This is a genomic window from Coprobacillus cateniformis (assembly GCF_009767585.1).
GTDB classification, from domain to species: domain Bacteria; phylum Bacillota_I; class Bacilli_A; order Erysipelotrichales; family Coprobacillaceae; genus Coprobacillus; species Coprobacillus cateniformis.
The window spans coordinates 2,450,888-2,563,940 of the sequence record NZ_WSNW01000001.1 but is presented as its reverse complement, the minus strand read 5'-3'; the positions used below and the strand labels follow the sequence as shown (position 1 = coordinate 2,563,940).

At 30.9% G+C, this 113,053-nt stretch carries 109 protein-coding genes and 1 tRNA gene (1 of these 110 only partly in view); 20 read left to right on the top strand and 90 right to left on the bottom strand.

Going from position 1 to position 113,053, the window contains the following annotated elements:
* Positions 1 to 28 precede the first annotated feature (28 nt).
* From GQF29_RS12570 to GQF29_RS12560, 3 genes are all read right to left on the bottom strand, one after another.
* A tRNA-Asn gene (locus GQF29_RS12570) sits at positions 29 to 104 on the bottom strand.
* A gap of 83 nt (positions 105 to 187) precedes the next feature.
* On the bottom strand, positions 188 to 529 hold the full coding sequence (locus GQF29_RS12565) for a hypothetical protein (protein ID WP_008787708.1): 342 nt from the start codon (positions 527 to 529) through the stop codon (positions 188 to 190).
* 63 nt (positions 530 to 592) lie between these two features.
* The gene (locus GQF29_RS12560) at positions 593 to 1,780 is read right to left on the bottom strand and encodes an aminotransferase-like domain-containing protein (protein WP_008787707.1); all 1,188 of its coding nucleotides are present in this window, start codon (positions 1,778 to 1,780) and stop codon (positions 593 to 595) included.
* A gap of 105 nt (positions 1,781 to 1,885) precedes the next feature.
* Here GQF29_RS12560 and GQF29_RS12555 point away from each other — a divergent pair, with 105 nt between their 5' ends.
* Complete coding sequence (locus GQF29_RS12555) at positions 1,886 to 2,224, top strand: hypothetical protein (protein WP_054325574.1); 339 nt, start codon at positions 1,886 to 1,888, stop codon at positions 2,222 to 2,224.
* Positions 2,225 to 2,295: 71 nt separating this feature from the next.
* Here GQF29_RS12555 and GQF29_RS12550 read toward each other — a convergent pair whose 3' ends face one another.
* From GQF29_RS12550 to GQF29_RS12530, 5 genes are all read right to left on the bottom strand, one after another.
* Positions 2,296 to 4,722: an FtsX-like permease family protein gene (locus GQF29_RS12550; RefSeq protein WP_017143871.1), complete on the bottom strand. Its 2,427-nt coding sequence runs from the start codon at positions 4,720 to 4,722 to the stop codon at positions 2,296 to 2,298.
* The gene (locus GQF29_RS12545) at positions 4,715 to 5,377 is read right to left on the bottom strand and encodes an ABC transporter ATP-binding protein (protein WP_054325573.1); all 663 of its coding nucleotides are present in this window, start codon (positions 5,375 to 5,377) and stop codon (positions 4,715 to 4,717) included. Before GQF29_RS12545 ends, GQF29_RS12550 begins: the two co-directional genes overlap by 8 nt.
* A gap of 63 nt (positions 5,378 to 5,440) precedes the next feature.
* Positions 5,441 to 6,421 (bottom strand): sensor histidine kinase, encoded by a 981-nt coding sequence (locus GQF29_RS12540; protein WP_008787703.1) that lies wholly within the window; start codon positions 6,419 to 6,421, stop codon positions 5,441 to 5,443.
* The gene (locus tag GQF29_RS12535; protein WP_008787702.1) at positions 6,408 to 7,094 is read right to left on the bottom strand and encodes a response regulator transcription factor; all 687 of its coding nucleotides are present in this window, start codon (positions 7,092 to 7,094) and stop codon (positions 6,408 to 6,410) included. The genes GQF29_RS12540 and GQF29_RS12535 overlap by 14 nt, the downstream gene beginning before the upstream one ends.
* 91 nt (positions 7,095 to 7,185) lie before the next feature.
* Positions 7,186 to 8,241, bottom strand: coding sequence for a GTP pyrophosphokinase (locus GQF29_RS12530; RefSeq protein WP_008787701.1), 1,056 nt, complete (start codon positions 8,239 to 8,241; stop codon positions 7,186 to 7,188).
* A 299-nt stretch (positions 8,242 to 8,540) separates the two neighbouring features.
* On the opposite strand from GQF29_RS12530, the gene GQF29_RS12525 reads away from it, so the two are divergent.
* Positions 8,541 to 9,902: an ISL3 family transposase gene (locus GQF29_RS12525; protein WP_017143872.1), complete on the top strand. Its 1,362-nt coding sequence runs from the start codon at positions 8,541 to 8,543 to the stop codon at positions 9,900 to 9,902.
* Between the two features lie 126 nt (positions 9,903 to 10,028).
* Here the strand turns inward: GQF29_RS12525 and lgt are convergent, their stop codons facing one another.
* From lgt to gap, 9 genes are all read right to left on the bottom strand, one after another.
* Positions 10,029 to 10,838 carry a prolipoprotein diacylglyceryl transferase gene (gene lgt / locus GQF29_RS12520; protein WP_008787699.1) on the bottom strand — a complete coding sequence of 270 codons (810 nt, stop codon included), beginning with the start codon at positions 10,836 to 10,838 and terminating at the stop codon, positions 10,029 to 10,031.
* Positions 10,838 to 11,770: an HPr(Ser) kinase/phosphatase gene (gene hprK, locus GQF29_RS12515; protein WP_008787698.1), complete on the bottom strand. Its 933-nt coding sequence runs from the start codon at positions 11,768 to 11,770 to the stop codon at positions 10,838 to 10,840. Before hprK ends, lgt begins: the two co-directional genes overlap by 1 nt.
* Positions 11,771 to 11,779: 9 nt before the next feature.
* A complete protein-coding gene (uvrA, locus tag GQF29_RS12510; RefSeq protein WP_008787697.1) occupies positions 11,780 to 14,605 on the bottom strand; it encodes an excinuclease ABC subunit UvrA in 2,826 nt (941 codons plus the stop codon).
* Complete coding sequence (locus GQF29_RS12505; protein WP_008787696.1) at positions 14,598 to 15,938, bottom strand: CCA tRNA nucleotidyltransferase; 1,341 nt, start codon at positions 15,936 to 15,938, stop codon at positions 14,598 to 14,600. Before GQF29_RS12505 ends, uvrA begins: the two co-directional genes overlap by 8 nt.
* Positions 15,938 to 17,911 (bottom strand): excinuclease ABC subunit UvrB, encoded by a 1,974-nt coding sequence (uvrB, locus tag GQF29_RS12500; protein WP_008787695.1) that lies wholly within the window; start codon positions 17,909 to 17,911, stop codon positions 15,938 to 15,940. The genes GQF29_RS12505 and uvrB overlap by 1 nt, the downstream gene beginning before the upstream one ends.
* Positions 17,912 to 17,924: 13 nt before the next feature.
* Positions 17,925 to 19,355 (bottom strand): S41 family peptidase, encoded by a 1,431-nt coding sequence (locus GQF29_RS12495; protein WP_017143873.1) that lies wholly within the window; start codon positions 19,353 to 19,355, stop codon positions 17,925 to 17,927.
* Between the two features lie 293 nt (positions 19,356 to 19,648).
* Entirely contained in the window at positions 19,649 to 20,017 is a 369-nt protein-coding gene (locus GQF29_RS12490) for a metal-dependent transcriptional regulator (RefSeq protein ID WP_008787693.1), read from the bottom strand.
* A gap of 40 nt (positions 20,018 to 20,057) precedes the next feature.
* A complete protein-coding gene (locus tag GQF29_RS12485; RefSeq protein WP_008787692.1) occupies positions 20,058 to 20,837 on the bottom strand; it encodes a ZIP family metal transporter in 780 nt (259 codons plus the stop codon).
* A 561-nt stretch (positions 20,838 to 21,398) separates the two neighbouring features.
* Positions 21,399 to 22,415: a type I glyceraldehyde-3-phosphate dehydrogenase gene (gene gap / locus GQF29_RS12480; RefSeq protein ID WP_008787691.1), complete on the bottom strand. Its 1,017-nt coding sequence runs from the start codon at positions 22,413 to 22,415 to the stop codon at positions 21,399 to 21,401.
* 295 nt (positions 22,416 to 22,710) lie between these two features.
* On the opposite strand from gap, the gene GQF29_RS12475 reads away from it, so the two are divergent.
* On the top strand, positions 22,711 to 23,295 hold the full coding sequence (locus GQF29_RS12475) for an ATP-dependent Clp protease proteolytic subunit (RefSeq protein WP_008787690.1): 585 nt from the start codon (positions 22,711 to 22,713) through the stop codon (positions 23,293 to 23,295).
* 73 nt (positions 23,296 to 23,368) lie between these two features.
* On the opposite strand, the gene GQF29_RS12470 is transcribed toward GQF29_RS12475, so the two are convergent.
* From GQF29_RS12470 to GQF29_RS12450, 5 genes are all read right to left on the bottom strand, one after another.
* Positions 23,369 to 23,755 (bottom strand): hypothetical protein, encoded by a 387-nt coding sequence (locus GQF29_RS12470; RefSeq protein ID WP_017143875.1) that lies wholly within the window; start codon positions 23,753 to 23,755, stop codon positions 23,369 to 23,371.
* 28 nt (positions 23,756 to 23,783) lie between these two features.
* Positions 23,784 to 24,332, bottom strand: coding sequence for a uridine kinase family protein (locus GQF29_RS12465; protein ID WP_017143876.1), 549 nt, complete (start codon positions 24,330 to 24,332; stop codon positions 23,784 to 23,786).
* A gap of 2 nt (positions 24,333 to 24,334) precedes the next feature.
* Entirely contained in the window at positions 24,335 to 25,207 is an 873-nt protein-coding gene (locus GQF29_RS12460) for a DMT family transporter (protein WP_008787687.1), read from the bottom strand.
* Positions 25,197 to 26,177 (bottom strand): asparaginase, encoded by a 981-nt coding sequence (locus GQF29_RS12455; RefSeq protein ID WP_008787686.1) that lies wholly within the window; start codon positions 26,175 to 26,177, stop codon positions 25,197 to 25,199. The genes GQF29_RS12460 and GQF29_RS12455 overlap by 11 nt, the downstream gene beginning before the upstream one ends.
* Positions 26,178 to 26,499: 322 nt before the next feature.
* Positions 26,500 to 26,763: a DUF2624 family protein gene (locus GQF29_RS12450; protein WP_008787685.1), complete on the bottom strand. Its 264-nt coding sequence runs from the start codon at positions 26,761 to 26,763 to the stop codon at positions 26,500 to 26,502.
* A 162-nt stretch (positions 26,764 to 26,925) separates the two neighbouring features.
* Here GQF29_RS12450 and GQF29_RS12445 point away from each other — a divergent pair, with 162 nt between their 5' ends.
* The gene (locus tag GQF29_RS12445; protein WP_008787684.1) at positions 26,926 to 27,471 is read left to right on the top strand and encodes a TetR/AcrR family transcriptional regulator; all 546 of its coding nucleotides are present in this window, start codon (positions 26,926 to 26,928) and stop codon (positions 27,469 to 27,471) included.
* Between the two features lie 193 nt (positions 27,472 to 27,664).
* Here GQF29_RS12445 and GQF29_RS12440 read toward each other — a convergent pair whose 3' ends face one another.
* The 3 genes from GQF29_RS12440 to GQF29_RS12430 all read right to left on the bottom strand — a co-directional run bounded on the left by GQF29_RS12440 (position 27,665) and on the right by GQF29_RS12430 (position 31,442).
* Positions 27,665 to 29,062 (bottom strand): glycoside hydrolase family 1 protein, encoded by a 1,398-nt coding sequence (locus tag GQF29_RS12440; RefSeq protein ID WP_008787683.1) that lies wholly within the window; start codon positions 29,060 to 29,062, stop codon positions 27,665 to 27,667.
* Positions 29,063 to 29,172: 110 nt separating this feature from the next.
* Complete coding sequence (locus GQF29_RS12435) at positions 29,173 to 30,606, bottom strand: 6-phospho-beta-glucosidase (protein WP_008787682.1); 1,434 nt, start codon at positions 30,604 to 30,606, stop codon at positions 29,173 to 29,175.
* 104 nt (positions 30,607 to 30,710) lie between these two features.
* Positions 30,711 to 31,442 carry a MerR family transcriptional regulator gene (locus GQF29_RS12430; protein WP_008787681.1) on the bottom strand — a complete coding sequence of 244 codons (732 nt, stop codon included), beginning with the start codon at positions 31,440 to 31,442 and terminating at the stop codon, positions 30,711 to 30,713.
* A gap of 71 nt (positions 31,443 to 31,513) precedes the next feature.
* Here GQF29_RS12430 and GQF29_RS12425 point away from each other — a divergent pair, with 71 nt between their 5' ends.
* Complete coding sequence (locus GQF29_RS12425; protein WP_008787680.1) at positions 31,514 to 32,845, top strand: MATE family efflux transporter; 1,332 nt, start codon at positions 31,514 to 31,516, stop codon at positions 32,843 to 32,845.
* Here GQF29_RS12425 and GQF29_RS12420 read toward each other — a convergent pair.
* From GQF29_RS12420 to GQF29_RS12365, 12 genes are all read right to left on the bottom strand, one after another.
* Positions 32,839 to 33,582: a ChbG/HpnK family deacetylase gene (locus GQF29_RS12420; RefSeq protein ID WP_008787679.1), complete on the bottom strand. Its 744-nt coding sequence runs from the start codon at positions 33,580 to 33,582 to the stop codon at positions 32,839 to 32,841. The two genes, GQF29_RS12425 and GQF29_RS12420, sit on opposite strands and share 7 nt — an antisense overlap.
* Positions 33,575 to 34,852 carry a PTS sugar transporter subunit IIC gene (locus GQF29_RS12415; protein ID WP_008787678.1) on the bottom strand — a complete coding sequence of 426 codons (1,278 nt, stop codon included), beginning with the start codon at positions 34,850 to 34,852 and terminating at the stop codon, positions 33,575 to 33,577. The genes GQF29_RS12420 and GQF29_RS12415 overlap by 8 nt, the downstream gene beginning before the upstream one ends.
* Before the next feature lie 93 nt (positions 34,853 to 34,945).
* Positions 34,946 to 35,806 (bottom strand): alpha/beta hydrolase, encoded by an 861-nt coding sequence (locus GQF29_RS12410; protein ID WP_008787677.1) that lies wholly within the window; start codon positions 35,804 to 35,806, stop codon positions 34,946 to 34,948.
* 512 nt (positions 35,807 to 36,318) lie between these two features.
* Complete coding sequence (locus GQF29_RS12405) at positions 36,319 to 36,786, bottom strand: hypothetical protein (protein WP_008787676.1); 468 nt, start codon at positions 36,784 to 36,786, stop codon at positions 36,319 to 36,321.
* 149 nt (positions 36,787 to 36,935) lie between these two features.
* On the bottom strand, positions 36,936 to 37,478 hold the full coding sequence (locus GQF29_RS12400) for a class I SAM-dependent methyltransferase (protein ID WP_237713654.1): 543 nt from the start codon (positions 37,476 to 37,478) through the stop codon (positions 36,936 to 36,938).
* A 209-nt stretch (positions 37,479 to 37,687) separates the two neighbouring features.
* Positions 37,688 to 38,005: a MazG nucleotide pyrophosphohydrolase domain-containing protein gene (locus tag GQF29_RS12395; RefSeq protein ID WP_054689995.1), complete on the bottom strand. Its 318-nt coding sequence runs from the start codon at positions 38,003 to 38,005 to the stop codon at positions 37,688 to 37,690.
* 56 nt (positions 38,006 to 38,061) lie between these two features.
* A complete protein-coding gene (locus tag GQF29_RS12390) occupies positions 38,062 to 38,409 on the bottom strand; it encodes a hypothetical protein (RefSeq protein ID WP_008787673.1) in 348 nt (115 codons plus the stop codon).
* Between the two features lie 40 nt (positions 38,410 to 38,449).
* Complete coding sequence (locus GQF29_RS12385; RefSeq protein ID WP_008787672.1) at positions 38,450 to 39,556, bottom strand: DNA alkylation repair protein; 1,107 nt, start codon at positions 39,554 to 39,556, stop codon at positions 38,450 to 38,452.
* Positions 39,557 to 39,605: 49 nt separating this feature from the next.
* Positions 39,606 to 39,989: a hypothetical protein gene (locus GQF29_RS12380; protein ID WP_008787671.1), complete on the bottom strand. Its 384-nt coding sequence runs from the start codon at positions 39,987 to 39,989 to the stop codon at positions 39,606 to 39,608.
* 68 nt (positions 39,990 to 40,057) lie between these two features.
* On the bottom strand, positions 40,058 to 40,714 hold the full coding sequence (locus GQF29_RS12375; protein ID WP_008787670.1) for a hypothetical protein: 657 nt from the start codon (positions 40,712 to 40,714) through the stop codon (positions 40,058 to 40,060).
* Positions 40,715 to 40,735: 21 nt separating this feature from the next.
* Positions 40,736 to 41,254 carry a hypothetical protein gene (locus GQF29_RS12370; RefSeq protein WP_054325572.1) on the bottom strand — a complete coding sequence of 173 codons (519 nt, stop codon included), beginning with the start codon at positions 41,252 to 41,254 and terminating at the stop codon, positions 40,736 to 40,738.
* A 79-nt stretch (positions 41,255 to 41,333) separates the two neighbouring features.
* The gene (locus GQF29_RS12365) at positions 41,334 to 41,612 is read right to left on the bottom strand and encodes a hypothetical protein (RefSeq protein ID WP_236916431.1); all 279 of its coding nucleotides are present in this window, start codon (positions 41,610 to 41,612) and stop codon (positions 41,334 to 41,336) included.
* A gap of 308 nt (positions 41,613 to 41,920) precedes the next feature.
* Here GQF29_RS12365 and GQF29_RS12360 point away from each other — a divergent pair, with 308 nt between their 5' ends.
* A complete protein-coding gene (locus GQF29_RS12360) occupies positions 41,921 to 43,081 on the top strand; it encodes an IS110 family RNA-guided transposase (protein WP_008790901.1) in 1,161 nt (386 codons plus the stop codon).
* Between the two features lie 306 nt (positions 43,082 to 43,387).
* On the opposite strand, the gene GQF29_RS12355 is transcribed toward GQF29_RS12360, so the two are convergent.
* The 4 genes from GQF29_RS12355 to lpdD all read right to left on the bottom strand — a co-directional run bounded on the left by GQF29_RS12355 (position 43,388) and on the right by lpdD (position 45,159).
* Entirely contained in the window at positions 43,388 to 43,792 is a 405-nt protein-coding gene (locus tag GQF29_RS12355; protein WP_008787666.1) for a DUF4259 domain-containing protein, read from the bottom strand.
* 70 nt (positions 43,793 to 43,862) lie between these two features.
* The gene (locus tag GQF29_RS12350) at positions 43,863 to 44,324 is read right to left on the bottom strand and encodes a hypothetical protein (protein ID WP_008787665.1); all 462 of its coding nucleotides are present in this window, start codon (positions 44,322 to 44,324) and stop codon (positions 43,863 to 43,865) included.
* Positions 44,325 to 44,378: 54 nt separating this feature from the next.
* Positions 44,379 to 44,726 (bottom strand): TIGR04076 family protein, encoded by a 348-nt coding sequence (locus GQF29_RS12345; protein WP_008787664.1) that lies wholly within the window; start codon positions 44,724 to 44,726, stop codon positions 44,379 to 44,381.
* Positions 44,727 to 44,853: 127 nt separating this feature from the next.
* On the bottom strand, positions 44,854 to 45,159 hold the full coding sequence (gene lpdD, locus GQF29_RS12340; protein ID WP_236916430.1) for a prenylated flavin chaperone LpdD: 306 nt from the start codon (positions 45,157 to 45,159) through the stop codon (positions 44,854 to 44,856).
* Positions 45,160 to 45,236: 77 nt separating this feature from the next.
* Here lpdD and GQF29_RS12335 point away from each other — a divergent pair, with 77 nt between their 5' ends.
* Positions 45,237 to 46,130, top strand: a complete 894-nt coding sequence (locus GQF29_RS12335; RefSeq protein WP_117598815.1) for a LysR family transcriptional regulator — start codon at positions 45,237 to 45,239, stop codon at positions 46,128 to 46,130.
* Positions 46,131 to 46,138: 8 nt separating this feature from the next.
* Here the strand turns inward: GQF29_RS12335 and GQF29_RS12330 are convergent, their stop codons facing one another.
* From GQF29_RS12330 to GQF29_RS12275, 12 genes are all read right to left on the bottom strand, one after another.
* Complete coding sequence (locus tag GQF29_RS12330; RefSeq protein ID WP_008787661.1) at positions 46,139 to 46,699, bottom strand: UbiX family flavin prenyltransferase; 561 nt, start codon at positions 46,697 to 46,699, stop codon at positions 46,139 to 46,141.
* Between the two features lies 1 nt (position 46,700).
* Positions 46,701 to 47,426 carry a DUF554 domain-containing protein gene (locus GQF29_RS12325; RefSeq protein WP_008787660.1) on the bottom strand — a complete coding sequence of 242 codons (726 nt, stop codon included), beginning with the start codon at positions 47,424 to 47,426 and terminating at the stop codon, positions 46,701 to 46,703.
* Positions 47,427 to 47,440: 14 nt separating this feature from the next.
* On the bottom strand, positions 47,441 to 48,922 hold the full coding sequence (locus GQF29_RS12320; RefSeq protein ID WP_008787659.1) for a UbiD family decarboxylase: 1,482 nt from the start codon (positions 48,920 to 48,922) through the stop codon (positions 47,441 to 47,443).
* A 162-nt stretch (positions 48,923 to 49,084) separates the two neighbouring features.
* Entirely contained in the window at positions 49,085 to 49,831 is a 747-nt protein-coding gene (locus GQF29_RS12315; RefSeq protein WP_008787658.1) for a hypothetical protein, read from the bottom strand.
* A 3-nt stretch (positions 49,832 to 49,834) separates the two neighbouring features.
* Complete coding sequence (locus GQF29_RS12310) at positions 49,835 to 50,725, bottom strand: DUF4261 domain-containing protein (protein WP_008787657.1); 891 nt, start codon at positions 50,723 to 50,725, stop codon at positions 49,835 to 49,837.
* Between the two features lie 384 nt (positions 50,726 to 51,109).
* Entirely contained in the window at positions 51,110 to 52,642 is a 1,533-nt protein-coding gene (locus GQF29_RS12305) for a hypothetical protein (RefSeq protein WP_017143878.1), read from the bottom strand.
* A 1-nt stretch (position 52,643) separates the two neighbouring features.
* Positions 52,644 to 53,414: a MurR/RpiR family transcriptional regulator gene (locus GQF29_RS12300; protein WP_008787655.1), complete on the bottom strand. Its 771-nt coding sequence runs from the start codon at positions 53,412 to 53,414 to the stop codon at positions 52,644 to 52,646.
* Positions 53,415 to 53,517: 103 nt separating this feature from the next.
* Entirely contained in the window at positions 53,518 to 55,764 is a 2,247-nt protein-coding gene (locus GQF29_RS12295; protein ID WP_008787654.1) for an ABC transporter permease, read from the bottom strand.
* 9 nt (positions 55,765 to 55,773) lie between these two features.
* Positions 55,774 to 56,472, bottom strand: a complete 699-nt coding sequence (locus GQF29_RS12290) for an ABC transporter ATP-binding protein (RefSeq protein WP_008787653.1) — start codon at positions 56,470 to 56,472, stop codon at positions 55,774 to 55,776.
* A gap of 68 nt (positions 56,473 to 56,540) precedes the next feature.
* Positions 56,541 to 57,167 (bottom strand): TetR/AcrR family transcriptional regulator, encoded by a 627-nt coding sequence (locus GQF29_RS12285; protein ID WP_008787652.1) that lies wholly within the window; start codon positions 57,165 to 57,167, stop codon positions 56,541 to 56,543.
* An 80-nt stretch (positions 57,168 to 57,247) separates the two neighbouring features.
* Positions 57,248 to 58,063: an SDR family NAD(P)-dependent oxidoreductase gene (locus GQF29_RS12280; protein ID WP_008787651.1), complete on the bottom strand. Its 816-nt coding sequence runs from the start codon at positions 58,061 to 58,063 to the stop codon at positions 57,248 to 57,250.
* Positions 58,035 to 58,655 carry a TetR/AcrR family transcriptional regulator gene (locus tag GQF29_RS12275; protein ID WP_008787650.1) on the bottom strand — a complete coding sequence of 207 codons (621 nt, stop codon included), beginning with the start codon at positions 58,653 to 58,655 and terminating at the stop codon, positions 58,035 to 58,037. The genes GQF29_RS12280 and GQF29_RS12275 overlap by 29 nt, the downstream gene beginning before the upstream one ends.
* Before the next feature lie 136 nt (positions 58,656 to 58,791).
* On the opposite strand from GQF29_RS12275, the gene GQF29_RS12270 reads away from it, so the two are divergent.
* Positions 58,792 to 60,126, top strand: a complete 1,335-nt coding sequence (locus GQF29_RS12270) for an MATE family efflux transporter (protein WP_160340813.1) — start codon at positions 58,792 to 58,794, stop codon at positions 60,124 to 60,126.
* 34 nt (positions 60,127 to 60,160) lie between these two features.
* On the opposite strand, the gene GQF29_RS12265 is transcribed toward GQF29_RS12270, so the two are convergent.
* Positions 60,161 to 60,400, bottom strand: a complete 240-nt coding sequence (locus GQF29_RS12265; protein ID WP_008787648.1) for a SemiSWEET transporter — start codon at positions 60,398 to 60,400, stop codon at positions 60,161 to 60,163.
* A 282-nt stretch (positions 60,401 to 60,682) separates the two neighbouring features.
* On the opposite strand from GQF29_RS12265, the gene GQF29_RS12260 reads away from it, so the two are divergent.
* From GQF29_RS12260 to GQF29_RS12235, 6 genes are all read left to right on the top strand, one after another.
* Positions 60,683 to 61,570 (top strand): MurR/RpiR family transcriptional regulator, encoded by an 888-nt coding sequence (locus tag GQF29_RS12260; protein ID WP_008787647.1) that lies wholly within the window; start codon positions 60,683 to 60,685, stop codon positions 61,568 to 61,570.
* 17 nt (positions 61,571 to 61,587) lie between these two features.
* On the top strand, positions 61,588 to 62,430 hold the full coding sequence (locus GQF29_RS12255; RefSeq protein ID WP_008787646.1) for a MurR/RpiR family transcriptional regulator: 843 nt from the start codon (positions 61,588 to 61,590) through the stop codon (positions 62,428 to 62,430).
* Between the two features lie 158 nt (positions 62,431 to 62,588).
* Complete coding sequence (locus tag GQF29_RS12250) at positions 62,589 to 63,536, top strand: Rpn family recombination-promoting nuclease/putative transposase (RefSeq protein ID WP_008787645.1); 948 nt, start codon at positions 62,589 to 62,591, stop codon at positions 63,534 to 63,536.
* A 164-nt stretch (positions 63,537 to 63,700) separates the two neighbouring features.
* Entirely contained in the window at positions 63,701 to 64,141 is a 441-nt protein-coding gene (locus GQF29_RS12245; protein ID WP_008787644.1) for a heme-binding protein, read from the top strand.
* Positions 64,138 to 65,118 (top strand): Gfo/Idh/MocA family protein, encoded by a 981-nt coding sequence (locus GQF29_RS12240; protein ID WP_008787643.1) that lies wholly within the window; start codon positions 64,138 to 64,140, stop codon positions 65,116 to 65,118. The genes GQF29_RS12245 and GQF29_RS12240 overlap by 4 nt, the downstream gene beginning before the upstream one ends.
* Positions 65,108 to 66,139 (top strand): Gfo/Idh/MocA family oxidoreductase, encoded by a 1,032-nt coding sequence (locus GQF29_RS12235; protein ID WP_017143881.1) that lies wholly within the window; start codon positions 65,108 to 65,110, stop codon positions 66,137 to 66,139. Before GQF29_RS12240 ends, GQF29_RS12235 begins: the two co-directional genes overlap by 11 nt.
* Positions 66,140 to 66,196: 57 nt before the next feature.
* On the opposite strand, the gene GQF29_RS12230 is transcribed toward GQF29_RS12235, so the two are convergent.
* From GQF29_RS12230 to GQF29_RS12100, 27 genes are all read right to left on the bottom strand, one after another.
* Positions 66,197 to 68,095, bottom strand: a complete 1,899-nt coding sequence (locus tag GQF29_RS12230) for a fructose-bisphosphatase class III (RefSeq protein ID WP_008787641.1) — start codon at positions 68,093 to 68,095, stop codon at positions 66,197 to 66,199.
* 56 nt (positions 68,096 to 68,151) lie between these two features.
* On the bottom strand, positions 68,152 to 69,033 hold the full coding sequence (locus tag GQF29_RS12225; protein ID WP_008787640.1) for an aldose 1-epimerase family protein: 882 nt from the start codon (positions 69,031 to 69,033) through the stop codon (positions 68,152 to 68,154).
* A gap of 8 nt (positions 69,034 to 69,041) precedes the next feature.
* Positions 69,042 to 69,896 carry a class II fructose-1,6-bisphosphate aldolase gene (fba, locus tag GQF29_RS12220; protein WP_008787639.1) on the bottom strand — a complete coding sequence of 285 codons (855 nt, stop codon included), beginning with the start codon at positions 69,894 to 69,896 and terminating at the stop codon, positions 69,042 to 69,044.
* Entirely contained in the window at positions 69,887 to 70,840 is a 954-nt protein-coding gene (pfkB, locus tag GQF29_RS12215; protein WP_008787638.1) for a 1-phosphofructokinase, read from the bottom strand. Before pfkB ends, fba begins: the two co-directional genes overlap by 10 nt.
* 9 nt (positions 70,841 to 70,849) lie before the next feature.
* Positions 70,850 to 71,899, bottom strand: a complete 1,050-nt coding sequence (locus tag GQF29_RS12210; RefSeq protein WP_008787637.1) for a galactitol-1-phosphate 5-dehydrogenase — start codon at positions 71,897 to 71,899, stop codon at positions 70,850 to 70,852.
* Between the two features lie 12 nt (positions 71,900 to 71,911).
* Positions 71,912 to 73,267, bottom strand: a complete 1,356-nt coding sequence (locus GQF29_RS12205; RefSeq protein WP_008787636.1) for a PTS galactitol transporter subunit IIC — start codon at positions 73,265 to 73,267, stop codon at positions 71,912 to 71,914.
* Between the two features lie 22 nt (positions 73,268 to 73,289).
* On the bottom strand, positions 73,290 to 73,565 hold the full coding sequence (gene gatB / locus GQF29_RS12200) for a PTS galactitol transporter subunit IIB (protein ID WP_008787635.1): 276 nt from the start codon (positions 73,563 to 73,565) through the stop codon (positions 73,290 to 73,292).
* Positions 73,562 to 74,029, bottom strand: a complete 468-nt coding sequence (locus GQF29_RS12195) for a PTS sugar transporter subunit IIA (RefSeq protein WP_008787634.1) — start codon at positions 74,027 to 74,029, stop codon at positions 73,562 to 73,564. The genes gatB and GQF29_RS12195 overlap by 4 nt, the downstream gene beginning before the upstream one ends.
* A gap of 171 nt (positions 74,030 to 74,200) precedes the next feature.
* The gene (locus GQF29_RS12190; protein WP_008787633.1) at positions 74,201 to 76,273 is read right to left on the bottom strand and encodes a BglG family transcription antiterminator; all 2,073 of its coding nucleotides are present in this window, start codon (positions 76,271 to 76,273) and stop codon (positions 74,201 to 74,203) included.
* Between the two features lie 338 nt (positions 76,274 to 76,611).
* Positions 76,612 to 78,045: a 6-phospho-beta-glucosidase gene (locus GQF29_RS12185; RefSeq protein WP_008787609.1), complete on the bottom strand. Its 1,434-nt coding sequence runs from the start codon at positions 78,043 to 78,045 to the stop codon at positions 76,612 to 76,614.
* Positions 78,046 to 78,243: 198 nt separating this feature from the next.
* Entirely contained in the window at positions 78,244 to 80,619 is a 2,376-nt protein-coding gene (locus GQF29_RS12180) for a hypothetical protein (RefSeq protein WP_017143884.1), read from the bottom strand.
* Positions 80,603 to 81,334 carry an ABC transporter ATP-binding protein gene (locus tag GQF29_RS12175; RefSeq protein WP_008787606.1) on the bottom strand — a complete coding sequence of 244 codons (732 nt, stop codon included), beginning with the start codon at positions 81,332 to 81,334 and terminating at the stop codon, positions 80,603 to 80,605. The genes GQF29_RS12180 and GQF29_RS12175 overlap by 17 nt, the downstream gene beginning before the upstream one ends.
* Positions 81,334 to 82,617 (bottom strand): hypothetical protein, encoded by a 1,284-nt coding sequence (locus tag GQF29_RS12170; RefSeq protein WP_008787605.1) that lies wholly within the window; start codon positions 82,615 to 82,617, stop codon positions 81,334 to 81,336. Before GQF29_RS12170 ends, GQF29_RS12175 begins: the two co-directional genes overlap by 1 nt.
* A 61-nt stretch (positions 82,618 to 82,678) precedes the next feature.
* Positions 82,679 to 83,422: a hypothetical protein gene (locus tag GQF29_RS12165; RefSeq protein ID WP_008787604.1), complete on the bottom strand. Its 744-nt coding sequence runs from the start codon at positions 83,420 to 83,422 to the stop codon at positions 82,679 to 82,681.
* A complete protein-coding gene (locus tag GQF29_RS12160) occupies positions 83,415 to 84,833 on the bottom strand; it encodes a sensor histidine kinase (RefSeq protein ID WP_008787603.1) in 1,419 nt (472 codons plus the stop codon). The genes GQF29_RS12165 and GQF29_RS12160 overlap by 8 nt, the downstream gene beginning before the upstream one ends.
* Positions 84,820 to 85,482: a response regulator transcription factor gene (locus GQF29_RS12155; protein ID WP_008787602.1), complete on the bottom strand. Its 663-nt coding sequence runs from the start codon at positions 85,480 to 85,482 to the stop codon at positions 84,820 to 84,822. Before GQF29_RS12155 ends, GQF29_RS12160 begins: the two co-directional genes overlap by 14 nt.
* 362 nt (positions 85,483 to 85,844) lie before the next feature.
* Entirely contained in the window at positions 85,845 to 90,587 is a 4,743-nt protein-coding gene (locus GQF29_RS12150) for a glycoside hydrolase family 2 TIM barrel-domain containing protein (protein WP_008787601.1), read from the bottom strand.
* Between the two features lie 209 nt (positions 90,588 to 90,796).
* Positions 90,797 to 91,306 (bottom strand): Gx transporter family protein, encoded by a 510-nt coding sequence (locus tag GQF29_RS12145; protein WP_008787600.1) that lies wholly within the window; start codon positions 91,304 to 91,306, stop codon positions 90,797 to 90,799.
* An 11-nt stretch (positions 91,307 to 91,317) separates the two neighbouring features.
* Positions 91,318 to 92,079 (bottom strand): HD domain-containing protein, encoded by a 762-nt coding sequence (locus GQF29_RS12140; protein ID WP_008787599.1) that lies wholly within the window; start codon positions 92,077 to 92,079, stop codon positions 91,318 to 91,320.
* A complete protein-coding gene (gene aroD / locus GQF29_RS12135; protein WP_008787598.1) occupies positions 92,072 to 92,824 on the bottom strand; it encodes a type I 3-dehydroquinate dehydratase in 753 nt (250 codons plus the stop codon). Before aroD ends, GQF29_RS12140 begins: the two co-directional genes overlap by 8 nt.
* A gap of 1 nt (position 92,825) precedes the next feature.
* A complete protein-coding gene (locus GQF29_RS12130) occupies positions 92,826 to 93,512 on the bottom strand; it encodes an alpha/beta fold hydrolase (RefSeq protein ID WP_017143885.1) in 687 nt (228 codons plus the stop codon).
* A gap of 52 nt (positions 93,513 to 93,564) precedes the next feature.
* Positions 93,565 to 94,899: an APC family permease gene (locus tag GQF29_RS12125; protein WP_017143886.1), complete on the bottom strand. Its 1,335-nt coding sequence runs from the start codon at positions 94,897 to 94,899 to the stop codon at positions 93,565 to 93,567.
* Between the two features lie 92 nt (positions 94,900 to 94,991).
* A complete protein-coding gene (gene rpoE / locus GQF29_RS12120) occupies positions 94,992 to 95,321 on the bottom strand; it encodes a DNA-directed RNA polymerase subunit delta (protein ID WP_008787595.1) in 330 nt (109 codons plus the stop codon).
* Between the two features lie 9 nt (positions 95,322 to 95,330).
* On the bottom strand, positions 95,331 to 96,992 hold the full coding sequence (gene argS, locus GQF29_RS12115) for an arginine--tRNA ligase (RefSeq protein ID WP_008787594.1): 1,662 nt from the start codon (positions 96,990 to 96,992) through the stop codon (positions 95,331 to 95,333).
* A 339-nt stretch (positions 96,993 to 97,331) separates the two neighbouring features.
* Positions 97,332 to 97,610: a hypothetical protein gene (locus GQF29_RS12110; RefSeq protein WP_008787593.1), complete on the bottom strand. Its 279-nt coding sequence runs from the start codon at positions 97,608 to 97,610 to the stop codon at positions 97,332 to 97,334.
* 235 nt (positions 97,611 to 97,845) lie between these two features.
* Positions 97,846 to 99,357 (bottom strand): cardiolipin synthase, encoded by a 1,512-nt coding sequence (gene cls / locus GQF29_RS12105; protein WP_008787592.1) that lies wholly within the window; start codon positions 99,355 to 99,357, stop codon positions 97,846 to 97,848.
* Positions 99,354 to 99,749: a DUF1934 family protein gene (locus tag GQF29_RS12100; protein ID WP_017143888.1), complete on the bottom strand. Its 396-nt coding sequence runs from the start codon at positions 99,747 to 99,749 to the stop codon at positions 99,354 to 99,356. Before GQF29_RS12100 ends, cls begins: the two co-directional genes overlap by 4 nt.
* 52 nt (positions 99,750 to 99,801) lie before the next feature.
* Between GQF29_RS12100 and GQF29_RS12095 the strand changes: the two genes are divergently transcribed.
* The gene (locus GQF29_RS12095) at positions 99,802 to 101,679 is read left to right on the top strand and encodes a transglycosylase domain-containing protein (protein ID WP_237713641.1); all 1,878 of its coding nucleotides are present in this window, start codon (positions 99,802 to 99,804) and stop codon (positions 101,677 to 101,679) included.
* Between the two features lie 210 nt (positions 101,680 to 101,889).
* On the opposite strand, the gene GQF29_RS12090 is transcribed toward GQF29_RS12095, so the two are convergent.
* Positions 101,890 to 102,060 carry a hypothetical protein gene (locus GQF29_RS12090; RefSeq protein WP_008787589.1) on the bottom strand — a complete coding sequence of 57 codons (171 nt, stop codon included), beginning with the start codon at positions 102,058 to 102,060 and terminating at the stop codon, positions 101,890 to 101,892.
* A 641-nt stretch (positions 102,061 to 102,701) separates the two neighbouring features.
* On the opposite strand from GQF29_RS12090, the gene GQF29_RS12085 reads away from it, so the two are divergent.
* The 4 genes from GQF29_RS12085 to GQF29_RS12070 all read left to right on the top strand — a co-directional run bounded on the left by GQF29_RS12085 (position 102,702) and on the right by GQF29_RS12070 (position 104,447).
* A complete protein-coding gene (locus tag GQF29_RS12085) occupies positions 102,702 to 103,151 on the top strand; it encodes a hypothetical protein (protein WP_008787588.1) in 450 nt (149 codons plus the stop codon).
* A gap of 206 nt (positions 103,152 to 103,357) precedes the next feature.
* Positions 103,358 to 103,660, top strand: a complete 303-nt coding sequence (locus GQF29_RS12080; RefSeq protein ID WP_029158194.1) for a transposase — start codon at positions 103,358 to 103,360, stop codon at positions 103,658 to 103,660.
* A 255-nt stretch (positions 103,661 to 103,915) separates the two neighbouring features.
* Positions 103,916 to 104,140, top strand: coding sequence for a hypothetical protein (locus GQF29_RS12075; protein ID WP_008787586.1), 225 nt, complete (start codon positions 103,916 to 103,918; stop codon positions 104,138 to 104,140).
* 112 nt (positions 104,141 to 104,252) lie between these two features.
* Positions 104,253 to 104,447: a transposase gene (locus tag GQF29_RS12070; RefSeq protein WP_017143890.1), complete on the top strand. Its 195-nt coding sequence runs from the start codon at positions 104,253 to 104,255 to the stop codon at positions 104,445 to 104,447.
* A 414-nt stretch (positions 104,448 to 104,861) separates the two neighbouring features.
* Here GQF29_RS12070 and GQF29_RS12065 read toward each other — a convergent pair whose 3' ends face one another.
* From GQF29_RS12065 to GQF29_RS12045, 5 genes are all read right to left on the bottom strand, one after another.
* Positions 104,862 to 105,389, bottom strand: coding sequence for a cysteine hydrolase family protein (locus GQF29_RS12065; protein ID WP_008787584.1), 528 nt, complete (start codon positions 105,387 to 105,389; stop codon positions 104,862 to 104,864).
* Complete coding sequence (locus GQF29_RS12060) at positions 105,386 to 106,102, bottom strand: aspartate/glutamate racemase family protein (RefSeq protein ID WP_008787583.1); 717 nt, start codon at positions 106,100 to 106,102, stop codon at positions 105,386 to 105,388. Before GQF29_RS12060 ends, GQF29_RS12065 begins: the two co-directional genes overlap by 4 nt.
* Complete coding sequence (locus GQF29_RS12055; RefSeq protein WP_008787582.1) at positions 106,099 to 106,632, bottom strand: GNAT family N-acetyltransferase; 534 nt, start codon at positions 106,630 to 106,632, stop codon at positions 106,099 to 106,101. The genes GQF29_RS12060 and GQF29_RS12055 overlap by 4 nt, the downstream gene beginning before the upstream one ends.
* A gap of 80 nt (positions 106,633 to 106,712) precedes the next feature.
* Complete coding sequence (locus GQF29_RS12050; RefSeq protein ID WP_008787581.1) at positions 106,713 to 107,099, bottom strand: hypothetical protein; 387 nt, start codon at positions 107,097 to 107,099, stop codon at positions 106,713 to 106,715.
* A 79-nt stretch (positions 107,100 to 107,178) separates the two neighbouring features.
* A complete protein-coding gene (locus GQF29_RS12045; protein WP_008787580.1) occupies positions 107,179 to 107,778 on the bottom strand; it encodes a DedA family protein in 600 nt (199 codons plus the stop codon).
* A gap of 291 nt (positions 107,779 to 108,069) precedes the next feature.
* On the opposite strand from GQF29_RS12045, the gene GQF29_RS12040 reads away from it, so the two are divergent.
* Positions 108,070 to 110,643 (top strand): cation-translocating P-type ATPase, encoded by a 2,574-nt coding sequence (locus tag GQF29_RS12040; RefSeq protein WP_008787579.1) that lies wholly within the window; start codon positions 108,070 to 108,072, stop codon positions 110,641 to 110,643.
* 46 nt (positions 110,644 to 110,689) lie between these two features.
* On the opposite strand, the gene GQF29_RS12035 is transcribed toward GQF29_RS12040, so the two are convergent.
* From GQF29_RS12035 to GQF29_RS12025, 3 genes are all read right to left on the bottom strand, one after another.
* Positions 110,690 to 111,784: a putative glycoside hydrolase gene (locus tag GQF29_RS12035; protein ID WP_008787578.1), complete on the bottom strand. Its 1,095-nt coding sequence runs from the start codon at positions 111,782 to 111,784 to the stop codon at positions 110,690 to 110,692.
* Positions 111,785 to 111,902: 118 nt separating this feature from the next.
* Entirely contained in the window at positions 111,903 to 112,589 is a 687-nt protein-coding gene (locus tag GQF29_RS12030) for a DUF2461 domain-containing protein (RefSeq protein ID WP_008787577.1), read from the bottom strand.
* Positions 112,590 to 112,598: 9 nt separating this feature from the next.
* Positions 112,599 to 113,053, bottom strand: partial view of an RNA polymerase sigma factor gene (locus GQF29_RS12025; RefSeq protein WP_008787576.1) — the 3' portion only. Its footprint extends 388 nt past the window's final position; 455 of the gene's 843 nt are visible here — the last part of the coding sequence; its start codon lies beyond the right edge, outside the window — the gene reads right to left on this strand; it ends in the stop codon at positions 112,599 to 112,601.

The following is a 113,053-nucleotide window of genomic DNA, read 5'->3' as shown; positions in this document are numbered from 1 at the left end:
GAGTTAACCGTTTCTCCAACAGGCCACATGGCGCTTGAAGTAGGACTCGAACCTACGACCGATCGGTTAACAGCCGATTGCTCTACCAACTGAGCTATTCAAGCACTTTATAGTGCTTAAATATATTATCACATGAATTTAATTATTGCAATACTTTTTTACAAAAAAAGAAGTCAAAATTTGACTTCTAAGCAAGTTCTCCATTTTTACCCCAATTATCATATTCATCAATCGTCATATATTGATGTGATACTGGTATTTTTGTTATCATTTCAATTTCATTCATCATTGCTTTTACAAACTCTTGTTTATAGGATATTTCAATATGATGAAATAATTGACATTCTATTTTCATGCAATCCATTTCTTTACCTTTAAAATACATCACTTGATTGTCTTCAATATGAATCATCAATTGTTCTTCTTTTTTATTTGGTAAAATAGAAATAAATTTGCCTGCACTTTCTTTAAGTGCTTTTTCTTGTTTAAGTGTTAGTGTTTTTGTAGTAGTAAATCTCATAAATGGCATCTTTCTTTCCTCCCGACTTTCTATTATATGTCATGATTCTAAAAAAATGTGACGAATTATGAATTAAATCATTTGAAAAGTTAATTCACCTAATAACCTGATACCTTCAATAATTTTCTCATTTGTTGGGGTAGAAAAATTCATTCTAAAACTATGACATTCCTTGTTATCATCATCTAAAAATGCATGACCTGGCACAACAGCAACATTTTGAGCCAATGCTTTTTTTACAAATTCTTGCATGTTAACATGTTTTGGTAGCGTTACCCATATAAACATGCCGCCCGTTGGTTTTGTATAATGAACATCTTTATGAAAATGCTTTTCCATTTCTTGTAACATAAGATTACATTTATCTTTATATATCTTTTGAATAACAGCAATATGCTCATCCATATCATATTCTGTTAAATATCTTGCCATGACTTTTTGAGCCCACAAATTAGAATGGACATCACTAGCCTGCTTTGCGACTGTAAATTTATTCACAATTTCTGTTGGACCTATGCAACAGGCAATACGCATTCCTGGAGCAATAATTTTAGATAAACTTGCTGCATAAATCACAAATCCATCCTGATCTAAAGATTTAATAGAAGGAATAGCCGTTCCTTCAAATCTTAAATCACCATACGGGTTATCTTCCAAGATAAGCACTTCATATTGTTTAGCCAATGCTAAGACTTGTTGTCTTACTTCAAATGACATTGTCATACCTGTTGGATTCTGAAAGTTTGGAATTAAATATATAAATTTAGGCTTTGGCTGTGCTTGTAATGCTTTTTCTAAGGCTTCAAGGTCTAATTGTCCCTCTTTATACTCAACACCTCTTAAAATAGCTCCTAATGATTTAAAGGCATTCAATGCACCCAAAAAACTAGGATTCTCACAAACAACTACATCCCCCTCATTACATAAACATTTTGCTGCAAATTCCATAATTTGTTGTGATCCAGAAGTGATAAGCATTTTATCACCTAGTCCAAATACTTTTTCATGTCTATTAAAAAATTTCGTAGCAGCTTCAATCAATCCCTTATCACCCTCAGTAATCCCATATTGTAAAACACTAATAGGATCATTTTTAAGAATATCAGCAGATATCTTTTCAATAGCATCAGTTGGAAATGCGTCTGCCGCTGGATTTCCACCCGCAAAACTAATCATATCAGGATCAGCAGTTGCTTTTAATATTTCTCTAATAGCTGACGCTTTTACATTTGACATCCTTTTCGTAAATTCATATTTCATAATCGATACCCCCTCTTTAATTACTCAATATTATACCGCAATTATCTGATAATAACTAGATATTTCTTTTGACAAGTTATATAATAAAGTTAGGTGGTGATCATTATGCAAGTTATATTTGTTGTATTAAATAAAATTGAATGTTTAGAGGATTTGTTAGCTCGTTTAAAGAAGGCAGGGGTAACTGGAGGAACAATCATAGATTCAACAGGCATGGTTAAATCATTAGAAGAATCTGATGATAGTTATTTATTAGGATCGCTTCGTTTATTTTTAGAAAATCCCCGTCCTGATAGTAAAACCATATTCTTCATTGTCAACAATGAACAAGTTGAGCTCGTAAGAAAAACAGTAAGTGATGCACTAGGTGGCATTGATAATCATGATACTGGCATTGTTTTTGGCATTCCAATCAGTTTTGCTGATGGGTTAATAAAAAAATAAGAAAGAAGTTATTGTCATAAAGAGATGACTCATTCTATTGATAAGCAATAGATTATGTCACCTCTTCTTTTTTATGAATCTCTTGATATTGAAGAAAGAACATTTTCTTTTAACTGACTATGAATAGGAAAGAATATTACTGCTATAAAACATATTCCTAATATGAGGATAACCATGCCATGTATCGGAGTCAAAATCATTTCTCCAATGTCTTTAAACCCCATACCTGTTCTCAGTAAACTAACTATATAAAAGCAAATATAAATCATGACAGCCAATAGATAAATAATAATTCCATAAAACAAATGTATAAAATAAAATTGTTTCTTAGTCATTCCAATAGATCTATAAAGTCCAATTTCAGATTTCAATGAAAGAACCTTTATTTTTCTTTGTAAATATGTTAAAACCATTGTTCCTATTAAAAAAATAAAGAAAAATGAACTATCCTTTAAAATCAATTCAATATTTTGAATACTTCTTAATTGTAATTCACTGCTTGTATCATGATAAGAACTATCTGGATATCTTTTTTGCATTTCAAATAATTCTTTTTTTAATTCAAATACCGAAGACTTAGCAGAAATATCAAAATAACATAATTGTTCATGATCTTCAAAGTACTTTTGATATGTTGAGGAATTTGTTATCACTGCAAAATCATAATTAAAAAGTCTTTCTTCTTTTGGTTTTATATTATTAAACTCAATTGTTCCAACAATATTAAATTCTCTATCAATGGATTTCTCTATTGAATCATCGTACGTATTGATATAGGAAATCATGAGATTATTTCCAACTTTCAAATCTATATCCAATATATTATTATCACATTCCAAATGATCTATAGATAATCCATATCCATTTTCATGTACCTGTATACATGGTTTAACAATCAAAATTTCATTATCATTTTCAGGAAAACGTCCTTGAAGATTGTATTTTGTCAAAACATCCTTGACCATATTTTCATTTTCATAATATAGAATTGACATTTTTTGATATAAAGAGGAAGAATGATTTAAACTTCTTAAACGAACCATGCTTTTTTCATTTTCAATTCCCGGCCATGTTGCATAGATTTTTTGACTATGTATAATTTGAGATTCAAGACCATTAATATTTGTTAATTTATTTAAATCTTTTTGTGAGAATACTTCTTGAGAACTTCTTAATATATAATCAAAATCACTTTTCTCTCTTATTGAATTATTTGTATCAACATATGATTCAACTGAAAGATTCATTAAATCCCCAATCATAATTCCAATAAATATAATAACAATCAAAAGAAAGGATACCATTTTATGGTCAGCAAATTCTTTAAATCCTAAAGAAAGAATATTGATTTTCCGTACTTTTCTAACTCTATTTCTTTTAACCTTTTGCTGAATTTTACCAGTCAAAGGAATAGAATATGCCTGAAATGAAGGAATAAATATGCCTATTAATGAAGTTAACAGACTTAAACAAAATTGAATATAAAATGTTTTATTAACTATAAATATAAATGTTCCACCCATCAATTGATAATAAGCATATAAAACAATGGAAGATAAAAACACTCCTATGATTAACCCTATCAGCAAAGCTATAAAAATCAATATTATACCTTCATAAATAACCATTTTTTGGATCTGTTTAGATGTTGTCCCAATTGCTCTCATTAAAACAAAATTTTCAGTTCTTTTTGCCATTGCAGAAACCATTGTTCCTAACACACCTACAAACCCAACACATATAATCATCCTACTCAATATTTTTGTATAATCACCTTCTTCATAACTATTCTTTAAAGGAGAAGTTGATTGCTGATAATATTTATATGTATTTGTGTTAAATAAAATATCTGTTTCTAATTCCTTTTCAATAATTTCATTCCATAAATTTAAATTATCCTGAGAATATAACAAAGCATCATATTGGTTAGATGTTATTTGAGAAGTTATGATATTTCCTAATGATGTATCATAAATTTGTGTATAATTACTGACAATCCCAACAATTTTATATTCCCTTGTTAATTCTTGACCCTGATACATAATTGACAATTCTATAGTCTGATGAATCTTTTGAGGAATACCAAGATTTAAGAATTGATCTTCTTCTAAGACAATTTCGTCTTGTTGATAAGGCATCCTCCCATCTTCTAGATTTAACTTTACAAGTTCCTGAGCAGTCTTATCTAAAGATGACATTGTCCCTACTTTTTGACCTTGATATTGTACATCACCTAAATCATAAATATATCCTATATCAACATCATCTTCTAACTGTTGAATAACTGAATCATTAGAATTTTTAACAACAGCACTCCACAAACCGTATCTCTCATATCTTTCACGGTATCCTATTTCTTCATATGATGCAAAAAGAATAGATATAATTGTTGATAAAACAAATACCATTACTAAAGAGATAAAGACAAACTTATAAAACTTTTTTTGTTTACGAATATTATCATAGGCAATTTTTTGTATATAATTATGCTTAAACATGTTGATCACCTACAATTTGGCCATCTTCTATGGTAATAATACGATCTGCCTTGTTTGCCATCATCGCATCATGCGTAACCATCACTATAGTTTGATTATATCTACGTTGCGATATTTTTAAAAGATCCATAACTTCTTCACTATTCTGTGAATCTAAATTACCTGTTGGCTCATCCAATAAAATAATAGTTGGTTTAGATGCTAAGGCTCGTGCAATCGCAACTCTTTGCTGCTGTCCACCTGACAACTCATCAATATAAGAAAGTTTCTTTTCTTCCAAACCCAACATCCGAATAATATCTTCAACGTATTCAGAATCCTCTTTTCGTCCATCTAAACGCATTGGTAAAATAATGTTCTCATAGACATTTTGACTTGGTATAAGATTGAAAAATTGAAAAACAAAGCCAATCTGTCTTCTTCTTAAAATTGTCAGTTCGTCTTCTTTCAAGTCATATAAAGAGATATCCTGGATGATAACCTCTCCACTATTTGGCTTTTCTAAACCTCCCATAACATGAAGCAATGTTGATTTCCCACTTCCACTTTTCCCAACAATCGTAACAAATGTTCCTTCTTCAATATCCAAATGAATATTCCTTAAAGCATAGACTTCAGTTTCATTTTCTCCATATACCTTACTCACTTGACACATTTTTACAACTGATTTCGTAATTCCCACCTCCTATCTTTATTATGAATAACAATTCTTACATTTTCATGACACTTTAAATTTATTATTCATTTGATAACGTGGAAAAAGAATTTCAAAGACAACGCCATTACGATCATTATAAGCCTGGATACTGCCATGATGTTTTTCAATAATCTCTTTCGATAAAGCCAATCCAATACCAACACCCTGTTGTTTCTTTGTATGATAAAACCTTTCAAAAATATGAGGTAAATCTTTCTCTTGAATAGCTTCACCATCATTATAAATAAACATCTTTAAATATTGCTGATGTTCTAGAAATGTTATATCTATACGACTACAAGTTTGTTCTAATGAATTTTTTAATATATTAGATAAAGCTTCTTGTAACCAACTTTCATCATAATAAAAGCACGTTTCTAATTCTTCAATATGTATCTGAATTCGTGTTTTCTTTATTAAAGGTTGTAAAGACTGCATAGATAATTGTATAACTTCCTGGATAGACTGATACTCAAATTCAAATTCAATTTGACTGCTTTGTAATTTTGCTAATGTTAAAAGACTGTTAATTAAATATTTCATTTTTTCAATCTGCTGATTAATTTCTTCAAAATAATTGTCTTGTATCTTTCCATCTAACAGTAGATCATTATATATAGATATGCTTGTAAGAGGTGTTTTTAACTGATGACAAATATCTTCAATCATTTGACGAAGTTTATCTTTTTCCTGTTGAATAACCTTTTCATAAGCAACCGTTCTTTTTTTTAAACGCATCATTTCATTATACAGTAAACCCAAATCACCATCTTTTATAATTGTTTGTTGATCGTTAGCGGCATAAGCAATCACTTCACGCATTTCACAATATAATTCTTTGACAACATTTTGAAAACTAATATAAAGACTCCCCATTAAAATAATTCCAAGAACAAACATAATATCTCTTGAAAAACCAACCAAATAAATGATAATAAATAAAAACAAAATAATCAAAGCTATATACTTTAATCTTATAAATTCTCTATTATTCGTCTTCATATAGCACCTCTTTATTGAGCCTGTAACCAATTCCTCTCACTGTTTCTATATAAGAATGGCCATGATATATTCCTAATTTATCACGTAACCTTTTGACATGTACTGAAAGTGTATTGTCCTCCACAAAATTATTCTCTTGATCAATGGCTTCTAAAAGTTGGCTCCGTGTCAATACTTGATTCTTATGAATCATTAACATTTTTAAAATATCAAAATCAATAGTAGAAAGATGAACTTCCTGTTTTTCAATAAATACTTCTCTACGTTGTAAATCAATTTGTAAGTTCCCAACTATCATTTTATCCTGTAAAGATTGACTACGTCTTAAAAGAGCTTGTAGTCTTGCATAAAGTTCTTTAATTCGAAATGGTTTTGTCATATAATCATCTCCACCACTATTCAACCCTTTGACTAACATCTCTTCATTATCATTAGCTGTTAAAAAAAGGATTGGTAATTGAGATTGTTTTCTTATATACTCGCAAAGCTCAATTCCATCTCCATCTGGTAATTGAATATCCACTACAAGTATATCAAAAGTCATATGCTGAAACATCCTTATAGCAAGATTATAACAGTCAGCAACTTCTATTTGATAATCTTTCACTTCTAGAGCTGCTTTTAAGGACTTTGCTAATGCTATATCATCTTCTACTATTAATACTTTCTTCATAATTTATTCCCCCTTCATTCTATTATATATTGGTGACACTTTTGTGACAAAAGAAAAAGAACATTTCAGTTCTTTTCGTTTATTTTTATATTTAATTAATAACTTTATCTTCAATAGATTCTTTTAAATGCTGTAACCTTTCAATACTCTCCTTAGAGAAGATTTCTTCAGGATCGCTCACACCATCATTAGCAAGCATAACTAAAGAAATCCAAACTAAGACATTATAAATGTTAATCAAATGGTTTTCTTTAAAGTTCTCTACTCTTTCTCGAGATAACCATTCAATTTCCTTGAGATGATTTTCCACAAAATCATCCAATTCATTAATATATGTATACCCCATATAATGGAATCTTTGAATTAAACGTGACTGCGATATTAATTCAGAATCACGCTCAAATTTAAATTGAAATTCAGTATGTAGCTTTTCTAAAATGCCATTTATACGTGGAGATGTATTCACATACTGAATTAAAGAATTAACATTTATATCTGTTTTAAGAATCTTTTCAATATGGACAATGCCTTTATTATATTCATCTACTTCTTTTGCAATATGAACAAACTCCTCATCTAGCAGTTCTAATGATGCAGATAATCTTGTTAAACGTCTACGAATATCTTTAGGTATTTCATACTGTGATTTATATCCTAATCCATGTTCAATTTCTGCCCAAGAATGTTGCAAAGTGGTTCTAATCTGTAATTCAAAAATAATATCTTTATATGCTGAATACTCAATAAACTGACATCTCTCATCATTAAATTTAATTAAAAGATGTAATGAATTATATCCAAAGTCTATACGATCATCATAGTTTTTCTTTCTTTTATCATTATATTCTATAACCTCAAAATTATCTTTTACACATTCATAAATACGATCAACATCATTTTCAAACAAAGTAATAATACGACAAGCCACAACATCTGTAATCTCATTAATATCCTGATATCTGTTTTTGTATGTGATTTTTTTCATCAAAGCATCTTCACTCTTAATACGTATTGCCATATTTGATATACGGAAATGATTTGTATCTATAATACGTGTAAAGATATCATCAATATCGTGTTTTAAAGAACGATATATCTCCTGGTTATCATGAAATTGTTTAATTATCTTTTTTGCAGAATTATGCATAAACTCACCTCATATATTTATTATACACTTCGTATATGAAATATAAATGAACATTTATAATATTTTACACAGGCTCTAATGATTCGTTTTATTAAGATAATAATTAAACACTACTTAGGTAATATATGTGTTTATTTAGACTAACAAAAAAGAGTAGAATTCTCGGTATTTTAAATTCTCATGGGGAGAAGGTACCCCTTTAAATTTTGAAGCGGAGTACTTTTTTCTCTATTTAAATTTTCAAGCGGACAAAATATCCGCTTTTTTTGTTATAATTAAACTTGCCTAGTTCTATAATTATGATGAATGATAACGACAAAAAACTTTTAAAACTTTTTGATATTGAAGAAGATTCTGTTCAATCTTTCAATATTGATCTTACTGAAAACAAATATTTGATATCTATTGTTTTTAACACAAAACTTCATTGTTGCCCGCATTGTGGTTCTATAAATCTATACAGTAAAGGATATAGTCACGGCACCCTTTCCAGTGCCCCTATTAATAATAAGGTTTGCAAGATTAATTATAAAATAAGACGATATCACTGTAATGATTGTAACGCCTATCCTACTGTTGATAATCCAATATCATATAAAGGAAAACAGTTTACTAAGACAGCTATTATATGCATACTTGAAGGTTTAAAGCCTTATAATGCCACATATTCTCAAATAGCTAGATCTTATGATGTATCTACGACTAAAATAATTGATATCTTTGATACATTTGTTCAGATACCACGGAAAACATTTCCTCGTATTCTTTTAATAGATGAGTTCTATTTTGGTAGTAAAGCGAAATACAAATATCCTAGTATATTTATGAATTTTGAAAACAATCTCATTATTGATATTGTAAAGTCCAGAACTCATGAAATATTATCACCTTACTTTTTTCAGATTCCAAAAAAAGAAAGAGAAACAGTTGAATATGTATGCACCGACATGAGCTTTACATTCAAACCACTTCTCCCAACATTCTTTCCGAATGCCACCCTTATTATAGATCATTTTCATTTGACAAAACACATTAATGGTCAATTAAATAAAATAAGAAAACGAATTATGAACAATTATAAATCCAATAAGAAAACACTATACTACCGTTTATTAAAACATAGATATAAATTATTATTAAAATCAGCTAATAATATTGATGACGATACCTTTAGTAAAGATAGAATCCTAGAATACACGACAACAGAAAATGGCATTTTAGAAGTTTTACTTGGTATAGATAAAGAAATAAGTGAGGCATATAAAATAAAGGAAGAATATCTTGCGTTTGATCAATGTCAAAAAGAAAATATTAACACTTGTGATAAGGAAGCAGAATTAAGATCTTTGATTAAAAGATGTAAAAAATCAGGAATTGAAGAAATGAATGAACTCGCTGATACTTTAGAAACTTGGAAAACAGAAATACTAAATTCTTTTACCTGGATTGGCAATAGAAGAATTTCTAATGGACCTATAGAAGGTAAGAATAATTATATAAAGAAGATACTATCCAATGCTAATGGATTAACTAACTTTGAAAGAGCTAGAAATAGAATTATGTATTCTCAAAACAAATATGAAACATATTCATCTAGTGAACATAAAACTAAAATAAAAGAGGATAAAGATCCACGAGGATCATACGAAAAAAATAAATAGGAGAAAAGAACTAGGCATTTGTCCTCTCCAAAGTTTAAAGGGGAATAATAATTTTCATTATTACTCCCCCTCATTATTTAAAGCGATTTTGTTCTCTCCGCTTCAAAATTTAAAGCACCGAATTCTCTACTCTACTTGAAACTCTTCTACCTTTGTTCCTTTCATATGTACATAGACCATACCAACGATTCCTACTGCAAAGAAAACAATAGAAATCAATTGTGCCATACGAATTGGTCCAAACATTAAACTATCAGTTCTTAGACCTTCTACAAAAAATCTGACAACTCCATAGAATACAAAATATCCAAAGAACTGCATACCAATATGTTTCTGGAATTTTCTTATAACAAAGATAATTAATAAGAAAGCAATAATATTACCAACGGATTCATACAGAAATGTAGGATGATGATATGCTCCATCAATATACATATTTTGAATAATAAAATCTGGTAAATGTAAAGAATTTAAAAATTTCAAACTCACTTCACTTCCAAATGCTTCATGATTAAAGAAATTCCCCCAGCGTCCACATGCTTGAGCAATCAAGACTCCTGGCATAATTGCATCACCTGCAACTAAGAAAGGAATATTTCTCTTTTTAAAGAAGAAATAACTATAAATTAATCCAGTGAAAATTCCACCTTGAATCGCTAACCCACCATGCCATACAGCAAATATCTCAAGTGGATTAGAAATATATACCTCATTGAATGTAAAGATGACATACCAAATACGAGCACCTATAATACCTATAAATAATAATGCGAAGAAATAATCAGATAAAATTTCTTTATTATACCCTAATTGTTTAAAACGATATTGACCCAAAGCATACGCAATGAAAGCACCAGTCAAAATGACAATTGCATACCATTGGATACTAATAGGTCCAATCGTTACAAAAGTACTAAAATCCTTAAAGAATTCCATTAAGATTTACTCTTAATATTATCCAGGATTCTATTCACAAATTCTTTACTAGAATCAAATCCTGAATCTTTCAACTGCATATTCATAACTGCTGCTTCAATAATCGCTGACATACTTCTTCCTCCTGTTACAGGAACAACAATTTTAGGTATTTGTATAGATAATATTTCTTCAGTCACATCGTCTTCTTCAACACCAATTCGTGTATACTCACGAGATGGTAACCATCTATCTAGTTGGATAATAAGATCAACGTTATCCTTTGGTAAAATAGAAGCCACTCCAAACATCTTAGAAACATCAATAACTCCTATCCCTCTAATTTCAAGCAAGTTTCTTAAAACCTCAGGTGCTCTCCCAACAATATTTTGACCAATATGATAAAGTTCAATAGCATCATCAGCAATCAGCAAATGACCTCTTTTAATTAATTCGAGAGCAATTTCTGATTTACCAATTCCACTATCACCTCTAATAACAACGCCTTTTCCATAAATATTCAAGAAAACCCCATGAATAAGTGTTTCTGGTGCCAAAGCTTCATCCAACGTTCCAGTTAAATCAATAGAAACACGTCCAGTTGCCTGCATGGTTTCAAAGATTGGGAAATTTCTTTTGACTGCTATATTTTTTAATATTTCTGGACATTCATATCCTTTTGCAATGATAATACAAGGTGTTTCATCATTTGCAAGTTTAGAGAAACAAGCCAATTGAGACTCTTTGCTCATTTCTCTTACAAATGCAATTTCCTTTTCACCAAACAAAATAATTCTTCTAAAATCCGTATGTTTAAAAAATCCTGCCAACTCAAATCCAGGTCGATTAATTTCAGCAACAAATATTTCTCTTTCTAAAGATTCTTCATCACCAGAGACTTGTTTAAATGACATTGACTTAATCAATTCTTTTAGCTTTACCGATTTACTCATATTTTCCTCCTACTCTAACACTTTCTTAAGAAAGCGTCCTGTATGGCTTTCAGCACATTTAGCAACTTTTTCAGGTGTACCTGATACTACAATTGTACCACCATTGTCGCCACCTTCCAATCCCAAATCAATAATATGATCAGCAACCTTGATAACATCTAGGTTATGCTCAATAACAATAACTGTATCTCCTTGATCAACAATACGATTTAAAACCTCAATTAAGCGTGCTACATCATGACTATGCAAACCAGTTGTTGGCTCATCTAAAATATAAACAGTTTTTCCAGTTGCCTTCTTTTGAAGTTCACTTGCTAATTTGACACGTTGTGCTTCTCCCCCAGAAAGAGTTGTTGCGCTTTGACCTAACTTAACATATCCTAACCCAACATCAGAGATCGTTTGAATCTTAGAACGTATACGAGCTAAATTATCAAAAAAATCAATAGCATCTTCAATTGTCATCTCTAAAACATCATAGATTGTCTTATCTTTGTATGTGACTTGTAAAGTTTCTTCATTATAGCGTTTTCCACCACATTCTTCACATGGTACATAAACATCAGGCAAGAAATGCATACTAATACGTTTAACACCATCACCTTGACAAGCTTCACAACGCCCACCTTTCACATTAAATGAGAAACGTCCTTTGTCATACCCACGTATTTTTGCTTCTGGTGTTTTCGCAAATAAATCCCTGATATCATCAAAAACACCAGTATATGTAACTGGATTAGAGCGTGGCGTTCTACCAATTGGATCCTGTGAAACTTCAATGACTTTATCAACATTCTCCAATCCTAGAATTTCTTTATGTAATCCTGGTTTTTCTTTAGAATGATAAAGTTTAGCACGCACAGCCTTACATAAGATTTCATTGACTAAAGTAGACTTTCCACTTCCAGAAACTCCTGTCACACAAATGAATTTCCCTAATGGGAATTTCACATTAATATTCTTTAAATTATTTTCTTTAGCACCTTTAATTTCAATAAACAGACCATTTCCTTTTCGGTGTTTTTTAGGAACAGGAATTGAGTATTCGCCAGATAAATATTTTCCAGTAATTGAATTTGGATTTTTCATTATTTCTTCAGGAGTTCCTGCAGCAATCACCTCACCACCATGAACACCTGCTCCTGGTCCAATGTCAATAATATAATCAGATGCTCTCATTGTATCTTCATCATGTTCAACAACAACAACACTATTACCCAAATCACGCATATTACACAAGGTTTGAATTAACTTTTCATTATCTCTTTGATGTAAACCAATAGAAGGTTCATCTAAAACATATAGAACTCCAGTTAAACGAGAACCAATCTGAGTCGCTAAGCGAATACGTTGTGCTTCACCACCAGACAATCCACCTGCTCTTCTTGATAATGTTAAATAACCTAATCCAACATTATTTAAGAAAGTCAATCTATCTTGTATTTCTTTAATAATTAATTTTGCTATTTTGGCTTCAGTTTCATTTAATTTTAATTCATTCATAAAATTTAAAGCCTTTTCAATAGACATATCTGTAAATTGACTAATATTTATTCCACCTACAACAACACTAAGAACTTGATCATTTAAACGTCTACCCTGACAAGTTGGACAAGTGTGCTCAGCCATAAATGAAGCATACCATTCTTTCGACCAAGATGATGTTGTTTCCTCAAAACGACGCTCAATCAAAGTCTTCACACCTTCAATATATTTTGTGGTTTTAGAAACATTCCCAGAACTTGATTCAATAGTATAAGTAATTGGACGATCTGAACCCCTCAAAATAATTTTCAATTCCTTCTTGCTAAAATCTTTTAAAGGCTTATCTAAATCAATATTATATTCTCGACATAAAACTAAAAATCTTTGCCATTCAATACGATCAGTTCCCACAGATGTTTTAAAGTAACGCAAACCACCCTGATTAATACTCAACGACCAATCTGGAATTAATAAATCATCATCAACTTCATTCTTAACACCGATTCCCTTACAATCAGGACATGCACCTAATGGATTATTAAAAGAAAATAATCTTGGCTCCAATTTAGGAACACTAAAACCACAGTGAGGACATGCCAAATGTTGTGAAAATAACTTCTCTGTCTTTTCACTTAAATTTTCAACAATCGCTTCTCCACCAGTTAACTTTAACGCAGTCTCTAAAGAATCAGCTAAACGAGAACGATATCCTTCCTTTTTTACAATTCTATCAACAACAACATCAATGTTATGTTTCTTGTTTTTATCTAAAATAATTTCATCTTCTAACAACATGCTTTCGCCATCAACCTGAACTCTTACAAAACCATCTTTCATTAATTCTTCAAATAAATCCTTATGAGTTCCTTTTTGATTTTTACACATTCTTGCCAAAACCTGTAGCTTTGTTCCATCTTTATATGCATCAATTGCATCCACCATTTGTTTAATTGTTTGTGACTCAATTAAAACATGATGCTCAGGACAATAGGCATGTCCAACTCTTGCATATAACAATCTTAAATAATCAAAAATTTCTGTGACTGTTCCAACAGTTGAACGAGGATTGTTCGAAGTTGTCTTTTGATCAATCGCAATTGATGGTGAAAGTCCTTCAATACTATCAACATCTGGCTTTTCAACCCCACCCAAGAATTGTCTGGCATATGCACTTAAAGATTCAACATATCGTCTTTGTCCTTCTGCATAAATTGTATCAAAAGCCAATGATGTCTTTCCACTCCCAGATAGTCCAGTCATAATAACCAATTTATCCCTAGGAATTTCAACATCAATATTCTTTAAATTATTGACTCTTGCTCCTTTAATAATAATTTTATCCTTATTCATATTTTTTCTTTAAACTCCTTAATATCTTTTCCTGACTTAAACCCTGTAATTGCAAATCATAGGCTTCATCCAAAATCATTTTCAATTGTTTATTTTGTTGAAAACCATTCTGAATCAATATATATCCATTAATTAGTGGCTGAGGTGCCTGCATTCCCAATCGTGCTATTTTATCTTCTATAAAAGTAAAGAAAGCATCATATTGTTCTTGAGCTACTTTCCCTCTCCCTAACTTATCACAACAACTTATACAAATCAAATCATTCATAGAAACTTTTCCATCAATTTTCTTTAATAATCTAAGATAGGATAAATCTTTTCCATGATTTCTTGCCATATTCATAAGATGCATATGATACATAATCATTGTTGATATATATTGTCTTTGTTTCTTAGATTGAATCATTTTAACCTTTTGAAAGACTTTAACACCAGCTTCATTATGCTGTGGTGCATGACCATCAGCTGTCGTCACTAAAGGCTTTCCAATATCATGCAAAAGACAGGACCACATAAATGATAAAGGGGCATCTGTCTTATGCTTTGTTAAAGCAGCCACATCAATGACTAACATCGTATGTGTAAAGACATCACCTTCAGGATGATAGTCTAAACGTTGATGAGTTGTTATTAAATCACTTAAATAAAACGGTAAAGCTTTAATCCTTTTTAAAAATTCAAATCCTATTGATGGTCTAGGTGACATCAAAATCTTACAATATTCGCCATAGATTCTCTCTATTGATAGATGCTTCAGCATTCCTTGCTGAACCATTTGATAACATAAATCTAACGTTTTCTCTTCTACAGTCATCTCGAATCTTGCTATAAACTGTGCAATTCTTAAAACACGTAAAGGGTCCTCAACAAATGATTGAGGATCCACACAACGAACCTGATGCTTTTTAATATCATCCAATCCACCACATAAATCAATGATTTCTTCATTTTGATAATCATACATCAATGCATTCATTGTCAAATCTCTTCGCTTCACTGCCTTTTCAAGAGGAAGTTCAGGATTGATTATAACTTCAAAATCCTGATGTTTTTCGCCTACCTTTTTTTCTTGACGAGGTAGGGCAAAATCATATCCCTTTAGATTTTCCAGCTGCATAATCGCAAACATTTTTCCAAAAGTATTCACAACTCCGTATTTTGCTAACAAATCATGAAGTTGCTCATAAGTCATATGATAAACCTCTACATCAACATCATGTTCTCCTGAGTTCTTCAAGATAACATCTCTAACACTTCCACCAACAATATAAACTCTTCCACCTTGAGCTAATATATCATCAAAGATAGTTCTGGCTAATTGATTAAGTTCCATCACTTTTCACCTTTAAGTTCCATAATCATATCTCTTAATTCCATCGCACGTTCAAAATCAAGAACCTTGGCAGCCTGTTTCATTTCTTTCTCTAAATCATCAATTAATTTCTTCTTCGCTTTCTTATCAGCCTTTTTACCTTTTTTAAGAAGTGAAGTCGCTTCATCAATTGTTTCTTTTCCTTGTATCAAATCACGAATTTCCTTATGAATTGTTTGTGGAGTAATATGATGTTCTCTATTATACTCTTCTTGAATCTCTCGGCGACGACTTGTTTCATCAATCGCCTTTTTCATAGAATCAGTCATATTATCACCATACATAATGACTTTTCCATGCGCATTACGTGCAGCACGACCAATTGTCTGTATTAATGAACGCTGACTTCTTAAGAAACCTTCCTTATCAGCATCTAAGATACAAACAAGTGAAACTTCTGGCAAATCGAGACCTTCTCTTAATAAGTTAATACCAATTAAAACATCATACTTCCCAAGACGTAAATCTCTTAAGATTTCTGTTCTTTCCAAAGTTTTTGTATCAGAATGAAGATAAGCTACTTTCATCCCCATTTCTTTGAGATAAGCACTTAAATCTTCGGCCATTCTCTTTGTTAAAGTTGTAATCAAGACTCTCTCATTCTTTTCAATGCGATCATTAATCTCACTAATAATATCATCAATTTGATTCTTTGAAGGACGAACTTCAATAATTGGATCAAGCAATCCAGTCGGTCTAATAATCTGTTCAGCAAAAGTACCATTGGTTCTTTCTAATTCATAATCACCTGGTGTAGCTGATACATAAATGACCTGATTAATAATCTTTTCAAATTCTTCAAAACGCAGCGGTCTATTATCAAGAGCACTAGGTAATCTAAATCCATATTCCACCAATGTCTCTTTACGACTTCTATCACCATTAAACATGCCTCTAACTTGTGGTAACATCACATGACTTTCATCTACTATCATTAAAAAATCATCAGGAAAATAATCAATTAGAGTATAGGGTCTCTGTCCTGCTTGTCTTCCATCTATATGACGTGAATAATTCTCAATTCCTGGGCACATTCCAACTTCTCTTAACATTTCAATATCATGGCGAGTTCGCTGGTCTAATCGCTCATATTCCAAAGGTTTCATACCTTCTTCAAAATACTTTAATCTTTCTTTTAATTCTTCCGCAATCGTATCACACGCTTTTAACATCTGATCTTTTCTTGTTACATATCCATAAGCTGGATAAATTGTATATGTCTTATAACTTCCTAGTGTTTTTCCTGTTAAGGGATCAGCTTCACTAATACGTTCAACCTCATCACCAAATAACTCAATACGTATTAACCAACTTTCAGTATGACCTGGAACTATTTCAATAACATCTCCTCGAACTCTAAAGGTTCCTTTCGATTGTTCAATATCATTTCTTTGATATTGACGATCAACTAAATATGTTAATAACTCTTTACGATCTATTTCCTGTCCTACCCTTAACGAAAAAATCATTTCTCGATACTGTTCTGGATTTCCTAATCCATATATTGAAGCAACTGATGCCACAACGATTGTATCTCTTCTTTCTAGTAAAGAGTTCATTGCTGCAGAACGTAACATTTCAATTTCATAATTGGTTTGAGCAGTTTTATCTATATAAACATCACTTTTAGGAATATATGCTTCAGGTTGATAAAAATCAAAGTTAGAAACAAAATATTCCACACGATTTTCAGGAAAGAATTCTTTTAACTCTGAATATAACTGCCCTGCCAACGTTTTATTATGTGCTAAAACCAATGTTGGTTTATTGACTTCGGCAATAACATTAGAAACAGTAAAAGTTTTTCCTGTCCCTGTACCTCCTAATAAAACCTGCTCTTTTTGACCTGCTCGTATACCCTCTACCAATTGTTTAATAGCAGTTGGCTGATCTCCCATTGGAGAATATTCAGAAACAAGTTTAAACTTTTCCATTTCTAACACCCCTTTACTTAATTAATTCTGTCACCTTTAAATACTGTGCATCTTCTAATTCTTGATAAATATGATATAACAATGCACTTAATACTATTGTTGCATCATTTTTGTCATATATACCATTAACCGCTAATCCATATCTCTTTTCAAAAGCTTTTAATGCCTCTTCTGTTGCCTTTGAATAATATCCATCAACTCTATCAACTTTATATCCAAGCTCTTTTAACATTTCCTGCATATACTGGATATTATCATCAACTTGATCATATTGATATGGTCCCTTAAATTCCCCAATATGAAAATCATCGATAGATTGAGACTTAACTTCATAATCAGGTTTAAATCCCTCACCATTTATATTATTTCCATTTGGTGTTAACCATTTTGCATTTGTATATTTCAAAACAGATGAATCAGATAAAGTTAATTGCGTTTGCGCAATTCCCTTACCATATGTTTTTGTTCCTACGAGTTTATAATTTAAATATTCTTTCAATGCTCCAATCATAACTTCTGATGCACTAGCAGTATCTCCATTACAAAGTACATAGCCATTTTCAAAATGATATTTTTGTATATCTGTAGACTTAAATGATTCTATTTTTCCTGAAACAGTCTGAGTAGATACCAAAACTTTATCTTTTTCAATAAATAAATCCAAAATATCTTGAGCAGCCTTTAAATATCCGCCACCATTATCTCTCAAATCAATAACAAGTGTTTGAATATTCTCCTTTTGAAATGCTTTCAATGCTTCCTCAACATATGCTGCTGTTCCTTCACCAAATGTTGTCATCTGTAAATAACCAATTTTCTCTTGGCCAGATGTTCTGATTTCATAACTTAATGAAGTTTCAACACTTGCACGTTTCGCAGTCAAATCTATAGATTTTCCATTCCTTAAAACTTTTAAGGCTACTGAAGTACCACTTTCTCCAGAAACTGCATTCTTAATCTTTTCAGAACTATACCCAGCAACCGAAGTTCCTTGTACATGTGTAATAATATCACCACTTAAAAGTCCTGCCTGTTCTGCTGGAGTTCCTTTATATACAGCCAAAACAACTCCACCTACTGATATTGTTGAAAAGGTAATTCCTATTCCTTGGACAGATCCATTAATTGAATCTGTTAGACTCTGGGCTTCTTGTGTACTTAAATAGGAAGTATATGGATCACCTAATGCTGCAACCATACCATATAACATACGATCCTTGAGTGAGTTCTCACTTTCTGTTGTATCTAAAAAATCACTTTCTATTGCTTTATAAATTTGATCATACAAACTCTGTGATGTTTTTTGATTCGTCTTCTCTTGAGAGCCTCGATAGAAATAGCCACCACCTGCTCCTATCACTAAACATAAAAGACAACCAACAATATAGAACGGTTCTTTTCTTAACTTCTTTTTCTTCTTATTTTCAAATTCAAAATTATCCATAACCACACCTCGCCCAACTATTTTACCATATATTTCCACAAAATATAACCAACAACATCTATTTCTTCAAAAACCGATAACATATTATCAAAATAAATATATATTCTCAATTTACCAAGATGAGTTATAAGACAAACGAACATGACTTTTCAAATTTTTAGCACATATTATGCTACTTAATTATATATGCATTGATATTATAGCATATATTGTTGCGTAAATATATATAAAATGCAACTTTTTCAAGTTCTTGGTAAACAATTCTATAACCACAAAAACAACAAAAGCAATCTTTACGACTGCTCTTTTAAAAATTTCTGTATACATTGATAAGTCTCTTCACTCACAATATGTTCTAAACGGCAAGCATCATCCTCTGCCTGCTTTTCACCAACACCTAAATTAATGAGAAACTGTGTTAACGTCGTATGACGATTATACACATTTTCAGCAATTTTTCTGCCTTCTGCAGTAAAATCAATATAACCTTTTTGATCAACAATAATTAATTGAGATTCTTTTAAAAGTTTAATTGCACGCGAAACACTTGGTTTTGAAAAATTCATTGTATTCGCAATATCAATAGATCTCACATACTGATTCTTATTTTTTAACATTAAAATTGTTTCTAAATACATTTCTCCAGATTCATGCAAATCCATTATGGTCACCTCATATCTTTTATTATTATATCACAAATGACTATCCTAATGCCACATCTAAAACCATCATCACAACAAATCCAATGGCAAATCCAATTGTCGCAATATTTGAATGCGCTCCTTTTGAAGCTTCCGGTATCAGTTCTTCTACAACAACATAAATCATCGCACCAGCTGCGAAAGCCAATAAATATGGTAAAATAGGAACAACAAATTGAGATAAAAGTATTGTTATTACAGCACCAATAGGTTCAACTATACCAGAAGCAGTTCCATACAAAAAAGCCTTACCTTTAGATATTCCTTCACTCTTTAGCGGCATTGATATAATAGCACCCTCTGGAAAATTCTGAATAGCAATTCCAATAGCTAAAGCAAGTGCTCCCATTAAAGAAACATCACTATTCCCCATCAATACACCTGCAAAAACAACTCCAACTGCCATTCCTTCAGGAATATTATGTAATGTCACAGCCAAAACCAACATAGTTGTTTTTTGTAACTGAGATTTCTTTCCTTCTATCTCATTATCCAAATGCATATGTGGCACAGTATGATCCAACACTAACAAAAATCCAATTCCAAGCAAAAAGCCAATTGCTGCAGGCAAAAACGCAAATTTACCTAAAGATTCTGACATATCAATTGCTGGTATAAGTAATGACCAAACTGAAGCAGCTATCATGACTCCTGAAGCAAAACCTAATAATATCTTTTGAACAAGCGTACTCATTTTCTTAGACATAAAGAATACGCAAGCAGATCCTAATGTTGTTCCTATAAATGGAATGAGTAATCCTAAAATAATAGTTGTATTCATCATTTTTCTCCTCCCTTTATATCATCCTTACTATAACTGATTTTAGAAAACAGGTCAAAAGATATGCAAAGAAAAAATATCTACAATACTAGTATTTGTTATAAAAATGAAGATTCTTTAAATCATATGACTATCCTCTATCATATTGTAGTCCTTTAAGATATTCTGCATGTTTCTAAACTTCAATGCTTTCATATCTCAGTTCGATATTCATACTATGAGCCATATCAATCACAGTTATACTTGAGCGATTTCAAATAAATCACTTCATTTCATATTTCATCAGAAATAGAAATATGATTATAGAATCTTTATTTTTCTTCAACAAAACATTAATCAATCGTAGGTTTCCATTGACTACTGAATCTTCACACAATGTTTCGCATATAAAAAACGCATAACAATCACCAAATCATTATTGAATATATGAAAGTGAAACTCAGCGTATTGTCAGTATAAATATATCAGAATAAATTTCTTTATCATCTAAGTTTATCTCTCATATTTTTCAACATCAATTGTTGTGAAGATAAAAAAGAGTCCCTCATGGGACTCTCATCATTATTTACTTAATTCAGCGAAATATTTAATAGTTCTAACCATGTTAGAAGTATATGAATTTTCGTTATCATACCAAGCAACAGTTTGAACTTCAGTAGTTCCGTTATCTAATGGTTTAACCATAGTTTGAGTTGCATCGAATAATGATCCGTAGTTAATTCCGATAATATCAGAAGATACTAATTGTTCTTCAGTATATCCGAATGATGGAGTTGCTGCTGCTTTCATAGCTGCATTAACTTGTTCTACTGTTACTTCACCTTCAACAACTGAAGTTAAGATAGTTGTTGATCCAGTAGGAACTGGTACACGTTGAGCTGAACCAATTAATTTACCATTTAATTCAGGGATAACTAAACCAATAGCTTTAGCTGCACCTGTAGAGTTAGGAACGATATTAACAGCAGCTGCACGAGCTCTTCTTAAATCACCTTTTCTATGAGGTCCATCTAATACCATTTGGTCACCAGTGTAAGCATGTACTGTTAACATGATACCTGATTTGATTTTAGCTAAGTTATTTAAAGCGTTAGCCATTGGTGCTAAACAGTTTGTAGTACAAGAAGCTGCTGAAATGATTGTATCATCTGCAGTTAAGATACCTTCGTTTACACCAAATACAACTGTTGGTAAGTCATTTCCTGCTGGTGCAGAGATAACAACTTTTTTAGCTCCTGCATCAATATGAGCTTGAGATTTAGCTTTAGATACATAGAATCCAGTACATTCTAAGACTACATCTACTCCTAATTCTCCCCAAGGTAATTCAGCTGCATTAGCTTTTGCATAAATTTTGATTTCTTTTCCATCAACTGTGATAGAATCTTCACCAGCTACCACTGTATCTGCTAAAGCATATCTTCCTTGTGCTGAATCATATTTTAATAAATGTGCTAACATCTTAGGATCTGTTAAATCGTTAATTGCTACAATTTCATATCCTTCAGCACCAAACATTTGTCTAAATGCTAGACGTCCAATACGTCCGAAACCGTTAATTGCTACTTTTACTGCCATTTTCTTGACATCCTCCTTGATTTATTTTATGCCTCTATTATAGTCTACAAAACTAAATAAATCAATAAAAGTTGTAACGAATATATAAAAAAATTCACAAGAGACACAATGTAAACACTTCCAAGCAGAAAAAGACTTTTTCCAACACAATATATATAAAAATAAACACTTTTTTCCATTTTAAAAAATAAAATTTCCATTATTTGATGAAACATGAAAGACAATTCACATTCCTTTTAATTTTATGAATATTCAATGAAAATCACTCTATAATGAACTATGGAGGTTATAGGAAATGCACTTTATACCAACTGTAATTTTAAAAAAACAATCTAAAGAATATGCTTATGATATATTCTCTAGACTCTTAGAAGATCGTATTATTATGTTATGTGGAGAAATTAATGATGAGGTTGCCAGTTCTATTGTTAGCCAATTATTATACTTAGAATCACTTGATTCAAGTGCTGATATCTATATGTATATCAATTCACCAGGAGGTAGTGTCTCTGCTGGTCTAGCAATTTATGATACCATGAATTTTGTAAAGTGTGATGTGTCAACAATAAGCATTGGTCTTTCTGCCAGCATGGGCGCTTTTTTATTGGCTGCTGGACAAAAAGGAAAACGTTGTGCCTTACAAAATAGTGAAATCATGATTCATCAGCCATTAGGTGGAACGAATGGACAAGCAAGCGATATTGAAATTACCACAAAGCATATATTAAGACAAAAAGAAAAATTAAATAAATTATTATCTGAAATGACTTCTCAACCATTAAGAAAGATAAAAAAGGATACTGATCGTGATTATTTCATGAATGCTTATGATGCCTTAGAATATGGTCTTATTGATGAAGTTCTTACGAAAGATAAATAAGAGAACACCTTATTATATTGAAGGTGTTTTTTTCTCATTATAAAAATAAAAAAACAAACAGAAAATACTCTGTTTATTCCTTTAAAGAGATACATAAATGTTCATCTTCTATAGTTAATTCTTGAATTGGTAAATCTATTTTATAATAACAAGAATTGTTATGAACCACAAAATGATCATCATGTATAAGTTGTTGTAAAACACTGACTACATTTAATTGTAAAAAAAGATATTCAACCTTCCCTTTCATATTATCAAAACATAATTTATGATCTTTATATCCAATTGTAAATGTTGTTGCAAGATCAATAATACGATCTTGATAAGCAACAATTGCATTCAATTCAATTACATCATGAATAGCAAGATGTGCCTCTTTAATCTCAATAGAATATTTTTGAAGTATTGGTGTTAACACATACACCAAACAAGTTTTAACCTCATGATCCGTCAATATCATCATATCACCCATATATTATATGTTTCAATTATAATGTTATGACTGGATATGTTTCATAGATATTGTAATATTCAAAATATTGATTTTCTAAAGGAATCCATTGTTCAATAAAAGTTGATACTTTTTCAGGATTACGATTTGTCAATCGTTCAATTTGTTGTTGTTGAGTTATCTTTAAAACGATGATATCTGTATAATAAGGTACTAACTCAGGTCTTAAAGCATAACTTCCTTCAATAATATTATAAGGAGTATAGGGTATTTCTTGTATATCTGATATCAATTTCATCTTGGTGCAATCAAATGGTTGATAGTGAATTGTTTTATATTCAGATAATGGTTTTAAAACAGTTTCCAGAAAACGTTCATAATGAACATTCCCCCCTGGCATATGATATCTTTCTAAAGTTCTTAATTCCTGTGGCAGGAAAAAATCATCCATACAAAAGACATGTGCATTAAATATATGTGCCAGTTCCAAGGCTAGAGTCGATTTTCCAGAACCACACATTCCATCAATTGCTAATATAAAACGATCTTTTTCCTGCAATTTCGTTATCAATTGTTCAATAGTCATTTTTATTCTCCTGCAGCAGTTTGATTTTTCACAAGTATAAAAGTAGAAAGAAGTACTAATAAACATCCTATTATTTTTAAAACAGTTAGAGTTTCTCCCAAAAATAGAAAGCCAATAACAATACTTGTAATAGGTTCTAAAGTTGATAAAATCGCTGTTAAAGAAGCTCCTAAGCAACGAATTCCTAATTGTAAAAGCACCACACCCACTAACGATGCAAAAATAGCAACGATAGCAGATAATATATATCCTTCAATTGGCATGATTGACAGGCTCTTTGTCAATAAGCCTAATAAAAAGATAACAACTGTATTCATAATCACAAGATAAAAATTAAAAACATAGGGACTTATATTGCGAATTGAAGAATGATCCATTCCAATCATATAATAAGCAAAGAAAATCCCTGAAGTCACTGCCAATACAAATCCAATCATAGATGAAGATGTATTATCAATAAAACAAAATACCCCAACAATAGCTAAAGCCAAACATAACATTTGCTTTTGATTTAAAGTCTGTTTATAAAACAAGAAGTTAAATAAACAAACAAATAAAGGATATAAAAAATGTAATACTGTTGCACTACCTACAGGAATATAACTATATGACATATACAACATGACAACCGTCAATGTATTGCCAAAGAATCCTACCTTGAATACATCTAAGTACTGTTGCTTTGTAAGCCTCAAAGACAGTTTCTGATAAACAACAATAAATAAAAACAATGGGACAACAAATAAATGCCTGAGAAAAGCCAATTGAATACCATTGCTCCCCATTGCATAAGTCATCTTACCAATCACAGGTGTAATTCCAAATATTAATGTTGCAATGACTGTAAAAATAATTCCCTTCTTTTTAATATTCATTAAAAATCTCCCTTATCACTTCTCGATCTTGTGTTTGCGATAATGCTAACATTAAAAGCACTCTTGCTTTTTGTGCTGACAATGTATTTGCAGAAATACAATAATGTTGAGGATCAAATACAGCATCATCAAAAACAATTCCCTGATTTACTCGTGATGCTCTTACAAAAACAATCCCCTGCTTAGATAAATCATTAATGGCCGCCAACCATTCTTGACTATAATTCCCACTTCCCGAACCAGTTAATATAATACCATGATGGTTTCTTGCCATATCATATAATAATTGTGCAGACGCCCCAGCATAAAAATAAGCAATAGCTACTGATGGCAAATCTATAAGATGTTGTTTAGAAAAACGCGATGCCAGTGTATGTAACTTGAATGTACGTGAGAAAAAATAAACTTCCTGGTCTTGCATATATCCTAAACAGCCAAATGCTTTTTGATCAAAAGCATCAACTTTATAATTATTGACTTTTTGAATATCTCTACCAGAATAGATTGTATTTGAAAACAGTCCCATAACACCCTGGTGATGCGCATCTTCACTTGCAGCCAGACAAACTGCTTGATATAAATTGTATGGACCATCAGCTGAAGTCGCCGTTGCTGGACGCATTGCTCCAGTGACGACAACCGGTTTAGAAGTATTAAGTGTTAATGTTAAAAAATAAGCAGTCTCATCTAAAGTATCCGTTCCATGGGTTACAACCACCCCATCAATTTTTTCATCTAACACAATTTCATTCATTTTATTTGCCAATTCTATCCATCTTGAAGGATTCATTTCATTACTATCAATATTCATGAATTGATATTCTCTAAGATCTGCAACATCTTTAAGCATGGGAATTGATTTTATAATCTCATTGACATTCATTTCACCTGCATGATAGGCAACTGTTTTCCCAGCTTGACCAGTTCCTGCAATTGTTCCACCTGTTGCTACGATTGCTATTGTTTTCATTGACAACCACCTTCCAAATTTTTATATTCTTCAATCTTTTCCTATATTATTCTCAATTTCTAATAAGTATTTCAATATCTTTGATAAAATCATTACAGAACATATCTGATGAAAAGCCTAGAAAAGCCAAAGGGTCCTAACCCCTTGGCTTCTCGCTTGAGTTTCATATCTCAATGCCAGTTTCATTTCGCCGATATCATAACATATGTACAGTGATATTTCAAGCATGATATAGATGAAAACGATATCTTTGCATATGAAAAAGCACCTTTTTTATTCAAAGTGCTCCTTTTTGACATCATCTTTTATAACATTATTTTTATTATTTAATTTCTTGAATAAGATATTCCTCTAAAATAGGTTTAAAATCATTACATACTTTTTGATCAGTTTCTTTTGTGATTTCAATTAAAAGAATTGGGTGATAATCTTCATTGAGAACTGTGTGAGGATTATCTTTCATAATATGAAGAATGATTTTTAAGTTTTTGTCTGCTATCTTTGCATTATGCCTTTGACATAACTGACGGAATGCATTGAAACTCAAGCATTGTAAGCGATGATTCATGCGATATAAATTAAACATAATTCATTCCTCCTCCCAGATATATTTTCATAAAATAATATACCTTTTTAATCTTACTTATATTATAATAAGAAAAAAACAAGACAACAATATGCAATATATTAAGATTTGTTTAATTTTAGATAAATAAGGGTTATTTGTATAGAATTGGAGGGGAAAATTATGCGAAATGAATATAGAAATGCTATGCGTTCAAAAATATTAATAAAGAATGCCTATATCGAATTATTAAAACAAAAACCTGCCACAAAAATTACTGTCACTGATATTATTCATACTGCTAATATAAGTAGAGGGACTTTTTATGCACATTATAAAGATACAATTGATTTGTGGGAAAGTTTTCAAAGAGATTTTCTTAATCAACTCATCCATTTTACAAATAAACATCAAGAAGAATTACTAGTTAATAAGATTGATCTCTTATTAAACAAAACAATGGATATCTTAAAGAATGACTTTGAGACTTATAATGTATTAGCTAATCAAGATTTTTCTTTCTATTTCTATCACGATATTAAAAGAGTGATATTAGAATCTCTTATTAAAGAGTATTCTGTATCTGAAGAAGTTCAAAGAAGTTTAAATATTTATATTGGTGGATTTATTATGTTACTTAGAGAGTGGCTTGAAAATCCAAATTTTGAATCTATGGAAGAGTATACCAAAACACTGTCTAGACTTATCCATCAGGGGATTATTATTTAACAAAATACTCCTTTTATTATTATTCAAAGTATATAACATATAATTTTACTTAAGCCAATGTATAAGATTCTTAAAAAATGATTCATAAATTCTACGGATGTTGGTTAAGCAATCTATATCCACTAAATAACTTGACAATATAAAAATAGCACTTTGAGTGCTATTTTATATTGTCTTCATAACAGCATTTTATCTAATCATCTAATTCTTCGCCATTACTTTCTATGACTTTTTTATACCATTCATATGAATCTTTCTTATAACGCTTTCCAGTTCCTTTTCCATCATTATCTCTATCCACATAAATAAAGCCATATCGCTTCTTCATTTCCCCTGTTCCAGCTGAAACAATGTCTATAGGCCCCCAATATGTGTATCCCATTAAATCAACACCATCAGCAACTGCTTCCTTCATTTGCTGAATATGACTTCTTAAATAATCAATACGATAATTATCATGAATTTGATCACCTTCTAAAACATCAACATTTCCCATTCCATTTTCTACAACAAATAGTGGTTTTTGATATCGATCATATAATTCATTTAAAACATATCTAAAACCAATAGGATCTATTTGCCATCCCCATGGCGTTTCTTTTAAATAAGGATTTTTTTCACCAATTAATCCACCAGTATGCCCTAAGATTGGCATTCCATCTTTATATGTTGTTGTTCGATAATAAGAAAAGCCCAAATAATCACTAGGATATTCTTTGATAATTTCTAAATCTCCTGGCTGTATATCTAAATGAACATGATGTTCTTCAAACCAACGATTTGCATAACTTGGATAATATCCCCTCATCATCACATCACTAAAAAATAAAGAACGCCTTCTCAATTGATAAGCCCCCAATACATCTTCTGGTTTACATGTATGAGGATAAATACCACTTAATGACAACATACATCCAATTTTTGCTTCTGGAATAATTTCATGACATAACTTATTTGCTTTACTGCTAGCTACAAACATATTATGAGCAGCTTGAAATCTACATTGCATTGAATGATCTGTTTTCTCCGGTTTAATCGCTCCTGCTGCAAAGGGAATTGTATGAACATTATTAATTTCATTAAATGTCATCCAATATCTTACCTGATCTTTATAACGTTGAAAGATGACTTTACAATATCTTGTAAAGAATTCAATTAATTTTCTATTTTCCCATCCACCATATTCATCATATAAATGCAATGGTGTTTCATAGTGAGAAATGGTAACAATCGGTTCCATACCAAGTTCATTCATTTCATTGAACAAATCATCATAAAATTTCAAACCCGCTTCATTGGGCTCATTTTCATCACCATGAGGAAATATTCTCGCCCAGGAAATAGATGTTCTAAAACAGTTAAATCCCATTCCACTCATTAACTTTAAATCTTCTTTATACGTATGATAAAAATCAATAGCCTCATGAGTTGGATAGAATTTCCCATCTATAACCTTTTCATCTGGTTCATAAACCAATCCCCTTGAGACATCGGTTACATTGATTCCTTTTCCATCTTCCAGATAAGCCCCTTCAGCCTGATTAGCAGCAATGGCTCCTCCCCATAAAAAATCTTTCTTAAATGTTTTCATTATGTTTTCACCTCTGTCTTCAGTATACCTTGTTTCTTTTTATGATTTTTCTTTTTTCATTTTGTGAAATCAATTTTCAAAATGAGAAAAGAAAAGTGCTCTTTTGAGCACTAATCACTTAAATCTTCACCATGAGAAGCAATCACTTTCTTATACCACTCAAATGACTTCTTCTTACTTCTTTCTAATGTTCCATTTCCTTCATTATCTTTATCTACATAGATAAATCCATATCTCTTCTTCATTTCTCCTGTTCCAGCAGAAACCAAATCAATACATCCCCAAGGTGTATATCCCATTAAATCAACACCATCAATATCAACTGCTGCTTTCATTGCTTCTATATGTGCTCTTAAATAATCAATACGATATTGATCATTAACTGTTCCATCTGCCTCTTTGACATCAATTGCACCAAATCCATTCTCTACAATAAACATTGGTAATTGATAGTGATCATAGAACCAGTTCAATGAATATCTTAATCCCTCTGGATCTATCTGCCAGCCCCAGTCACTTGCCTTGACATATTCATTTGTTACCAGATCTGCTGTTTCATCATAATCATAGTTTGGATTCTCTCTTTGATATTTTGTGCAAAATGACATATAGTAACTGAATCCTATGTAGTCTACTGTTCCATCTAATAAATCTTCTTCATCCTGTTCTGTGATATCAAGATCATATCCCTGTCTTTCAAAGAACTTCACCATGAATGATGGATAATATCCTCGCACATGCACATCTGTAAACCAGTAGCGTTTATGCATTGCTCCTACTGACATCATCATATCTTTAGGATCACATGAATGCGGATAGATTGGACACATCGCAATCATACACCCAATTTGAAAATGAGGATTAATTTCATGACCAATTTTTACTGCCTTTGCACTTGCTACTAACTCATAGTGAGCAGCCTGATACATGATTTCTTCACGATTTTCTCCTTCTTCATATTTGATACCTGAATTGGTAAAAGGTGCAAAATCCTCCTGATAGTTTGCTTGATTATTGATTTCATTGAATGTCATCCAATATTTTACTTTATCTTTATATCTTTTAAAGCAGACTTCAGCAAATCTGACAAAGAATTCAATACACTTACGATTCCTAAAACCACCATATTCTGTAACCAAATGATATGGTAATTCAAAGTGAGATAATGTCACAACGGGTTCAATACCATACTTTAAACATTCATCAAATAAATCATCATAGAACTTTAATCCTTCCTCATTAGGCTCTAATTCATCACCATTGGGGAAAATACGAGTCCAGGCAATTGAAGTTCTAAAACATTTGAATCCCATTTCAGCAAATAAAGCAATGTCTCCTTTATATCTATGATAAAAGTCAATGGCTTCATGATTAGGATAGTTTTCTCCTGTTAAAACACCATCTGTAATACGGCGGGCAACACCATTAGCCCCAGCAGTCATCACATCAGCAACACTCACTCCTTTCCCGCCTTCATTCCAACCACCTTCTAGCTGGTGAGCTGCAACAGCACCACCCCATAAAAAATCTTCTCTTAATGCCATATTTATTCCTCCATTTCTAGCAATATTATACTACTAAAATCAATAGATTCATTCATCTTTCTTTCATAATAAGAAAAATGTTTTTATAATTTGAAAATAACCTGTCATTTTATTTGAATTGATAACTTTATAACATACTGTTCTTTAAACCCGGCAATTTCACTACAATAATCTTCATGATAAAGAGGACCATAAGTTTTTTCATAATGAAGCATCTTTAGAAAGTTTGGTACACAGGTTAAAATCTCTTCATTTTTCAACAAGAAAAAAGCTGCATAGTAACGTCCTTTTGGTTTCATATAATTAGCCTCCTCTTGTTGACATCTCTTAAAAGTCCACTGAAAACTTTTAAATTGATTTCTCTCAAACATGACTCCATACTGATAACCATAATTCATATATCCCAACCAAATATTTCCATCAGGTTTTGTCTCTCGATAATAGTATTCGTCTTCTATTTCTTCTTCAAAAAGTTGACAAAAACCATATTGTTGTAAAACTGAGAAACGTTTTGTTAAAAACATAAGATTATTACGCATATCTTCAAACTCTTGAATCTTTTGATTAACAATATCAAACTGTTCAAGTAAAACTTTTTTCTTTTCTACAAAATCTTCTTTCCGAATTAATTCCTGAATATCTTTTAAAGACATTCCTAGATTTTGAAAAAGTTTAATTGTGTTCATTTGATCAAACTGATGCATCGCATAATAACGATAACCTTTTTCATTCATATAAGCAGGTTTCAATAGATCCAACTCATCATAATAAAACAAGACTCTCTTTGTCACTTGACAGAATTTTGCAAACTCCCCAGTGGTCATAAAATATTTCATATAACTTCTCCTTGACTATAACGTTGCGTAATAGTTTATAAATATATTAACACAGCAAGGAGGTCAAAACAATGTTTACACTGCTAAAGAATCCATTTCATAAAAAAGTTTTCTTTTTTTCTATTCCGATTATTTTAAGTATGTTTACACAACAATTCTATAACGTTGCTGATACAATGATTGTTGGTCAATTTTTAGGCGTTGATGAATTAGCAGCAGTTGGAAATGCTGGCACAATTGTCATGTTGTTTATTGTTGTCTCAGGTGGAATTGAGTTATCATCAGAGATTATATTTTCTCGTTATCTAGGAAAAAAGGATTTACAGAAAATTGCCAATGGAAGTATCAACATTATAGCTATTGCTTTAACTATTTCCATCACCTTGGTTGCTTTAGGTTTTTTATGTCTGCCTACTTTATATCGTTGGATTCACCTACCAAATGAACTCATTCCTTTTACCAATGCTTATATAATGACTTATATGATTGGGGTTCCTTTTATTTATGTCTATGATATTTCAAGAGCTATTATCACAGCACTTGGTGATTCTAAACATTGCTTTTATTTTGTCTTTGGGTCTTCTCTTCTTAATATTATTTTAGATTTATTGTTTATCTGTGTTTTTCATTTAGGAGTTTTTGGAGCTGCCCTAGCTACAATTATTGCTCAAGCTTTATTTATGTTTGTTGCTTTTTATCACCTTTATAATAAAATTAAGGATTATCCAGGCTTTACTTGGAGACCTCATATTGATATGATACAAGTCAAAGAGCTCATTCATATTACAATTCCATCAGTTATACAGCAATTTGTAATTACTTGTTCATTTATTTTTATTCAATCAATGATTAATCCTTTTGGAAGTGAAATCATCAGTGGATTTGTAGCTGTTAATAAAGTACTTACTCTTTCACGTATTGTTGTCTTAGGATTTACACAAGCTTTTTCCATTTATGCAGCAAAAATGATTGTTTCACAAGAATTTACAGAATTAAAAAAAATCTATATCTTCTTTATCAAGTTGTCTTTGATTTATATGACATTGATCGCTTTCCTCTTTTTCATCTTCCCTCACCTTCTTTGTCAACCTTTCTTTTCTATTGATAATTATCACGAAGGTTATCAGTTCTTTAAAACATACTTGCAATGTTCAATTGCGATGATGTTTATGAGTATCTTTAAATTCATGAATGAAAGTTTATTAAGGAGTTCTATGAATATGACTTATTTTTTAATTTGTAATTTAAGTGATCTGTTTATAAAAATCATAGCAACTTATATGTTATTATCACCACTTGTTACAAATGCTTTTTGGAGTGGTGAAACTATTGGTAAATTCGTATCATTTCTCCTTTCATTTTTCTTTATATATCTTGTTAACAAGAAACGAGAACCTCAATAAGAGTTTCTCGTTTTCTTTTGCAGCTGATTCCAGCCAATCAATTGATATCCTAAATCATGGTAAAGTTTTTTAAATCTTGATGAAGTAACCAATGCATGATCTTCCATTCTTTGTAAATTCAAACTACTCATTTCCATAATTGACTGATCAACAAAACCAACATGGCATGGCATTTCAATAATATCTCCAATTAAATATTTATGAATATCATCATGAGTATTGAGAAAATAAGTCTGATTAATGGCATATTCATATGGATATTCATGATAATCTTTTTCCAGACGCATTGGTAATTGATATTTCTCAAACAGATGTTTTGCTAATGATGGATAATATTGATAAAAATCAAAACGATGATGGTAATTCAAATGATTAGGTTTTTGACCAGTCAGTTTTTCAAATAATGCAATCTGATTATCAAATTCTAATATCAATTCATTTTCATTAACCTGATTTTGAAACCACCAATCTGCTTTATGAAAATATCCATGTTCATCAAGTAAGGAAGGAATATTACTTGGACTTGATACTGGCTTTCCTAATGTTATATTGATATGAATCCCAACACATGTTATTTTATATTTTTTCATAATTTCAATAGCTTCTAAGGTTTTTGGAGTATTGATCATTAAACTTATAGAAGAAATTGAATGTTGAAGATAGGCATCTAAAATCCCATAATTAATCCCTGATGTTAATCCAAAATCATCAGCATTTAAGATTAATTTTTTAGTCATTCTTTTGAGCTTCCAATTCTTTTTCCTTAGCTACCAGTGTTTTATCATACATCTTATAGAAAGGTAAGAAAAGAATAACACCTAATGGAATTGCTAAAGCCTGCCATAGAGCAACCATCCAATTTCCTTGAACCAGACCATAAAGAACAACTGGAACTTGCATAGACACTTGTGCACCAGAGAGTGGTGTGACAATACCACTTACAAAACCAAGATAGAAAAATAAATTTGTCACAATTGGAACTAATAAAACGGTTGGAATAAACATATATGGATTCAAAACATTTGGTACACCAAAGACAATTGGTTCACCAATATTGAAAATAGCCGCTGGAGTCGCAATTTTACCAATTTGTTTTAATTGTTTAGACTTACAGAAGAATAACATGATAATACAGCAACAGACTGTTGATTGACCAACAACTGTCATTAAACTCATCCCAATCGGATTGGTTGTTTCACCAGCCATTCTCGCCATATCAATACCTAAGAAAATTGGCATCATTACCCCCATAACAACATTGAAGCCATGAATACCAAACCACCATAATAATTGGATGAGAACTGTTGCAATTAAATATCCCCAAATAGAACCACCTAAGGCTGTTAGAGGTGTTTGTAAATAATGATAAATCAATTCATGAATATTTCCAAATGATGTTAAACTCAATTCATAAGCAAGAATGCCACAAACACCAGCACAAATAAAACCAGGAATTAATGATGCAAATGATTGTTCAACATATGGTGGAACACCTTCGGGCATATGGATCGTCCAACCTTTTTTCTCAAATAAACAATAAACCTTAGCTACAATAATTGCAATCAACATTGCCACAAATAATCCTTTACAACCTAACCATCCAAAACTATAAGCTAAATCTCCTTCGGCGAATAAGGCTCCAGCTGTATCTGTTACATAAGGTGTTAAAACCAAGAAGCAAATTAAAGAGACAATCCCCGTTGACAAAGCATCACATTTCTCATTCTGCGCATAACTATAGGCAACTGCAAATGCTGCATATAAAGCAAACAATCCCATTGTCACATTATAAGGAATTAAAATATAATTTCCTATTCCTGAACTTGCTAACCAATTAGTCCAACCAGTGATTGGAAAATTCGCAATTAAATAAAACATTGAACTTAAAATTGTAACTGGCAGAATTCTCATAAATCCTTTCGATATTCCCTGTAATGATTTGTTACGTGATACCCATGATGAAATAGGCATTAAAAAATTTTCTAACACATTTGTTAAAGCTTCCATATTACTCCCTCTTTCTTTAAATTTTCCTTCTTTATATTTAATTTTGGAATCCATTCCAAATTAAGCCAAATGAATAACCAACATCTGTTGGTATTAACGAAAACATTCTTCAATGAATGCATAAACTTTATTGAGATTTTCTAGAGTACTAAATAATGGATCTCCATGATTTGCCCCTTCTATAATTTCATAACGAATCTTCTCTTCACCACAAATGATTTTTGCTTTCTTCACAAAATCCTGTGATTGTTGATATGGAACAATCATATCTTCTCTGCCATGTTGAATGAACATAGGACAAATATCCGTATGTAAATATGTCTCTGGATTAGCCTTTTCAACCAACTCATACGATTCAGTTATAGGTGCTCCGATAAATAATGATTCAGGTGACTGAGAATCATCATGATCAGGGTATACCTTTAATAAACCAGATGATTTTAACTGATTATCCATATTACTAAAATGAACAGGTGGAAACCATGCAACCAATCCTTGAATCTTGGTATTGGTATTTGATGAATACTCATCATCAAATTCATCATAACAATCAATAAGTCCTGACATCAATGCAAAATACCCACCTGCACTGCCACCCCAGACAACAATTTTCTCTTTATCTAAGTTATATTCATCTGCATGATCCTTAATAAACCGAATAGCTTGTTTGATATCTTTGACTGGTTCAGGAAACTGTGCTTCTTGACTCAATCTATAATTGACTCCAACAACCGCATATCCTTTGTCAAGCCCATGTAACATATCTAGTATCATTTCTTCATCACGTTTATCACACTTTTTAAAAGCTCCACCATGAATAGAGACAATCACGGGAAACGGACCTTCTCCCTCTGGTAAAAAGATATCCATTACGCACGTCTTAGACACAGGACTGTATTGAACATCAAAACTCCCATGATAATTATGAATATCTACCTGTTTTCTTTCTCTCATCTTCTCACCTCACAACATCAGTATAATATACTATTTTCCGTTTTGCAAGTTATTTTTGGAATATATTCCATTTTGATTCAAAAAAAGAAATCTAATTATCGAAACTGCAATCTTTATATGCAAAAAGCAGTATTTAAATATGCTATAGTGATGTTATGGAATAATTATAACGGTAGGTGGTTATGCTTTGGTCAATAGACCAGAGATTGGAAACTCTATTGATGTAGATATCTCATTAGAGAAATTTGAAACAACGGAGGTGGTTAGCATGAGCGATTATGAAATACTATCCTAAGTGATAGCTATCATTGCAATCATTGTCAAGCTACTCCTTGAAATTATAAAAGGAAACAAAAAATAACTACCCGATCTCAAAAAGATTCCTACTCGATAATGGATATTTAAAAGAATAGAATATCTAAAACTATTGTATTTATCAATAGGATTAAATCTTCTTTTTTAATGCATACCCTAAAGCAAGAAAGAATTCTCAGGAAGTGTAGTAGTTATTTTCACTTCTTATTAACTGTATCTGTTATCGTCTCAATAGCTTTATTGACAAAAGATATTTTTCTTTCACTCAATACTTTTCCATTCTCCAAAATAGATACATAAGCTACACCTAATTGATCATTTTCTTTTGCTTTTGGGTTCCCCATAAGAGTTGTCCATTTTACAGTTATATTTGATTCAGTTATTTTCTTATCATATTCTAATTCATATTGCATTGGCTCGAAAAATTGAGAATTAGATTTCGCATTAACTAAAATTTTATAGTCTTTATTTTGGTATACTTCAATACTATAATTCACTATATCTTCTTCTGATTTGACATATTCTTTATTCGGAGATACTGTTTCTTCATATATGAGTGCCAGATCTTGACGCATTGACAAATCTTTTTCACCATCTTTTGATGAACAACCTGTGAGCACAAGCAAAAACATGAAACATACAGAAAGTATTATATTCTTTTTCAATTTAGCACCTCACTTTCAATTTATTACTTTATTCACTCTATAAATCAGAATTTATCTAATAAATTAAAATACTTATTTTTTGTTAACTTTCTAAATTCCTTATCAAAGTTTGATAATATGTATTGATTCTTATTAAACTGATCATATTCTCATATAGCTTTTTTTGCCGTAATAAGATATAACGACTTCATCGTATTTGGAATAAGCCTTATACTAATATCTTCAAATCCTGCCATATTTAAATATTCGCTTACTCTTTTTTTATCTGTAAAAGAGCCACCATCTAATACTTGCATTAACACTCCAAGGATATAATGACTCATCCAGTCTTCAAGCAATGGATCACCAATTATAAGTCTGCCACCTTTTTTAAGAACTCGATATATTTCATTAATTCCTTTGTTTTTTTCTTTCCAATGATGTAACGATAATACAGCAATAACCAAGTCAAATGATTCTGAAACTAATGGCAATTGCTCAACACTTCCTTTCATAAATGTTATATTGGCAGATGAAACCAATTGAGAAATAGAAGTATCAATTGCAGTGATAGTACTAAGTGGAAATTTCGCAGAAACCGCTTGTGTAAATGCTCCATTCCCACAACCGACATCTAAAATAGTTTGTGGAATTGTCTGTGAACAACTCATTTCATTTAAAACTGCATAATGTATTGTTCTCAATATATTCACCCCAATCTTATATTTTGTATCTCTAAATATTCCAATAAATGGTACAAATTCAATTATGATGACCTCACTTCTAAAAATATCATTCAAGCAAACTTCATAAGTTCTTCAATCATATTTAATATCTTTAGCCAATACAACACCTTTTCCAGTCAATATCATTTGTTTTCTATCATAATATTCATCTATAATTTCTTTCTATGAAAATGTAATTACCAACGTTCCATATTTTTTTGAAACTTTTTATTATATATTTGTTTAAGTTCATCAGCAGTAATGTCATAGCACAACATTATATCATTATAATACATAAGAACATCAGCCAATTCCTCAACAAGTTCTTTTCTTAAATTATCATCAGATGAAGCCTGTATTGCTCCATTTTTCTTAATGATATCAATGACTTCACCTATTTCACCAATCATCCAAAGCATCTTATTTTTGCCTGTCTCAGGACAAATAGGCTCCCATTGATCCTTATACTTATCTTGAAGTCTTCTTTGCATTTCATTAATACTAAAATCAACCATGTTATTCACCTACTCAAATTCTAAATTTTATAACTCATCAACCTTGAAGATATAATTCAAACAATATTCTCTCCTAAAATTATTTTAGGCATTGTGGTTAAACACCTATTCCATCGTTTGTAAAATTTCTCTATACCAAGTTTTCCAACTCTTGCATGAACTTCTTCATTTTCCATTGCCCAATATAATACATATGTAACTTTCCCTATATTTCTTGTCAGACGAATAGGTAATTCCCCCTCTTTAACTGCATTAAAGTCTTTTTGTCGATGAGTACGCTTTATATAATGAACATCAATCACACCATCTTGTTTCAGATAAAATTCTGCCACTTCCTTCATGAGTTCTTCAATTTCATCTAACTTATTTAATTTTGCTTCATATATACATATTTCATTAAACATAAAACCTCTCCTCAAATTTTCATTTTAACATTTCTATAAGCTAAACTTTTACCTTTCGAGAACGTAATTCAAAATCTAGTTTTCCTTGTTCTACCCCATTGATAATAAGGGTAAGAGAATGGATACCTGGATAATGCTTCCTTGTACTTATATCCGCAAAAGAGTGCTTTTTTGTATACTGCTTTCTTTCACTATTTTTCAATGTCATTTCAGATATTTTAAATATCTTTCTATTTCTTTTACCATTAAATTTTACATAATCAATCCCATATTCCAGCCTTGCCTTTGTCTCTTCCTTAGTAGAAATAACAAAAGAGAATGAAATATTCTCACCAATAAAAATAGCATTCTTACTCAAAGCAAAACTCTCAACAGTAATCATAGTGTTTTGATACCCAAATATGGCAAGCACATCACGATGACCATTTTTAAGAAGTGTTCTACATCCATGTTTGACTATCCAATCTGTTTCTTTAGATTTTCCATACCAATTCCTTGCAATTTTTGTAACTAACTCTGGATGTGTCTTGGAAATGTCATTTAAGTTATTAGCTACACTTTTACGAACATGAATTGAAATATCATTTTTCAACTGTTCTAAAATGGGAAGGATGGGAGTAGGGTCTTTTTTGAAACTAATGAGTGCCTGTCCCCAAGGGAGCGCAGGACGGCATCCTTCACAAGAAAGCCTTCTCACATACTCATTATCACTCTTAGACCACTCAATCATCTGTTTCATCATCCGTTTTTCATCCTTAATAATAAATGCCCTTACAGCAAGTTCTGAGGATGCATACTGTGTATATCTTGCCAATGCTCCCATTGACATATCCCAATCTGCTTCATGTTGTCCATAAATTTCAACAAAAATAGGAAAGAAACCAGCAAAGCCATCTAACCAATTGCCATAATTCATCACTATCTTGTCAATAATGCTTATAGCTTCACTGTACTTTGCTGGAAGATATTGACCTAAGTTATCACTTATTTTTATTATTCTATCTTTTAATTCTAAACCATCCCACGTATCATCCATAGTTGATTTTAAAAACTCATCTACTTGAAACGCCTCATAAACTGATTGAATATCCATAGCTACTTTATATAATGATTCATAATTATATCTATTCTTTATTGATTCTGTCATATTGATATTCCCTTTCAAATTCTAATTTTCCAGTTTAACAAACTGATACTCAGCCATCAATTCCAACAGAGAAAAAACTATTCATTAAACCGGAAAATTCAACCTCAATTATATGTTCCTCATCCAGTTCGTGATTGTAATAAGTTAAAATACCTCCAATATTATCAATTCTCATATCTGGAAGATGAAGTTTTTCCATAATCGTATCCATGGTTTCATCAGGGTAACATGCTTTAAAGCACTCGGATTCCATACAAAACTTAGCCAAGGCAGGTACCTTTGTAGGATAGCTTGCTATTAGCTTTTCAGCAAATGCTACTTTTTCATCTGAAAAATACTTTTCTGAAATCTCTATTTTCAATCCATCAACTTCTGCGATATATTCACCGCTACCATACGGGCTTGCATTAAACCTGAAACTACTTTTATCCATAATCAAACTCCTTTTTAAATTCTAATTTTATGACTCTTTACACCAATCCTATAAACTAGGGTTTTTGCTTATGAATGTATCTTGTTCTTAATACGCAAACAAGCTTCTGTGTGCATAATCCAATGTCTTGAAAACGGCATTTGAATGAGTCCACGAATATCTTTATTACACCAATAATCAATCAGCCAAATGGCTTGTTCAGTGTCTTTGACTACATTCAACGATTCTAAATATCCTTTTCTTTCTTCTGGTATTTTTCTTTTCAGTTCATCATAAGATAACTGTTCAAGCATTTTTTCAGTGCTTTCCCGTACTTCAAAAATATATGAATATAATTCTTCCAGATTAAGCTGTTTTGAAAAGTCTGCAATCTGCTGTTTAATAAGTTCATTTCCTGTTGTAATGATGGGTGAATTGATACGCTCTTGATAATTGCCAGCAAAAAATACTTGTTCATCTTCATCTATCACTGTATGCATAACTATATCTTCAATGCGAAAAATATGCCAAATAGAATAAGCGATTGTCTTACTATGATAACCATCAGCGTTTATGAAGGGAATTGCATTAAAATCTTCTCTGCATAACTCCTCTTTGAAAGATACTAAAGTTTGCATTAACTGACTCCGTAAACTAAGTAAAGTATCAATACCCATCTTATAAGTATCTTTCTTTTTTATTTGAGCCTGCATTATTTTATTAAGTTCAGACCATTCCTTATTCATATTCAATCCCCCCTGAGTCCATTATGACATAACTTTTACTTTTCGCTTTTTATCTGGATAAAAGTCTAGAAACAACTTGATGTAATCTGGTAATCTTGCAAGGTCAGGAGAAAAGAACCAAAATGCAAAACCATCGCAAAATTCATACTGTCGATTGTGAATCGTATAGCTTTTTCTATGATTGCATGTCCCATCCTCTTTCATATTATGGCAATGCTTACAAGCTCCATAATCATCAGTGAATGCATGCTGAATATAGTCTGGTGCTTGTTCAATTACCTGCTTATGTTTATCTACATTGCTGAAATACATACGGAGAATCAGATCACTATCACGTAAATAAATTCGAGCATATGATTTCTTGCTTTTCACGCCTGCTTTCGTGTAAATAATCATTTTCCTTCCCCAACAATATCCCTCTCCTATTGTTTGGTTACAAGTATAACCCAACTTTAACATTTCAGAATCAAAAGCCACTATAAACCGCTTGTCATTAGCATTAACAAAATCGTATTCTTCGCTTCTTAATAAATCTTTCATCAAATTTATTCCTCCTATAAATATTCTAATGCAAAATCTAATTTTATTACTTTTTACATCAATGCTTTGAATTGGGTATTTATATAATAGATACTATGTAAATAATGCATACAGATAAAAGAGAAATCACATTTCCTAACATAATTCCCTTTATGTCTCCTTTGACATGGAATAAATAATTTTCGTATTCTTTATCCATATCTGCAGTTCCAGCAATTCTTAATTTTTTACTATAACAGAACACGCCAAAATCAAACACAATGACATCAAAGAGATTAACAACAATGAATAATATAAACACATGTAAAACTTGCATTGAAAAGATTTTAGTTCCTGAAAAATAGGCGATTGCTGCCAAAGACTCAACTCTCTGGTATATTGAAGTTACTCATACAAAGAGTAATAAATCTAATATACCAATTCTCCTTTCTACCTGAATCTTTTGGTATCACTTCAGGTTGTGATAAAATTTGTAATTGTGAATGTGGATTTGTATCTTACTCTCTATTGCTCTGACTTTCTAGAAAGAATCTTACCACTTCTTCGTATCGCATTTATTATTAGTTGTATGAGTCTTTTGAATTCTAAACACACCAGGTTTTTGATACCTTTGAAGTGGATTCAATTTCACAATCACAAACTATCGTAAGAAAGGAATTGATAATTATGAAACTTGTTGGCATTGACATCGCCAAATATGAACACGCTGCTTTTATCATGGAGGCTTCTACTGGCGAATCTTTATGTGATCCTTTTTTCTTCAAAAACAATAAAGAAGGTTTTAAAAAACTCTATACGGAACTTAATAAATATTCAAAAAACGAACTCTTAATCGGTATGGAAGATACAGGGCACTATAACTTCGCCATTGAAAGTAGTTTATTGGCTGAAGGCTATAAAGTAGCTCTTATTAACCCTATTACTACTAAAAGCCTTAGAAAAGCTTCTTTAAAATCCGTTAAAAGTGATAAAGAAGATGCCCTATTAATTACGAAAGCGCTTTTAGACAAAGCCTACTATCGTATCATCTCTATTCAAGATGAGAAATTAAAGGAAGCGAAAGAATTAACTCGCTATCGTACACAACTAACCCTTGAAATGAATCGTAAAAAGAATGTTCTTCAACGACATATTGACATTGTTTTTCCTGAATTTAATACATTATTTAATAACGAATACACCATTACTTATTTAAACATTTTAAGAAAATATAGTGACGCTTATACAATTGCTCATACAGACATTCGTTCTTTAAGAAAATGTTTTAAATATTGTAACTCCTTTAGTGCGGAAGAATTAAAAGAATTAGCTTCTAATTCTGTTGGCATTCATGATGTTTCTATTTCTTTTATCATTCAATCGGTTATTTCCAGTATTGATTTAATCAACTCTCAAATTGAAGAATTAGATAAAAAAATAGAAGAACTCGCCATCACACAAGCTTCTTCTATCACATCAATACCAGGAATATCAATTATTACTGGTACTTCTATTTTAGCTGAACTTGGTGATATAAGTAAATACTCAAATGCAGGAAAAGTAATTAAATTTGCAGGTGTAAATCCTTATATAAGTGAATCTGGCAAATTTTCAGCTGATAAAACAGCCATAACCAAGAAAGGTTCCAAATATCTAAGAACAACACTTTATAGAGTCATTATTCCTGTAATTCGTCATAACCCTGCATTCAATAATTACTATCATTTAAAACGAAATCAAGGTAAAGGGCACCTCTGTGCTTTAGGTCATTGTGTAAGAAAACTTTTGAGGATTATTTATCATCTCGAAACAAACAATCTATCTTTCGATATAAATTCACTCAAATAGTCAAAACTTTTAACAAACCACATTTTATTGAAATGTGCTATTTTTAACTATAGTTCTTTTCAACATATTTACATTCACAATTTCAAAGATCGAATACTATATTTTCAAGTATTTTATATTTCATACTTTTTCACAATTTACTACTTGACTTTAATATAGTTGTCTTTCTGATTTCTAGAGAATAGGACATAATATATTTCACTGGTTTTTTTTATCGTGTTGGCAATACAAGCAATCATACATTCTATCACTAAAATCATAGTCATTGTCCTTTACAAATTCTAAACAACTGTTTGTTACATACACCTATTTTATAAGTCTTTTCTGTATTCCAAGTTTATCATTTCGCCATGAAGTATACAATTCTTCATTTTCTGCCCATAATTCATTCAATTCAGAATGATGAGAAAGAACACTATCAATAGCTTGTATAGCCTTTTGTTTGAGTGGAGTCAAATCAAATTCATTTAATGTCTCTATCCATTCACTATAACTATCATCACATCTATACGATGTCCCATTTATGACACTATCTATAACCGCAGCTGATACTAATGCATAATGTCCTTTATCATAATCGACATAATCTGTCTTTATGACCTCGTTAAAATATTTTTCCATATCAATCACAATATTTGCTGACTCTTTTAAATCATCTAAAGCATCATAAGCCGTATCATCATCAAACACACCATAATCCCATGCACCCATATATTGACCTCCTCTGCAAAATGTAACATTTCTTCTATAAACTCTCATTTTATTTTCTCATAGACCATGCCTATAAGATACGTTTTGCAAATATATCTGCATTGACATACCAGTCACCATCATCTTTTATAGTGATGTTCTGCCAATGAAATTGATTATCCTCAATCCTTGTAAAAATCCATTTTCTTGTTTCATCATCAATGTATGTAAGAACTATCATGTCATCTTGTTTTCTTGCTTCAAGACGTATAATTTTTCCAGTATAACCGTAAGCAACATCCCATGCATACGTATCAGGATTGTAGATCCGAAGTGATGTTCCATATTCATAATCAGGTAAGATAATGACATCCTGAATTGCCATGCCTTCAAGAACCCATGAAAAATGCCATTCACCTTTTATGACACGAGAATGATGACTTTCAACATAATCAATTTGCCAACTCCCAATAAGTTTTCCAAAATAATTAAACTCTTCAGGTATAACTCTATTTTTTTCTTGACTGACAAGTGCACTAAAAAAATCTTTCATATATTTATCTCTCCTTTACTAAAAATTTTTTGACATAATTAAATTTCATTGAACTCATTCAAAAAATTTTCCCTTATAAAAATTTTCATTATCAAGTTTCTTAGCTGTCATTCTAAACATAACACAACCATCTGGACAAACAATATCTTTGCTATAATGACTATCTCCACCAATATTTTTTAAATCACCACCACTTCTGACTGCTTCCATAATTGGAAACATCACTGTCATGACTTTAGAACAAATGCCTTGTCCATCCTGATTAACTGGACAGCCATATGTACATGTATATTTATCACCTATCTCTTCACCATTACGACAATATCGCTCTGTATGGTCACTACGAAGGAACCCAATGACCTCAATCTCCCATTCATATTCCTCATCATACCATTTTTTCATAACAATCCTCCAAGTTTAAATTTTTATAACTTTCAAATATAAATACATTATATCATTACTATATTATATAAGCACTCCTTTTTGAGAGTAAAAAAATAATCACTATCTTGTTATAGAATAGTGATTATTATAGAGTCTTTATATCTTCTTTAACCCAATTGAATATAGCTTGCATTTCTAAAGGTGTTATATGATCTAAATGAATTCCACAAATACAACTGACAACACAATGATATTTCATGACTGCAGCTTTCACATACATTGTTGCAACAATATCATCCTTATGTCCAAGCTGATTCCATGTATTAAAAGTCACATGTGTTTCATTCTCTTTTATATAAGGTTCTCCAGTGACAACACTGCCTATATGGCCATTTTCATTGTAGATATGAATAACTAAATCTTTGCCCATCCATTCAATTGTGCGTTTCATACATATCCCTCTCATCTTTCCTTTTCCTTTCTTTAAAAATTATGATAAAATATTCCAATAAAGAATAGGTGACTACAATGACAATTGAACAATTACAATACTTTTATGCAGTGAGTGTTCATAAAACTTTCTCATTAGCTGCTTTAGAAATGAATATCACTCAATCTGCTTTGTCAAAACAAATTGCTAAGTTAGAACAAGAATTGGGAATTTTCCTTTTTGATCGCAGCCATCGCCAAATCACTCTTACACATGATGGACAACAGTTATTAAAAGATGCAAAACTGATTCTCAAAGATTATGAAAAAATGTTAGATCATTTACAAACAATCAAAGAAGAAAATCATAATACTATTAAAATTGCCATGCTGCCAATCTTTTCACATTACGATTTGGCACATAAATTAAATGATTTCTCTAAAAATCATCCTCATATTCATTTGATTATAGATGAAGTTGAAGAACGAGATTTACATCATAAATTAGATTATCACGATTATGATATTTATATTTTAAGAGGTGATTATGAAGAACTCCATGCTTTTCAGCAAATTTTACTCTATGAAGACAGTTTAGTCGCAGCCATTTCTAAACAACATCCATTTTCCCATCTTCAGCAATTATCTATAAACCAATTAAAGGATGAAAAACTGCTTCTCCCCCCTCAATACACAACTATTTGTAATCTTGCTATCAAGGCATGTCAGCAAGCTGGATTCAATCCCATTATTCATAGACATGGTCGAATTGAAACAATTCTAAGTGCAGCTAGTGAAAATAATGGGATTGCATTGCTCATGAAAAAATCATTACATATTTTCCATCTTAATCAAGTTCACATTCTCCCTTTTATTGAAAATATTCATGGTGATATTAAACTTTATTATTCTTTCAATTCAAAGCACAAAGAAGCCATTCAAGAGTTTGTTCACACTTTACAACCAATAAAGTATCAAGAAAGCAGCCACTAGACTGCTTTTTATTGCCAGCGTTTAAAGCAGGGAACTTCAATATCGAATTGAGAAAGCATCTTCCCAATCATATGTCTTTCCATATCTTCAATGGTTTGAGGCAAGTTATAATATGTTAGCATGGGTGGCATAATCATCACATGATGTAATTGAGATAAACTCAACAAATTAGCCAAATGAATTGATGATAGAGGAGATTCCCTTGTCACTAAAATAAGTTTTCTTTGTTCTTTAATCATGACATCACACGCTCGCAATAATAGGTTATCCGAATAGCCCTGTGCAATACCTGCAACAGTCTTCATGGAGCATGGAACAACAATCATACCATCTGTATGAAAGGTTCCACTTGCAATACTTGCTCCAATATTATCATTATCATAAACGCAATCAGCTAATGATTTCACATCTTCAATTCTCATACCAGTTTCTTGTAGAATGGTCATTTCGGCCCCTCTACTCAACACTAAGTGTGTTTCAACATCTTGAGTTACCTGTAACATTTTCAATAAATGAATAGCCAGTGGCATCCCACTTGCCCCACTTATTCCAATCACTATTCTTTTCATATTACACCAATGCCATAATATAAGTCACCCAAATATAACTCAATGGCATAACAATAATCATAGCAGGAATCATATCAGCAATAGGAAAATTTTTCAGTTTCACCATTCTAAAACCAGTTGCTAACATCAGAAACCCTCCACAAGCTTTAAAATCAGCAATCATATCAGGCGATGTCACTGGAAATATCAATCCTGCACATAAGAATAAAACAAAGAAAATTAAGAATTGTGGAATAGAAATAATAGAAACAACATACCCCAAGTTGCATGCAAAAATTGCAGCTGTAAAAAAATCTAAGATGGATTTAGAAATCAAGATCGAATTGTCGCCAGTCATTCCGGCGGTTAGAGATCCATATATTCCTGTCCCACTCGCACAAAATAAAACAATAATCGTCACCAATTGGGTTAAGAATTCTTCTTCATTCATATCTGAATTATTTTGAAAGACTTTCGCAATTGGTTTTTGCATAAAAGTTGCACCCTTTTGAATCCAATCACCTAAATGTAATAATAATCCAATTGCTGTTCCGATAATAATTGCAAAAATAACAGCGGGCATATTTTTCATGAGTCCAATCGTGCTGATCCCCATGCCCATTGAACACACACCAAAAATAAGATTTATTTCTGTTTTAAATTTTGGACTTAATTTATGTCCCACTAATGCACCTGCAATTCCTCCAAAAAGAACTGAGCAGGCATTAATAATCACTCCTATAGGCATTTTTTATTCCTCCCTTATTTCAACATATCTGGTAACCAGCATTTTGGATCAACATCCATAAACTTTGCTCTTTCAAAACGCGCTTTTTGATCAAATGGAACAGTACAATCAAATATAGCTTTACAAGCAACGCCACGGGCTCTGATATGAGCAGAATATTCTGGCTGATTAGATGGATCTAATGGATGACATTGTACACCTGGAATTGTAATCAGATCAAGATCAGCTTGGAAACGTGTCGTCATTGCCCACATCACATCTTTCATATCAAATGGATCCACATCTTCATCAACTAAGAAAACATGTTTTAATTCTGCAAAAGCACTAAATGCTAATAATGCGGCTTGTCTTTGACGTCCTTCATCAGAAGGAACTGATTTTTTAAACTGCATGACTGCAATATATTTCCCACCACCACTAGAAGCACAATAAACATTTTGCAGTTTTCCTGGCATGGCTTTATCTACCATCGTTAAAATACTCGCTTCGGTTGGAATTCCTGCCATAGAAACATGTTCTTCACTTGGTCCAATACATGTTTGCATGATTGGATTTTTTCTGGTTGTCACAGCTTTGACTTTAATAATAGGTAATTCTGGATTTGCCGGTCCACAATAACCAGGAAATTCTGGCATAGCTTTTCCCGTATTGGAATGAATATCCTCACGAATACGTTTTCCAGGTAAGATTTCTCCTTCAATCACATACTCAGCATTCGCAATTGCTCTTTCGTTAATCGTTAAACATTCAACAAGTTCAACTGGTTCATTTCTTATTGCACCTGCCACTTGTAATTCATCATAACCCAAAGGAGTTGTAGGCGCTTCAAAACATGATGCTATTTCAATAGCTGGATCAACACCAATGCTAATGGAAATCGGTAATGCCTCACCTTTGGCTTCTGCTAATTCTCTAAAATATCCAATATGACGGGCACCAGGTTGTAAAAAAATTGAAATTTCATCTTTGGATTGAAAACACATACGATGTATTGTCACATCTGATTCTCCTGTTTCAGGAGAAGATGCATAACACATTCCTAGAGTGATATAAGGCCCTGCATCTTCTAACGTATTTGTCGGTGCTGGCACTAATTTCCTAATATCAAAATCAGGGTCATCTGCAAAATATTTCACTTCCTGACACTTGGCTTGTTCATGAGGTATAACAACTGGTTTGATAGGATTATTCACTGAATCCTTTAATAAAAATCCTAACTTCTGCGGTTCACAATCCAATAAATATCCTACTCTTCTTCGACTCGCAAGCAATCCGATTGCGACTCTAGCACCAGGATGACCTTTCACATGATTGAAAATCATAGCCGGTCCTTCTTGGGTAGGACGCATCACTGTTCCACCTGCTCCAACATGGCGATAAACTCCTGAAAGTTCTCCTAATGGATCGACTTCTACATCCGTTTCAACAAGTTGTCCATCAATAGATTGTAATAACTCTAGTGCTGAACGTAAATCTCTCACTTTTTTCTTTGACATATCTTTTCTCCTTCTCTATATGATTTTGAAGGTACAACTCGGTTTTCCCCTCTTTGACTCACCTATCTTAACACATGCAAAGATTGTCAAACAATTCTTCTTTCGCAAGTTCATATTCCAAAATGGAATAGAAAAAAGTATAATCTTTCAATTATACTTTCACTAATGACTATCATAATTCATAAATCTTTTTTCTAACTCTAGAACTTTTCTTCTCAGTGTATCACTATCACTTTTTCTATCAATATACAAAGAGTCTTCATTGAATTGTATATCTTGATCAAGTGTAACAAAAGTTACTTGTTGTAAATCAGTCTTTTTTTCCAAAATTTCCTGATATTCTTGATGCATATCTCTCTCATTATAATGTTGTGATAAAACAAAAACAAACTGACTGCACATACTCAAAGCATGTTCCAAATGGTAAGCAGTTTGTGTTTCATGGTCATAATGACAAATATGCCAGTGATTCAAAGATAATTCAGCTATCAAATCATTAACCACGAATAAATCTTGAAAAGAACTCATCAAATAAATGTTTGTTTCCTTCTCCTTAAATTGAAGTTGATGAATAGATGTATATTCCTTTAACAAGCATCTTAACAAATGACTTTCACAAATCAATTCATTATGCTTTGCAGAATACTTTTTAACCTTGGGATGACCTTTTAACGATATTTTATTCAAATCACCTACCACATCGTAATAACGATCTATAATATCAATTAAAGATATATCATCATTCAAAACACTTTTTGGCACTTGCGAATAAACAGGCCAACTTAAAAAATCTTGATCATAACGAAAAGATATATGAGCCTTTCCTTTTTCATCATTTCCAATATAACGGGCTATTTTCCCTTTATGTATACCACTTTTTATTTTAACAAAACCAAATTTTTGTGTCATATTTTACCTACATTTCTGTTCATTTATGATATCATTTTGATTTCTATTTCCAGCTGCAAACTGGTTGGCATTGATATCCAGAACAACCCGTCTAGGAGCAATTAAACTGTCTTCATGTTGACAGACCCAACGTTCATTTTCATCACGACCATCCATTGTTTCACCATCTTTAACAACATCACCATTCATAAATAAATAAGAAGCAAAATTATAAATATATTGAATCACAAAATTGTGGTCTAAATCATGAAAATGAATCTGTAAATCTGGGATTCCTAATGAAATAAGTCCCGTCGTATCTACCAACATATCTTCACTATCTTGAATATTAAAAAAACGAACATTCAAGCCTCCATCTAAGAAATGTAATTTGGGATTATTCCACTGACTTTGCACATACGCTTGAACTGGCATAAATTTTTGAGAGTGTGGCCAATAGAGAGCAATGCATTCTGGAAATACCTCTAACAAAATATCCACATATTTAGCAATCATCTGACAACGCTCTTCAATCTCTAGACCTCCAGCCATAAAATCACCAACCATCACTTCATAACTGCAACTTTGTAAAAGTGCCTTAGCATCATCACATGTCCAGCATTGATACATTGCCATTTCAGGAATAGTCGTTTGATCAAAGGGAATCGTATTTGTTATCATTACTTGAGATGGAACCTCTCCACCTTGATAAGTGACAACATGCTTGCATAATGCATAAGATGATAATTCTCCTGTTGCTACTTTATCAACTTCACCAAAAGCCTCTTCTAACTTTGTATATAATGTTTCATGAGGTATTTTGATATCTTCTTTAAATAATAATTTGATGAAATAAACATTTGCAAACTTCTCTGCAAATTCGTCCATATTGACTGATTGTCTTTCTTCGCTCATATATCCTCCCTAATGCAACCAACTGTATATAAAAGTTTAACATCATTTTCATAATAAGATATAAACTTTCTGTGTCACATGAATTCTAGAATTTCATTTAATGACGCCCATTTGACATTTTGAACTTCCTCATATTGCTGCAACTTGACTTGTTTCACCAGCCAAGACACTCCCACCTACTGTCATATCCCATAAATCAGATTATCTTTCTTTACCAGATTGTCTTTGTCGAATCAACAATTAATTCTTCTGATTAAAAATACATACATGAACAAACAAATGATACATATCTCATGGTATTTGTTTTCCTCTTAAGTGAGTCTTTCCTCATTTCTGCTGATGTTGATTGTATCAATCCCAATATTCCATAATATCTCCTTCTCATCATTTACATACAAATTTTAAATCAAATATAATTGAATCTGAAATCTCCTGAGGGATATGGTATTGCTGATGAGTAAGACAATTCATAATATCTTCCTTTAATTCTTGAGAAACATGTTTATAAGGATTTCGCTGATTGACTTTGGTTTGAATATAATGACATAACTTATCTTCTGGATACCAGTACATTTCTAGCAGGAATGGCAATCTTTCCCAAGAATCCTCTGCTAATAAAATTCGTAATAAATATCGTTTTTGATGTTGATGACTTACCTGCTGATAATACTTATAAACACATCTTGCTCCATAGTGAACTTTATATTTTATAATTGATTGATAAGCTGCTTTTGATAATGAAATCCTACTATCCAATAAGAAATGCCAATAGATATTTGAAGCTTTTTCTTTCATCAATTGACTCAATGCCTGAATAGTGACCTTAACAATCTTTTCATTGTCACTTTTTAAATAAGGTAATAGGATATCAACCTGTTCCTCACTCCCACATTCACCAACACCTAAAATGCCCACTGGACAATCAAGATGCTGAAGATAAAAATTTAAACAATCAAATTGTGTATGTTTCCTTAACAAAAAACGAATGTAGTCTCTTATTGAATAACTTTTATCTAGTAAAATTTCCTCAATCCCATTCCAAATATTCTGATTGAAGTGATAGTAACAAAGAATAGCTTCTTTTCTCACATAAAAAGAAGGATGATATAAATATGAATGTAATCTCACCATATCCATCTGCTCACTGTGTAATAAACTCCTTGTCAAAAGCAATAAGCAATAAGAGTCTTTTTCTTTTGTTAATAATTTTTCAATCACTTCATTTGATAACAAAGAATGTTCAGTAACAATTTCATAAAAAGCTTTTCGTGTCAATACATTTAAACGTAATAAGTTATAAATATCTAAATTATGAATAAGTTCATTGAAGCGATTGATATAATACTTTTCAACTTCATCAAAATGAATTTGTTGACGTCGCTTAGATTTTTTAACTTTTATAAGAACATAAGAAGTCTGAATCAATTCTTCCAATGAACACTCAGATAGTCTTTGCATTGTCAATACATAAGCTTGCTCTTGTACTTGTTGTACCCAATCATTCATCCTTATCATCATAAAAGGCAATGTCTGAGGATAAGCGTATAATAACTTTAAGCACTTTTCCCTAAAATAACCGCTTGGATGAAAACTTCCCATAATGAGTAAACTCTCATAATCGTCACTGTTTTGAAAATAAGTAGACATTGATTTGATATCAATAGTTTGCCAATCGATTGACCAAAGCAAAGAAGTATAACTTCGCCATTGTTCCCCTATTTTTAGGATTTGTGGAATTGCTAAGCGTGAAAGATACTGATAACCAATTTTTCCAAGACGGACAATAGCATCTTGATGCTTATGGTCTAAAACTTGATAAGCAGTTGCATAAAGAGATAACCAGTCTTGAGGTTCAGTCTCTAATTTTTCAAGTGACTCTCTGATATAATCAGGAAGTTTTCGTTTACGAAAGAACATTTTATTGAACCTCTTCATTTAAGTAATGAAGTAAGATTTCGACAAAGACTGAATAAATAGGAACACTATCTAATAATGATTTATTCTTAAGTGTTGCTACACTTGGAAGTAATACAAACAAGTCAGCCACTTCTTCTAATGAAGTTGATGGGTTCATGGTAATTAAAGCAATCTGACAACCATTATTTTCTTTAAGTTCAAAACTTTCTTTAACAATTTCACTTTTTGCTCCAGCTGACATAACGACCAATAAGTCTTGTTCATTAATCATTAAATCACAAGCTTTGACATGTGATGAACTTGGCAATACATCTGCATCAATACCATACATAGCCAAAGCATATTTTAATTGCAAACAACTGACTTCTGAATTAATTTCACCAACACATTTGATTTTCCTAGCAGACTTTATATTATTGGCTAATCTCGTTAAAATTTCATCATTTAATGTATAATGCAAGAGTTTAATTGTATCCATATAAATCTTTTCAACATTCATAATTTTTTCATTTTCATCTTCAATAACTCTTTCAGCATTACTTAAACTGTTTACATATTTCACACAATCATATCTAAACTCTGTATAACCACTATATCCCATTTTCTGACAAAACCTTAAAATGGTCGTTTTCGTAATTTTAATTTTCTCTGACATCTCTGTTAATGAATACATTTGGACTTTATTTAAGTCCATTAAAATCAGTTCACATGCTTTTAATTCATTCTTAGTTAAGGTATTTTTCTTTAAATTAATATTTGATAAAAAGTCCATAACATTCTCCTTTTCATTTCTTTTATTATACCTTATTTATGAATATATTCCAAAACTAATTTCAAAAAGAAAAAGATTGCAAAAAGAATAACATGTGCCCATGTTATTCCATATCTTTCAAAGATTCACCTAAATCTATTCTTTGAATTTGTTTGGTTAAAACAAAGTTAACAATATAATAAGTTGTCAATCCTACAATAAATACCATCCCATACAAATAATAAGGAATATAAGCTTCCATATAACCTGCAAATTGCATAAATGCAAACAATAACAATTGATTTAAACCTATAATACATAATGGTAATGAAATGAATAATGATATCACTACAATTGGAGTCGTTGCCTGTAGATAAATCTTCTTAATCTCTTTATTTTCATAACCCATGACTTTTAAAAATGACATATAAAGCGTATTACGGTCTAAAACAAGCTTGGTTAAAATATAAATGACAACAAAATATATAACCAATGAAACACTTGTCATAATAGGAATCAATTGAGCAAAGGTTGTTGTCATCTGTTCCCCAATCTTTGTCATATCATCTTTTGTTATTGTTGATAAAATATACTGTTCATTTATATTTAATTTTCGATTAGAAAGATAAGCATTAAAATAATTATGATCTTCACTTAAAAGCTCATTACATAACTCTTGTGACATGAAAGCAGCAAGAACGCCTTTATCTTCATTGATTCTATCAACAATCAAATCATAATTCTTTTCTGTATAAGGATTTGTAAAACGAACACTGTCACCCTCTTGAAGATTCAATTTATGACCTAAATCATAACTCATAATTATATGATTCTTTTGGCTTGGTAAATCAAGTTGATAATATTGACTTTTTTCACTTATTCCATAAAATGTCACATCTAGATCTAAATCTGCTTGATGATAATTGGTTTCTAAAGTTGTCACTGTTGCCTTTTCAGCATCCTTAATTTCTATTGGTGCCTTTAAAATATATTGATAATCAGCATGTATACTCCTTTCCACATTTTCAAGGTAATGATCAATTGAAGGTGTCATCATAAAACCAAAGATAAAGATAAAACTCGCAAAGAAAATACCAAAGAACAGCATCACATAAGTTCCTTTATTTTGAATGATAATACGTTTTTGAAAACGTTTTATAAATGATTTGTTTTTAAGATATATATATTTTCTCTTTTTATGTTGACGTAAATCTCTCCTTAATAATCGTAAAGGTGATATACGAAGTTTATAATTGAGCATTATATACAAAACGACCATCATAAAGACAAAAGGTATGACAGTTGTTGAAAGAAATGCTTCCAACATAAAATGTATAGTTAATGGTGGTAAACAATAACTATTATTGTACATATTTGAAAATACTGGTGGAAATAATGTATATCCAATAATATTCCCTATAAGGCTTGCTGTAAGTGAAATGAGCATTGGTAACATCATATAATGATGAACGATTTCTCTTTTGGTATAACCATTAGATAATAATGTTCCTATGACTGGTGCCTGTTCTTCAATAATTGTCTGACTAATCACTACAAAGATAAAAGCTAGAATGACAACCATAATATAAAGTAATGTTTGAATCATTGGAATATCACTGCCCATATCATTGGGTAAAAATGAAATACATTGATTCATTTCAGCTGTCAACATTTGTGAGATTTGATAACCATTTTTCTGACATATGTCTTTAATATCATTTAACTGATCATAATTCTGCTTTTCACTAAGTGATGTTGTATTGATATAGCTATATTGGTAATTGATATTTGATTCACTATAGTAGTCAAAACTTTTATCATCAACAATACCTATACCAAAATGGATAGGATCCATCATTAAATCATTACTTTTTTCAATTAATGCACTATAATCAGGGACAGAAATCAATCCCACAATTGTAACACTGTAGTGGTCAATCCGAATGGTTGTCCCCACTTCATAGTTATTCTTTAATGCAAATAATCTATCAAGTGCTATTTCTTGATCATTTTCTGGTAAACGCCCAGTATGAAGAGTGGCTTGATTGACATAGTCACGATTTTTAAATAAACGGAGCGTTGTGTCTTCCTTGATGTCTTGTTCACTATAGAAATTCTCATAGATTTGTAAAGACTTTTTTTGAATTTCATCAATTGTTTTCTGATTCATTTTATTTGTAACAATGAATTGTCCATCTTCAACATGACTTGATATCTGATTCTCTTTTAAAGCATCTTTGTAACCATAAGCAACTGTTAAGAATCCTGAAACAGCACTAATCATCACAACTAGAATAATCATAATTGATAAATATCTTGCAATATTTTGTTTAAACTCCTTTTTGAGAGTCTTATGGAGTGGATTTCTCATCATTATCACCTACCATTCAATATCTTTCACAGCCATAGGCTGAGGATTCATTTGGATATTGACAATTTGACCATCTTTTAAATACATAATACGGTGAGCCATTTTAGCAATAGCATCATTATGTGTCACAATTAAAATTGTTGTTCCATAATCTTGGTGTAACCGTTCTAGAAGTTCTAAGATATCTTTTGATGTGTAATAATCCAATGCCCCTGTTGGTTCATCACATAATAAAAGACTTGGATTTTTTGCTAAAGCACGTCCAATAGCTGTTCGTTGTTGCTGACCACCTGATAATTGATTAGGATATTTATTTTTATGTTCCTCTAGCCCTAACTTTAGTAAAAGATCATGAATATCAATTGGTGATGAACTTAAATAGGCTCCAGATTCAATATTTTCTTTAACAGTTAAATGAGGAACAAGATGATAAGACTGAAAAATAAACCCCAGTGTCTTTCGACGATACTGTCCTAATTCTTTTGAAGACATGACCCCTAAATCTTGTTGATCAACAAAAATACTTCCTTCATCAATATCCTCAATTCCACCAATTAAATTCAATAACGTTGATTTCCCTGAACCAGAAGGTCCCAGTAAAACACATATCTCACCTTTCTCAATGATACATTCAATCCCCTTTAAAACCATAATACGACCTTCACCCTGCCCATAAAACTTTTTAACACCTTTAACATTTAAATACATGAAAACTCCTCCTATCATATTTATTCCATAACATAACAGTGTTATGTTATGCTGAAAAAGAAAAGGAATTACTTTCTCAATAAAGCCTCTTCCATTAAAGAATTAAATCCATTTCTTAAAAAGGTAACAACAATTTCAATTTGTTGTAAAGCCTTTTCTTCACTATAATTATGAGATAATACATGTAAAAATGAATGAACTTGTAAATGTGATAACCAATGTAATGTACATTCATTAAATACAGGATTGGGAAAATCTAATAATTTTTCTAAAACAACCAGAATACGTGCTTCTATAAATTGGCGAATTTGTTCAAAATAATCTTCATATACTGTACCTTGAGAACAATTAATCAATAACTGTCCAATATCCTGATGAGCATAATAAGTTGATATCAGTTCTTTCCCAAAAGAAATATCCAATGTAATTGTATGGTCAAATTGCTTTTGATGCATTGCTTCCTCTTGTGAAGAATGTTCTTTTAATAATGTCATGATTTCATCTGCAAAATCACGGACTAAAGCATCAAACAAATCTGCCTTATCCTTGAAGAAAAAATATAATGCTCCTGTCGTCACTCCTGCATTTTTACAAATTTTCCGTAGTGATGATTTTTGATAACCAACTTCTAGAAACTCCTGTTTAGCAAAAAACAATAACCGCTCTCTTGTATCTTCTTTTTGCACTCTGTTCATCACCTCACATAACAATGTTATGTTATAATGTTTTCTCATTTTTGTCAAGTCAGTAATTGCATATTAATATATAAATCTCTCTAATTATGATCCAGTTTTCTTAACGACCTCATCCATATCTTCATAATCCATTGTCGTGGCATAAATTTAGCATAAAAATATTGACACTTGACATATATCGAACAAATAGATAGCTCTTTCCCCATTTTTGCATCTTCCATAGCCTTGATCACAACTTGTTTTGGTGTAACAATTCCAGGAAATTTTACCTTTTTGCCATGAATTTCTCTGATGAGCATATCTGTATCTACCCAACTTGGACATACTGCTATTACATTTATTCCTAAATTTTTCAATTCTTCATTTAAAGCTAGAGAATAACTTTTTTCAAAAGATTTTGTAGCTGCATATAAATTAATATAGGGCACAGGTTGAAAAGCTGAAGCTGAAGATATATTCATGACAATGCTACCTTTTTTCATAAAAGGAAGACAAATATTCGTTAACACAACTGGAGCATAACAGTTCAAAAGAATTGTTTTTTCTATTTCTTGAGGCTGTAAATCTTTTGAAGGTTTCATCTGAGCTATACCTGCATTATTAATCAAATAAGAGATAATAACATTCTGTTCAACCAACAAAGCCTCTATTGACAATAGATCTTGAGAATCAGTTAAGTCCTTACAAACACAAACAATCTTATCTCCATATTGTTTTTGAAGGAGAGACAACCTTTCAGCATTTCTTCCAACAACCCAAATTTTATCAATATCTTCTTTCATCAATTCACAAACAAACTCTTTTCCAATCCCCCCACTAGCACCTGTTACAATTGCAATTTTTTGATGTATACACTGATTTTTCAATTCAAATTTCCGATCCTTTCTTTGTTTCATCTTTTAACAAAATACGTGCCAGATCATTAGCTGAAATCATTTCATATTTTGTTGTAAATAATTTTTTTAATGCGTAAAGGTAGATAACCCCCCAGTAATAATCAGCCAATTTCATCGCTGATCCTGTAACGACAGTTTTTTCCTTTTGACCCTGTTTTATGATTTTTGCAACATATTTGTAAAGTTCTGATTGATAAGTCGTATCCCTTGAACGAAAGTCATTCTTTTCAAACATCATCTGTGTATTTAAGGTAATCTTGGCTGCATAACTTTCATCTTGTTCTAATCTTTGCATAAGACTATGAGATAATTGAAGAATTTTTTGTTTTGCTGAAATAGGCAGATACGTTAAACATTTCATATCATTGATATCCTGATGATTATTAACAATTGAAAAAATTTCTTGGAACAAATCTTCCTTAGACTGAAAATAAACATATATTGTTCCTTGAGCAATTCCAATATATTGAGACAAATCACTTATTTTTGTTCCTGAGAATCCATTTTTTGCAAAATAAAGCATAGATTCATGTAAAATTTTAGATCGCATCTCTTGACGTATTTCTTGACATCTCTCTGGTGATTTTGGCATATTTACCTCCTTTTTTAAATGAATATTTATTCATTCAAATTATATTCCTTCTCTATAAACTAATCAACATCTTTTTTCCTTAAATATCATTGACATTTTATCCTTTTCGTCTATCATAACTGTATGAGGTGTCAATATGAATCATCAATTAACAAAAGGACATATTACAAAGTCATTATTATTTTTTTCTTTACCAATGATTTTAGGAAATTTATTACAACAATTTTATAATATTGCCGATACTTTTATTGTTGGGCAATATCTTGGTTCACATGCTTTGGCAGCAGTTGGATCATCATTTACGATTATGACTTTTTTAACATCTATCATTTTAGGCTTATGTATGGGGAGTGGAATTTTATTTTCAATGTTGTTTGGAGCCAAAGAAGTTGATAAAATGAAAACTTCATTTTTTGTTTCTTTTATAGGAATTGCAGTGCTTGCTGTGATTATTGAGATATTATGTTTATTATGTATTCATCCAATCTTAACCTTTCTCAATATTCCTACAGATATTTATCAGCAAACATATGATTACTTATGGATAATCTTTTTTGGTTTTTTCTTCACCTTTCTTTATAATTATTTTTCTTGTGTTTTAAGAGCTTTAGGTAACTCAAGAGTCCCTTTAATCTTTTTAGCCATTGCTACTACTGTGAATATTATCCTTGATATATTCTTTATTGTTTCTTTAAATTTAGGTGTTGGTGGAGCTGCACTTGCAACTATTATTGCTCAAGCAATGAGCGGCATTGGAATCATGATTTATGTTTTTATGACTCAAAAAGAGCTTCTACCACAGAAACAGCATTATCACTTTGATATAGATATTTTTAGAAAAATAAGAGATTATTCATTGCTGACTTGTATTCAACAATCAGTAATGAATTTTGGTATCTTAATGATTCAAGGTTTAGTCAACAGTTTTGGTGTTATCACGATGTCGACTTTTGCAGCAGCAGTTAAAATTGATTCTTTTGCTTATATGCCTGTGCAGGATTTTGGAAACGCATTTTCAACCTTCATTGCACAAAACAAAGGTGCTCATCAAGAAGAAAGAATTCAAAAAGGTTTAAAGTCAGCTATTTGTATATCAACAATTTTCTGTTTAATGATTTCTTTTGGGGTTGTTGTCTTTGCTAAAGAATTGATGCTCATCTTTATTCATCCAGAAGAAGTTGAAATGATTCGTCAGGGAGTTCAATATTTACAAATAGAAGGTATGTGTTATTTAGGCATCGGTTGTCTATTTCTTCTCTACGGTTATTATCGTGGTATAGGAAAACCAGGTATTTCAGTGATCTTAACTGTTATTTCTTTAGGTCTTCGTGTTGTACTGGCGTATTTATTTGCACCAGCATTTGGTTCAGTAGCCATTTGGTGGGCAATCCCAATTGGCTGGTTCATTGCTGATTTAACAGGTATTGTATATGGTATAAAGAAAGAAAATTGGTTACATACGAAAACATAATCAAAAAGCAGCCCTAGATAAGTTGCTTTTTAGATTATTTATATTTTATTTTATAAGATAAAATAATAATAGCAAATACAAATGTAATAGCATTGGCACCAATAAGATTATAATCTTGAACATTCCAACCATGAATAATCCATAAAAAAACACCTAATACAAACATTGTATACATTCCTAAGGATATCCCTGAAGTATCCTTTGTTTTTATCACTTGATATGCTTGTGGTAAAAAAGATAGCGTTGTTAAAATTGCTGCAATTGTTCCAATCATTTTTCTTCCTCCATTTCATTATTGCTTATTCATGACTTTTCTTAAGAGATAATCACATTTTCTGTTGTATAATTTATTGAATCATTATATATAACTTTCTCCACCATATTTTTCCCTCAATTCTTCCTCCTTACACCCCACATTATAAATATTTTATAGTGTTTTTCAATTTTCAGTCAGCACTTTGCAAAGATATTTACAAATATCATGAAATAAATATTGTTTTTTTAGAATGGTATTTACAAAATTCAAATGTTAAAATAAGAAAAAGGAGGTTTTCATATGTTAATTCAAGATCGGTTTGAAAAATGTACTTTTTCTAACAGCGAAAGAGTTGTTATCGATTTTATTCTCAATCAAAAAATGGATATTCAAAATATGACAACGAAAGAAATAGGCGAAGCCACATATACAGCACCATCCACCCTCATAAGAATCGCTCATAAAATGGGCTTTCAAGGATGGAATGAATTAAAATCTGCATATTTACAAGAACTTAAATATCTAGAAACACATTTTTGTCATGTAGATGCTAATATTCCTTTTCTAGAAAATGATACTATCATGTCAATTGCTTCTAAGATTGCTATACTCAAAAAAGAATCTATCGATGATACCCTTTCTTTAATTACACATGATGACTTGCAAAAAGCCATTCAAATTATTCGTAAAGCCTCTTCTATTCATCTCTTTGCAGTCAGTAATAATTTATTAATTACTCAAGAATTTAAGCACAATATGTCAAGGATTCAAAAACATGTTGAGATATGTTCCTTACAAAGTGAAATTCTTTTCCAAGCTACACTTGCTGCTTCATCAACATGTGCAATTATTGTTTCTTATTCTGGTGAAACGGATATTCTAAACAGATGTATCCTTGCCCTTAAACAAAATCAAATTCCTATCATAGCAATTACCAATATTGGAGATAATACAACTGCCCGATTATCTGATTGTGTACTCAAAATCTGTACTCGAGAAAAACTCTATTCTAAAATTGCAACTTATTCTACAGATAGTGCTATCGAATATCTTCTTGATGTCATTTATTCATGTGTTTTTGCATTAGACTATCAGTACAATCTTGATTTAAGAATGAAAACTTCACAAGTTATTGAATCTGATCGATATTCTACTGTTGAACTTATTAAAGAAGAACACTATAAATAAAGAGGAGATTCATAATTATGAATATTATACAACAATTGATTAACCATCAGAACTTCACACCAACAGAACAAAGTATTAATACATATATCTTAGAAAACATTCATTCTATTGCCAAAATGAGTATTCAACAACTTGCTCTAGCCACTCATTCATCAAATGCTGCAATCATAAGAATTTGCAAAAAAATTGGTTATAAGGGTTATAAAGATTTTAAGTTGGCTCTCGCTATAGAACTTGAATCACAGAAATTCATTAATCATTCTGTTGATTTTAGTACGCCTTTCTATCAATCCGAAAATTATTATGAGATTATTAATGATATTTCATCTTTGTATAAAGAAACAATAAATATTGTACAAGCACAATTAAATATAAATCACTTAGAAAGAATCAGTCAATTAATCATCAATAGTCAACGCATATTTATTTTTGCAATTGGAGATTCTCGTATCACTGCTATGACTTTTATTAATAAATTAATGAAGATTAATATCTATCCTATTTTAGCAACAGAGAATTATGAAGAAATAGCAATGGCTTATAATATGACCCCTCATGATTGTGCTTTCTTTATGACTTATAATGGTACCAATAATCAATTTAAAACTTGTGCTCAGATCTTAAAAAGAAAAAATATACCCATGATAACTATAACAGCTAACAAAAATAGTCGATTAGTGGATTATAGTGATATATGTATTGTTATTCCTGATATGGAAAACGACTATAAGATAGGAACTTTTTATTCACAAATCTCATTCCAGTTCATCTTAACTGTTCTTTACTCTTTCATTTATAAATATGATTACATGCATCATCATCAACATAAAAAGAATCTTGATTTTTATATAAAAAAATAGTTCTCATTTTTTTAAAGAAAAAGAAGAAAAATGGAAAAAAATAGTGAATATATATAGTAAGAGGTATGATTTTCTTTTCTATATATATTTTCTTTTAGCAATCTTTGTGTTATGATATATCTGTAATATACCTCTTCTATTTTATCAAGGAGGTCTATATGTATACTGTGACTCATCATGATGTTCTATTGAACACTACACCAGATCCAACTCTCAAGGACTTCTTTAAACAAAAGGAGCGATTTGCTGACCTTATCAACTGTCTTCTTTTTCACGGACATACTGTACTGTGTGATGAAAATCTATCTCTCTATGACTCTAACAGTTCTACTGTTTTTGATCATAAGGCTATAGAAATGAGCGTTAACAAGGGAAGAGATATTATGATGAGAGTCAATCATAATGATTTGGCTCTACTGATTGGCCTTGAAAACCAACAGACAATTGATTATACTATGCCCTTTCGGATATTGGTTTATGATACGATTACATACAATCAGCAGTTGAACATACTCAATGATGCTGCTAGGAAGTCATTTCATCCACTACCAGTTACAACCTGTGTGCTTTACTATGGCGATAAAAAATGGATTCAGCCGCATACCCTCACAGAAATAATGAAGATACCCCATACATATAGGGATTTGATTAATGATTGGAATGGTCATATCTATGATATCAAGGATATTGACCTCAGCAAGTTAAGACAGCCAGATAATTATATGATGGTAAAAGCAGTACAGATATTTTATAGCTGGGATAAGAATATAGAGAGTCTAAGAGATATGATATTAACTAAGGAAGTTGCAGTTGTTGTAGCTACAATTATAGGTAACAAGAAATTCAGTATCAAAGTCCAGAAAGAAGAAAGCGAGGAGATAAATATGTGCACTGTATTTGATGAATATGTCAGAGAAAGAGAAATGAAAGGTGAAATTAAGGGAAAAGTTTCACTACTATTAACACAATTAAAAAGCAAGTTTGGAGTTTTATCTGATGAATTAATCATGAAATTAGAGACAAGTACAGCTGATGAACTTAATCAAGTGACACTGACTATACTCAATGCAAAAACTGAAGAAGATATATTAAAAACTTGGAGTTAAAAAAGTCTATTGTATTCAAACTCAATTGAATATCCAAATGTATTAAAAGTTCAGCATTTTTCATACAATTAAAATAAAAGCTGTACTTTTTTCCCAGAGTTCTTATGAACTCTTTTTTTTATTTCTTTTCTAAGTAAAATAGAAAGTACAAGGAGGAGAAATGAATGAATAAAAAAGATATTTTACAACAAGAACATGAACTTGTATTTGAATCATTTCAACATGCTTTTGGATTAAAATTTGGTTTAGAGTTAATCGATTATATTCAATCACATCAACTTAAAAGTGTAGGAGTTCGTATTGTTTATAAAGGGTTAGTTATATTTCAATATCTTATGGATGGAAAAAGTGAAGATATATGGCTCAAAAGAAAAGAACGAACAGTAATCGAGAGCGGTCATTCTTCATACTATACTTTTCTACATCAAGATCAGTATTCTACATGGATTGATAATGACAATTATACTCTTGGTGGAGGAGGGTTTCCAATTACTGAAAATCAACAAGTTGTTGGTGCTATTTGCATATCTGGCTTAAAACATGATGAAGATCATCAATTAATTGTAGAAATTTTAAGAAAATTATTAAAGGAGGATCATTTATGAAACTAGGAATACTTGGCACTGGAATGATTGTAAAGGACTTATTAACAACCATTCATGAATTGAAAATTGAGTCTATCTATATTCTAGGGACTCAGCAAACAGAAGAAGAAACAAAATCGCTTTGTGAACAATATCATCTAGATGGATATGATTTAAATTATGATGATTTGTTAAAACGTAATATTGATACTATTTATGTCGCTTTACCTAATCACTTACATTATACATTTGCTAAAAAAGCATTAGAAAATGGAAAACATGTGATTATTGAAAAACCTATTACTGCAAATACTTTTGAACTCAAAGAATTAATCAAGATTGCAAAAACAAAACACCTTTTCATGATGGAAGCTATGAATATACATTACCTTCCCGCCTACCAAACCTTAAAAGAAAATATTCATAGAATTGGTCAACCTAAAATTGTGAGTTTTAATTACAGTCAATATTCATCACGTTATGATGATTTTAAACAAAACAAGATTCATCCTGCTTTCGATTATCATAAAGCTGGTGGTGCATTAATGGACTTAAATGTCTATAACATACATGGAATTGTTGGATTATTTGGTAAACCAAAAAGAATTCAATACCTTGCAAACATTGAAAAACAGATTGATACAAGTGGTATATTAACATTAGATTATGGAAATTTTAAAGCAGTCAGTATTGGTGCTAAAGATTGTAAAGCGCCAGTTATGTTAACACTGCAAGGTGATCAAGGTGTTTTACGTATAGATACACCGATTAACCAACTCACAAAATTTGAATATATCAATAACCAAAATGAGAGTATAATTATCAATAAAGATGAAAACAAACATCGTCTTTTCTATGAATTCAAACAATTTATTAACATGATAGATTATCATGATGAAATGAAAGTCAATTATATGTTAGAAATTAGTTTCATAGTAAGTGAAATTATGCAGGAAGCAAGATTACAAGAAGGGATTGTATTTGATAATGATAAATAAACAAATGACAGTTGGATATATAGGCAATGGGAAAAGTGCAAATCGCTATCACATTCCGTTCGTTTTACAAAGACAGGATAAAATCAAAATCAAGATGATTTATACTCTTGATCATTCACGTGATATCTGGGATGAGATTCCTGGTGTTTTCTATACTGAAAATCTTGATGAATTATTAAATGATAAAGATATTCAAGTTATTGTTATTTCTACTCCATCAGCTTTTCATTATGATTATGCAAAAATGGTCCTTCATGCTGGCAATCATTGCGTTGTTGAAAAGCCTTTTGCTGATACCTATCAGCAGGCACAGGAAATCTTTGAACTCGCTAAACAAAAAAATCTGACTGTAGAATGTTATCAAAACCGTAGGTTCGATAGTGATTTTCTAACTGTCCAAAAAGTGATTGAATCTGGTAAATTAGGTGATTTATTAGAATTAGAGATGCATTTTGATTACTATCGACCACACATTCCAGAATCTGTTTATGAATTCAGCGCTATTAATTCCTATCTTTATGGACACGGCTGCCATACCCTTGATCAAGTGATTTCTTATTTTGGTAAACCAGACCATATTCATTATGATGTCCGTCAATTACTTGGTATTGGCAGAATGAATGATTACTTTGATTTGGATTTATACTATGGAACTTTGAAAGTTTCTGTAAAGTCTAGTTACTATCGCATTAAGGAAAGACCAAGTTTTGTTATTTATGGTAAGAAAGGTATGTTTATTAAAGAGAAAAAAGATAAACAAGAAGAACATTTAAAGTTGTTCTATATGCCTCATCACAATGATTTTGGTGTAGATTTACCCCATGAGTATGGAACTTTAACTTACTATGATGAAAACAACATTTATCATGAGGAGAAAGTCATCTCAGTAAATGGAGATTATGGTCGTTATTATGATGACTTGTATGAAACAATTATAAATAATGCAAAACCACTTGTCACACCTGAACAAACACTCTTACAAATTGAAATATTAGAAAAAGGCATCGTAGGTTTAAAATAAAATGTTATCAATATAGCCAGAGGTCGATTTGACTTCTGGCTATATTGATAGATATAATTATTGCACACACTTAATAATTCCCATTTTATAGGCATATAATAATAACTTTAATTGATTGATTCGCTGAATTAAATCTATTCCAATATCACTATCTTTCACTAATATTCTATGAATATATGTTTCAATATCATGAGATTGTGAATGAATATCACTATTGATATTTAAAACTCTATCCATTCCCTTAAATGGAGTATGGGATTTTAAACGTAAACCATGAGAATTAGAAATAAGAGTATATCCTGCAATGCCTGTTTCTTTTTGATATGCTTTACAAAATCCTCCATCTATAATAATGACTTTTCCATTTGCTCTTAAAGGTGTTTCATGACATTTAACAGGAGTGTGTCCATTAATAATATGAGATAATTTTATATTCATATGAAATTCCTCTAAAATAGATAAACAACATTCTTCCCTATTATAGAATTGATAATAGGGATTTCTTTTTTCCAACCACATTGACTGATCCTTGATAAAAAATCTTTCAAATGTTTTGAGTTGTCTTCCAGATAATGGTGAATCTATACTACTCCATAAATAAAACATAAAATCTATAGCTTCACTATCTTCATGAAAATATGCATTTCTTGCTTGTTGATCACAATAATCAAAAAAACTTTTTCCTTTATAAATTGTTCCATTTATTTTGATTTCTTTGAGATATCCTTGTTCGTTTAAAGGTACACACCCATGAAATAACAAAGTATTATTACTACACAAATACATACTTCCTTTCTGATAAAGAAACGAAACATGCTGTTGAAGTTTTTCGCTACTCATAAATTCTTTTTTTAGTTTTTGAATAATTGTATTTTCATATTCATTTAATTCATAGCGACAGTCTTCTTCAAAAATATCTTCTAAAATGTAATTCTTTGTTCCTAATTGTATTTGATTATTTTTAACAAGATGAAGCTTCAACTGTTCATTCATCTGATATTCTGGATGTTTTAGTATAAGAGCTGCTTCGGTTTTTAAAACCATAATTGATATCCACTGCATCATTGCCTGAAGACGCTTTAATTTTGGATATCTGCGTTTTGCATATCGTTCTAAAGATCGTAAGGAAATGGCATAAATGTTCTCTAGAATTTCTTCATTATGATAAACAAGACAGTTTCTTATCACTCTTGTTATACATGCTTCATTTCCACAAGCTGCTCCCATCCATAAAATATCATGATTTCCCCATTGAATATCTACATTATGATGTTTTATCAAAAGTTCAATAATTTTATCTGGTCTTGACCCTCGATCAAAAATATCTCCAACAATATGCAGTTTATCAACTGCCAATCTTTTAATTAATTGAGTCATCATTATTATAAAATCATGAGCCATGTCAACCGTTATAATACTCTCTATAATGTGATGTTGATATTCTTTTTGATAATGGCTATCATGATCTCTTTCATTAATCAATTCCTCTATAATATAATTCCAGCCTTCAGGAATTGCCTTTCTTACTTTAGAACGCGTATATTTTAAAGATAGTTTCTTGATTAAGATAATTAAATAACAAATATTTTGATGATACCAACTTTGATCCAATTTGCCATCTTTTTCAACTTTTTCCATCTTTTCATTTGGGTAATAAATGAGAGTTGCTAATTCTTCCATTTCATCTTTTGACAATTCACTGCTAAAATAATCTTTAATCTTTTCTTTAATTACTCCTGAGCAATTATTGATAATATGATGAAATGCCTCATATTCTCCATGCAAGTCAGACATGAAATGTTCAGTTCCTTTAGGTAAGTTTAAAATAGACTGTAAATTAATAATTTCACGACATACATCTTTGATTGTTGGAAACTGTTTAGATAAGAGTTCATAGTATTCTAAATCTTTTGCATCGAACTCAACATTCTTTAATTTTTTATCATTTATATACATATCTTCACCCCTTTCTTTTAAATAATAAAGGAAGACGTAACATCTTCCTTTATTATTTAATCAATTTGAATTGAATATGAGTATATGTTTGTACGTAACGATTGAACAATTTGAACATTTTTCTTTTCTTCAAAGATATCACTTTCATTTAAACATGTTGATAATCCCAGCCATGGTTCCAGTGCAATGAAAGAACCATGATTTTGAGAAGACCAAAGGATAAAATAAGGGAAATCTTTGAATTGAATTGTCACTTTATGAGATGATTTATGTGATGCTAGAGTGACTTGACGAGATTGAAGTTCATCAAATATAATCGCATCTTTTTCAAAGAGAGAATGTACTAAGGGAAGAACTTTTTCATGATGTAATAAGGGAGTTCGCTGCTGAATATCTATAAGTCCTGTTTCTGTTATTGGTAAAGGTATAGAACAATTCTCTTCTTTTTCAAATTCAATATAATAATCAGTATAATTCTCATTTTCTTGTAAAGGACAATTAAAACCAGGATGACCGCCAATAAAGAATGGCATATCATCATCACCAAAATTTTCAATAATATAACTCACTTGAATCAATTTCCCCATCAATTTATATTCAATCAATAGTCTAAATTTATAGGGGAAGGCTTTAAATAATTCATCATCTGTCATAATAGAAAATACAATACGATTCCATTCTTGACCCTCATAGTGAAAATCTCGTTTTCTCACCAAACCATGTCGTGGAATGTGTAATTCCTTACCATCTTTGGTGATAGCTTCATCATTTCTTAAACTACCACAAATAGGAAAGAGGACCGGTGCTTGTCCACTCCAATACTCTGGATTTCCTTGCCATAAATATTCAATTCCTAAAGGACTTTTAATAGATGAAAGTGTTCCACCTACTGAATTAAAAGTTAATGAGAGAAATTCATTTTCTAAATAATATTCCATAATATCACCTAGAAGGCCTTTCCAGCACTACCACAAACTTTAATCTTATCCATAACATATTTTTTGACTTCATCACGACCCTTAGAATTATATTTTTTAGGATCAATTGTATCTGGTGCATCATGTAAAACTTCATTTACACCTTTAGAAAATGCAATTCTTAGATCAGTGGCATAATTGACTTTACATATGCCACGACGAATACACTCTTTGACAACTTCATCAGGAACCCCTGATGTTCCATGTAAAACAAGTGGAATAGACACAACTTTTTGAATCTCACTTAATCTTTCTACATCAACTTTAGGTGTCCCTTTGTAAACCCCATGTGCAGTTCCTATAGCAACTGCTAAAGAGTCAACTCCTGTCTTTTCAACAAATTCAATTGCTTCTCGTGGATCAGTGTAAGGATTATCGTCACCACCATCTAAATCATCTTCTTTACCCCCAACTTTTCCTAACTCTGCTTCAACACAAACTCCAGATGGATGACAAGCATCTACTACTGCTTTACTAACTTTGATATTATCTTCAAATGATTCATGTGAACCATCAATCATAATTGATGTATATCCTGTTCTTAATGCTTGCATAGCTAATTCAAAACTATTTCCATGATCTAAATGCATAACAATAGGAACACTCGCTTTTTCAGCAGCTGTTTTTACATTGGCATAGAAATAAGCCAAATCTGCATACTTAACAGTTGATGGTGTTGTCTGTAAAATAACAGGAGATTGAAGTTCTTCAGCAGCTGCAACAACAGCTTGAACCATTTCCATATTTTCTACATTAAAAGCACCAATTGCATAACCACCCTTTTGTGCATCTAATAATAATTGTTTTGTTGTAACTAATGACATACATATTCCCCCTTTTCACATTCTTTTACTTTGACTTGCTGTAATATTTCTAGACATTGTGTTTCTTCAAAACTACCTGTCTCTGGTGAAAGTGCATTTGCTGTTGCAATAGCAATAGCAAATGCAAGTGCTTCTTTTGGTGTGTATTTTCTTTGCAAAGCAACTGCAAAGGCTGCAACCATAGAATCACCACACCCCACTGTGTTCACTGGTTTAATAACAGGTGGACGCGCACGCAAAACCTGATCTTTCATTACAAGTACTGCTCCGTCTGCCCCCAAAGAAACAACAACATATTGAATACCCATTTTAGCAATTTCTTGTGCATATTGAATGACTTCTTCAACTGTATTAATTTCAATACCAAACAAATTTTCCATCTCATTTTTATTAGGCTTAACCATAGTTGGTTTTGCTAATAACCCTTCTTTTAAAGACTCTCCACTACTATCAAGAATCACTTTTTTATGTTCATTTTTTATCATTTGAATTAATCTTTGATAAATATTGCATGGCAATCCCTTTGGCACGCTTCCAGAAATTGTCACGATATCACTTTTCTTGATAATATCCTGAAACAACTCTATAAAACACTTCTCCTCTTCAGGTGTAATCACACATCCTGGTTCTAGATATTCAGTTGAGCCATACTGGGGATCAAGAATATTAATACAACTTCTTGTCTCTCCAGATACATGTCCAAACTGATAAGCAATTCCATCGGTCGATAATAATGACTCTAGATATTGACCATTATATCCACCAACAAGTCCTGTAGCCAAAACATCTTCATGACATAATTTTATCACTCGAGCGACATTCAAACCTTTACCCCCTGCTGAATTTCGACAACGAGAAACTCTCATCACTTCACCATTACATATGGCTTCATCCATATAATAAGCCTTATCAATGGATGCATTAAGTGTTACTGTAGTAATCATAACCTTCTCCTATTTTTCACTATCAATTAAAATTTTTCCTTTGACAGTTCCTGGGGTTTTGAACTTCTCAAAAGCTTGAGCAATTTCACTCAAAGGTAATTTTTCATAAATAAATGAATCATCAAATTTTAAATCGCCTGTTTTAAAATAATGGGCAACTGCTTTCCATTCCTCTCCAGGAAATGGTGCACTATAAGACATCCATGATCCTGTTAAAATAAATTCCTTACGATTCATATTTTCCCATTCTTTTACTGTGAAAGACAGTTCTTTTGTTGGTGTTCCAACAAAACAAACTTCTGCTTTATTTGCTGCTAATTCAAAAGCCATTTTCATTGTTATTGTATTCCCAGCAGTTTCAAAGACATAATCATATCCATGACCATTTGTAAGCTCTATGGCATGTTCCATAAAATCATCGTGTAATGTGTTAATAGATCCCGTAGCCCCCAAGCGTTCTCCTAATTGCAAACGTTCATCTGATATATCAAATACAATAACTTCTTCTGCTCCAAATATTTTTGCCCATTGCATGACAAACATGCCAATCGTTCCACCTCCCAGAATTGCAACTTTTTTTCCACCTTTATAATTAACTCTCTGTAATCCATGTAAGGCAACTGTTGCTGGCTCAAAGAAAGCCCCCTGTTCAAAAGTCACTTCATCTTCAAACTTCACAGCATTTTTCTCTGGAGCAACAACATATTGAGCAAAACTTCCATTTTGTCTTGAACCAATAAAACTATAGTGCTTGCAAAGTGAATAGTTACCCTTTTGGCAATCTTCACATTCCATGCATGGAACAAGAGGAACGCCTGCAACTCTATCACCAACTTTTAAAGATGTAACGTTTTCACCAACTTTTGCAATTGTTCCTGAAAATTCATGTCCTAATACAATTGGAAAATTATGACAAGCACCCTCATTCACACGTGGAATATCAGAACCACATATACCTGTATATTTCACTTGAATTAAAACTTCCCCCGCTTTAGGCTCAGGTGTTATGACCTCTTCATAACGTATATCTTCTTTAGCATGTACTACTCCTGCTTTCATTTGATAACCCTCCTATTGATTTTCTAATTCTTTTGCTCTTTTCTTTGAACAACGAATTGTAAATAACCAGCAAATTACATAAATGACTGCAATGACAATCAATCCTGTCACATTTTGCAATGTAAATGTTTGAGTAAAAATATAAGTAATTGGACTTCCTCCTTGATCTAATGCAGCAACTAAATTTCCAGTACTTGTTGATCCTGTTGATGTTGCCAATGCTGTTAACCAAGGAATCGTTTGATTAGCAATCCAAATTGTCATAGTCATAATAGCAGTTCCAGATATTAATGATCTAAACAAATTACCTTTATGAACAGCTACAGCAATTGCTATAAAAAATCCAATTGTTGCTAAATCTCCAAATGGTAAAACTCTATTTCCTGGCACCAAAACTGCAATAAGTAATGTTAAAGGAATAAATAATAATCCTACTGTCACAACTTGAGGATCTCCCAACAAAACTGCTGGATCCATACCAATAAAGAACTCTGAATTTCCAAAATGTTTTGTTAATAAAACTTTAGCACGTTCTGTTAATGGCAATAGACCATCCATAATACATTTCACAATTTTAGGCATTAATACCATAACTGCTGACATTTTTATTCCTAATGGTAAAGCTGTTTGTACATCATAACCGGCTAAAAAACCAATCCCTGCTCCTAAAATGCCTCCAATAACAATTGGTTCTGCAAAAACACCAACTTTATCCTGTAAAGTATCAGCTGTTAAATCAATATCTCTTAGACCTGGAATTTTTTCAATAATTGCATCAATGACACAAGCAATTGGTCCCATATAAGCCGCTGTGCCATGTGGTACTGTTAAGCCATCTAGTTCAAAGTAATCTTGCATAAGTGGTGCCCATAAATCACCAAGTTTATAGGCTATCATAGCATGAACAATTACACCTACAATTCCAATCCAAAATTGTCCAGTCACTGCATATGCAATAGCTCCAGTAAAAGTCATATGCCAAATATTCCATATATCAATATTCACTGTCTTTGTCCACTTTAATAATAGCATAATAACATTTACCAATATTGCAATAGGTATCGCAACTGTTGCTATATTAGAAGCCCATGTTATTGGAGAGGCCCCAGGCCATCCAATATCAACAACGCTTAATGTTAAACCAAACCTTTGTGACATAGCTTGTGCTGCAGGTCCTAACTGTGCATTCATCATATCAACAATTAAACTCAAACCAACAAATCCAACTCCAATCATAAGTCCAGCTCGAATAGCCTTCCCAATCTTAATACCTAAACATATACTAATAACTGCAATCACAATTGGTAACATCACTGATGCTCCCATATCAATGATGTAGTTAATGGCATCACCAAATATTCCTAACATGTCTCATTTCCTCTCTTCTCTATTATTTGAGCACATCTAAAATAGCTTGCTCAGTTTTTTCAACATTGACTCCTGAGATAAATGGCATTCCTGTAATCAATGGAACTCCATAATCTTTTCTCACTTTTGATGTTGTGATAATTAAATCTGCTGGTAAATTAGAAGGAATTTCTGAAATTCTAATTTGACAAATTTCTACATCTATACCATTTTCTTTACATAATTCAACAACTTTATTTGCAGCAATTGTTGAAGTTGCAACTGCACCTCCACAAGCAACAATAATCTTTTTTTTCATAGTTCTTTCTCCTTCTTTTTAATAATTTCAATAATCTCTTGTTTTTCATGAACATTTAATAATTTCATTAAAACATCTGTATCCTGAATAATTGCTAAGATTCTTTGTAACTTTTCTAAATGTGCGCTTGGATCAACAACAGCTAACATAAAGATAAGCTGTACTTTCACAATGTCATCATCAGAACCCATCTGAATAAAATCAACTGGATTTTTTAATACTGCAATAGCAATTCCCGGTTTTTGGACATGTGTGACATCTGTATGCGGAATAGCTACTCCAATTCCATTCACATCTAAGCCAGTTGGAAATTCTGTTTCTCTTGTAATTAATGCATCAATATAACTTTTTTTCGCATAGTTTTCTTGAACAAGAGTACCTCCTACTTTCATCATAACATCTTTCCAGTCCGTAGCATCCACCTCATCAAAGATAATTGCTTTATCAAGTTCTTCCCAAATCACATCTTTTTCTCCTTCCAATTCTTAAAGATTTTCACCAGTGTTTTTCTTTACATACATATCGTACCATTAGACTATATATAAAAACAGTCAAAGATATTGCAAATATTTTGCAAGAAAATAAAACGGTTGAAATCACTTCACAACTTTGTGAAATCATTTCAACCATCTTGATCAAATTAATGAATATTCATATTTTTCACTAATATATGCAGCTTCATGTACATTTTTACATGTTTTCAGTGCTTCTTTAAACTCTTCATTTCTTAACATATTTACAAGGTTAAAGAAAGCCTTAAGATGCATTTTATGATCAACAGCACTTAAACAACAAACAAATTCAACTGGATCAAAATCATCTGCTCCAAAATGTACAGGATGCTTTAAACGTATTAAATTCATTCCTACTTTAACACTTCCTTGTTCCAATCCCTCATGTGGAACTGCAAAACCATCTGATAAAACAATGTAAGGCCCATTTTCTTCAATATTATGAATCATCGCATTAATATAACGTTCCTCAATATAACCATATTCTAATAATGGCAAAGCAGATAATCGTACCGCTTCTTGCCAAGTCACACATTCAACATCAAGTTGAATATGTGTTGAAGGTAATAAATGATGCAAATAAGGTGAAAATATTTCAGCATCTGCTTCAACAGATTGATGAAAGTAATCTCGAACAACCTTTCTCACAGCTTTCATCAATTCATCATGATGAACTGGTGCAATTTCATAAATTAGCGGACTTAGTTGATCAAGCAATCCTTTAGCTGATAACTCTGTTTCACCAATACGAGATGGTAAATGACGACTATTACGTAGTGCATCAATCTTATTTCCAACACGAATATAATCTTCATCATTTAATAATGGAGAAACTGTTATATAATCCACTTGACAATGAGGAAGAGGAACAGTAGAAATAATAACATCTACTTTTTTTGGATCAACGTTTTCTGCTTCATGAGCTGAAATGACATCAATAATCTGAAAATTAAAATGCTTTCTTAATTTTTCTATAAGTAATTGTGATGTTCCAATTCCTGCATGACAAGCAACAATTACATGGAATGCAACTTCTTTATTCTTTTTTCTCTCTAATGCTGCACAAATATGCACAGCAATATACCCAATTTCTATTTTATGAATTTCTCTACTCACATATTGCTTAATAATAGACAAATTCTGGTTAACTGCTTCTACAACATCTTGATTTTCCTCTAAAACTTCATCAATAATTGAACTTTCAGGATAATCAGGAGGCGTTGGTTTTAATACTGATTCTAAATGATTAGATAAGTTTTCAAAAAAATCATAATCATCATTGAGATTAATACCAAGGTCATAAGAAATATGTTCAATAAACTGTCTTGTAATTAACTGTATTTTAATAATTTTATTCTCTTTTGTCATTTGCTTCATATATTGTGAATCTACCAATAATTCACTTAAAAACTGGATTTCATTTTCTGTTGTATTGATATGACAATACTGTGAAACATATCTTAAAATATCTTGAGCCATAACATAATAATCATTATTTTTCATTTCACGATCTTCAAGATATTCACCCATCAAATGACGATTAATCATAATTCCTAAATAAAGAATAATCTTTTGAAATGATTCATCTGTCAAATAACTTTTATGTAGATGTTCTTGCTCACTTAAAACCTTTTGAATTGTTATTCTATTTCCAGCCTGTATACTAATATGACGTGAAACCATTGTATTCTCTTTTTTAGAATTTGCCAAACGCATTAAAAAAAGTCTTTTATCACTTTCTTTTCCTTCAACCCTTAAACCTTTATTTGGATGCGATGTCACTCCCAATCCGAAAGAATGAATATATTTTTTTATTTCATCAAGATCATTTATAATCGTTGCTCGACTCACAAACAAATGATCTGCAATTGTTGATAGAGTAATATACTTTGAACTATTCATTAATAATACAGATGCTACTGCAATTCTTTCTTCTTTAGAAAGTTTATAAGAATAAAGATCTTGCTCAGTTAAAAAATAGTTAATATTCGTAAAATTATCTTTTCTTTGAATTTGTCCACCAGCAATTAATTCCATTTCATCCAATTCATTATCTCTTAGTATATTATTAATAGATATTAAATCATTTCGAATTGTTCTTTGAGAAACATTGTATTTTTGGGATAAATCATCAATAGTTATATTTTTTTGTATCTCACATAAATCTTTTATAATAGATATTATTCTTTGATTCATTCATATCACCCTCAATTCTTTTTTATTATATCAATAAAATAAACTATTTTCACTAAGAGCCTCTATTACATTTCGATTGTTTTTCACAATATGATTTGCATTTTTTCTATAAAAGATATTTAATTCTCATTAACTACCTCTTGATTATATTTTATTAAAATATCTTTATTCTTTTATTATTTTTAAAAACTTTTCAATATGTATAAAAACAAATATTAAGACAATATTCTTTTCTCCTCAAATATACAGCTCTTATTTATATATAACATATCAGTTGCATAATAAAAAGAATAACTCTTTGCACTTATCATGCAAGAAATTATTCTTAATCATTTATATTATAAATCTTCACCATTAGAAGCAATCACTTTCTTATACCATTCATATGAATCTTTCTTGCTTCTTGCTAATGTTCCATGACCTTCGTTATCTCTATCCACATAGATAAAACCATAACGTTTCTTCATTTCTCCTGTTGTAAATGAAATACAGTCAATACATCCCCATGGTGTATAACCCATAAGGTCTACTCCATCTTCTTCAACAGCTTTTTTCATTTCTTTTATGTGTTCTCTTAAATAATCAATACGATATGGGTCATGACATGTTCCATCTGCTTCTTTTTGATCAATAGCACCAAATCCATTCTCTACAATAAATAATGGTTTTTCATATCTTTCATAGAAAATATTTAATGCATATCTCAACCCTTCTGGATCAATCGCCCATCCCCAGTCAGACTCTTTAATAAATGGATTTTTTACAGAATGTTCACTAGAACCATCTGTTGCCTTAGATACATCCTTATGAGCAGTTGAATCAACTGTATTTGTCATATAATAAGAAAACCCTATGTAGTCTACAGTCCCTTCTGATAAGATTTTCTTATCTTCTTCTGTAATATCAATATGGAATCCTTTTCTTTCAAACATTTTTAAAGCATATGCAGGGTAGTGTCCTCGACATTGAACATCACAGAAGAACCAACGATCATGCATCATTTGATTAGATAAAACCATATCTGCTGGTCTACAGCTATATGGATAAATTGGTACCATTGCTATCATATTTCCAATGAAAAAATCCGGATTGATTTCTTTACCAGCTTTTACAGCCAGTGCACTCGCAAGTAAAGTATGATGACCACAGATATACATAGCCTCTTCTGGATTATCATAATCTCCAAAATGAGCACCACTATTTGTCCAACCAAAAATATCATTTTTAAAATTCATTTGATTATTGATTTCATTAAAAGTCATCCAATATTTAACTTTATCTTTATACCTTGTAAAACAAACTTTTGCAAACTTTACAAAGAAATCAATTGTCTTTCTATTCATGAAACCACCATATTCTTTAGCAAGATGATAAGGCATTTCAAAATGCGATAATGTAATCACTGGTTCAATTCCATATTTCAATAATTCATCAAAAACATCATCATAGAACTTTAACCCTTCTTCATTAGGCTCACTTTCATCACCATTAGGGAAAATACGTGTCCATGCAATTGATGTTCTAAAACATTTAAATCCCATATCTGCAAACATTGCGATATCTTCTTTATAATGTCCATAAAAATCAATTCCAATATGATTTGGATAATAGTTTCCTTCTATCACACCATCTGTAATCACACGTGGTACACCATGTGCTCCAGCAGTCATTACATCAGCTACACTATATCCTTTAGAAGTATTGAGAACTCCACCTTCAAATTGATGAGCGGCTAAGGCTCCACCCCATAAAAAGTCTTTACTTAATGACATATAACTCCTCCTTCACTTTATACTCTTATTATACACAATTTTATTTTTGATTAAAATCAATTCCTTATTTTTCTTCTGTATTTATTTTTATAACAAATTAAAAATACCTAACTATAAAATCAATTTTACATTCAATTATTGCTCATTACACCTACCATATAACAAGAAAAGATAGATAAATTGTATTTATCTATCTCATCAATGAATTGATTTATAATGAGTATAAATATATTTCAAACTTACAACAGCAAGAATTCCATAGCCAATAAAAGAAAATAATATCTGTAATAGACCTTCTATGTTAGATACAAATTGTCCATGAAACAACAGAGGATATAAACTGATAAAATCTATAAAATGATAACCTCCATAAGCAAATAAAAGCGGTAATAAGAAAAGACATATACTCATAAATAAAGTTAATAAATGATTTCTGACTTTAATTCCTATAGCAAATATTCCTATAATTATAATGAACACCACATACACCTTTAATATTAGACTCATCATACATATCATTCCAATACTTACCCATGAAGGAAATAATAAAAAGTTCTGAATTGACATAGCCGGTGCAAGTAAAGAAGAAAAACCATAGGTTTGTTGCAATAAAACAAAGGGAGGTGTAAGAACAATTATTAAAAACAATATCCCAATACCAATTGATAAAGATAACTTAATATTAAGAATATAATGATTACCCCTATAAGATGTTTGAGTAATCTTATGCATTTGATTTTGATATTCATATGTTATGACTTGAGATAATCCTATAATTGTAAAGATACATAACAATAGAGTTGGCATAAAGAGCCAATTTATATCTATAAAATATTTTTGATAAGCAACAGGATAAACAAACTGTTTTTGTGGATTGTTTTGAATATCTTCATATTGCTCAAAAACTCTTTGGAAAACTTGTTCACCTCGTAATTGTTCATTAATTTGCTCTTGCATAGCATTAGCTTGCGTTTGAGTTAAAGACCCTTGCTCTCTCTTTTTGGAAATCGTCGCTAACTGTTGATTCAAATCTTGATAATGCTTTTGTTCTTGAAGTATCCATTGTTCTTTTTCATTTGTTAATGGTCCTTCTAGTCTTTTCATATATTGCTGATATATTTTTTCGTCATTATCCATATAAATTGAGATATGCTGATATTGATAACATTGGATCAAAATACATAATATGCACAATAAAAAAACTTTTTGTATAAAAAATATTTTATAACTTTCTTGTTTTATAAGTGATAATGATTGTGATTGAAAGTTTTTAAATTGTGGCAATTCAACAAGTTCTATATTCATATTTCTCTTATAATGATAAACAAATGTATCTATAATTATAAATATAATGAATAAACTTAACAATCCTATCAATATTAACATTTGCAATGATATCAGATTTTTAAAGCATGATACATTTCGATAAACCTGAAAGAAGGAGTCAGTTTGTAAAACAGAAATTAAATTAAAATATTTGAATAAGTATAAAGAATTTAAAGAAGGAATAAAAAGATATAAAAGATATTCAATAATAATTATAACTAGACTGATTATTATAGCAAATAATTTGTTCTTAGATAAGATAGCAATCAACAACATAATCAACCCAATAAAACTTGCTGCTAAACATTTCATTAAAATAAATAAACCTATAAACTGTTGAACACTCAAAGAAAAAGGACATTGAGAATACTGAGAAAGAGATTGTACACTTCTTGATAAATCACCTAATCCATAAATGACTGATGAATAAACTAACTGTCCAACCATCATCATTGTTGTAATAACTCCAACCATTATAATCATCACAAAACATTTTGCAAGCATGGTTGGATACTGACCTTGAGATGTTATTTTGATAATAGCAAACAGCTTTTTTTCCTTTTCTTCTAAAATCATAGATGAGACCAATACCATCATTGATAACATGATGAGAAAACTCGTCACAGGAAAAGACAAAGCAGATGTCACACCTTTCTCACTCTCATATATAAGAGGTGTATCTATGCGTGCTAAATAATCCTGAGCGGTTTTTTGGTTATTTTTTTGTTCAAAACTTCCATCTTTTTGAAATATAGAAATACTCGAAAGCGTCTTTGCTTTGTCTTGAATATTTTGAATATATAATGGATAATCATATAGTTTCTGAAATTCTTTTAAAATCTCTTCTAGAAATGTCACTTCACTTTCTAAATGGGAAGTATAAATAGGATCGTGATTCTCTTGATATAATTTTCCATATTTTTCTTCAACCTGAGGATTTTCATTTAAAATTGATTCAATTATATATTGATTGTCTTTTTCATTCATACGCAAATTTATCAATTGCTCTATAATTAAAAATCCATGATATGTTTCATATTTATCTTTTATGAATTGATATCTTTTGTCATTAGAAATAGTCTGCAATTCTGTTTGTAGCTGATGATAGGATGAGGGTGGAATCTGAGAGTCTAAATTTTGAGTATATGCAAAGATACCTATATTTAAAATACAAAGAATAATAAGAAATGCTATGAGATTTCTTTTTTGAAGAAACTTTATAAACTCAAATTTAATCAACTGTAACATCTTCATCATCTCCAAACAAATCCAGATAAACATCTTCTAATGAAGGTTGACAGTATTCTTCAAGGAGTTCATTCACACTCCCTGAATTGACAATTTCACCTTTTTTTAGAAAAATTATTTCCTTGGCAATAGTTTCAACATCTGACACAACATGCGTAGCAATTAATAATATATGATTATGTGACAATTTATCAAAAACATTTCTTAAAGAGACACGTTCTTTAGGGTCTAACCCTGCTGTTGGCTCATCAAACAAAAGAAGTAAAGGATTTCCTAATAAAGCTTGAGCAACTAATAATCTTTGCTTCATTCCACCTGAATAAGCACGACATTTCTTTGTTAAATGATCCTGCATATTGACTAGCTGTGCAACACGTTGCACCTCCTGTTGAATTTCTTTTTTTGGTATATCCTTAAGAAGCGCCATATATGTTAAAAATCTAAGTCCACTCATTTCTTCATAAAGTCCTTGCTGCTGTGGTGCATAACCCAAAATTTGATAATATGAATATCCTAATTTTGATATTTCTTGTTCATTCCATAGTATCTTTCCTGTTGTTGGTTTTAATTGTTGACAAAGCAGATTCATTAATGTTGATTTTCCAGAGCCATTTGGTCCTAACAATGCATAAATACCTTCTTTTAAATGAAAATTGACATGGTTTAAAGCTTGTACATTTTTATATGCTTTAGATAGATCTTTAACTTCTAACATTATGCACGCCTCTTTTTCGTTAATGTTTTTATTGGCTCATAATTCTTCTTATTGTTAAGAAAGTCATCCTTAGAAATTAAACCAACATATTCTTTCTGAGTTTCATATTGCATTGTCCCTGCCCATGTTTTTTCTTCCTTCCCCTCTCGATCATAAACAACTAACAATTGATCTTTTGTTTGCGCCAATATTTGTACAAATTCTTTTGGTGCTCTTGTAGACTGATTTAATTTTTCAAGTTTTGGATTTTCTAATGATATTTTATAAGTATCTATAAATTTATCTTTCCATTGTTCAATTATTGCATAATCATTAATAATCATTGAAAAGTTATATGTTGATCCTTTTGGTAAATCTATAATATGACTTATCTTTTCTGTTTCTAAATCAAGAATATATAATTGATTTTTCTCTATATAATAAATTTTATTTTGATAATAATTTCCAATTTCTTGATGATTGACTTGAACGGTTTTTGATTCTTTTGTATCTATATTATAGATTTCATAATTGACTTTTGCATTCATCATTAATTTATCATATTTTTTATAATTCTTTTCATCAAGATATTTCTGTGGATCTTCACTATAGCTCATTGTACTCATAATCAATTGACGACCTTCTCCACCTAAGATATTTTTATATTTCATATCAAACACTTTTGTTATATCACCTGTCTTTAAATTGATTGAGCATAAATTTTTATCAGTTGTGACTTGCATTGTTTCATTTAAATTGACTTCAACGTTTTGTGTTTTTGTGACAGGAATATATAATTCATCATCTGCAAAAATAAGATTATTTAATTCAAATTCATAGCCATCATCTAATCGACACAATTCTTTACGATTTTGTCCATCTAAATCCATCTGGACTATCCCAGGTCCTTTTTGTTCTCTTTCTCCTAAAGCATTCATGCCAAATCCCATTGTTTCTATCATATACAAGTGGTCACCATAAACAAGAATTTGATTCATCATAGAACTTCCACTCTCCAAATAGGCAGTACATGTTTCATCTTTATGTTGACATTCAGGCTTATTACATAAATAGACTTCTTGCTTTGAAGCATAATCATAATAACTAATATAACTCTTTTCTTCTTCATCCTTTAAAAAGTAGTAACCTTTTTTGGATGTATCTCCATTCCAGAATAAATACTTCCACTCTTTTAAAATTAAATCTCCTTTTTCTTTTTTCGTCTGGTTTGTTGTTGGTTGCGATTGAGGACTTTGACAACCTACCAACATTAAACCTAATAAGACTATAAATATTTTTTTCATTTTTCATCACCCAAAACTATTGTAAACAACAGATGTATCCAACTTGTAAAAAAGGAGTAACTTAATTTTGAGTTACTCCTCCATACAATAAAGGCCTAAGAACACCTAATAATGTGACATTAATATTGATATTATTTGTATCTACCCTTTTTTCAAATTCGCATGATATACGTAATTTTGCTTTATTTGATTCATAACCATATTGATTATAAACCCAATCATCAATATCATCTAATTCTAAATATTCAATCATTCTCCAAGCCATTGTTTTCATTTCATTATCACTCATAATAAGATTATCTTCCTGACTCATTGAAAAACCAATGATTTTATGAGTTTGAGGATCCATTTGATAATCAAATGATTTGAATGAATCCTGCCACATTCTCAAAACTTGTCTTAAATAATAAGCATTTTCATCATCAATTAAAGTTCCATAATCAGCAATATACTTCTCATCTTCATTTTCTAATAACTCATGGCTTAAAATTTTATGATTCATTAACTTTTCAATTTCTCCACTAAAGAGTGTTTGAAGCTGTAGCAACTTTTCTTGTTCTTTCACAGTGTATTCATCTTTTCTTTTAATGACATATTCTTGACTATTGGTTGATGAATTTTGATAAAACTTATAAATCCCTTCTATAACAGGATGTTCTTTTAGTATATCTTCAGTTTGGCTATTTTCTAGTGATATTTCTTTATTAATATCATAAAAGTCCTGAAAACCAACAATGATCATAGGAAAAGATAGTGAAATAATCAAAACAAAACTACCTATAACGCGCATTTTCTTCTTATTCATGGTCAATGACCTCCAACGTAAAACTAACTGTTGTTCCTAAATGTAATTCTGATTGAATAGAGAGTTCAGTTTGATGAGCGTCACAAATACGTTTAACAATTGTTAATCCAAGTCCAGCCCCACCCAGAGATCGCGAACGAGATTTATCTGCCATATAGAACGCTTCTGTAGCCTTTTTAACATCTTCTTGACTCATTCCCATTCCTTCATCAACAACTGAGACTACCACCTGATTATTTTCAAGATAAGTTTTCACTATAATTGTCTGTCCCTCTTGGCTCGCCTTCATAGCATTATCAATCAGATTTCTTAGTAAAGTAAATAATAAATCTGATTGCGATTTTACCCATAAATCTGTCTCTTCAAATCTTAATATATAATGAACATACTTTCCAAAATAATAATCGCTTAATTGCTTAAAAATAAGTTTTAAAGAAACTGGTTCCAATTGTATTTGATGATCTCCAACTGCTAATAAATCCATGAGCGTATAAGAAAGTTTCTCTAATCGCTTACCTTCTGTATAAATATATTGAGCAGCCTTTTGACGTGTTTCTTCATCACAATCACAAGTTCTTAATAAATCTGCAAATCCTAAAATCGCTGTCATGGGTGTTTTCACTTCATGAGAGAAACTTCCCATGAACTCTTCCTTCTGGATAACACTATCCTGTAATTGATGAATTTTTCTTTCATTCATTTCAGCCATTTCATCAAAACTTCTTGATAATTCACCAATTTCATCTTCGCTTTCAATTTGTGTACGTTCACTGTACTCTCCATCAGCAATACGCTGACTCACTGCATTTAATCTATGAATAGATTGAGTAAGATAAGAAGAAAGAAATTTGAGTATAGCATAAGCAATGCCAAAAAGAATAACACTAATAACTAAAAAATTTCCAATCTGTCTGTCTCTATCTTGATAAACAGAAGTCACATCATAACAAGAAGTTAAGTAATATACATTTTTTCCTGCATTGACTTTTGAAGTTACAAACATCTTATATTGTTGATTCAAATGTTTAAGAAAATATTTTTGTTCAAAATCCAATGAAATATATTGACGGTATTCATTATCAATATTGCTGTATAAGATTTCTTGATTAGAAAGTGATAAAGCATAGGTTTTTTGAACCTGTGATGTATAACGAAACTGTTCAAGATAATAAATAGCTCTGTCTATCATTTTAGATTGTTCCTGATGAGAATCTCTTGCATATTCTAATGAATCCTGAAATAATCTTGTCTCTAAAGAATAGACTTCTATTTCATGAGTAGATAAATTATGATTAATCGTTGTTTGAAGAAGGTTATGATGATTTTGATATATGAGTGCTGATGAACCTATAGAAAAAAGAATAGCCAAAGTCAGTAAACATGACCAGATAATTTTTTCAGCAAACTTCATTTGGAACCTCTAACATATAACCAATCTTGTAAACTGTTTTGATTTCTTCATGCCAACCCAACTTTTTACGTAATCTTTGGATATGTAAATCTAATGTTCTTGTTTGGTCAAAGTCTTCTTTCCAAACTTTTTGATAAAGGACATCTCGGTACAATGCCATATTTTTATTTCTAATTAAGAATAATAACAATTCATATTCCATATTGGTAATGTCTATCTTTTTTCCATTTTGAATAACACATCTTTTCTTTGTATCAACCTCTATATTTAAAACATGTATGATTTCAATTCCTTTATGATACCGTCTCAAAACACTTTCCACTCTTGCTATAAGTTCATCAATTGAAAATGGTTTTACCAAATAATCATCTGCCCCCATATGCAATCCTTTAACCCGATCTTTAATACTTCCTTTTGCAGTTATAAAAATAACTGGAATACTTTGTGGTTCAATATATTCCATCAATTCATAACCACTAATTTCAGGAAGCATAATATCTAATAAAATGAGATCATAAAAATGATTTTCAATCATATCTGCACCTATTTTCCCATTTGAAGCATAGTCACATTGATATCCTGCTCTTGTTAAATTCATCATTATTAAATCAGCAATAGGTCTTTCATCTTCTACAATTAATATCTGCATATCTCTCACCTCTTATCTATCTTATAAAAGAGTTGTATCATTATTGTATCACAACCTAGAGATAATAATGATATTTCTGATTTATTTTTTTATTATTTGAGATAAAAATTTCAAAACAGATATCTTTCATAATTACCACATCTCACCTTCAGATAGTTTCTTTCCCTCCTCAATAGTGTCATAGTCAGTCTATCTATCTGTAAATCTACTTACTAATATGAACTATCTGCTCAATCCTCTTTCACATCATAACCATAAAATAATCTTGCCATAACAGATGATGCTATTTGATGTACCTTCATTCCTACAGAATAAAAAAAACATGAATTAAGGAGAACCTGAAATTCATGTTTTTATACTTATTAATGACTTTGTTCTTTTTTATGTCTTAAACATACTACAATGATGAGTATTGATGTAACTAAAGAAAGCATTCCCACAAAATATGTTGAATCACTTGTGTTTGCACTTGATCCTTTTTGAGGTGTTGTTGAAGTTTGTTCCATACCTTCCTTTTTAAGATGTTCAAATGCTGTTTTCAATTGCTCCTCTGCTGACATAATTTGCTCAGCCGTGGCTTTTTCGTCTTTAAATACTGATTGAGCATTTATGAGAGCTTTCTTTAAATTTTTCCATGAAGACAACGTATAATCTTTTGCATTTAATGCTTCAACTTGTTTCATTAACTCTTGCAATGCTGTTTTATCAATACTACTTATTTTTAAATAATCAATAGCTTCACTTAATAAAGTTATTGCATTATTCACTTCTAATTGTGTTACTTCACCATTATTATAAATCTGTTTTGCTTTCTGTAATGCTGATTTGAATTCTTGAACAATTTTGGTATCCAATTTTTTTAATGTTTCTTCAGTGATTTTTTCAGCTTTAAGAATAATTGATTCTAATTGTGATTTATCAACCTTATGACCTATCTTTTTCACTAATCTTTGATATGCATTCTGTAACTCATTTAAACTCTTATCAATTTGTTCTTGAAGAGATGATTCATTATTCAAAAGATTTATAGCATCATCATAAGCATTTTTAAAATCTTTATAAGATTCTTCTGTGTAATCATCTTTTGACTTTAAAACATTCTTGATGTCACTACTTTCTATATATTGATATAAAAGTTCCTTATTCACAGGAATAATAAATTGAATTGTATATGTTTCTGTTGTTTGACCATCTTCAGATTTAACAATAATTTTCACTTCATTATTGTATAACGGAAGAATTGTTATTGCTTCATTATTAAGACTTTGAGCAACTATTGTTGGAATTTCAATATTTTTAAAAGGAGACTTTGAGCGATTCATATGTCTTAAATCAACAGTATAAGTTCTTGTATTGGCATCATATCCTTGATAACCAGCAAAATCTGTAATTTGAATGCCATTAAGTTTCAATTCATCTAACTGTGCACTCTTATTGGCTTGTACTGGCATGATATAATCATAAACTTCAATTTCTGTTAATCCTATGCATTTACCCACTTGTGGTGATTTTAACCATACTCTTAATTGACGAGTTGTAATTGGTTGAATAAATCCATATGGAGTATCCCCAGATGTAAATGGAACTTGTGTAATATGAGAAGATTCAATTTCTTTCCATGTTCCCGTCTCACTATCATAATATTCAAAACGAACATTGCTGTCACCTGGTAAAACACTATATTGATTATCTGTAAAATGCCAAAGCTTAACATTCTGCATTGTATATTCCTGTTGCCAATCTAACTGAATATAAGTATCAACAGGTGGATTTTCATCTCTCAAGCTCCAGTTTGTCCACCTTGCGCTTTCTCGGCTTGATTCAGTAGTCACACCATCATTTAATTCTGATAATGAATCATTAATTGCTATTGAAGTTGGATCACTTGGAACTCCATCAACCATTTTTCCATTTGTAAATACTGGTACATCATGATGATTCTTTGAAGCAATATTTTGAGATTCTGCTAGAGGAGGTGCAACTCTGACTGTCATTATAACTTCTTGGGTTGTATTCAAAATACTGACAGATCCCTTAATTGTTACAATTCCTTCATCTTTAAAGGCATCAACTGGAACTTCCCATTTGACAGGGAAAGATTCACTATAAGTCCCATTTTGATATAATCCTCTAACAGTTTGTGGTAAGGATGGTGTTACACCTGCATTTGTGACTATTGATTGATTTTCTACTGCCACAATATCGCCAATCACATGAACTGTTACACTTACAGTTGCATGATCTTCTTTCAATTGACCTGTTACAGTGAATTCACCTACTTTATTTAACAGATTTTCATCATACTTATTCCATTGAACACTTAACTCTTTCTTTTCACCATTATTATATGTCCCTATAACTTGTAATGGTAAAACAGGTGTCTCACTTAGACCTACATACAAGTTCTTGGCAATACGATAGCTTTGTAAATAAATATCACCTTCAACTGTATCTTTTCTTGTTTTTACAGTAATACTTGAACTCTTTAGACCATCTGCACTTGCAGTCAGAGTAAAATCACCTGCTTCTTTCGTTGATTGAACAATCACCAGCACCTTACCTGAAAATGCTTTTCTTGAATTACCTTTATAACTATCAGTATCTGCAGCATTCCCATTATCAACACCAACAATTTGACCATGCCCCTCAATACTAAAATGAATACGATGGTCTGCTCCAGAAACAATGTTATTGTTTACATCTTTAACATCAACTGTAATATAAGACAAACTGCTTCCATCTGCACTGATCTCTGTCTTATCACTATAAGTATCTAAATAAGTTGCAGCAGAATTTGTTGTCACTTGCTTTCTTCCGACTGTATCATCTATCAAATGACCATCCTTATCATATGCTTTAGCACTCAATGTTCCAGATTCCCAAGTCACATTAAAACTTGGATAAAACTCACCATTTGAAAAAGTTTGATATTTATAGCCTAAAGATGTTGTGTGTGGTGTGGCAGTATCTTCACCAATTTTTCTCCCATTCAAATACAGTTCGACTTTAGCAGCATTTGTAAAGACATCAACCTTGACTTTTCCATCACTTGTTTTCGTAATTTCATTATTGTTCCAAGTTGACATTAAATGTAAAGTTGTAGAATTTTCATCCCACATACTCTTATATAAATAATAAGTATCCTTCTTGAAACCAGCTGTATCTACAATTCCAAAATATGAAGACTTTGGTTTTGCGCCCTGACCACTTACACTTCCTGCACCCGTTCCATTCCATGGAGTTGGCTCTCCAATATAATCAAAACCTGTCCAAACAAACTCACCAGCATTAAAATCATTTTCAATCACAAATTGCCAAGCATCACTAGCAGAATGCCCCCAACCGACTTTTGCTTGATCATTATCATATTCAGACATCTGTAAAATATTATCATCTCTGCCCGCTGTACTATAAACACCTCGACTATGAACAGCACTTGCTGTTTCAGAACCATACAATGGCCAATCACTATATGTTGTATGCATTGCGTTTGTTTGATCATTATTGGCATAATTTAATCCAACAACTCCACCCGCTTCATATATTTTCTGATTTATTTGACTAATCATAGCACTAGGATCTGTATTTTTGCGATTGTCACCATTTGTGACAGGGCGAGTCATATCAACTTCCTGAACCCATTGAATAAGCTCATCAACTAAATCAACATAATGTGATGTTGAACCAGATGTCCCTTCATCAATCTCATTTCCTAATGACCACATGATAACACTAGGATCATTCTTACAACTATTAATCATAGCTTTGATATCAAATTCAGCCCATTTCATACCATTTTCACCATTGATAATTTGATTATTGTCATCAATAGTCTGATTAAAATAAGCACCATAGTCATTAACATTCCCATTTTTATACTCTGTCCAGCCATCAAAAGCTTCATTAATAACCAAAATACCATACTCATTACATACATCTATCAATGAAGATGCAGCAGGATTGTGTGTAACACGAATGGAATTACATCCCATTTCTTTTAATATTTTTATTTGGCGTTCAATCGCATCACGATTAGCAACAGCGCCCAACGCACCCTGATCGTGGTGCATACATACACCTTTTAATTTCATATTCTTTCCATTTAATGAAAATCCATTATTTTTATCAAAATTAAAATATCTAAAACCATAATCAGTATGATATGTATCTATAATCTCTTCACCATCAAGAATCTCAGTTTTCATTGTATATAAATACCTATTTTCAACTGACCATAATTGAGGTTTATCCACTAAGACTTCTTGCTTGATATCTTTTGTACTCTTTGCTGATAGTTGAACTTCCTGACTTGCTACACGACTGGCTATATTTCCTTGTTGATCTCGTAAAGTATTTTTAATTGTTACTGTTTTTGGTACATCATTATTATTTTCAACTTTCGCAATAACATCCATCTTAACAACACTATCCTTTGTGTTTTCTAGATCTTTTGCAATTAATTGAGTTCCATTATAGCCAACATGAACTTTATTTGTAACAGTTAACTGAACATCACGATAAATACCACTCCCTGAATACCAACGGCTACTTGGAATTTTATTATTTGTTTTCACAACGATTACATTTTCAGTTTTCCCATCACAAATCAATCCATCTGTAATATCAAATGCAAATGCAGTATAACCATAAGGATGCACACCTAACTTTTTCCCATTAAGATAAACTTCAGCATTCATATATGCTCCATCAAATTCAATAACTAATTGTTTTTCCTGATATTTTTCTGGAACAACAAATGTTTTACGATACCAACCAATTCCACCAGGTAAAAATCCACTTTCGGCTTCACCATTGGTTGTAAAATTCTGATCAATACTATAATCATGTGGTAAATTGACTGTATCCCAAGACGAATCATTAAAATCCTGTTTTTGTGCATCGGATATATCCCCACGATGAAACTTCCAATTTTCATTAAATAAAGTTGTTCGTTCTCCATCACCGATAAGATCAACATAAACATCTTCTGGATGAGATTGACTGATTCGAGTATTTTCTTGTGCTAAAACATCAATAGGTAGTGATGTTAATAAGAGTGATGCAGTGGCTATAGCACAAATTTTTTGATTCCATTTCCCTTTCATAATTGCCTCCTTTTTTCATAGAGGATGTACTATTATGATTATTTGAATACATAAAAAGACCTAATGGCTTGATGTAATAATATACATTCAAGTCATTAGGTCTTGCCTAATCAAATAGTAACAATCCTACTGTACTATCAGTATAATTGTTTAAGTAAATTATGTCAATATTTTTACTAATTATTATTAATATTTTAGTGAATAAGTATTTATTGAAACTGTTCCCTTTTTACTCTCTTTAATACCTCAATAGCAGTTAAGCCTGTTAAAATTCCTGTTGGAATAGAAGCTGCCAACATAACAAATATATATGGCATTAAAGCAGCTGAAGAAATCACAAAAGATATCACAAACATTTGTCCAATATTATGGCATATAGCAGCAATAATTGATACAGATACCAGAGGTAGCTTTGTATATCTTTTTAAAAGTGCTAAAACAACACTGCTCAAAAAGACACCGCCACAACTCATTAAAAAGGTATAATGCATGAGTGTTCCAGTTAGAAGACCAGAAATAATAACACGGAAAAAATTGACAACAAACATTTCCTTTGTCCCATAAATATCTACAACAAGTAAAGCTACAATATTGGCAATTCCTAACTTAACTCCCAATGGGAGTGGAGAAGACAGATAATGATCTACAGTATGTAAAATAATTGCAAGGGCACTTAACAATGCCAGATATACAATTTTTTTTGTTTTCTTATGTCCCATAATAATCCTTTCTATTTAATATAATCCAAAGCACGTTGTCGTAAGATAGTGTATTGTTTATGTGTCTTTTGATCCTGTGGATTCAATCTATCAAAAGAGCGATGAACCCAATTGTTTTCTTGAATATATTGTAAACTTTGTGGAAAATGCAAATCAAAGATAAATGCAATATAAGATAACCACATATCTAAACGTGTTTTTCGATAAGGTGCATAAATAAGTTCTTGATTATAGAATTGTTTATATATTTCTGGTGATATTTTTTCTTGGTTAACGACTTCAGCAGATGCATAGAGTGTATTTTCAATATCTTCTTCCTCTTTAACTCTAAAATTATCTAATTTATCAGCATCTCTAATCAAATGAATGAACAATAAAGTTCTTTCATCAAACCCTTCATCTATTTTATATTTATTATGCTGTTCAATAGCTGCTTTGATAAGATCATCATATTGATGATCTTCAATAAAGGTTCTTATAAAACCTTCATCAAATAGCAGTTGACTTGAAAACATTGCGTGATCAATCGTTTTATAATCAGCAAAGCTTTCATATTTCACCCATTGTTCAAAACGTCCAATATCATGTAATAAAGCAATTAAAGCGGCTAACTCTTTATCTTCCTGATTCCATTTTAATTGTTTACAAAGATAATCACTACATTTCATAACTTCATATGTATGAATAATTTTCAAACGAATAGATGGAATATTTGTATCATAATGAGAGACATAATTTTTAAATGCCAATCTTGCTTTTTGAAGATCAATCATGATGAATAGCCTCCAATAAAACTTGCATATCAATAACATTCATTTGACCTGGTGCAGATATTTTACCAGCACTTGCAAAAGTCATAGATGAACCTGTTAATTCACCTGTAATTCTAGAAATCACGCCAATTTTCCCCATAGCCATTGTAACTATTGGTCTTTCTAATTTATGAGACATTTCTAATGTCATATTTAATAATGTTATAACATCTTTATAAGTTATTGGCATAACAGCTAATTTACAAATATCTGCTCCTAGAATTTCCATTTGTTCTAATCTATTCATCATATCAGAAAAACAAGGTGTCTTATCAAAATCATGATTAGACATCACGACTTTGATATCATTTTGATGAGCAATTTCTACAAGTTGAAAGACCAAAGTATTCCCACTCATCAATTCAATATCAATTAAATCTATACACTGACTCTCACATGCCTGCTTTACAAATGTTTGATATTCTTCATCACTCAATTGCATCTGTCCTCCCTCACGAGAAGAACGATATGTTAGTAAAATAGGTAAATCTGTCATTGATCTTAATTTCTGTAGAACACTTTTTAAGCTACTGCTATTTCTTATCTCCTGATAAAAATCTATCCTCAATTCAATAACATCATATGGCAAGCCTTGAAATGATTGAAATTGCTGAATAATCTCCTTTTCATTTTTCCCTACAATAGGCAGACAAACTTTTGGCTTTCCTTCACCAATATGAATACCTCTGACTGTACAAACTTTCATACTATACCTCCTGATGACACGTTTTCAAAAAAAGCTGAATTTCTTTGATTGTCTGTTGAAAAGAATCTCTAAGTAAAAAATGATTCCCCTGTTTAATAATTTTCACAACACAATAGGGAAGTGACTTTCCAATCATCAATGTATCATCTTGTTTTATCATATCATATTCTCCTGCCATCACCAAGACAGGAATATGAATCTTTTGCAGATCCTTATAATTCAATTGAGGTTGCTTTTGCATCAATCTAATAAGTTGAAAAGTTCTTCTCGCTTTTGAATTGTAAAGACAAAAAGGCATTAAACAAATAAGCATAACATAATCATAAAAACGATAAAATGGTTTAATCATACATGGTTTTGTATTTGCTCCAATAGAAACAATATGCTTTAATCTTTGATCAGATAATCCTAACAATAAAGAAACAATGGCTCCATCACTAAAACCAATAACATCATACGCTTCAATATGTAAGTGTGTCATAACTGCTTGAACATCTTCACACATTTGCTGATATGATAAATCACCTTTATGAATAGATTGTCCATGGTAACGAGAATCAATGAGAATACACTGGTATTCTTTTGCTAAGAGTTTGACTGCCTCATCAAAAACATGATGATCTTCATTATTTCCATGTAACAAGACAAGTGGAAATCCTTCACCGATAATTTCATAATAGATATCCATGTTTAACACCTCCTTGTCTTATTATACCTTTTTCAAATAATGAAATAAATAATTACTTCGTATGTAAATAATAGTAAATTTGTGAAATACCATAAATACCACCACAAATCATTATATAATAAATAAAATAATGACTTTGAAGTCCACCAGACAATATTATCAATGAACCTATTGTTGCAAATACAGGACAAATAACACCCTTAAATAAACTTTTGATCTGTTTTTGTTTATAGAGACAATAAACTTGATAATATAATACAATATATAGCATATATGCAATAGAAATAGCAATTTCTGATATATCGCTATTAGGAATAATTGAAAACTTCGTACAAATGTAATGCACAATCATCCAAAATGCACAAATCAAGAAAGCAAATAAAGCAGAAGATACAGGAATATCTAACTGTGAATGAACCTTTTTGAGTTGTTTTGAAAATGGAATCATACCCTTACGCATTGCCAAAGAATATGGCATACGCATAAAACCAGTAATTAATCCATTGACAGTTCCCATAACTGATACAATTACAAAAACAACAATAAGTTTGGCAAAAGTGCCTCCTAATAATTGACTCGCCGCTACACTGACATGAGCATCTCCCAAGGCTATGACCTGATCAACACCAACATAACTAGAAATCCCTACAAAATAAAGTGTATAGATAGTTAAAATAAGTAATGGTGCAATTGTTAATGCTTTAGGCATTGTCTGCTTCGCATTCTTGACTTCATGTGAAAGGGATGTAGCCACAATCCATCCATCATAAGAATAAGCAATGGGTCCTAGGGCCATAAGCCAGCCTGTGCTTAAAATAGCGCTTTGTGAAGTCTCAGCAAGACCCTGAATAGGATCACCATAAACAATTCCTAATATGCCTAATAAAAATAATGGCAACATTTTAACAAATGTAGAAATATCCTGAAAAATAGCACCAAAACGTGGAAGAAAAACATTATATAGAAAACAAATAATAATAAATCCAAATCCTATAAGGACTTGAAATTCTAAGGTTGCTTGTAAATGAAATAAGATATCTATATAAATCCCTATAACCCAAGCCACAACAACGACAATAGTAGGAAAATAGATAAAAATCAAAAACCAGCCAAATCCACATGCTGTTTGATTATTTACAAATTCCTGTGCATATGCTATTAATCCACCTGGTTCATTTGTTCTTGCAGCAAGTTCACTCATTGTCAAGCTTCCAAATATAATCGCAATAGCTGCTAAACCAAACAACAAAACACCCAAGAGAATACTCCCTTGAGTTGCTATCAAGATATTATCACTTTTAAAAAAGATACCCGATCCTATACATGTTCCAACAATCATTGTAATTGCGGTTAATAAACTATATTTCTCATGTTTGTTTTTTTTCATCAAATCTTCCTTTACATTATGTTTAACAATTCTATCATGTCTCATTCATAATCACAACTTATATGTCAAAAAAAAAGAGATGAACTCATCTCTTAATTATAATCATCTTCAACTAATCCGTCGTCTTCTTCCTCTTCAGGAGTCTCTTCTTCATCTGCATAGATATCATTCATATCAATATGCACTTCATCAAATTTATGACGGCTTCTTAAATCCCAATGATTTTCACCCACTGTTATTAAGCGACCATCTAATGTAATATTTGTGTAGAATAAAGATTCATTTTCATCTTTATCTGCTTCACTAAATCCTTTGATTTCTGAAACCTCCTGCCATAACTTATAGAAATCAACAGGTTTTTTCTTTTTCTTCATCAAATCAAACGCAATATCAACCATTGAACTTTGTTTATAATCAATCATAGTATCCTCCTACATTTTTTCAGGTGCACTTACACCAATTAAATTTAATGCATTTTTTAATGTAATTTGTGTTGCTCTTACAAGAGATAATCTTTGTGAAGATAACTCTCTATTTGCTTCATCAATAACATAACAATCATTATAGAACGAATGGAACAATTGAGCAAGTCTTTGAATATAATTTGCAATTTTATGTGGCGCTCTTTGTTTTGCACTTTCTACTATTTCATTTCTAAACTCATTAATATGTTTTACCAATTCTATTTCTTTAGGGTGTGTCAATAATTCATAATGATCAGCCACCTCAATACCAACAGTCTGTGCCTGTCTTTCAATAGAGCACATTCTTGCATGAGCATACTGTGCATAATAAACTGGATTGTCATTTGATTTCGATTTTGCTAAACCTAAATCAAAATCAAATGGTGAACTGGCAGCTTTTGATACAAAGAAATAACGTGATGCATCTACACCAATATCATCAATTAAATCTTTAATAGTGACTGCATTTCCAGTACGCTTACTCATTTTCACAACTTCACCATTTTCAACCATACGTACCATTTGCATAATGTCAATATTTAATTGATCAGCATTATATCCTAATGCTTGAATAGCTGCTTTCATACGATTAATATAACCATGATGGTCAGCTCCAAGTAAGTCTACTAAATACTCATATCCTCTATCTAACTTGTTTAAATGATATGCAATATCTGGTGTTAAATATGTATAACTTCCATCAGATTTAATTAAAACACGGTCTTTATCATCATCAAACTCAGTTGATTTAAACCATAAAGCCCCTTCTGCTTCATACGTATAGCCTTGATCTTTTAATCTTTGAATCGTTGGTTCAATCTTATTTTCAGCATATAAAGATGTTTCACTAAACCAAACATCATGAACAACTCTAAATTCTTTTAATATATCTTTAATCTTTTGTAATTCATGTTCAGTTCCAATACTTCTAAAATAAGCAATAGCTTCTTTTTCATCAACATGAGCAAACTTATCACCATACTCATTTTTAATGCTTTCAGCAATTTGAATGATATCTTTTCCATAGTATCCATCTTCTGGAAGTTGTCTTTCTTGTCCCAAGGCTTGAAGATATCTTGCATATAATGATAACGCTAAATTTGTAATCTGATTTCCAGCATCATTGATATAATACTCTTTTGTCACATCATAGCCTGCTGCATTCATAATACGACAAATACTATCACCAACAGCTGCCCCTTTCGCATGACCCAAGTGTAAATCACCAGTTGGATTTGCTGATACAAATTCAATATTGTATTTTATACCTTTTCCAAAATCACTTTGTCCATAGTGATCCTGCTCAACTAAAACTTCTTTAATTATAGAAGTCATTGCATCTTTTCTTAAAAATAAATTTATAAATCCTGGTCCCGCAATTTCTACATGATCAATATTTCCAGCATCTTTGTTCATTGTTTCAATAATTCCTTGTGCAATCTCTCTTGGATTTCTTTTTAAAATCTTTGTTAATTGCATTGCAATATTACTTGAATAATCACCATGTGTTTTGTCTTTTGGGATTTCAATGACTATTTGATCAAGATTATAATCTTCTACAAAATCCAAATCAATAATTGCTTGTTTTAAGACCTTCTTTAATGAAAGTTCTATTTTATTAACAGCCATAGTATCCTCCTTTTATCAATTATCATACTTTTAATACAATATCATATTTACCGATATAGTCAACATTTTTCTTACATTTATCATACTATAATGATTAACTTTTACAACTCAGACACTGTCATCTAGAACTGAGTTATCGATGTCTCATAAGGTTTCGTTTCAGTATCTATTCTAACCTCTAGCAACGCTATCTGGACCATGCCCTAATCTATGTTTTTTATAACACCAATATATAGACCGATTTTATGAAAATCATCACTATATTCCTATCTTGATGATGTATTGTGTCACATTGTTATTCCCTAACTTTTAAATTCTTTACTTCATCATAATTCATTTCTAATTTTTTAAAGTTACTGATTGAAAACATATGAAAGTGAAAAAGAAGATAATTGCTAAACCAATTCCAACATAAAACATTGAATATACTAATCCAATACTCGTCTGAATACTGAATACACCTGTCATAAACATTATATGCCAAGTCATAAAATAATAGATTTCCATAATAATAAGTATAAAACTACCAGCCAAAGAGAAAATCAAACTATTTTTATAATTATTTATCCAAATACCAGCAAATAAACACACAAGAGAAATAATTGTTATAGGATTCATAAGTATTATTGTACCATATGTTTCGTCCAGACCCAAACCACTTTGTAAACATAGAAACTATACAGGCAATACCAAAAACTGTTAATCTTTTCTTTATTTTATTATCTATTTCAATAACCACCTCTACAATAACTTTCATAAATTAAAAACATTTATAAAGTATTCATATACAAATTTTATGAGACTCATTTATGAGACTCATATTAAAAATTGTATACTGTTAACTATCAACCAGTTACATTAAAGGGGCAAATAATCTTAAAATAGCTTCATATAAACCTCTAAATCTTCGACTCTTTTTTTGATCTATTTTTTGACTCAATGAAAGTGTTTCCTGGAAATCTTTTTCAATATCTTGAATTGTTGAAGTTTGATACAATAAAACATTACATTCAAAATGTAAATAAAGACTTCGATAATCAAAATTGATTGTTCCTACAGTTGCAATTTTGTGATCACATAACACCATTTTGGCATGCAAAAAACCAGGTTTATATTCATAAAATTCTACTCCTTCATAAATGAGAGAATAATAATAAGAACGTGTGACTTTATAAACATTTTTCTTATCTGGAATTCCTGGTGTAATAATCTTTACACTTACACCCTTTTTACATGCGAGAATAAGTGCTTTCATCATAGCATCATCAATAATAAAATATGGTGTCATTATTAAGATTTCTTCCTGAGCACAATTGATTAAATTCATATATATATTTTCACCAGTGCGTTCTTCATCCAAAGGAGAATCACCATAAGCAACAACGTATCCATCAAATGGATAATGATTATGATGATAGATATCAGGCATATATTGTGTAAATGTTTTATCATCATGACGATAAGCATTCCAAGTAGACAAAAACATTGTTGTCAAATTCCAAACACCATCACCCTCTAAACGTATTCCTGTATCTTTCCAATGACCAAAACGAACTTTTGCATTGATATATTCATCTGCTAGATTAAATCCTCCACTGTAACCAATATAACCATCAATCACACAAATTTTACGATGATCACGATGATTCATAGCAACTGAAACAATAGGTACAAAAGGATTAAAAACAACACATTGAATACCATATTCTTCTAATTGTTTTTCAAAATGATAAGGAACAGTTGTTAAACTTCCAACATCATCATAAATAAAACGGACTTCAATACCTTCTTTCACTTTTTGTTTTAATAATTTGAGTATTGTCTCAAACATTAATCCTTCTGCAACAATAAAGTATTCCATAAAAATAAAGTGTTTTGCATTTTTTATATCTTTTAACAAATCACAATAATTATAATCACCTAATGAATAATATTTTGTTATTGTATTCTGATAAGTCCCAAACCCTAGATCAGATAAATATGTAAATCCATGAGTCTTTCCATCATTCATTTCATATGCAATATCTTGTGGCATTATCATAACCGGCTCAATTTCATCAAGGACTGGCTGTAATTTTTTACGAATGACACGGGAAGGTTTTTTATTTCCAATTGATAAATAAAGCAATCCTCCAAAGACTGGAAACACAAGAATAAGAATAATCCATGAAATCTTATATGCTGATGTTTCATCTTTACTGACAAGCCATAATACAACAGCAGAACTCATAATAAACATCAATGGTCTTAACCATACATAAGATTTAAGTAATGAGGACGTAAAAAAACCTAACCATAAAACTTGTAATAAAATTAAAACTCCAAATATAAACATTCTATTTAGACATATCTTTAATATTTTCATAGTTCCTCCTGGAAACTATATGGAATCATTGTTATTAAGATATAAGCTGTTGATATAAGACCATTCTGGTCATATAAATCATATTTCATTTTTATGCGATCTTCATTAGCCTCGAATTTTAATAACTTTGTTTTTAAAGGAACCAAGCCATAAGGAAGTTGATATTGATTCCAAACTTCCTTATCAAAATCAAATTTCAACATAGATATGCCATGTTTTAAAATAATTCCTTCTTTTCCATATGTTATTTCAATTGTTCCCTCTTTTGTGTCAAAACTGAGTTGTGTCTTTTGACCTACATGAAGAATACCTTTAGATTTGTATTCTATAGTTTCACTTTGCCCATCTTGTTTAAAAATAGACTTATAGTGGATATTTTTTGTTTGATACATTTTCCATCACCGTGAATATTATACCACACTTTCGGTAAAAATGAGAGATGAGGTGATAGAGTTGAAAACTTTTGTCAAATGGGTTCGTAGAGTTATCATTACTGGAATGGTTTTTGTAATGGTTATATATGGTGTAAGTTATATGATGGCTGCCCCACAACTTGGACAAGGTCATTATATTAAATTATATGATCAAAGCGAGAAATTATTTTATCAATCTAATCAGCAGAGTAATGATATTGCATTAAAAGATGTTTCCAAAGACTTTTTAGCAAGTATTGTAGCAATTGAAGATCATCGTTTTTATTCTCATAGAGGTTTTGACCCAATTGGTATTTTACGTGCAGTTAAGGCGAATGTTCTTGAAGGTGGAAAATCAGAAGGTGCAAGTACGATTACACAACAATATGCTCGATTGATGTTTTTAACTAATGAAAAAACATGGTCAAGAAAAATTACAGAAGCTTTTTTAACAACCAGATTAGAAGCTCATTATGATAAAGATACAATTCTACAAGGTTATATAAATACAGTTTATTTTGGTCATGGGATTTATGGGATTAAAAATGCATCCCGTTATTATTTTAATAAAGATCCTAAAAATTTAGATTTAAATGAAGCAACAATGTTAGCTGGTGTTGTGAATGGACCAGAATATTTTTCTCCATTTAAAAATATGACAAGAGCCAAAGAACGCCAAAAACTTGTTTTAGATCAATTGGTTAATGAAAAATATATAACTCAAGATAAGGCCAATCAGATTTATAAAACACCATTTCAACTAAATAAAGATCCTTCATCTGCACTTACTCTTTCTTACCCTTATTATAAAGATGCTGTTATTAAAGAATTGGAAGAATTAGGATTTTATAAAGAAAGTTATATTAATCAAGGATTAAATGTACAAACAACATTAAATCCAACTGTTCAAGATAAACTTAATCAAACAGTAGATAATCAAATGAAAGATAAAGAGGAATTAGAAATCTCAAGTATGATCGTAGACAGTCATGATGCTGGAGTGCTGGCATTAGTTGGGGGTAAAGATTATGCAACTTCTCAATTTAATCGTGCAACAAGTGCAAAACGCCAAATCGGTTCAACTATGAAGCCACTTCTTTATTATATTGCCTTAGAAAATGGATTTACTCCAACAACAAAATTTAAAAGTGAGCCAACAACTTTTCAATTAGATAGTGGTAAAACATACGCTCCAACCAATTTTAATAAGAAATATGCCAATAGTGATATTACACTAGCTCAAGCAATTGCTGTCAGTGATAATATTTACGCTGTAAAAACACATATGTTTTTAGGAGAGCAGGCTCTTGTAAATGCTCTGTCAAAATTTGGATTTACACATGTTTCTCCACATCCATCTTTGGCTTTAGGAACTTTAAATACAAATATCTATTCATTAGCAAATATCTATACAACCTTTGCTAATGAGGGAACATATAATGATGTTCATACAATTACAAAAATAACAAATGATCATGGAGATATCTTGTATGAACGTAAAAATAAAGATGAACAGTTATTGAACAAAGAGACTTGTTTAATTCTCAATCAACTTTTGACTGCACCATTCAATAAAGCATTTAATACTTATACTTCTGCAACAATGTCTGCTTATCCAACCAAAACAACCTTTGCAGTCAAAACAGGTTCTACATCATATGATTCACTTTGCGCAGGCTTTAATCCTAATTACACTATTCTCAGTTGGGTTGGCTATGATGATAATCGTGAAATGACTATGGCTACAGATTCTAAAATTCCAAAAGTTATCTTTCAAACAATGGCTAATGAACTTCAAAAAGATGAATCTTGGTATAAACCTACAGAAAAACTTCAACAGATTCCTATCAATCCCATCAGTGGTGAATATCAGGAAAATGGTGTTGTTTACTGGTTCAAAAATAATTAAAGGAGCTGTAACGAATAAATAGTTTTTTAGCTATTTAGAACGTTCAGCTTCTTTTTCTTATATATGGAGGTTGTTATTTTTTGTTGTAAATAACTTTTTGTGTTTTTTGATGTACTTAAAAACATGTATTACTTTTTACAAATAAACTGCTTCTTTTTGTTTTCTTTTCCTTTTCTTTATAATATCTTGAATATTTCATATCCATAAATGTTACATCATGATTTGTTTTAGAACAGCTGTTTCTCTCTCCCCCAGCGTATCCAAATGAATGGCATATTCCCACAGTTTAAGAGCATTCTTTTTTAATTCATCATATAATTTTTGTATTTCACTTTTTCTTTTCCCTTTGCTATAAACAAATTCAATCTCATTGTCATTCATATATGTTTCCAGTTTATCGCTTATACTTAAAAGATAATCAATACTTGGTTCTTTTAAAAGAAAATATTTAGCATAGTCAGATCATCTTTAATAAATCTGGCAAAACTGAGCGATTTTGCATACTTAGAAACAATATACAAGCTATTTACTCGTTACAGTTCCATATGATATAATTGTTCAAAAGGATAAATAATATATGGAAAGTAGGCGAAAATTTATTATATATATATCTATACTTAATTAAAAGAAGGGATAAATAAAAAGAGAATAGTATTGATATTAATATTTATGTTAACTATAGCATCTAGCAGTATTGGTGTAAATGCTGCAGAAAATTATATTATTATAGATTATGTAAAGTATTATCTAGTGAATAATAAAATTATTTATAATGAGCTTGAATATGAATGAATTGATGGTATCCTAGTAGGTTATGATGCTGAGTATTGGACTAAGGACCTTAGTTCAATAAACTATCTAAAAGTCTTAAATTATACTACAACGGCTTATGGTAAGTTTTTTATAACTTGCTTATATGGTGAACTAGGATTTACATACAAAATAACTAAGTCAAATATTTAATCAATAATTTTACCAATTAGGTCGTTCTTTTTAAAGAATAAGAAAGGATAGTCAAAAACATGAAAGAATATATGGAGTTTAAGATAAAGACAAGAAATTTAGTCATATTTGCAGTTATTGTATTTATGGTTTGTAGTGTTGGAACATATTATTTTTGGTGTTCATATCACCCTGAGGTTACTATTAAAATTAGTGATGGTCCTACAGGAAAAGAAGGCATTATAATTGAAGCACCTCATATTAGTATTGAACCAACTGGAATCGCTGAACCTTCTGCATCTATAGAGTTGAAAACCAATAGTATTATTATGCAGCATGAATTCTTTTGTGCATATATAAGGGATAACTATGACAAATCCGATATCAAACTAGATATAGAAGTCCAAGATAATGAAACTACCCTTAAATATTCTGGAACAGCAACCACCAATGATGGAAACATTGATAATATTGAAAAAAATTTTGATTGTGGATTTGCCCTGAATGCAAATATAATTAATAGCAAATAGAAAAAGTATATTTAATATAGAGAGAGGCTGTAGCGCATTAGAAAAGTGATATAGTCTTAATAAACAAAATAACACGTAAGCTCATGTAGAGTTTATGTGTTATTTTAGTATAATTAAATTATGAATACTATTGAAATATTGAATCTAATTACCCATTACTTAATGGTAAGTATAACGCATTTCAACTCAAACTTCCACTAGATTTTTTGACTGTTATTCCTGTTGATGATCCTGTGACATCATTCTTAGAAGTTATGAAAGGAATCAATACAAATAGGTATTTTAATCGATTACCTCATCGTGGTAATCAGGGCTACGACCCTCATATGATATTAAGTGTTGTGTTGTTTGCATTTATGAATAAAGTTCCTAGTCTTAAAGAACTTGAAGCGTTATGTAAATATGATATTGAATACATGTACTTGGCGAATAATGAGACTTCATCTTTTTATGGCGTTCCAACGCTTTATCTCTTCACTTGGAGAATTTATAGAAGATATTTTTTATGATATCACTAAATATTAATAGAACTAGATACTATTGATACTTCTATCTTATATATTAATGGAACTAAATTAGAAGCTAACGCCAAGAAGAATAGTTTTATATGAAAGAAAGCAGTGCTGAATTATCAAAGGAAACAGTTTGAAAAAAATAACTACCCATATTCCATTAATCAATGATATGTCACATACAAATTATCAAACTCATGGAAAGTATACTCTGATTATATCGGAGTAATTACAAACTACTTAATGGAAATAATGCTAGCTAGAGATATTACTATTGTATATGGTATCAGAACAAGAAAAACGGATATTCAAAGACCATATGATACTATATTAGTCAGTTATATCAAGTTGTTACAATATGAAACATCACTAGACATATGTGGGGATAAAAATAGTTATTTTAAGAATGATTATGATACCACATTTATACAAATGAAATATGATGACTATAATCAAACTGGTGTCTTTAAACCATGATATAATCTCCAAATAAGAGTTAGTGATGAATACGTTATGCATACAGGAATCTTCACAAATCCAACGGATACTAAAAACTTTATCCCTTTTATGAATAGATATAAAGAAGTATATGAAACATATGCAACATAGCCAATCAAAGATGCAGAATAAAATAGATGAAAACTTATCTACACCACAAGGAAAAGAAATGAAAAGACAAAGAAGTATCCAATTAGAAGGAGTGTTTGGATTACTAAAACAGGATATTGAATATACTCAGATACGAAGAAGAGGAATCCAAAATGTAAAAAAGAGATATATCTAGTACGCATTGGATTCAATGTAAGGAAATACCACAATAAGAAACAATAGGCAATCGACTTATTGCCATTGCAAAATCTCGAATTTTTAAACATAAAATACAGATATATTTTATTGTGTTAAAAAAGTTATTCACAATTAAAATGTTTGTACTATTACTAAAACTATCCAATCTTCATTTATCATAAAGAAAAAAGCATAATGTCTAAGATTTAAAAATCTTATTCGTTACAGCCCATTTATTATTTATAAATCATTTAATAACTGCATAACATCATCATTGGTCTTTATATCAAAAATATAAATTGTCAGTTCATGAAGTTATTCCATTGAACTCTTCTCTAGAATGCTCTCTATATCTTTTGATAACAACAAGAAAAGAAAAAACTCAATTCTTTTTAAGAACTGAGTTGAAAAACTACATAGTATCTCTTATTTCATCGATTGATAATACATTTGCATATCTATGATTCCAAATTTTTTCTTCATAATAACGAGCTAATTTCTCACCACTTGTAAAATCATTATCAAAAGTTGTTGTGGTATCTTTAGGAATTGTCACTTCATATCCATATTCAAATGCAACCTTGCAAGAAACATCAAAACAATATTCTGTTTGCATACCACACATGATAATTTTTTTAGCATTTAAATTTTCTAAATATTCACGTAAAACTGTTTGTCTAAAAGCACTGTTATATTTTTTATCAATAATACAATCCTCTTGACTAGGAGCAAGGGCTTTATGTATTTCCCAACCTTCAGTCCCTTTCTCTAATTCATCACCAGTTCCTCCATCATGACGAATATAGATAAGAGGAATATTCTGCATTCTACACAGAGAGATAAGTTCCTGAATATTTGAAATCACCTTTCTTTCATTAAATGGATGTTCATTGATTAAAGCTGTCTGCATATCAATAATAATCATAGCATCATAATTCATTTGTTTTTCTCCTTTACATATGAGTTTTCGATAGCCATTATAGCTGCTTTTTGAGCATGAATTTGAGTCGTATCAAAAACAGGAATACTCATATCCTCTTGATGAATTAATAATCCTATTTCTGTACAACCTAAAATAACCCCCTGTGCTCCTTGTAATACGAGATCTTTAATAATTTTTATATACTTTTCTTTTGAATCATTGGAGATAACACCTAGACACAACTCATTATAGATAATATTATTAACAATCTCAATATCAGATTCACTAGGAACAAGAACATCAATTTTTGCATCAATAAGTTTTTGTTTATAAAACATTTGTGTCATTGTATACTTTGTTCCTAACAAAGCGACTTTTTGAATATGCTCCTGTTGAAGTTTTTGAGCAGTTGCCTCTGCAATATGGATAATTGGAATATGTATTCCTTGTTGAATAAGCGTAACAACTTTATGCATAGTATTTGTACAAATACAAATATAATCAGCCCCTGCTTTTTCTAAACTCTGAGCAGCTTCAGTTAAAATTCTGGCACTTTTACACCAGTCCCCTTCTGCTTGACATTTTTCAATTTCTGCAAAATCTACACTATATAAAACAACCTTTGCGGAATGTAATCCACCTAATTGTTTTTTTATTTCTTCATTAATAATTCGATAATATGAAACTGTACTTTCCCAACTCATACCTCCAATTAAACCAATCGTTTTCATGATAACCTTTCCTCCTCAATTTTATTTTCACACGAAAAAAGATAATGCAACATATCACCATGATAATACTGAGTTATGAATTCATCCTCTTTTTTCATACCTAAGCGTTTTGCAACTTGAATAGATGGTTCATTATCAGCCTTTATAATAGCGTAAACCTTGTTTTGATTCAAAGTATGAAATGCATATTGTATACATTCATGAACTGCTTCTAAAGCATAACCATTATGCCAAAACCTCTTTTTTAATAAATAGCCTACCTCTAATATGTCTTGGTTTTGATAAGGCTGCATTGTTAATCCAGCTTGACCAATCATTTCTCCAGTCGTCTGTAAAACAATGGCCCATAATCCATATCCATATTTGGCATATCTCATGAATTGCCGATCAAGCCATTCCTGTACATCATTATCAGAAAAATGATGTTCATAAGCATAAACAACTTCTGGATCTTGTAATATTTCAGCAAGATCTCTAAAATCATCTTGCTCAAGTTCTCGTAAATATAAACGCTTTGTTTTGCAAATCATGATTCTTCTCCTTCACTTTGACTATTATAACATAATTCTTTACTGAAAGAAAAAAAGCATCATAAAGATGCTCATTCATTTTATAACTCTTCTTCTGTTTTTGTTTCTTCTAAGATATCATTGACTTCTTCATTATCATCTTCAACAACTTCTTCTACATTATCTTCAATGACTTCTTTTACCGTTTTCACACTTTTTCCTTTGATATAAGCAATAACATATCCCATTCCAAATAGAAGTGCACTTAATGCTAGATATATGGCTGTATTATTGACATAATATAAAACAACATCCATCCAATTTGCAGTTAAAGAAATAGAACCAGCTGATAGAAGACTTTGAATATAAACAGTTACATTATAAACTGTTAGTAAAAAGCCAATCATTAATAAAGCTGATAAAACATAAAAAGCAATTGCTGTTTTAGAAACCTTTGCTCCACTTACCTTTTTCTTATTTATACTCATGTTTATTTCCTCCTCGTGTAATATACTTGTATCAGTCTAACTAGGAAATATGTGATAAATATGTGAAAAGCAATAAATATTAACGTAATTTTTTTCTCACAAACCAAAAAATAACCAAACCAATAAGAATAACCTTCCAAACCAAATCATATTCACTCATAAATGTCGAAATAAGGGTCCATTGTTGACCTAAATATGTTCCAGCCAAAACAAGTAAAGTATCCCATAAAAGTGTTCCTAAAAGTGTATATAGTGAATAACTCATAAAAGGCATTTGGGCCATCCCAGCAGGAATCGAAATAAGACTTCTAATCATTGGAACAAGACGCCCAAAAAAAACTGCTTTTTTACCATGTTTTAAAAACCAATTCTGAGTTTTCTCAACATCCTGTTTGTGGAAATGTAACCATTTAGCCCATCGACTTTCTAAAAGCCTTTCTAATCTTTCTGGTGTCAATAAACGACCTAAATAATAAAGAATAAATCCACCTAAAAATGAACCACATGACCCTACAATAATAACCCCTGGAATCGATAAATAAGTCATTGATGTCATAAAACCAGCAAATGTTAATATAACTTCAGAAGGAATAGGTGGAAACACATTTTCGATAATCATCAACAAAAACAGACTGATATAACCATACTCCTCCATGACAAACATAATCCAATCCTGCATCTATTAACCCCCTCCATAATATTACATAATTCCTCATACTTTTATGTTAAAATAAAAGTGCTTATTATTATATAGACAAAACAAAAATAAATATTCGCTATTTACATATTTTATCGAGTATGTTAATATAATTGCAATGAGGGAGTAGTCTCACAATAGTGTGATGTAATCAACAAACGCGGATAGTTAACTATTCTGGTGCATCTTAAAGACAAGACTCGTTAAAGAAATTATGATCTTTAGCGAGCTTGTCTTTTTTGTTTGCTAGAGAGAAGTATGAGGAGGAAATGTATGTTTTATCAAAAAGAAGTCAGTCAGGTTTTTAAAGAATGTCAGTCAAATCAAAATGGTTTAACTGATCAAGAGGTTGAACAACGTCATCAGCAATTTGGCTATAATGTGCTTGATGAAAAGAAAAAAGAAAGTCCTTTTGTGATTTTCTTGAAACAATTTCAAGATTTATTAGTTATTATTTTAATTATTGCCGCTATTATTTCAGGTGTTAGTGGGCAATTAGAAAGTACACTTGTTATTGTGGCAGTTATTATTGTGAATGCTATTTTAGGAACAGTGCAAACTCTAAAAGCAGAGAAATCACTAGAAAGTTTAAAGAAACTTTCAGTTCCTAAAGCCAAGGTCATTCGTAATGGCAGCATTCAAGAAATTGATTCTACTGAATTGACAATTGGTGATATCGTTCAGATTGAAGCTGGAGATATTATCAGTGGTGATGGCCGTATTATTCAATGTTCTTCATTACAAATTAATGAAAGTGCATTAACTGGAGAAGTGGAAAGTGTTGATAAGATCACTGATGTCATTCATGAAAAAGTCGTTGTTGGTGATCAAAAGAATATGGCCTTTTCTGGAAGTTTGGTGACAAATGGAACGGGACGTTATATTGTCACAAGTATTGGAATGCAAACAGAAATTGGGAAAATTGCTTCTATGCTTAATGAAGCTAAAGAAAGAAAAACACCACTACAAAAAAGTTTAGATGAATTTAGTGGTAAACTCTCTATTGGGATTATGATCATTTGTGTGATTGTATTATGTCTAAATCTTTTTTTAGCAAAACAGTCTTTACTTGATTCTTTAATGATTGCTGTTGCATTAGCAGTTGCAGCAATTCCTGAAGCATTAAGTTCTATTGTTACAATTGTATTGTCTATGAGTACACAAAAAATGGTCAAAGAAAATGCTATTATTAAAAATTTAAACTCAGTTGAGAGTTTAGGTTGTGTCTCTGTTATTTGTAGTGATAAAACAGGAACACTTACACAAAATAAGATGACTCCACAAACAATTTATTTTTATGATCAATTGATGAATATTTCTGATTTAGATAGTCGTCATCATGATCATAGTGTCTTATTAAAATCATGTATTCTTTGTAATAATGCAGTTATCAATGATGAACAAAGAATCGGTGATCCAACTGAATTAGCATTAATTGATTTAGTTAATGAATATACCCAAAATGATGCAGAATTTAAAAATACCGCAGTTAGAAAATATGAGTTACCTTTTGATTCTGATCGAAAACTTATGAGTGTTTCTTCACTCAATCATATTTACACAAAAGGTGCTCCTGATGTCATTATTAAAAGATGTACATCTATCTTGATTAATGGTCGAAAAGAAGTTCTTTCTAAAAGACATATCGATGCTATTCACAAAGAAAACCAGCGATGTGCTCATAATGGTTTACGTGTTTTAGGTTTTGCATATAAAGATTTTAATGGATCTCAAATCAAACTCGATGATGAACATGATTTAACATTTATTGGTTTAATTTCCTTAATGGATCCTCCAAGAGTAGAAAGTGCGTCAGCCGTTGAAAAATGTAAATTGGCTGGAATTAAACCAATTATGATTACTGGTGATCATGTTGTTACAGCAAGAAGTATTGCTAAAAAAATTGGTATTTATGAAGATGGGGACTTATCAATTGATGGTCAAGAACTTGACCATATGACTGAAAATGAACTAGATGAAAAGTTAACACATATCAGTGTTTACGCTCGAGTTGCTCCAGAACATAAAATTAGAATTGTGAAAGCATGGCAAAAACGTGGTGATATTGTTGCAATGACTGGTGATGGTGTCAATGATGCTCCTGCTTTAAAGCAAAGTGATATTGGTGTGGCAATGGGAATTACAGGAACAGAGGTTTCAAAAGATGCTGCGAGTATGATCTTAACTGATGATAACTTCTCAACAATCGTTAAAGCTGTTATCACTGGACGAAATGTTTATCGCAATATTAAGAATTCTATTAATTATTTGTTATCTGGGAATTTTGCTGGTATCCTCTGTGTTTTAATTGCATCATTGCTCTTATTACCTACTCCTTTCTTTCCAGTGCATCTCTTGTTTATGAACTTGATTACTGACTCTTTACCTGCTATTGCTATTGGTATGGAAGCGAGTCGTAATGATGTATTAAAAGAAAAACCAAGAAACTCTCAAGATTCTATTTTGAATAAGAATACAATTTCTCAGATTACTTATGAAGGTATTGTTATTGCGATTTGTACAATGTGTGCTTACTTAATGGGTTTAAAAGGTGATCCTTTAACAGCTTCAACAATGGCTTTTGCGACAATTTGTTTAGCTCGTTTACTACATGGTTTCAACTGTCGTAGTGACCAGCCATTAACAAAGATTGGACTCTTATCAAATAAATCTAGTGTTTATGCTTTCTTAATTGGATTTGCATTACTTCATGTGATTTTATTTGTTCCAGTTATGCATAGTTTATTCATGATTCATAGTATTTCAATTATTCAACTCTTATGCATTTATGGTTTTGCACTCATTCCTACATTCATCATTCAAGCTAAGAAAATGTTTGTAAAATAGTGAAAAGCACATCATAACCTTATTTGGTTTATCGATGTGCTTTCTTTTATAATATATTTAAAAATGTTTCATCCATCTGCATAAGATCCCAACATAATGAGATTATTGAATAATCTTTAAAAAGTTCAAGATTTTGTTTCAGTTTTGATTGGTCAGTTGAACATATCCCATCAATCGGATTGATTTCAATACCAGGAAAAACATGAGTTGGTAAATTAGATAAGAATTCTAACTGTTTTTTTATACTTTCATCACTAGCAGGATCATCATCCCAGTAATCTCTAAAACATTTGGAATCATCAAAATGCTGAACATATGCTTGATATTCATAACGCATACCTGCTGGAGCTTCTGTATATCGATACATCATGGGTTTAATAAAATCCACGACTTCACTTATCTTCTTTGTATTTTGTCCCACATGATAAGCTAAAAATGGAGCATAGATATCAGCACCAACAATCAAATGACGAGATGAAAAATAAGTTGTTAAAGCAATTATATAATCAGTAATAATATTGGCACGTTGCTTATAAAATGCGTCAACTTCTTGATGATCAAAATGATATATGCCTTCTTTATCATATTGACCAGCTAAAAGTGAATGGTCATGATTATGAATTAATAATTTTATTTCATCTAAATCAACTCCAGTCAGTTTCTCTTGACATGATTGACAAAAACAGCCAAAACCTTCTTCATATCCATTTGCAAAAGATGGGAAGCGTATTTTATCAATAAATACTCCATCAAAAGGAATATCAGAAAAATACTCTTCATAAATGCTAATGACATGATCAATATTTTGTTGAGTTCCTGGACAAGAAAAAGAAAAACTTTCATGTTCAATAACATTAACCCTTTCACCTTGCGTTCCATTCACTGTTGTTATCATTGTTATGTTTTTAAGTTGGTCTGTTTCAGATAAAACAGGTAGCCATAATAAGACTCTTATCCCCTTCTCATGAAAATAAGAAACCAATTGTTGATTCAATTTTTCATCAGTATTCCACCCTAATATGATATCACTGATTTTCAGTTTCTTTATTATCCGTTCAGCCTTTTCTTTGATTTCATCAAACGTATGCATCTGATGAACAAAACTACCTGTATGAAGTTGTAATGTGTAAGTATGACTCATATTTATGATATCCTCCTCTATTTTATATACATAGTATACAATGAAACAAATATCAGTGCCATAAATTCAGAGTGAAAATAAAAAACTATTATCTCTTGACGATAATAGTCCTGCCATTTTATCTTTCTGGCATCTGAAAATCAATCAGTGCCTTATTTAAAAAATCATTAAGAGGCTTCATATATTGAAATTCTTTTGCTGCTAATTTTACAAACGATTGATAATCATGCAATTCTCTATCAGCTATAAACTCTTCAACAAACATACTCTTATATTTTAAATAATCGCCATAAGGATGCTCAGAATCATATCCTCTAGGAACTTTTTTAAGCTTTGCACCTAAAAGTGAAAATCTTGATTGAAAATCAGAATGATTGACAATCTTATCAAGTTCTTCACCATGAATTAAAATATAATCTCTTATCATACTTGTTGCATCTTTAAATGTACTTGCAAATAACCCTCCTCCAAGCATAGTTCCATCATGAGGCTGAAGCGAAATAAAATAGCCTACTGGTATTGGTAATTTTCCTTTCGCAGATATGTGTGCCCGCATGACTGGATTATATGGTGATTTATCGGCACCAAAACGCGTATCTCTTACCATTTTAAAAGTTATATCCTTTGGATTAATATGTAGAATACTTTCATCAAAATTCCCTATTTCAAAAATAAGATCCTGTAAAAAATTTTCAAATTCTTGTAATATTTCTAATCGTTCCTGTTTATGATTATGATACCATTCACGATTATTATTCAATTCTAATTTAGATAAATAATCTAAAATTTTCTTCAAATCAGCCATTTCATTCTCCTAGTATTGTTTCATTTTTTTCATATGTGTTGAATTCATAATATCTTGGATAAATGCTTTCACTACAGATGGACATTGATATTTTGGTAATTCTTCAAAAACTGGCATTTTGTCTTCAAAAACCATCATAGAGTCCATGTAATCCTCTAATAATGATTGTTCTAGTCGTGGTAATTTCTGATATTCTAAATTTTTAGGATCTAAACGATGAGACTCAATAGCATAACATACTCGTTTTTGACAATCACAACAACCCGTTTCACTTAAGCCACAATTTTCACTTAAAAATTTTGCCATTTTCTTTCTTGCACGTGATAATTTCTGGCGATAGTTTTCAGGAGTCATATCTAATATTTCAGCAGCCATACGACTATCTATTTGAAACATCGTTCCTAATATAAATACACATCGTGTTTGTCCATCTAAGCATTGTAACATCACATTTGTACAAGATA

Bases quoted from the DNA above. Each gene is read 5' to 3' on its own strand.
- GQF29_RS12030 (WP_008787577.1), bottom strand. From the start codon at position 112,589: ATGGCTGATTTGAAGAAAATTTTAGATTATTTATCTAAATTAGAATTG.
- GQF29_RS12330 (WP_008787661.1), bottom strand. From the start codon at position 46,699: ATGAAAAGAATAGTGATTGGAATAAGTGGGGCAAGTGGGATGCCACTG.
- GQF29_RS12440 (WP_008787683.1), bottom strand. From the start codon at position 29,062: ATGAAAACATTTAAGAAAGATTTTTTATGGGGAGGAGCCATTGCTGCT.
- GQF29_RS12240 (WP_008787643.1), top strand. From the start codon at position 64,138: ATGAAACTAGGAATACTTGGCACTGGAATGATTGTAAAGGACTTATTA.
- GQF29_RS12225 (WP_008787640.1), bottom strand. From the start codon at position 69,033: ATGGAATATTATTTAGAAAATGAATTTCTCTCATTAACTTTTAATTCA.
- GQF29_RS12465 (WP_017143876.1), bottom strand. From the start codon at position 24,332: ATGACTATTGAACAATTGATAACGAAATTGCAGGAAAAAGATCGTTTT.
- GQF29_RS12055 (WP_008787582.1), bottom strand. From the start codon at position 106,632: ATGATTTGCAAAACAAAGCGTTTATATTTACGAGAACTTGAGCAAGAT.
- GQF29_RS12470 (WP_017143875.1), bottom strand. From the start codon at position 23,755: ATGATATTGACGGATCATGAGGTTAAAACTTGTTTGGTGTATGTGTTA.
- GQF29_RS12235 (WP_017143881.1), top strand. From the start codon at position 65,108: ATGATAAATAAACAAATGACAGTTGGATATATAGGCAATGGGAAAAGT.
- GQF29_RS12175 (WP_008787606.1), bottom strand. From the start codon at position 81,334: ATGTTAGAAGTTAAAGATCTATCTAAAGCATATAAAAATGTACAAGCT.
- GQF29_RS12555 (WP_054325574.1), top strand. From the start codon at position 1,886: ATGCAAGTTATATTTGTTGTATTAAATAAAATTGAATGTTTAGAGGAT.
- GQF29_RS12160 (WP_008787603.1), bottom strand. From the start codon at position 84,833: ATGAAGTTTGCTGAAAAAATTATCTGGTCATGTTTACTGACTTTGGCT.
- GQF29_RS12065 (WP_008787584.1), bottom strand. From the start codon at position 105,389: ATGAATTATGATGCTATGATTATTATTGATATGCAGACAGCTTTAATC.
- GQF29_RS12545 (WP_054325573.1), bottom strand. From the start codon at position 5,377: ATGTGTCAAGTGAGTAAGGTATATGGAGAAAATGAAACTGAAGTCTAT.
- lgt (WP_008787699.1), bottom strand. From the start codon at position 10,838: ATGGAATTCTTTAAGGATTTTAGTACTTTTGTAACGATTGGACCTATT.
- GQF29_RS12415 (WP_008787678.1), bottom strand. From the start codon at position 34,852: ATGGAAGCTTTAACAAATGTGTTAGAAAATTTTTTAATGCCTATTTCA.
- lpdD (WP_236916430.1), bottom strand. From the start codon at position 45,159: ATGAAACGCACAATTGAATGGATGGGCAAAGATTTAGTTATTCATATC.
- GQF29_RS12550 (WP_017143871.1), bottom strand. From the start codon at position 4,722: ATGTTTAAGCATAATTATATACAAAAAATTGCCTATGATAATATTCGT.
- GQF29_RS12320 (WP_008787659.1), bottom strand. From the start codon at position 48,922: ATGTCAAAGAAAAAAGTGAGAGATTTACGTTCAGCACTAGAGTTATTA.
- GQF29_RS12430 (WP_008787681.1), bottom strand. From the start codon at position 31,442: ATGAAATATTTTATGACCACTGGGGAGTTTGCAAAATTCTGTCAAGTG.
- uvrB (WP_008787695.1), bottom strand. From the start codon at position 17,911: ATGGAAAAGTTTAAACTTGTTTCTGAATATTCTCCAATGGGAGATCAG.
- GQF29_RS12165 (WP_008787604.1), bottom strand. From the start codon at position 83,422: ATGAATAAGAAGAAAATGCGCGTTATAGGTAGTTTTGTTTTGATTATT.
- GQF29_RS12300 (WP_008787655.1), bottom strand. From the start codon at position 53,414: ATGGACTTTTTATCAAATATTAATTTAAAGAAAAATACCTTAACTAAG.
- GQF29_RS12280 (WP_008787651.1), bottom strand. From the start codon at position 58,063: ATGAAACAAAGAAAGGATCGGAAATTTGAATTGAAAAATCAGTGTATA.
- GQF29_RS12125 (WP_017143886.1), bottom strand. From the start codon at position 94,899: ATGAAAAAAAACAAACATGAGAAATATAGTTTATTAACCGCAATTACA.
- GQF29_RS12040 (WP_008787579.1), top strand. From the start codon at position 108,070: ATGTTTTATCAAAAAGAAGTCAGTCAGGTTTTTAAAGAATGTCAGTCA.
- GQF29_RS12050 (WP_008787581.1), bottom strand. From the start codon at position 107,099: ATGAGTATAAATAAGAAAAAGGTAAGTGGAGCAAAGGTTTCTAAAACA.
- GQF29_RS12455 (WP_008787686.1), bottom strand. From the start codon at position 26,177: ATGAAAACAATAGCAATCGTAGCAACAGGTGGAACAATTGCAGGAACT.
- argS (WP_008787594.1), bottom strand. From the start codon at position 96,992: ATGGCTGTTAATAAAATAGAACTTTCATTAAAGAAGGTCTTAAAACAA.
- GQF29_RS12450 (WP_008787685.1), bottom strand. From the start codon at position 26,763: ATGTTTAATTTATATCGCATGAATCATCGCTTACAATGCTTGAGTTTC.
- GQF29_RS12035 (WP_008787578.1), bottom strand. From the start codon at position 111,784: ATGAGTCATACTTACACATTACAACTTCATACAGGTAGTTTTGTTCAT.
- GQF29_RS12410 (WP_008787677.1), bottom strand. From the start codon at position 35,806: ATGAGAGAAAGAAAACAGGTAGATATTCATAATTATCATGGGAGTTTT.
- GQF29_RS12270 (WP_160340813.1), top strand. From the start codon at position 58,792: ATGAATCATCAATTAACAAAAGGACATATTACAAAGTCATTATTATTT.
- GQF29_RS12485 (WP_008787692.1), bottom strand. From the start codon at position 20,837: ATGAATACAACTATTATTTTAGGATTACTCATTCCATTTATAGGAACA.
- GQF29_RS12245 (WP_008787644.1), top strand. From the start codon at position 63,701: ATGAATAAAAAAGATATTTTACAACAAGAACATGAACTTGTATTTGAA.
- GQF29_RS12375 (WP_008787670.1), bottom strand. From the start codon at position 40,714: ATGAATAAGGAATGGTCTGAACTTAATAAAATAATGCAGGCTCAAATA.
- GQF29_RS12255 (WP_008787646.1), top strand. From the start codon at position 61,588: ATGAATATTATACAACAATTGATTAACCATCAGAACTTCACACCAACA.
- GQF29_RS12525 (WP_017143872.1), top strand. From the start codon at position 8,541: ATGATGAATGATAACGACAAAAAACTTTTAAAACTTTTTGATATTGAA.
- GQF29_RS12070 (WP_017143890.1), top strand. From the start codon at position 104,253: ATGAAACATATGCAACATAGCCAATCAAAGATGCAGAATAAAATAGAT.
- GQF29_RS12435 (WP_008787682.1), bottom strand. From the start codon at position 30,606: ATGGCATTAAGAGAAGATTTTTTATGGGGTGGTGCTGTTGCAGCTCAC.
- hprK (WP_008787698.1), bottom strand. From the start codon at position 11,770: ATGAGTAAATCGGTAAAGCTAAAAGAATTGATTAAGTCAATGTCATTT.
- GQF29_RS12100 (WP_017143888.1), bottom strand. From the start codon at position 99,749: ATGTATCAAACAAAAAATATCCACTATAAGTCTATTTTTAAACAAGAT.
- GQF29_RS12045 (WP_008787580.1), bottom strand. From the start codon at position 107,778: ATGCAGGATTGGATTATGTTTGTCATGGAGGAGTATGGTTATATCAGT.
- GQF29_RS12140 (WP_008787599.1), bottom strand. From the start codon at position 92,079: ATGATTGATCTTCAAAAAGCAAGATTGGCATTTAAAAATTATGTCTCT.
- uvrA (WP_008787697.1), bottom strand. From the start codon at position 14,605: ATGAATAAGGATAAAATTATTATTAAAGGAGCAAGAGTCAATAATTTA.
- GQF29_RS12360 (WP_008790901.1), top strand. From the start codon at position 41,921: ATGAAACTTGTTGGCATTGACATCGCCAAATATGAACACGCTGCTTTT.
- GQF29_RS12130 (WP_017143885.1), bottom strand. From the start codon at position 93,512: ATGGATATCTATTATGAAATTATCGGTGAAGGATTTCCACTTGTCTTG.
- GQF29_RS12445 (WP_008787684.1), top strand. From the start codon at position 26,926: ATGCGAAATGAATATAGAAATGCTATGCGTTCAAAAATATTAATAAAG.
- GQF29_RS12180 (WP_017143884.1), bottom strand. From the start codon at position 80,619: ATGTTACAGTTGATTAAATTTGAGTTTATAAAGTTTCTTCAAAAAAGA.
- GQF29_RS12380 (WP_008787671.1), bottom strand. From the start codon at position 39,989: ATGGATAAAAGTAGTTTCAGGTTTAATGCAAGCCCGTATGGTAGCGGT.
- fba (WP_008787639.1), bottom strand. From the start codon at position 69,896: ATGTCATTAGTTACAACAAAACAATTATTATTAGATGCACAAAAGGGT.
- GQF29_RS12325 (WP_008787660.1), bottom strand. From the start codon at position 47,426: ATGCCTATAGGAGTGATTATTAATGCCTGCTCAGTTCTTTTTGGAGGA.
- aroD (WP_008787598.1), bottom strand. From the start codon at position 92,824: ATGAAAGTTTGTACAGTCAGAGGTATTCATATTGGTGAAGGAAAGCCA.
- GQF29_RS12190 (WP_008787633.1), bottom strand. From the start codon at position 76,273: ATGAATCAAAGAATAATATCTATTATAAAAGATTTATGTGAGATACAA.
- GQF29_RS12395 (WP_054689995.1), bottom strand. From the start codon at position 38,005: ATGGTTGATTTTAGTATTAATGAAATGCAAAGAAGACTTCAAGATAAG.
- GQF29_RS12560 (WP_008787707.1), bottom strand. From the start codon at position 1,780: ATGAAATATGAATTTACGAAAAGGATGTCAAATGTAAAAGCGTCAGCT.
- GQF29_RS12250 (WP_008787645.1), top strand. From the start codon at position 62,589: ATGTATACTGTGACTCATCATGATGTTCTATTGAACACTACACCAGAT.
- GQF29_RS12475 (WP_008787690.1), top strand. From the start codon at position 22,711: ATGCACTTTATACCAACTGTAATTTTAAAAAAACAATCTAAAGAATAT.
- GQF29_RS12170 (WP_008787605.1), bottom strand. From the start codon at position 82,617: ATGAAAAAAATATTTATAGTCTTATTAGGTTTAATGTTGGTAGGTTGT.
- GQF29_RS12285 (WP_008787652.1), bottom strand. From the start codon at position 57,167: ATGAACAGAGTGCAAAAAGAAGATACAAGAGAGCGGTTATTGTTTTTT.
- GQF29_RS12315 (WP_008787658.1), bottom strand. From the start codon at position 49,831: ATGACACAAAAATTTGGTTTTGTTAAAATAAAAAGTGGTATACATAAA.
- GQF29_RS12390 (WP_008787673.1), bottom strand. From the start codon at position 38,409: ATGTTTAATGAAATATGTATATATGAAGCAAAATTAAATAAGTTAGAT.
- gatB (WP_008787635.1), bottom strand. From the start codon at position 73,565: ATGAAAAAAAAGATTATTGTTGCTTGTGGAGGTGCAGTTGCAACTTCA.
- GQF29_RS12230 (WP_008787641.1), bottom strand. From the start codon at position 68,095: ATGTATATAAATGATAAAAAATTAAAGAATGTTGAGTTCGATGCAAAA.
- GQF29_RS12350 (WP_008787665.1), bottom strand. From the start codon at position 44,324: ATGAAAGATTTTTTTAGTGCACTTGTCAGTCAAGAAAAAAATAGAGTT.
- GQF29_RS12540 (WP_008787703.1), bottom strand. From the start codon at position 6,421: ATGAAGACGAATAATAGAGAATTTATAAGATTAAAGTATATAGCTTTG.
- GQF29_RS12505 (WP_008787696.1), bottom strand. From the start codon at position 15,938: ATGGAACTTAATCAATTAGCCAGAACTATCTTTGATGATATATTAGCT.
- GQF29_RS12335 (WP_117598815.1), top strand. From the start codon at position 45,237: ATGACAATTGAACAATTACAATACTTTTATGCAGTGAGTGTTCATAAA.
- gap (WP_008787691.1), bottom strand. From the start codon at position 22,415: ATGGCAGTAAAAGTAGCAATTAACGGTTTCGGACGTATTGGACGTCTA.
- GQF29_RS12090 (WP_008787589.1), bottom strand. From the start codon at position 102,060: ATGAATGACAATGAGATTGAATTTGTTTATAGCAAAGGGAAAAGAAAA.
- GQF29_RS12110 (WP_008787593.1), bottom strand. From the start codon at position 97,610: ATGAATCCTATAACAATTATTTCTCTTGTGTGTTTATTTGCTGGTATT.
- GQF29_RS12370 (WP_054325572.1), bottom strand. From the start codon at position 41,254: ATGAAAGATTTATTAAGAAGCGAAGAATACGATTTTGTTAATGCTAAT.
- GQF29_RS12265 (WP_008787648.1), bottom strand. From the start codon at position 60,400: ATGATTGGAACAATTGCAGCAATTTTAACAACGCTATCTTTTTTACCA.
- GQF29_RS12385 (WP_008787672.1), bottom strand. From the start codon at position 39,556: ATGACAGAATCAATAAAGAATAGATATAATTATGAATCATTATATAAA.
- pfkB (WP_008787638.1), bottom strand. From the start codon at position 70,840: ATGATTACTACAGTAACACTTAATGCATCCATTGATAAGGCTTATTAT.
- GQF29_RS12425 (WP_008787680.1), top strand. From the start codon at position 31,514: ATGTTTACACTGCTAAAGAATCCATTTCATAAAAAAGTTTTCTTTTTT.
- GQF29_RS12420 (WP_008787679.1), bottom strand. From the start codon at position 33,582: ATGACTAAAAAATTAATCTTAAATGCTGATGATTTTGGATTAACATCA.
- GQF29_RS12060 (WP_008787583.1), bottom strand. From the start codon at position 106,102: ATGAAAACGATTGGTTTAATTGGAGGTATGAGTTGGGAAAGTACAGTT.
- cls (WP_008787592.1), bottom strand. From the start codon at position 99,357: ATGAAAATATTAAAGATATGTCTAAATAGAATGTTTATATTTGGAGTT.
- rpoE (WP_008787595.1), bottom strand. From the start codon at position 95,321: ATGATTGATTATAAACAAAGTTCAATGGTTGATATTGCGTTTGATTTG.
- GQF29_RS12260 (WP_008787647.1), top strand. From the start codon at position 60,683: ATGTTAATTCAAGATCGGTTTGAAAAATGTACTTTTTCTAACAGCGAA.
- GQF29_RS12150 (WP_008787601.1), bottom strand. From the start codon at position 90,587: ATGAAAGGGAAATGGAATCAAAAAATTTGTGCTATAGCCACTGCATCA.
- GQF29_RS12535 (WP_008787702.1), bottom strand. From the start codon at position 7,094: ATGAAGAAAGTATTAATAGTAGAAGATGATATAGCATTAGCAAAGTCC.
- GQF29_RS12275 (WP_008787650.1), bottom strand. From the start codon at position 58,655: ATGCCAAAATCACCAGAGAGATGTCAAGAAATACGTCAAGAGATGCGA.
- GQF29_RS12185 (WP_008787609.1), bottom strand. From the start codon at position 78,045: ATGTCATTAAGTAAAGACTTTTTATGGGGTGGAGCCTTAGCCGCTCAT.
- GQF29_RS12530 (WP_008787701.1), bottom strand. From the start codon at position 8,241: ATGCATAATTCTGCAAAAAAGATAATTAAACAATTTCATGATAACCAG.
- GQF29_RS12295 (WP_008787654.1), bottom strand. From the start codon at position 55,764: ATGAGAAATCCACTCCATAAGACTCTCAAAAAGGAGTTTAAACAAAAT.
- GQF29_RS12460 (WP_008787687.1), bottom strand. From the start codon at position 25,207: ATGAATATTAAAAAGAAGGGAATTATTTTTACAGTCATTGCAACATTA.
- GQF29_RS12490 (WP_008787693.1), bottom strand. From the start codon at position 20,017: ATGGATTTGCATGAATCTGGAGAAATGTATTTAGAAACAATTTTAATG.
- GQF29_RS12305 (WP_017143878.1), bottom strand. From the start codon at position 52,642: ATGTTCTTTCGTAAACGAAAACTTCCTGATTATATCAGAGAGTCACTT.
- GQF29_RS12345 (WP_008787664.1), bottom strand. From the start codon at position 44,726: ATGAAAAAATGGTATGATGAGGAATATGAATGGGAGATTGAGGTCATT.
- GQF29_RS12210 (WP_008787637.1), bottom strand. From the start codon at position 71,899: ATGAAAGCAGGAGTAGTACATGCTAAAGAAGATATACGTTATGAAGAG.
- GQF29_RS12145 (WP_008787600.1), bottom strand. From the start codon at position 91,306: ATGGGACATAAGAAAACAAAAAAAATTGTATATCTGGCATTGTTAAGT.
- GQF29_RS12085 (WP_008787588.1), top strand. From the start codon at position 102,702: ATGAAAGAATATATGGAGTTTAAGATAAAGACAAGAAATTTAGTCATA.
- GQF29_RS12205 (WP_008787636.1), bottom strand. From the start codon at position 73,267: ATGTTAGGAATATTTGGTGATGCCATTAACTACATCATTGATATGGGA.
- GQF29_RS12565 (WP_008787708.1), bottom strand. From the start codon at position 529: ATGCCATTTATGAGATTTACTACTACAAAAACACTAACACTTAAACAA.
- GQF29_RS12075 (WP_008787586.1), top strand. From the start codon at position 103,916: ATGCTAGCTAGAGATATTACTATTGTATATGGTATCAGAACAAGAAAA.
- GQF29_RS12310 (WP_008787657.1), bottom strand. From the start codon at position 50,725: ATGAGCGAAGAAAGACAATCAGTCAATATGGACGAATTTGCAGAGAAG.
- GQF29_RS12495 (WP_017143873.1), bottom strand. From the start codon at position 19,355: ATGGATAATTTTGAATTTGAAAATAAGAAGAAAAAGAAGTTAAGAAAA.
- GQF29_RS12290 (WP_008787653.1), bottom strand. From the start codon at position 56,472: ATGTATTTAAATGTTAAAGGTGTTAAAAAGTTTTATGGGCAGGGTGAA.
- GQF29_RS12355 (WP_008787666.1), bottom strand. From the start codon at position 43,792: ATGGGTGCATGGGATTATGGTGTGTTTGATGATGATACGGCTTATGAT.
- GQF29_RS12155 (WP_008787602.1), bottom strand. From the start codon at position 85,482: ATGCAGATATTAATTGTAGAAGATGAAAGACCTATTGCTGATTTAATA.